This window comes from Achromobacter sp. 2789STDY5608615 (genome assembly GCF_001298995.1).
Taxonomy (GTDB): domain Bacteria; phylum Pseudomonadota; class Gammaproteobacteria; order Burkholderiales; family Burkholderiaceae_B; genus Achromobacter; species Achromobacter insuavis.
This window is the reverse complement of sequence record NZ_CYTY01000010.1, coordinates 1-109,486: the sequence shown is the minus strand read 5'-3', so window position 1 is coordinate 109,486 and position 109,486 is coordinate 1. Positions and strand designations below refer to the sequence as shown.

The following is a 109,486-nucleotide window of genomic DNA, read 5'->3' as shown; positions in this document are numbered from 1 at the left end:
GCGCTGCGCGGCGTGCGCACCATGCCGATCCGCATGGCGCAGCACGCGCGCCACGCGCTGGAGGTCTGCGAGTTCTTCAAGCAGCGCCCCGAGACCGTGCGCCTGTTCCACCCGGCCTGGCCGCAGGATCCGGGCCACGCGCTGTGGCAGCGCGACTGCACCGGTTCCAACGGCATGCTGTCCGTCGAGTTGCGCCTGTCGCCGGCCGCGGCGCGCGTATTCGTGGACGAACTGGAACTGTTCGGCATCGGTTTCTCGTGGGGCGGCTACGAAAGCCTGGTGCAGCTGGTGTCCCCCAAGGACCTGTCGAAGCACCGCTATTGGGGCGAGGGCGAGAACGCGCTGGTGCGCCTGCACATCGGCCTGGAGTCGCCGCAGGACATCATCGCCGACCTGACCCAGGCGCTGGACAAGGCCGCGGCGGTCAAGGGCTGACCCCGGCGCGACCGCGGGCCGGGCCGTGCCCGGCCGACGCGCCATCCCCACCCGCGACGAAGGCCGGCGCAAGCCCTTGCGGCAAGGCGCCGCCGTATGTCAGGCGTTGGCGCGGATCCACGCGCCGATGCGCGCGGCGATGTCGTCGCTGTTGTCGTCCATCATCGGCATGTGCGAATTGCCGCGGATGCCCATGTCGGCCAGTCGCCAGCGGGTGACGCGGCCGCCCCGTGCCGCCAACTGGTCGGCGTAGGCCTGCCCGGCCGCATCCAGCCTGGCCCATAGCGGCGTGGCGTCGAGATAGTCGCCATAGACGAACAGGAATGGCTTGCCCGCCACCGCCGCCGCGTCCACTTCCGCCGAGAACCCCGACGGCTCGATGCCGATGACCCCGCGCACCAGTTCCGGCCGCGCCTGCAGCGCGCGGTAGGCCACTTCGCCGCCATGGCTGTGCGCCAGCACCAGGCACGGGCCGATGCGTTCCAGCGCGGCGCAGAAGCCCGCCAGCGCCGCATCGTTGTTGCCCAGCCAGCGCGGCACGGCGTGGCGGATGAAATCATCGAAGGCCGCCAGCGGAAAGCGCTGGCCGTCGAAGGCGCGGCGCTGCGCGTAGTCCTCGGCGCGGCCGACGCGGAACAGCGACCAGCTTTCCTCGGCGTTGCGCACGATCGGCGCATCCGGCCAGACCTCCTCGAACGGCGTCCAGCCGGCGCGGCCGCGCTCGACGTTGTCGACCACATAGACCGCGTGGCCCTGCCGCACGAAATGCTGCAGCCAGCCGTGCCGGCCGTCCGGCGTCTGTTCCCACATCACGCCGGTCATGCCGCCGCCGTGCAGCAGCACCAGCGGCAGCGGGTGGCGGCGCGCGGCGGGGATGAAGTACTGCACGTAGGCCTGCTCGACGTGGTACAGCCCGTTGGGGTCGTACGTCAGCGAGGCGGTCTTGGTGAAGGCGATCTCGCGCACGGGGCGGCCGGCGATATGGGCCTGCCGCCCGCCCGCGTAGAAGCTGCCGAAATCGGCCAGCGCCAGGGGGCCTATTTCTTGACCAGCGAGCATTGGCTTTCCGACAGGGGCCAGGCGAGCGAGTCGCCGGGAATGGTGCGCACGATGTTGTAGTAGTCCCAGGGCGCCTTGGACTGGTCGGGCGATTTCACCTGCGCCAGCATCATGTCGCGCACCACCAGGCCGTCTTCGCGGATGTGCGCGTTCAGGCTGAAGGGGTCGTCGATCGGCATCGACTTCATCTTCGCCATCACCGCGTCCGAATCGGTCGTGCCGGCCGCCTGCACCGCGCGCAGGTAGTGGCGCACCGAGCTGTACACGCCGGCCTGCAGGAAGGTGGGCGGGCGGCCCAGGCGGGCCTCGAACTTCTTGGTGAAGGCGCGGGTGCCGTCGTTCATGTCCCAATAGGACGGCACCGTCAGGTAGGTGTGCTGCGCGGCCTGCAGGCCCAGGCTGTGCACGTCGGTCAGCAGCAACAGCATCGCCGCCAGCTTCTGGCCGCCGCTGGAGATGCCGAATTCGGCCGCCTGCTTGATCGCCGAGATGGTGTCGCCACCGGCGTTGGCGACGGCGATGATCTGCGCCTTGGAGGCCTGCGCCTGCAGCAGGAACGAGGCGAAGTCCGAGGCGTTGAGCGGATGGAACACCGTGCCCACGACCTCGCCGCCGTTGGCCTTGACCACGGTCTCGGTGTCGGCGGCCAGCTGCTTGCCGAAGGCGTAATCGGACGCCAGGATGAACCAGCGCTTGTTGCCTTCCTTGACCACGGCGGTGGCGGTGCCGCGCGACAGCGCGTAGGTGGTGTAGGTCCATTGCACGCCATAGGGCGAGCATTGCGCCTGCGTCAGCGCGGTGGTGCCGGGGCTGGAGAACAGCACCAGCTTCTTCTTTTCGCGCGCGATGCCCTGCACCGCCAGCGCCACCGATGAATTGGGCACGTCCACCACCACGTCGACGCCGTCGGTGTCGTACCACTTGCGCACCATGCTGCTGCCGATGTCGGGCCGGTGCTGGTGGTCGCCGGACACCAGCGACACGGGCTTGCCGAGCACGCTGCCGCCCAGTTCCTCGATTGCCAGGCGCGCGGCCTCGACCGAACCGCGTCCGGTGGCGTCGGCGGTGACGCCGGCCATGTCCGTCAGGACGCCTATCTTCACGCCATCGGCGTCATTGGCGTGCGCGCTCAGGCCGGCCAGCGCCAGGCACGCGCCCAGCGCCGCGCGGCGCAGGAATTGCTGTCTCATTTGTCTTCCACCCTTGTAGGCCGCGCGGGGCGGCGAATTATTGTGGGAGGAAGTGTAGCCCGCGGCGCGGCGTTTGCCGCGTCCGCGCGCCCTGGGGATGACCCCATGAAAAACGCCCCGGCCGGAAGGCGCGGGGCGTTTTCAGGAACGTGATTCAGGCGCGGGTCAGTTGCCGCGGGCCATCGGGATCAGCTGGTTCACTTCCTTCAGGGCGCCTTCGTAGCTGTTGCCCGCCATGACCGGCGAGGTCATGAACTTGCCGCCCACGGCGAAGGACGGCGTGCCGTCGATGCGATAGGCCTCGGCCAGCTGGTTGGCGCGCTGCACCTGGGTCTGGACGCTGAACGAGTCGAACACCGAGTCGAACTTGGCGCGGTCCACGCCTTGCGAGGCGGCCCACTCGCCCATGGCCTTCTTGTCGATCAGGCGCTTGTGCTCGCCGTGGATGGCGGTGAAGACCTTGGCGTGCAGGTCGGGGCGATCCAGGGCCAGCAGCGTGTAGTACAGCTGTTGCAGCGGCTTCATGCCGGCGTTGAAGGCGATCGGCACCTGCTTGAGCACGACGTCTTCGGGCTTGGTCTTGGCCCAGTCCTCGACCATGGGTTCCATGGCGGCGCAGTGCGGGCAGGTGTAGGCGAAGAATTCCAGGACCTCGATCTTGCCCGGGGTATCCGACGGCAGCGGCGGATTGATCGGCACGTAGGCCTGGGTGCCCTGGGCGTGGCTGACCGGGCTGAAGAACGCGGTGGCGGTCAGCGCGGCGGCTGCCAGGATGCGGATGAGCTTGGGGGACAGCATGATGGGGTGAGGTTCCTGAACAAAGAGGTTACAGACAGGGCCAGGCCCGGATTAGTTCAATCAAAAACCATGATGGGGGCGCCGTGTTACTGGCGCACCACCGCCGTTTCAATCTTGTTTTCGCCCAGTCGGCCGCGGGCGCGGTTCATGTCGTCCAGGCGGGCGAACGGACCGACGCGCACGCGGTTGATCGGCTTGCCGTTGACCTCGGCCTTCTGCACCGCCACCGGCAGGCCCAGCAGGATGATGCGGGCCTTGAGCGATTCGGCGTCGTCCTGACCGCGGAAGGCGCCGGCCTGCAGGTAGTACGAGCCATTGGCCGACGCCGTCGGGGCGGCGCTGGCGACCGGCGCCTTGGCCGCGGGCGCCGGGGTCGGCGCCATCTTGGCGATGGGCGTGGGCGGCGCGCTGGCGGCCGGCGCGGGCGTGGGGGCCACGGCCGGCGCGGCGGCGGGGGTGTTGTTGGAGGTCGGCAGGGTGGCGATCAGCGCGCCCAGGTCGTCAGGCTTGCGCGACGGCTCGGTGCCGGCGGCGCCCGGCAGCGGCGCGGGCGCCGTGGCGGTCGGGCCGGTGGGCGACGAACCCGCGGCGCCGTCGCGGCCATACAGGCCGGCGTTGGGGTCCGGCGCCTGGCGCGGGTCGGGCAGCTTGCCAGCGTCGCCCTGCCGCGTGGCGCGGTCGACGAACGGCACGGGCGCCTTGGTGACGTAGAACGCCACGACGGCGGCCACGATCAATCCGATGAGCAATCCGGCCAGCGCCCCGTACAGGGTGCTGCCGCTTTCGCCTGACCGGCGGGTGGGTTTGCGCTTGGTGGCCATGTACCGATGTTACATCCGCTCGGGGGCGGACACGCCCATCAACGCCAGGCCGTTGGCCAGCACCTGGCGCGTGGTCGCGGCCAGGCGCAGGCGCGCCAGCTTGAGCGCGGTGTCGTCGACCAGCACGCGCTCGGCGTTGTACCAGCCGTGGAAGTCCGAGGCGCAGTCGCGCAGCCAGAAGGCGATGTGGTGCGGGGCCAGTTCCTGGGCGGCCAGCGCCACCACGTGGGGGAATTCGGCCAGGCGCTGCATCAGCGCGAATTCGCTCGGGGCGGTCAACAGGGACGCATCGGCCGCGGCCACGTCCGCCGCCGGCATGCCGGCGTTGTTGATGACCGAGCAGATGCGCGCGTGGGCGTACTGGATGTAATAGACCGGGTTCTCGTCGCTCTTGGACAGCGCCAGGTCGACGTCGAACACGAATTCGGTGTCGGCGCGGCGCTGGATCAGGAAGTAGCGCACCGCGTCGCGGCCGACCCAGTCGATCAGGTCGCGCATGGTCACGTAGCTGCCGGCGCGCTTGGAGATCTTGACCTCCTGGCCGCCGCGCATCACCTTGACCATCTTGTGCAGCACGTACGACGGGTAGTCCTTGGGAATGCCCTCTTCCAGCGCCTGCAGGCCGGCGCGCACGCGCGCCACGGTGCCGTGGTGGTCGCTGCCCTGGATGTTCACGGCGCGGTGGAAGCCGCGTTCCCACTTGGCCTTGTGGTAGGCCACGTCCGGCACGAAATAGGTGTAGCCGCCCTCGCTCTTGCGCATGACGCGGTCTTTGTCGTCGCCGGTGCCCAGCTCGGTGGTGCGCAGCCACAGCGCGCCGCCTTCCTCATAGGTATGGCCGCCGGCGATCAGCGCCTTGACGGTGGCCTCGACCCGGCCCGACGTGTACAGCGAGCTTTCCAGGTAGTAGTTGTCGAACTTCAGGCCGAACGCCTGCAGGTCCAGGTCCTGCTCGCGGCGCAGGTAGGCCACGGCGAAGGCGCGGATGTCGTCCAGGCTGTCGATGTTGCCGGTGGCGGTGACGGGTTCGCCGTCCGAGGCCTGCAGGGTCTTGCCGGCCTGGAAGTCGCGGGCGATGTCCAGGATGTAGTCGCCCTTGTAGCCGTCGGCGGGCCAGTCGGGCGAGTCGGTCGTCAGGCCGCGGGCGCGCGCCTGCACGCTGATGGCCAGGTTCTCGATCTGGTTGCCGGCGTCGTTGTAATAGAACTCGCGGGTCACGTCCCAGCCGATGGCGTCATACAGGCGGCACAGGGCGTCGCCCAGGGCGGCCTGGCGAGCGTGGCCGACGTGCAGCGGGCCGGTGGGGTTGGCGGACACGAATTCCACCAGGATCTTCTCGCCGCTGCGGGCGGCGCGGCCAAAGGCCTCGCCCTGCTCGGCCACGGCCGCGATGACGGCCTGGCGGGCGGCGGCGGTGACGCGCAGGTTGATGAAGCCGGGACCGGCGATTTCAGCGCTTTCCACCAGGTCGCGGGCGCCGGGCTGCGCCAGCAGCGCCTCGACGATGGCCTGGGCCAGTTCGCGCGGGTTGCGCTTGGCCGGCTTGGCCAGCTGCATGGCCACGTTGGTGGCGACGTCGCCGTGGGCGGCGACCTTGGGGCGCTCCAGCAGCACGGTGGCTCGGGCCGTATCGGCCTGGGCGTCGGGCAGGCTCTGCGCAACCGCGGCCTGGATCAGGGAAATAAGCTGTTTTTGTTGCTCGAGGAGCATGGGCGTCTGGAGAAGTTCTGGGTGGGTGACGAAGGCGTCGGGCCGGGGGCGCGTACGGGCCCGCCGGCGGCGCCGGGGGCAGGATCGGCCCGGCGGGCGCGCCGCTCGGGGCACGACCGCGCCTGGGCGCCGGATTCTCGGCCGCCGCGGCTTGCGCCGTCACGGGAATCTCCTGAATCATAGCTTGATTTGGCGGCCGCCACCGGGCGCGGCCCCCCGTCCGGCCGGGCCGCCGCAAGGGGCCAGTTGGCATCCCCAGGGCGTTGCGGTAGTGTATGGAAGGTATTCAATAGTGAGGGAGACCGGAATGTGCTGATTACATTTCACTCCAAGGTCGTGGCCGAAGTCCTGATGCTGACCGACCACGCCGGCGTCCTGCTGCAGGCGGCGGGCAAGTCCTTTGGCGACAAGATCCCCGAGCGCGGGGTTTTCACCGTCGACCAGCTCGGCCCGGCCATCCAGGGCATCCAGAAGGCCATCGAGGAATCCCAGGGCGGCCACGACGAGGACGAGGAAGACGAGGACAAGGCGCCCGTGGCCCCCATGGCGCGCGCGGTCGGCCTGAAGGAACGCGCCTTTCCCCTGCTGGACATGATGCGCCAGTCGCAGGCCGCCGGCGCCGAGGTCACCTGGGAAGTCTCCCGCGGCTGGTAGGCAATGTCGCCGGACGGACAATCTGTCCGGCGATTTTTCCCTACCCTTTGCGGCTGACGCCATTTCAAGGAATCCCTGCCATGCGCAGCGACATCACCATCGTTTTCGATACCCGGCGCTCGCTGGACCTGTCGGCCAACGTCGAACCCAGCCCGCAGCGCCAGAACGACGCCCGCGACTGGTTCGACGGCGCCTGGGAAACCCTGGGCTGTGAACCCCTGCGCCCGAGCGGCAAGGTGCTGCTGCTGGACAAGGTGCTGGGCGTGGCCGACGCGCTCGGCTACGACATCCTGTCCACCGACGCCAAGGAAGCCCGCGAGTTCGCCGAGCACCTGGCGCTGGCGCTGGAGCGCCCGCGCATCACCGTGGACCTGCCCGGACTGACGGTCGGTTACTGACCGCCTGGCCGCGCCAATGAAAAGACCCCGCATGACGCGGGGTCTTTTGTTTTCCGGGGCGGATCAGCGGATGCCGGCGCGCATGAACGACTGCACGAACTGGCGCTGGAACAGCAGGAAGGCGATCAGCAGCGGCGCCGCCGACATCAGCGTGGCGGCGGTGATCACCGACCAGTCGATGCCCTGGTCGGTCGACGAGAACACCTGCAGGCCCACCGTCAGCGGCCGCGATTCCACCGAGTTGGTGATGATCAGCGGCCACAGGAAGTTGTTCCAGTGGTGGCTGACCGACACCAGCCCGTAGGCCACGTAGATCGGCTTGGCCAGCGGCACGTACACCTTCCACAGCACCTGCAGCGCGTTGGCGCCCTCCATGCGCGCGGCCTCTTCCAGCTCGCGCGGCACCGTCTTGAAGGTCTGGCGCAGCAGGAAGATGCCGAAGGCCGAGGCGAAGTACGGCAGGCCGATGGCGAACACCGTGTCGCGGATGCCGAGTTGGTTCATGGAGCGGTAGTTCTCCACCAGCAGCACGTCCGGCATGATCATCAGCTGCAGCAGCACCAGCATGAAGACGAAGTCGCGGCCGCGGAACTCGAAGCGCGCGAAGGCGTAGCCGGCCAGCGTCGACAGCACCAGCTGCGCCGCCAGCACCATCGTCACCAGCAGGAAGGTGTTGGCGAAGTAGCGCGGAAACGGCGCGGCCTGCCAGGCCCGCGCGAAGTTGTCGAGCGTCAGCGGCGCGAACAGATCGAAGCGGGTGGCGTAGGCCGGCGGGTGGAACGCCGCCCACACGGCATAGGCCAGCGGCAGGATCCACAGCAGGCCCAGCGCCCACGCGCCCAGGGTATCGAGCTTGTCTTTCATTGGTAGTGCGTCCTGCGGTCCAGCCAGCGGAACTTGATCAGCGCCGTCAGCGCCAGCACCACCAGCAGCACGACGGTCAGCGTCGCGGCGTAGGCGGTGTCCCAGAAACTGAAGCCCACCTGGTAGATGTAGTACAGCAGCAGCGTGCTGGCGTTGTCGGGCCCGCCGCGGGTCATGACCACCACGTGGTCCACCAGCCGGAAGGCGTTGATCAGCGCGTTGATCAGCACGAACAGCGTGGTCGGCATCAACAGCGGCCACAGCACGCGCCGGAAATACTGCCAGCGCGAGGCCCCTTCCAGCATCGCCGCCTCGCGCAGCGACGGCGACACCGTCTGCAACGCGGCCAGGTAGAAGATCATGAAGAAGCCGGATTCCTTCCACACCGTCACCAGCATCAGCGCCGGTAGCGCGGTTTCGCGGTTGCCGAGCCAGTTGGGGCCGGGCGAGCCGAACAGCTGCATCACCTGCGCGATCAGGCCGTACTGCGGGGTGTAGAAGAACAGCCAGATATTGGCCACCGCCACCATCGGCAGCACCGTCGGCGTGAAGTACGCCATGCGCAGGAAACCGCGCCCGCGCAGGTTGCGGTTGACCCACAGCGCCATGACCAGCGCGATGCCGATCGAGGTCGGGATGGTGCCCAGCGCGAACCACAGGTTGTTCCAGAGCGACTGCCAGAACACCGGGTCGTCGCGCATGACCGCGTAGTTGTCCAGCCCGACGAAGCGGGCCGGGCGCGCGCCCTTGGGAGTGGAATAGAAGCTGTGCCAGAGCGTCGCCAGCGCCGGGTAATGCGTGAACGCGGCGAGCAGCACGATGGCTGGCAGCAACAGCAGCCAGCCATAAAGCGCATTCAAAGAGCGGCTCATCGTGCTTGCGGGATCACTTGTAGGAACGCAGTATGCGGTCGGCTTCGCGCTGGGCGTCGGTCAGCGCCTGCTGCGGCGTCTTCGAACCCGTCAGCGCCGCCTGCAGGGCGTCGTTCAGGGTCTTGGTGACGCGCTGGTTCTCGTGGGTCGAGAATTCGGCCACGCTCACCTGCAGCTGGTCGCGCGCCACGGCGGCGGCCGGCACTTCCTGCGCGTACTTCTTCATCTTCTCGGTCTGCCAGGCGGCCGGCGTCACGGCCACGTAGCCGGTGGCGATGCTCCAGTCGGCGGCGCGCTCGGGCGTCGTGGCCCATTGCGCGAACTTGAGCGCGGCCTGCTGTTGCTCGGGCGTGCCGCTCTTGAAGATGTAGAAGTTGCCGCCGCCGGTCGGGCTGCCGCCGCGCTTTTGCTGCGGCATCATCGCCACGCCGAACGGGAAGTCGGCGTTCTTGCGGATGTTGGTCAGGTTGCCGGTGGTGGTCCAGATGATGGCGGCCTTCTTTTCCAGGAAGTCCTTGGGCGTGGTGCCCCAGTCGATCGTGCCGGTGGGCATGATCTTGTGCTTGGCCGACAGGTCGCGCCAGTACTGCGCGGCCTCGACCACGGCGGGCTTGTCCAGGTAGACCTCGTTGCCGGCCTCGTTCATCAGGATCGCGCCGTTGGGCGTGGTCAGGGCCTGGAACAGCCAGTAGGCGAAGGCGCCGCCCGACGGGATCTCGATGCCCCACTGGGTGGTGTTGCCGCTGGCGTCCTGCTTGGTCAGTTTCTTGCCGTACTCGACCAGCTCGGCCCAGGTGGCGGGCGCGCGCTCGGGATCCAGGCCGGCGGCCTTGAACAGATCCTTGTTGTAGTACATCACGATGGTCGAACGCTGGAACGGCACGCCCCAGGTGTGGCCGCCGGTGCGGCTGTTCTGCATGAAGGCGTCGTAGAAGCCGCCCAGCCATTTCTTGTCGGCGTCGCTCTTGGCCAGGCCATCGATCGGCACGATGGCGTCTTCGTCGATCAGCGTGAACATGTCGGTCGACAGCAGCACGGCCAGCTGCGGCGGCGTGCCGCCCTTCAGGGCGGTCAGCGCCTTGGCGATCGAATCCTGGTACGAGCCGGCGTAGATCGGCTTGATCTTGATGCCGGGGTTTTCCTTCTCGAAGTCCGTCACCATGTCGTCGACGATCTTGGTGATCGGGCCGCCCACGGCGACCGGGTAGTAGAACTCCACTTCGACGGGCTTCTGCTGCGCCTGCACGGGCAGCGACAGGCAGGCGGCGGCAAGGCTGGCGGCCAGGGTCTTGAGTACGATGCGTCGCATGATTGCGTTTCCTTTCCTGTGGATTGGGCGTCTTCAGCGCCCGACGGTGTTGATGACCGCCGAATCGGCGGCAAAGAAATGCTGTTGCTCGGCCGGCCACGACAGGCGCAGCGCCTCGCCGGCGCGGGCCCGCAGATGGCCGCCCACGCGCACCGCCACGCCGCCGCTGTCGCCGATGCGGCAGACCACGATGGAATCGGCGCCGAAGTACTCCACGCTTTCCACCGTCGCGGCGATGCCATCGCCGTCGATGCGGATGTGCTCGGGCCGCACGCCCAGCTTGGCGGCGCCTTCCGGCGCGCCCGCGATGGCCGGACCGTGGGTGCCGGCGATCACGGTGGCGCCCTGGAGCGGCATCAGGTTGATCAGGTTCATGGGCGGCGTGCCGATGAAGCGCGCCGCGAATTCGCTGGCCGGACGTGCATACAGGCCGTCGGGCGTGTCGTGCTGTTCGATCTGGCCGCCGCGCAGCAGCACCACCTGATCGGCCATGCTCATGGCCTCGGTCTGGTCGTGCGTGACGTAAACCATGGTGATGCCCAGGTCCTGCTGCAGCGCGCGGATCTCGCGCCGCATTTCATGGCGCAACTGCGCATCCAGGTTGGACAGCGGCTCGTCCATCAGGCACACCGGCGCTTCGGAGATCACCGCGCGGCCCAGCGCCACGCGCTGTTGCTGGCCGCCAGACAGTTGCGACGGCTTGCGGTCGAGCAGATGGCCCAGGCCCAGCAGCGAGGCCACGCGTTGCAGGCGGCGGTCGTAGTCGCGCGCCGGTTCCTTGCGCACCTTCAGGCCGAACAGGATGTTCTCGCGCACCGACAGGTGCGGAAACAGCGCATACGACTGGAACACCATCGAAATGCGGCGCTTGGCGGGCGGCAGCTGGGTGACGTCGCGGTCGCCGATGCGGATGGTGCCGGACGTGGGCGTGTCGAGTCCGGCGATCATGCGCAGGGTGGTCGACTTGCCGCAGCCCGAAGGGCCCAGCAGCACGGTGAAGCTGCCGGCCGGCACGGTGAAGCTGACGCCGTGGATCGCGGCCGCGCCGCCGTATTGCTTGGTGAGGTTATCCAGAACGATGGATGACATGCTGTCTCTTGGATCTAATTTTCAGATCCGTCTGCGGCGCGTGCGATGAAAACCTTTTCATTGTGCAGCGCAATCATGACGGAGATATGGCAAGGCATAGTGTTTGTAATCGAGATCGGGGCTCAGGCGAAGGGATACGGCCCGGGGTATTCCCCAATCACGGCGTGATGGGTGACCAGCGCGCCGTCGTGCCACCAGTGCAGCTGGTAGCCCGGCGGTTCCATGATGTACTGCAAGGTCGGGCGCGGCCCCAGTTCCAGCGCCAGCTGGTGCGCGGTGCCCGGACAGGTCGAGGCGATGGTGCCGCCGAAGCGGCGGAAGATGGTGCGGTGCAGGTGGCCGCACAGCACCCGCTCCACGCGCGGATAGCGCGCCACGATGCGCTCCAGCTCGGGCGCGCCGGCCAGCAGGCCGATCGCATCCATGTGCTCGATGCCGGTCAGGAACGGCGGGTGGTGCATCAGCACCAGCGTCGGCCGGTCGGGCTGTTCGGCCAGCCGCGCGGCCAGCCAGCCCAGGCGCTCGTCGCACAGTTCGCCGTGGCTCTTCATCGGCACCACCGTGTCCAGCGCCAGCAGGCGCAGCGGATAGGTTTCGACCGCGTACTGGATGAACGGCCCCTGCCCTTGCAGATAGCCATGGTCGGGAAAGGCCGCGCGCAATTGCGCGCGGTCATCGTGGTTGCCGGGCAGCAGGAAATACGGGATTTCAAGCGCCTGCAGCTGCTCGCGCAGCGCCTGGTATTCGTGCGCCTTGCCCAGGTCGGTCAGGTCGCCGGTGATCAGCACGCAGTCGGGCCGCGGCGTCAGGGCGTTGAGGGCGCGCACCGCGGGGCCGAGGAAGGCGGCGGGATCGATGATGCCGTAGGCCTTGTCGCCCGGGGTGCGCATGTGCAGGTCGGTGATCTGTGCGATGAGCATGACGCGTGTCTCGTTTTTTATCTGTTCTGGAAGGTTCAGCGGCGCACCGGCGCGGCGGTGCCGCCGACCACGATGCAGTGCGGCAGGCGGCTCGACTGCGGCGGCTGGCCATGGATCTGCGCCAGCAGGTTCGAGCAGGCGGCCTGGCCGATGCCGTCGCTGGGCTGCGCCACGGTGGTCAGCGACGGCGTCAGCAAGGCGCCGAAGCGCATGCCGTCGAAACCGCAGACCGAAATATCGGACGGCACCGACAGGCCCAGCGCCACCAGGTCGGCAATGACCGCCGTGGCCAGCAGGTCGTTCGAGCAGAACAGGGCCGTGGGCGCCTGCTTGCCGCGCAACGCACCCTTCAGGGCGTCGGCGTCGCTGCCGGTGTGCGAGCTCATGGCGATGTGCTGGATGGGTTCCAGCCCCAGCTTCTTGGCGCAGGCGCGGGCGCCCGCCAGGCGGCGGCGCGCGCGGTCCGATGCCGTCAGCGGGCCGGTCACGATGGCGATGCGCCGGTGCCCCAGCGCGGCCAGGTGCGAAACCATGTCGATGGCCGCCGCGCGATTGTCGACAGAGGCATAGGGATGGGCGGCGGATTCGTTGTAGACCAGCACGTAGGGCATGCCGGCGCTGTCCAGGTCGTCCAGCGTGGCGCTGCGGGCGGCGTCCGCCACGGTCAGGATCAGGCCGTCGACCTGGTGGTCGATCAGCCCCTGAACCGCCGCCGATTCCACCGCCGGGTCATAGCCGGTGGCGGTCAGCATCACGCTGTAGCCGGACTCGCGGGCGCGGCGCTCGGCGCCTTCGAAGCACTCGGCGAATACCGGATTGGACAGCGTCGGCAGAATCAATCCGATCGTGCGGGTGCTGCCCGAACGCAGGCTGCGGCCGACGCGATTGGGCCGGAAGCCCGCGCGTTTGGCGATGGCGCGGATGTGCGCCAGCGTATCCGGATGGACGATTTCGGGCTGGTTGAACGCGCGCGAAACCGTGGCGGGGGAAACCCCCGCCTTGCGGGCCACTTCGATGATGGAAAAGCGGGGCGATGCGCGCGACGCCATGGCTACATTGCTGCCAGTTTGCTGAAAACGTTTTCATCTTACAAGACAAATATGACCTTTGTGTTGCACCTGTTTGCGCTATGCTGTTAACGACGCAACAACATAAAGCCAGGGCGCGGCGCCGCATGAAATCCCTGTGAAAACCCTTTTTTTAGTGGTTTTCCCAATTGACGCGACGCGCACAATGGCTGGGTTTGTCACAGCCGGCCGGCATCATGCCGCCAGCCGGATCGGGATAAACCCCAGGTCAAGGGGACCGGGTGCGGAAGTCAGTACCGTGCATCTTGCACGGCACCGGGATAGAGGAAAGGATCATGTCTACTGCCTTAAACAGACTTGGCGCGCTTGAAGCGGCGCGCAAGCTGCAACGGCGCGAATTGACTGCGGTGCAATTGGTGCGCGCCTGCTTTGCGCGCATCGAACAACGCGAAAACACCATCCATGCCTGGACGGCGCTGCAAAAGCAGGCCGCCCTGGACCACGCGGAAGCCCTCGACCGGGGCGCGTTGCGCGGTCCGCTGCATGGCTTGCCGCTGGGCGTGAAAGACCTGTTCGACACCGTCGACCTGCCCACGCGCTACGGCTCGCCCATCTACGAACGCCATCGCCCCGGGCTGGACGCGGCCGCCGTGGCGCTGTGCCGCCATGCCGGCGCCATCGTGATCGGCAAGACCGTCACCACCGAATTCGCCACCTACCAGGCCGGCCCGACCCGCAATCCGCGCAACGAGGCTTACACCCCCGGCGGCTCCTCCAGCGGCTCGGCCGCGGCGGTGGCCGACGACATGGTGCCGTTCGCGCTGGGATCGCAGACCGCGGGCTCCATCATCCGCCCGGCTTCGTATTGCGGCATCGTCGGCTACAAGCCCACCTTCGGCGCGATCCCGCGGGCCGGCGTGAAGAGCCTGGCCGAATCGCTCGACACCGTGGGCGGCTTCGCCCGCTCGGTGCCGGACGTGGCCCTGTTCGCCTCGGTCCTGATGCGCGATCCGCGCCTGCTGGACCTGAGCTACGACGCCAAGCCGCGCATCGGCATGTACCGCAGCCTGCAGTGGCGCCATGCCCAGTCCGAGACCAAGGAAGCCTTCGCGCAGGCCGCCGCCACGCTGTCGCGCGCCGGCGCCCACGTCGAAGAGGTGCCGCTGCCGCCCGAGCACTGCATGCTGGTGCAGCTGCACGCCGACATCATGGCGTTCGAGTCGTCGCAGTCACTGGCCTATGAACGGCTGGAGCATGCCGCGCAGCTCAGCCCGAAGATCCAGGCGATCCTCGAGGCCGGCGCGCAGATCACCGCCGAAGAGCGCATCAGGAACCTGGCGCGGGCCGCCGAATCGCGCGCCCGCGTGGACGGCTGGTTCGACAAGTACGACGTGCTGCTCGCGCCCGCCGCCAGCGGCGAAGCGCCGTTCGCCGACCTCGGCACGGGCGACCCGCAGTTCTCGCGCGCCTGGACCCTGTTCGGCCTGCCGTGCCTGAACCTGCCCTTCGCCACCGGCCCGCAAGGCCTGCCGGTGGGCCTGCAGCTGATCGGCAAGCGCTACGATGACCATCGCACCCTGGCGATCGCCGCCTGGATCCACGAGCGGCTGCTGGCGGCGCGCGAGCCCGACATCGGCGCCTCAGACATGTGGCCGCGGGGCTGAGCCGGACCCTCGACCCGCCGCGCCAAAAAGAAAGCCCGCCGGATAAAGGCGGGCTTTTTTTGTGCGGAGCGGCTTCACCGTAAGAAGCGCGCGGGGGACGCGGCGGCGGTAACCGCCACGCCCGCGGCCTGGCGGCGGATCACGCGGCCTCGGCGGCTTCCTGTTCGGCGGCGACGGTGCCGGCGTTGATGTGACGGTTCACCGCGCTCAGCACGGCCTGGAACGAGGCCGTGACGATGTCGCGGTCGATGCCCACGCCGAAGCCCGTGCTCGAATCACCGACGCGCAGTTCCACATAGGAGGCGGCGCGGGTGTCGGTGCCGGTGCCGATGGCGTGCTCGTGGTAGTCCATGATGCGCACCGGCACGTCCAGCGCGGCCACGAAGGCCGAGATGGCGCCGTCGCCCTTGCCCGTCACGATGCGGCGTTCGCCGTTGTATTCGAGTTCGGCCTCGATGCTGAAGTGCTGGCCTTCACCGGCCGACGGATTGCCGTCGATGCGGTGGCGCACCAGCTTCCACGGGGTCTTCTGTTCCAGGTATTCGCGGTTGAAGATGGTGTGCACGTCGTCGGCCGTGACTTCGCGGCCGGTCTCGTCGGTGACGCGCTGGATGGCGCGGCTGAATTCGATCTGCAGGCGGCGCGGCAACACCAGGCCGTGCTCCTGTTCGAGCAGGTACGACACGCCGCCCTTGCCCGACTGGCTGTTGACGCGGATCACGGCGTCGTAGCTGCGGCCGAGGTCGGCCGGGTCGATCGGCAGGTACGGCACTTCCCAGACGGCGTCGGGCTGTTGCAGGGCAAAGCCCTTCTTGATGGCGTCCTGATGCGAACCGGAGAAGGCCGTGAAGACCAGGTCGCCGGCGTACGGGTGGCGCGGGTGCACGGGCAATTGGTTGCAGTACTCGGCGCAGCGGCGCACTTCATCGATGTCCGAGAAGTCCAGGCCCGGGTGCACGCCCTGGGTGTAGAGGTTCAAGGCCAGCGTGACCAGGTCGACGTTGCCGGTGCGCTCGCCGCTGCCGAACAGGCAGCCTTCGATGCGGTCGGCGCCGGCCATCACGGCGAATTCGGCGGCGGCCACGGCGGTGCCGCGGTCATTGTGCGGGTGCACGCTCAGGACGATGCTGTCGCGGCGCGCCAGGTTCTTGTGCATCCACTCGATCTGGTCGGCGTACAGGTTGGGGCTGGTGGCCTCGATGGTGGCGGGCAGGTTCAGCACCATCTTGCTTTGCGGCGTGGGCTGCCAGACGTCGGCCACGGCGTTCGAGACTTCGAGCGCGAATTCGGGCTCGGTGGTGCTGAAGACTTCGGGCGAGTACTCGTAGCGCCACTGGGTTTCCGGACGCTGCGCCACGTATTGCTTGATGAGACGCGTGCCGGTGGTGGCGATGTTCTTGATTTCGTCCTTGCTCATGTTGAACACGACCTTGCGGAAGGCCGGCGCGCAGGCGTTGTACATGTGGACGATGGCTTGCTTGGCGCCCGCGGCGGCTTCCACGGTGCGGCTGATCAGGTCTTCACGCGACTGCGTCAGCACGATGATGGTGACGTCGTCGGGGATGCGCTTTTCGTCGATCAGCTTGCGCACGAAATCGAAGTCGGTCTGCGAGGCCGACGGGAAACCCACTTCGATTTCCTTGAAGCCGATCTTGACCAGCTGCTCGAAGAGGCGGAGCTTGCGCTCGACGCTCATCGGCTCGATCAGGGCCTGGTTGCCGTCGCGCAGGTCGGTGCTCATCCAGATCGGCGGCTGCGTGATGCGGCGGCTGGGCCAGGTGCGTTCGGAGAAGTCGCGGGTGAACGGCGCGAAGGGGACGTATTTGGTGGCGGGGTTGGCAAGCATCATCACTACACCTCGATCGGTTTCTTGTGAATCCCGGGATCGGTTTCCTCGGCCGGCATGCGGCCGGGTGGCGGCCTGGTGCCAGGGTTGGCCGCGTTCGCGCGGCGCAAGATTCAGTTTTGAAAAGGGGAAATCGCGTGTGGCAAGCGTGGCTGCCGAGCTACCACGGGGACACTAGGCCCGGCAACCGATCGGTAGGTATAGCGATAGCGCGATGAAGGCGGTACGAGCGCGCAGGCCGGCAACCGGAGCGGCGGAGCGTCCGGTGGCAATCGCGAGGGAGGTGCGTTGAGCGGCCATAGGGTGCTAGTCAAACATACTTTTGCGGGCAGCGCAATCGGGAAGGCGATAAAAAAGCCGGGGACGGATCGGTCCCCGGCTGGGCATCACTCGCGTTACTGCGTTTGCATGTGGCCGTTCTTGACGACCTGGCCCAGGCGCTCGCGCTCGCTCTTGGCGAACTCCACGAAGCTGGCGCGCGAACCGCCGCCCGGCTCGATGCTGCTCTGGCGCAGGGCGTCCTGCACTTCCTTGGTCTGCAGCGATTTCTCGATGGCGGCGTTCATCTTGTCGAGCACGTCGGCGGGCGTGCCGGCGGGCGCGTACAGGCCGGCCCAGTGGCCGATGCGGATGGCGGGGAAGCCCAGCTCGGCGGTGGTGGGGATGTCCGGCGCGCTGGCCATGCGCTTGTCCCAGGTGGTGGCCAGGGCCTTGAGCTTGCCGCTCTGCACCAGCGGCAGCGTGACGATGCTGGCTTCGGAGGTGGCGTCGACCTGCTTGCCGATCACCGCGGTCACGCCTTCCGAGCCGCTCTTGTAGGCGATCGGCTCGACCGGCAGGCCGGTGGCTTCCTTGACCATCTCGGCCACGAAGTGCGGCGTGCTGCCGTTGCCGGCGGTCGAGAACGTGATACGGTCGGTCTTGGCCTTCTTGGCGCGTTCGACGAAGTCCTCCAGGTCCTTGGCCGGGTTCGACGGATTGGCGACGATGACCGACGGCGTGATCGACAGCAGCGCGACCGGGGTCAGCTCTTCGTCCTTGTAGGGCTGGTCCGAGCGGATCAGGCTGTTGGTGACCGTGCCGTTGCTGCCCACCAGGTAGGTGTAGCCATCGGCCGCGCTGCGCGCGACGTGCGCGGCGCCGACCACGCCACCGGCGCCGGGACGGTTTTCGACGATGACGGGCTGGTTCAGGGTCGTGCCCACCGCCTTGGCGATGATGCGAGCGACCAGGTCGTTGGCGCCGCCGGCGCTGAAGGGCGCGACGAACGTGATGGGCTTGTCGGGCCAGGCGGCGTTGGCCGGGGCGGCGACGAAGGCGGCCGAGCAGGCCAGCAGGAGGCCGGCGGCATACCGGACGGGGGTGCGGAACATGTAAAGCAACTCCAGGGGGGCCGGCCGCGCATCCGGCTGGTCTCTGCAGTCGGCTTGATCTGGTTTTAAAGGTGCGCGGCCCGCGGTTGCGCGAGCCTGGAGGGCCAGTATAGGGGAGCCCGGCTGGCAGGGGACTGAAACAACCAGGCCGCCTTGCGGCGGCCTGATGCGTTGGTTGGCGGGCGTCGGTTCAGCGGGCCGGACCGCCGATGCGGGGCTCGATGTAGCGCTGTTCGCGGCTGTCGCGGGCATCGCGGCGGCCGTCGTCACGGCGGCCGTCGTCACGGTTGTCGCGCGACGGCTTGGCGTCGAGGATGTCGGCCTGTTCGGCCACCATGGCGATCTTGCCGATGCGGTTGTGGCGGATTTCCGACAGCGAGCGGTGCAGGTCGCCGACGGTGAAGGGTTCTTCGCGGCTGCCCCAGGTCCAGCGCAGCACGCCGAGGGACTCCTCCGACAGCTGCGGCGCCAGGTCGGCCAGCACGCCGGTGCCGACCGGGGTGGCGCGGCCGGAAGCCAGGCTGGCCGACAGCCAGGCGCGCAGGATGAAGAAGACGATCAGGGTCCAGATGCCGGCGACGACCCACCAGATGTACGGATTGACCTTCTGCACCATGTCCATGGTGGGTTGGCCCAGCGAATGCAGGAATTCGTAGTTGATGCGCTTGCCGAAATCCAGGATCCAGGAGGCGGCGAGATACCAGACGATCACGGCGACGGCGATCACGATCGCGCGCACGAGAAGTCGGGGAAGCGCCAGTTTGAGCAGGGTCTGGCCGATAAGTCGGCAATCCTGGCGAACGCGTGCGGGCGAAGTCTGATTCATCATGCAAAATATTGTACCTATGACCCGTCCAATTTTAGAACTGCGGCCCGGTCAGCATCTCACGCTGACCCCTCAACTGCAGCAATCCATCCGGTTGCTGCAGCTGTCCACGCTCGACCTCGAGGCGGAAATCTCGCAGGTGCTTGCCGACAATCCGTTGTTGGAACGCGACGATGAGCCGTCGTCGGTCGAAACCCAGGCGGAATCGGAACGCGAATCGTCGGTGCAGGACGACGAGCCAGCGCCCGAGCGCGAGACCCCGGTGGACGAAATGCCGGGCTCGGGCGGGGTGTATCCCGACGACGACTCCAGCCTGCCCGAGGCGGCCCGGCCCGACACCCTGCGCGAACACCTGCTGGGCCAGCTGGTGCTGACGCGCGCGGCGCCGCGCGATGCCACCCTGGCGGCGCTGCTGATCGATGAGCTGGACGAGAACGGCTACCTGGGGTCGCCGCTGGAGGAAATCCTGGGCTGGCTGCCCGCCGAGATGGAGCCGGACCTGGACGAACTGCGCGCCGCGCTGTCGCTGCTGCAGTCGTTCGACCCGACCGGCATCGGCGCCCGCGACATGTCCGACTGCCTGCTGTTGCAACTGCGCAACCCGGACCTGACGCGCCTGCCCGAGGCCGCCGATCCCAAGGCGTTGGCCTGCGCCCGCCTCATTTGCGGCCAGCACCTGGCGTTGCTGGCCACCGGCAACAACGCCCGCCTGTGCGCGGCGGTCGGCTGTGACGAGGCGACGCTGCGCGTCGCCCATGCCCTGATCCTGCGCCTGGAACCGCGCCCCGGCCGCGCCTGGACGGTGCCGGCGGCCGACTACGCCGTGCCCGACGTGATCGTGCGCAAGACGCGCCGCGGCTGGCAGGTGACGCTCAACAGCGCCGCCATGCCGCGCCTGCAGATCAACGGGCTGTACGCGCAGATGCTGGGCAACCAGAAGGAGTCGGCCCACGCCGGCCTGCAGGCGCAGTTGCAGCAGGCCAAGTGGATGATCCGCAACGTCGAGCAGCGCTTCGACACCATCCTGCGGGTGGCCCAGGCCATCGTCGACCGCCAGACCGCCTTCTTCAGCCAGGGGCCGGCGGCCATGCGGCCGCTCATCCTGAAAGACATCGCCGGCGAGCTGGGCCTGCACGAATCCACCATTTCACGGGCCACGACGCAGAAGTACATGCTCACTCCGTTCGGCACGCTGGAGCTCAAGCGCTTCTTCGGGGCGGGGGTGTCGACGGACGGCGGCGACGCCACGTCGGCCACGGCGGTGCAGACCTTCATCCGCCAGATGGTGGCCGAGGAGAACCGGGCCAAGCCGCTGTCGGACAGCCAGATCATGGAAAAGCTGGCCGACCAGGGCATCGTCATCGCCCGCCGCACGGTCGCGAAATATCGCGAAGCGCTGCGGATCGCACCGGCCGCGCTGCGCAAGGCGCAGGCCGTGGCGCGGTGAAATAAGGGATATTTTTGCGGCAGAGCGCTGCGGGGCCTGGCGCCTTGACGAGCGTTCGTTGCCGTACACTGGGCTTTCATCAGGAGCGTTTCCATGGGCCCAGTCCCTTCCCCCACCGTCTCGGAATTCGAGACTGAAGAACAGGCGGTCAGCTACGACCGCTGGTTCCGCGCGAAGGTGCAAGCCAGCCTGAACGATCCGCGTCCGGCCATTCCCCACGACCAAGTGATGGCTCGCATGGATGCCATCATCGACGCGGCGCGCAAGCGTCGGCAGGACACGCAAGACGGCCAAGGATGAAACCGTCGGTCTGAGCCGGTCTGAGGACATGCTCGCCGTGCCCGGTCGCTGGCACAGCCGAGTTGCGCATGCTTCACGTATCCTGGCTTCCTACCGCCGCAGACGATCTGGCGGGAATCATCTCCTACATTGCCGAGCGTAGTCCGCAAGCGGCGCGCAACCTCCGGCAACGCATCGACAACGCCGTGCTGTCCCTGGCCCGACACCCATACCGGTATCGAGTCGGCCGCGTCGTCGGCACGCGCGAACTCGTCGTGCACGTCAATTACGTGGTGGTCTACCGAGTCACCGAACTGGCGATCGAGGTCATCCATATCTTGCACGCCCGCCGGGAATATCCCCCGGATTGATCGCAAAAGCACCCTGCCGGACCTGCTGAACGGCGTGGCATGTGACGCCGGACAGGGCGCGCGCCCTTCGGCCGTGCGTCAAGTCACGCCGATAAAACGTCCCTTATTTCAAAGAGTTAGATGACCGCGAAGTTGCAAATTATTTAGGCACGGTACTTGCCATTGCAGGAATAAATCTCGATAATTATTCTCATGTACATTTGCGTATGTAATGCCATTACCGAACGCCAAGTCCGCGCCAGCGTGGACGCGGGCGCGACGTCGCTTTCCGACCTGCAGTTCGAGCTGGGCGTGGCTACGTGCTGCGGCTGCTGCGCGGCCACCGCCGCCGAATACCTGCCGGGCGGCCGCTGCTCCAGCGTGTGCGATGTGCGCTCGATCGCCGTTCCGGTCAACCCGCCGGCCGCCATGGTCGAACCGGGCGCGTCCGCGGCGAACAGCAGCTATCCGGTCATCCAGGTCGCGGTCGCCTGAACGGCGCCGTCATCTGCCACGGCTTGCAGGCTCAGCCCTGCAAGCCGTTGTGTTTCCGTTTCACAAAAATCCCTGATCATCCCCGCCAACTGGCGCACCGGCTCGCGCGCCGGCTCCGACAGGCATAGCGCCAGCTCGGACGGCGGCACCGGCGGCAACGCGTCGTCGACCAGCCGATGGCCCGCGGCGATGCAGCGGCGCTCCAGCAAGGCCACCCCCAGACCCCCCGCCAGCGCGGCCTGGATCCCCATCAGATTGGGGCTCTCGTAGGCGATGCGCCAGCGGCGTCCGGCGCGTTCGAGCGCGTGGATGGCGCGGTTGCGGTAGATGCAGCCCTGCGGAAAGGCCACCAGCGGCACCGGTTCGCTGCTGGCGGGCAGCGCGTGCGGGCCGGCGATCCAGTGCAGGTGTTCCGGCCAGGTGGTCAGCGCCGGGCCGGCGCCGGGTTCGCGCTTGAGCAGCGCCAGGTCCAGGTCGCCCCGTTCCAGCCCGCGCGTCAGCGCCACGGTCAGGTCGCAGCGCACCGACAGCCTGACGGCTGGTCGGGCGCGGGCGAACTGCGCCACGATGGCTGTCAGCGTGTCGGCGGCGAAATCGTCGGGGATGCCCAGCCGGATCACCTCGACCCGCTTGCGGCCGCTGACCGCTTCGCGCACTTCGGTGGACAGTGCCAGCATGCGGCGCGCATAGCCCAGCAGGCGTTCGCCGTCCTCGGTCAGGTGGACCTGGCGGCCCTCGCGCACGAACAGCGTGCATTCGAGGGTCTCCTCCAGCTTGCGGATCTGCTGGCTGACGGTGGACTGGCTGCGGTGGACCCGCTCGCCGGCGCGGGTGAAGCCGCCCGCGTCGACGACGGAGACGAAGCTGTGCAGTAGATCGAGATCGAGCATGAGAGACGCCTTTGCATCGGTTTTTCAAATACTTTTGATCCAAATAAAGCGTTTGTCAATGGATAGGGCCGCGCCCAGAATGGGCTCCTCTTCCTTTGCCCGGACCCGCTGCCATGAAGGCGTCATCGACTTTGCCCGCCACCGCCCTGCCCGCCGACGCGCCGATGGGCGTGGCCTGGACGCCCATCGCGGCGTTCTGTTTCCTGTGGAGCTCGGCGTTCGCGGCGGCCAAGATCGCGGTGCGCGACTGTCCGCCGCTGACCCTGCTGACCATCCGCTTCCTGATCGCCGGCGCCCTGATGCTCGGCGTGGCCGCGGCCAGTGGCCGTTGGCAACGGCCCAGCGGCCGCGATCTGGCGGCGCTGGTGCTGCTGGGCGTGTTGAACAACGCGGCCTACCTGGGCATGAGCTGGAGCGGCATGACCACGGTCTCGTCGGCCTTCACCGCGGTGCTGATCAGCACCAATCCGCTGTTGATCGGCGTGCTGGCCGGACCGGTGCTGGGCGAGCGGCTGGGCTGGCGCAAGATGCTGGGCCTGTGCCTGGGGCTGGCCGGCGTGGCGCTGGTGCTGCGTTCACGGCTATCGGGCATGCAGGAGGACCTGCACGGCACCTTGCTGGTGACGGGCGGCCTGGTGGCGTTGGTGGCGGGCACGCTGCTCTACAAGCGCCTCAAGCCTTCGACGGGACTGTGGATGGCGACCGGCATCCAGTCGCTGGCCGGGGCGGTGGCGTTGATGCCGGTGGCGCTGCTGCACGAGAGCATCGGCGATGCGCGCATGACCATAAGCCTGTTCTGGAGCATGGCCTACATGATCGTGGCGGTGTCCATCGGCGGCTATTACCTGTGGTTCATGATCCTGGGCCGCGCCAGCGCGACGGCGGCCAGCGCCCTGCATTTCCTGATGCCGCCGCTGGGCCTGCTGTTCGGTTGGCTGGTGCTGCGCGAACAGGTGACGTGGCTGGACCTGCTGGGCATCGTGCCGATCGCATTCGGCATCTGGCTGGCGACGCGGCGCGCGCCGTGAGGCGGGGCGGCGGTCGGCCGGGACACGGCGCGGCGGCAAGGCGTGAAGCGTGCACGGCATCGATGCCCCGCGGGTTGTTCCAGGACAACGCGGGGCGTCGATGCGATCGCGCCGATGAATCCGGCGCCTGACCCGCGCTCAGGCCCGTACCTGGCGCGGCAAATGACGGCGGGATCGCCCGGGCCGCGTGCGCGCAGGCCGCGCAATGCTTGCGCCATACGTGCAAATCAACGCGCACACATACTCATTCTCATTTGTTTGTCGCTTTCTTGTAGCGCTCGTAAAGCGGTTTACCAAATGCGCGCCAAGGCTAGGCGCGGCCCCGCGGCCGATGTTAGTCTGCCGGGGTTGCGTACTCGCGGCATCGTGCGCTTCTTGTCGCGATGCAGTGCGCGTCGCGTCCGACTGCAAGGAGTCCATTATGAAAGGCGACAAAACCGTCATCCAGTTCCTGAACAAGCAACTGACCAACGAACTGACGGCGATCAACCAGTATTTCCTGCACGCCCGCATGTTGAACCACTGGGGTTTCGACAAGCTGGGCAAGCACGAGTACGAAGAGTCCATCGGTGAAATGAAGCATGCCGATCGCCTGATCGCGCGCATCTTCATGCTCGACGGCCTGCCCAACCTGCAGGACCTGCACAAGCTGCTGATCGGCGAAGACGTGCCGGAGCTGCTGGCCTGTGACCTGAAGCTGGAGCAAGGCGCCCAGGCGACCGTCAAGGAAGCCATCGCCTATTGCGAATCGGTGCGCGACTACGTGTCGCGTGATCTGTTCCAGGACATCCTGGACGACACCGAAGAGCACATCGACTACCTGGAAACCCAGATCGACCTGATCGACAAGGTCGGCCTGCAGAACTACCTGCAAAGCCAGATGTCGGTGCCCGACTGAACGGCCCTGCCGGCATGAAAATGGCGCCCCTCGGGGCGCCATTTTTTTTGCTGCCGCCGCGCGTGCGGCGCGGCCGGGGAATGCGGACTTATTGCGGGCGGGCCGGGCACTCGGCCATCGTGCCCCAGGCGCGGTTGGGACCGCAGTACTTGTTGCGGGCCGCCCACGAACACGAGGGGCGTTCGAAGAAGCCTTGCTGGGCGCACTGCGCCAGTTCGCGCTTGAGCGCGTCCTGCCAGCCAGGCGCGCCGGGCGCGGGTGAAGAGTTGGGCGGCGGCGGCGCCTGCACCATCGGCGTGTTGCCGTAGCCGGCGGCCTGGGTCTGGTTGGCGGGCTGGCCCTGGCCGCCATTGACGGCGGCGCCGGTGCCCGGCGCCTGCAGATCCAGCGTGCTGACGTCGGAGCCGCCTTGCGGCAGCGGCACTTGCGAGGCGGCGGCGATTTCGCGCGCCTGTTCCTGGCTGATGCGTTCGCGCGAGATCTTCACGGCCGGATCGCTGACGGTGTCGAACAGCGAAACGGTGTTGATGGCCCATTCGCGGTCGGCGGGCTTGTCGGGCACGCCGAGCGTGCCGTCGATGCGCGGCTGCGGCGGCTGGGCCACGTAGGGACGCCCGTTGGCGTCGAGCACGGGTTGCTGCGACGCGGCCGCATCCTGGCCGGGCGCAGGCGCGGCGGGCGGCGCATGCGCCACCAGCCAATCACCCAATTGAATGCCGCCCCATGCCGACGCGCCAAGCGCCAGCAAGAGCGTTGCGAATAATAAACGCCAAGACATTGCTACCCTCATCTGCCGTGCGGTACCCGAACGGGTCTACGCCTTGTCTCCGAAGACCTTGCCGCCGTGCTCCCGCATGGCGTGGAATTTCACATCCGGATACAGTTCCTCGGCCACGCGCAACTGCGCGGGGGAACTGATCAAAAACGCCGCCGCATCGACCACATCATAGGCGATATGGGCTGCATTGGCATCCATGAACTTGCGCAGCGCCTTGGGGTTATCAGAAGTAATCCAACGTGCCATTGTGTAGCGCGAAGGCATCATGCGCGCGTCTACGCCGTACTCGGTCTTGAGGCGGTGCGCGACCACTTCGAACTGCAGCTGGCCGACCGCGCCCAGCAGCAGCGAACCGCCGGCGGCCTCGGGGCGGAACACCTGGATGGCGCCCTCTTCGCCCAGCTGCGTCAGGCCGGTGCGCAACTGCTTGGTGCGCAGCGGGTCCTTCACTTCGACGGCCTGGAACAGTTCCGGCGCGAAGAACGGCAGGCCGGTGAACTGCAGCGTTTCGCCTTCGGTCAGCACGTCGCCCAGTTGCAGCACGCCGTGGTTGGGAATACCGATCACGTCGCCGGCATAGGCCTCGTCCAGCAGTTCGCGGCGTTGCGACAGGAACGACACCACGTTGTTGGGGCGCATTTCCTTGTTGGTGCGCGCGACCTTCAGGCGCATGCCGCGCTCGAAGCGGCCGGAGCTCACGCGCACGAAGGCGACGCGGTCGCGGTGGGCCGGATCCATGTTGGCCTGCACCTTGAACACGACGCCCGTGAACTTGGGCTCCTCGGGCTGCACTTCGCGTTGCAGCGCGACGCGCGGGCCGGGGGCGGGGCCTGCTCGACCAGCGCGTCCAGCACTTCCTGCACGCCGAAGTTGTTGATGGCCGAGCCGAAGAACACCGGGGTCTGCTTGCCGGCGAGGAACTGGTCGCGGTCGAACGCGGGCGCGGCTTCGTTGATCAGTTCGATCTCGCCGCTGGCCTGTTCGAAGGCCGAGCCGAAGCGGCGGCCGATCTCGGGGTTGGTCAGGCCTTCGATGAAATCGTCGTTGTCCGAACGGCGCTCCTGGCCGGGGCGGAACACGCGCATGCGGTCGCGGCGGATGTCGAACACGCCGCCGAAGGCCTTGCCCATGCCCACCGGCCACGAGAACGGCACGGCGTCCATGCCCAGGTGGCCTTCGATCTCCGACAGCAGCTCGAGCGGCTCGCGCACTTCACGGTCCATCTTGTTGATGAACGTGATGATGGGCGTGTTGCGCGCGCGGCAGACCTGCAGCAGGCGGATGGTCTGCGGTTCGACGCCGTTGGCGGCGTCGATCACCATCAGCGCGGCGTCGACCGCCGTCAGCACGCGGTAGGTGTCTTCCGAGAAGTCCTGGTGGCCCGGGGTGTCGAGCAGGTTGATGACGCAGTCGCGGTATTCCATCTGCATCACCGACGACGCCACCGAAATGCCGCGCTGCTTTTCGATTTCCATCCAGTCGGACGAGGCGTGGCGCGAGGCCTTGCGCGCCTTGACGCTGCCGGCGATCTGGATCGCGCCTGCGAACAGCAGCAGCTTTTCGGTCAGCGTGGTCTTGCCCGCGTCAGGGTGGGAAATGATGGCGAATGTACGGCGCCGCGCTACTTCTTGTGGGATGTTCATGATCGGAGGATTCAACCTGACGCCGCGGCCTCAGCCCGGCGCGGTCCGGTATCGTGCATCGAAACAAGCGGGGCACGCGCCGTTGCCGGCGCGTGCCCCGCGCGTGGAAATTCAGGAATGGCGGCGGAACGACGCCAGGAACACGCCGGCCAGGATGAACAGCGAGCCGAAGGTGCGGTTCATCCAGCGGATGTGCTTGGCATCGCGCAGCATGCGCAGCACGCGCGCCGCCAGCAGCGTGTACACGCCCATCGCCACCAGGTCGGTGAACGCCAGCGTGCCGGCCAGCGCCGCGTACTGCGGCGTCAGCGGCAAGGCGGTGTCGACGAACTGCGGCACCACCGCCAGCAGGAACACCGTGCCCTTGGGGTTCATGGTGTTGATCAGGAAGCCGCGCATCACCAGTTCGCGGATCGAGGCCTGCTTGGGATCGCCGGCGTCGACCGCGACCGGCGCGGCGTCGGTGCGGATCTGGCGCACGCTCAGGTAGATCAGGTAGGCAACGCCCAGGTACTTGACCACGTTGAAGGCCATCTCGGAGGTGGCCAGCACCGCGCCCAGGCCGACCGCGACCACCACGAACTGGAACAGGATGCCCATGATCAGGCCGGCCGTGTTCCAGTAGCCGCGGGCAAAGCCGTACTTCAGTCCGGAGGACATCGCGGAGATGGCCCCCGCGCCGGGCGAGAACGAAATGGCCCAGGAGGCCAGGAAGAACGTCAACCAGGTAGAAAGAGGCATGATGGCGCGGGTCCGTGGGTCGCAGTAACAGGTATGCCGCTGATATTACTTGGAGAGCAGCGCCGCGCGCGGGCCGCCGGCCGGGCGGCCGCCGTTGCCGTTGCCGGCGGGACGGGCGCTGCCTTCGGGGCGGCGGTGGTTCTGCTGCGGGCGGGCGTCGCCGCGGCCGGCGTGGGCCGGACGGTCGGACGGCTTGCCGTCGCGCTGGCCCTGGCCGCCGCGGTTGTCGCCGCCGGCGCGGGCCGGCGCCGGGGCGCGGCCGCCGTTGGCGTTGCGCGGCGCGGCGTTGGCCGGGCGCGAACGGGGCGCGCCGGCGTTGCCGCCGCGGCCGCCGTTACGGCCGCCACCGCCACGTGGCTGGCGCGAGTCTTCGTCGCGTTCCTGGCGTTCGAAGGCGGCGGCGCTGGTGGCGGGCGGGGTCCAGTCGGCCACCGGCTTGCGCTCGATGGTCTTCTTGATCAGGCGCTCGATGTCCTTGAGCAGCTTGATTTCGCTGTTGTCCACCAGCGAGACGGCGGCGCCGGTGGCGCCCGCGCGGCCGGTGCGGCCGATGCGGTGCACGTAGTCTTCCGGCACGTTGGGCAGTTCGAAGTTCACCACCTGGGGCAGCTGGTCGATGTCCAGGCCGCGGGCGGCGATGTCGGTGGCCACCAGCACCGTCACGGTGCCGTCCTTGAAGCCGGCCAGCGCGCGGGTGCGGGCCGACTGGCTCTTGTTGCCGTGGATCGCGGCGGCGGTCAGGCCGTCCTTGACCAGCTTCTCGGCCAGGCGGTTGGCGCCGTGCTTGGTGCGCGTGAACACCAGCACCTGGTGCCAGCCGCTTTCACGGATGATGTGGCTGATGAGATCGCGCTTGTGGTGCTGTTCGACCAGGTGCACCGTCTGGGTGACCAGTTCGGTGGCGGTGTTGCGCGGGGTGACCGAGACTTCGCCCGGGTTGTTCAGCACGCCGCGCGCCAGCGAACGGATCTCATCCGAGAAGGTGGCCGAGAACAGCAGGTTCTGGCGCTGCTTGGGCAGCAGGGCCAGGATCTTGCGGATGTCGCGGATGAAGCCCATGTCCAGCATGCGGTCGGCTTCGTCCAGCACCAGGATCTCGACGCCGGACAGGTCGACCGTCTTCTGGCCGCAGTGGTCCAGCAGGCGGCCGGGGGTGGCCACCAGGATGTCCAGCGGCTTGCGCAGGGCGGAGATCTGGGGGTTGATGTTGACGCCGCCGAACATCACCATGGACGTCAGCGAGGTGTGCTTGCCGTAGGTCTGCACCGATTCGGCCACCTGCGCGGTCAGTTCGCGCGTCGGGGTCAGGATCAGGCAGCGCGGGCGGCCGGCCTTGCGGGCTTCCGGCTTGCTCTGCATCAGCAGATGCAGGATGGGCAGCGTGAAGCCGGCGGTCTTGCCGGTGCCGGTCTGGGCGGCGGCCAGCAGGTCGCCACCCTTGAGGACCTGCGGAATCGCCTGGGCCTGGATGGGGGTGGGCGCGGTGTAGCCGGTATCGGCAATGGCGCGCAACAGGGAATCGGCCAGCCCGAGGTCGGCGAAAGAGGAAGAGGTAGTCAAAACAACTCCAGCGGCAGCCCGTCGCTCAAGTTGAGAGACTCCAATCCAGGCGGACGAATAAGGAGAAAAGGGAAGCGCCCCTGAGGGCGAAGCTTGGCGGCGAAGTGCCTAGCGGACGCGTGCAGATTGGCAAAGCACGCCTGGCGATTGTAGCTGATGCGGCGGCGCCGCATGCGCAATCGTCCGCTATCGGCATGGTCGGTAACATTTTGCACTAAATGTGTACGAAATTAGCGTAATCCCTAGGCTGCGCTCCCTATAATCCGTGCGCTTACCTCCAACACACAAGAATTAAGGGTTGCTATGAAAAAGGCGGCAATAGCGGGTCTGGTCGTTGCACTGGGTGCGATTTGGACCGGCACGGCCTGGTACACCGGCCAGAAGGCCGAAGCGTTCGTGAAGCAGTCGATCGAAGACGGCAACGTCGAACTGCGCAAGATCGGCGAAAAGTGGGGCGTGACCCCCGTCATCGAACTGATGTCGTTCGAGCGCGGCGTGTTCTCGTCGACCGAGCGCTACCGCGTCAAGTTCACGCTGCCCGCCAAGGACGGCAAGCCGGCCGAGGAACGCGAGCTGCAGTTCGTCGAGCACCTGTCGCACGGCCCGTTCCCGTTCTCGAACCTGGCCTCGGGCAAGCTGGCCCCCGCCATGGTCGCGAGCCGCTTCCAGATCGAGGAAACCCCGGCCGTCAAGGGCTGGTTCGCCGCCACCAAGGGCGCCACGCCGCTGACGGGCGCCTATAGCGTCAGCTACGGCAAGCAGGTCACCGGCACGTTCAACCTGGCCCCGGCCGAAGCCTCGACCGACAAGACCAAGCTGACCTTCGCCGGCATGGCCGCCGACGTCGACTTCGACACCAACAGCAAGCACGGCATCCTGGCGCTCAAGAGCGACGGCGTGACGCTGGCCGGTCCGGCCGGCGAGAGCGATATCGTGGGCATGGCGGTCAAGGGCATCACGCTCAACAGCGACCTGACGCCGGGCAAGAACGACATGGCCATGGGCAGCCAGAAGCTGGTCTTCAAGGAATGGACCATCACGTCCAAGACCAAGCCGCCGGTCCTGCTCAAGGACACCAGCATCGCCGTGGACCTGTCCGAGGCCGACACCGGCGTCAACGCCAAGATGGTGCTGGACTTCGGCATGATCAATGTCCAGGAAAAGGACATGGCGGGCCTGCAGCTGGCCATCGGCATGAAGAACATGGATCCCAAGGCCCTCAAGGCCCTGAACGACGTCTATGAAGCGTCGTCGCGCCGCATGATGCAAGGCGGCGGCGAACAGGCCTCGCCCGAGTTCACGCCGGAAGAGCAGCAGATCCTGAAGACCAACGTCGAACTGCTGCTGGCTGGCAACCCCAGCCTGTCGGTGTCGCCGCTGCAGGTGCGCACCGCCAACGGCACGTCGACCTTCAACCTGGACGTGGACCTGGCCAAGCCGGCTTCGACCGACAAGCCGGCCAGCGACCTGGCCATGGAAGCCATCCGCAAGCTCAACGCCAAGCTGGTGCTGTCCAAGGCCAACGTGGCCGACCTGATGGCGATCGAGCCGCAAATGCGTGGTGTGCCGGCCGACCGCGCCGCCCAGACCGCCAAGGGCCAGGCCGAAATGGTCGGCACCATGGCGGTGGCGATGGGCGTGGCCAAGGCGGAAAACGACAACATCGTTTCCTACCTGAACTACGCCGACGGCCAAGTGGACTTCAACGGCAAGAAGATGCCCCTGCAGCAGTTCGTGATGATGGTCATGAGCGGCGCGATGGGCGGCATGCGCTGAGGCGCGGGCCAGACCCCGGTGCCGGCGTGATGCCGGCGCCCTACACGGGCTGCGGCGCCTTCGGGCGCGGCAGCCCGTTTTTCATGCGCGGCGTATGCTGGCGGCTGCGGTCCATGCGGGACCGACGCAAATGGGAAGCGGGACGGACATCATGCGGAAATGGGTAGCGGTGGGTTGCGCCGTGCTGGCGCTGGGCGCGATCTGGACGGGCACGGCCTGGTACACCGGCAAGCAGCTCGAGAACGGCATGGCGCAGTTGGCCGAGAGCGCCGACGCGCAGGCGCGGCTGATCGGCGCGAAGCTGGGCGAGACGCTGTCGGTCGAGCAGCTGTCGTACGAGCGCGGCGTGTTCACGTCGCAGGCGCGCTATCGGCTGAAGGCGCAGCCCTTGGCCAAGGATGGTCCCGGGGCGGCGGGACGCGACTACGAGATGGTGGTGCGCCTGGATCACGGACCGTTCCCGCTGTACCGCCTGTCGCGGGGCCATCTGTTCCCGGCCATGGCCGCCGCCCGCGCGGAGCTGGCGCCTACGCCGTCACTGGAAACCTGGTTCGCCGCCGCGCAGGGCGGCGTGCCCGTGACGGCCGAGGCCGTGGCGGGTTATGGCCGCGATATCGCGGTCTCCCTGGCGCTGGCGCCGGTCGAGCGCGCGCGCGACGCGTCCCGCTTCAGTTTCTCGGGCCTGACGCTGCGGGCCGATGTCGCCGCCGGCGGCAAGCGCGCCACCGTGACGGTCCGCTCGGACCGCGCCGACCTGTTCGAGCCGTTCACCAAGGACGGCGCGAGCCACACGCGCCGGCTGGCCATGCGCGACCTGGCGATCACGTACGATGCGACCCGCGCCGCCGACGAGACCGGCGCCGCCACGACGCGCGCGACCCTCAAGCAATGGACCGTCGAGATCGACGGCGAGCCGGTCACGCTGCGCGACGTCGCCGTGAATCTCGACGCCAGCGGCGCCGACAGCGCCATGCAGGGCAAGCTGGCCGTGCAGGTGGCGGGCATCGACACGCGCGCCGGACAGGTGGCCAACCTGCGCCTGGCAGCGCAGGCGCACAACCTGGACCTGGTGTCGTTCCGCGCGTTCCGCGACACCATGGAGGCCACGAAAGACGGCGGCGGCAGCCTGAGCGACAAGATGGTGGGCGCGGGCCACGTGATGAAATTCCTGCTGGCCGAGCCCGGCTTCTCGCTGGCGCCGCTGCAGGTCGATACCGCCAACGGCAGCGCCACGCTGCAATTGGCGGTGGGCCTGGCCGCGCCGACGCTGTGGAATCATTCGCCGGCCGCGGTGGTCAAGGAGACCGTGCGCAAGTTCGACGCGCGGCTGTCGGTGCCGGTCGCCAGCGTGGCCGACCTGATCGCCGTGCGCCTGCAGGCCGACGGCATGCCCGAGGCCGCCGCCCGCGAGGCCGCGCGCCGGCAGGCCGATGGCGTGCGCGACCGCATCGTGGGCAGCCAGTGGGGGCGCCTGGAAGACGGCAAGCTGCTGGCGAGCCTGAACTACGCGGGCGGCCAGGTGGACTTCAACGGCGAACGCATGCCGCTGGAAACCTTCCTGGCCTGGCTCATGTCGCACGGCGTGAAGTAAGGCCCGCCTGCGTCCCGCGGGCCCCGCGCGTCAGGCCGGCAAGGCGCCCGCCACCACGTCGCCGCCGCGCAGCACGGCCACATGGAAGCGGCGGTCGGCGGCCTGCATGATGTCCTCGGTCGGATCGCCGCGCACCAGCAGCAGGTCGGCCACGGCGCCCTGCTCCACCACGCCATGGCCGTCCATGCCCATCAGGTCGTGGCCGCGCGAGGTGGCCGCGACCAGGGCATTGACCGGCGTCATGCCGAACTCCACCATGTAGGCCAGCTCCATCGCGTTGTCGCCGTGCAGGTTGAACGGCGTGCCGGCATCCGTGCCCAGCGCGATGCGTCCGCCCGCCTTGTAGTACATCTGGATCGACTCGCGATGGCGCTGCTCGACCGCGCGCGCCTTTTCCACGGCATAGGCGGGAATGCCGTTGTCGGCGTTGGCGACGATGTTGCGCACCGCCGCGATGGTCGGCACCAGGTAGGTCTCGGCCGCCAGCATTTCGCTCAGGCACTGCTCGTCCATGAAGATGCCGTGCTCGATCGAGTCGATGCCGGCGCGCACCGCGTTCAGGATGCCCTGCGTGCCCTGCGCGTGGCTGGCCGTGCTCTTGCGAAAGCGCTTGGCCTCGTGCACGCCCGCCTTCATCTCGTCGAAGCTGTAGTGCGCGTCCATGGGGCTCACGCCCGGCGTCATGACGCCGCCGGTGGCCATGATCTTGACCAGGTCGCAGCCGGCGTGGACCTGCTCGCGTACGGCCTTGACCACTTCCTCACAGCCGTCGGCGACGCGGCCGATGCGGTTGCCGTGGCCGCCCGTCATGCAGATGATGCGGCCCGAGGCCTTGATGGTGGGGCCCGGGAACACGCCGCGCGCGATGGCGTCGCGCACGCCGAATTCCAGGTAGTCCTTGCCGCCGCAGTCGCGCAGCGCCGTGAAGCCGCCGCGTAGCGCGGCCTGCGCGTTCTCGAGCGCGGTCAGGGTGATCTGTGCCGGGCCCTGCTTCGACATCTGCGTCTGCGGGTCGGCGCCGCCGGTATAGACCAGGTGCACGTGGCAGTCGGCCATGCCGGGCATCAGCGTCATGCCGCCAGTATCGACGCGGCGTCCGGCGAAGCCGGTGAATTCGCCGGCCGGCGCCACGCGCGTCACACGTTTGCCTTCGACCAGCACGCCGTGATTCGGCAGCACCTGGCCGCGGCCGTCGAACACCTTGCCGCCGATGAACAGGGTCTGTGGCGTCGCACTCATGTCTCGCTCCTTGTGGTCTCGCTGGGATTCAGCCGGCCACGTCCAGTCCCTCGCGGGACATCGACTGCAAGCGGGGCATCAGCCCCAGCAGGTGCTGGCTATAGGGATGCTGCGGGTGTTCGAACAGCGCCTCGGTCTCGGCCACTTCCAGCAGCTCGCCATAGCGCATCACGCCGACGCGGTCGCACATCTGGCGGATGACGGGCAGGTCGTGGCTGATGAACAGCATGGTCAGGCCCAACTGTTCCTGCAGGTCCTTGAGCAGGTTCAGGATCTGCGCCTGGATCGAGACGTCCAGCGCCGAGGTCGGCTCGTCGCAGATCAGGAAGCGCGGCCGCGTGGCCAGCGCTCGCGCGATGCAGATGCGCTGGCGCTGGCCGCCGGAGAATTCGTGCGGAAAACGCTCGGCGGCGCGGTCGCCCAGCCCGACCACGTCGAGCAGGTCGGCCACCACGCGGCGCGTCTCGGCCTCGTTGGCCGCCAGCTTGTGGAAGCGGATCGGCTCGGCCACGATGTCCAGCACCCGCATGCGCGGATTGAGCGACGAGAACGGATCCTGGAAGATCATCTGGATCTGGCGCCGGAACGGGTTGAGCTGCTTTTCGCCCTTGAGCGCGGTCAGGTCGGTGCCGCCGAACGTGACCGAGCCGCCGCTGGGCGTATACAGGCCCGAGATCAGCCGCGCCACGGTGGACTTGCCCGAACCGGATTCGCCCACCAGGCCGAACACCTCGCCTTCGCCGATCGAGAAGTTGACGCGCTTGACGGCATCCAGCGTGCGCTGGTTGCGCTTGAGCAGCGCGCTCTTGAGCACGAAGCGCATGCTCAGGTCGCGCACCTGCACCAGCGGACCGTCGCCGCGCGCGCCGAAGTCGCGCCGCTGGCCGAGCCAGTGGGTGGCCAGGTCGAGCGGCTTGGCCGGGGTCTTCACGTCCTCGATGTAGGTGACCAGCGGAAAGCGCTTGAGCTTGATGTCCGGGCGCGGCACGGCCGAGATCAGGCTGCGGGTGTAGGGATGGTCGGGGTCGCCCAGGATCTTGGCGGTGGGCCCCTGCTCGACCAGCTTGCCGTGGTACAGCACCGCCACCCGGTCGGTGACGTCGGCGATCACGCCCATGTCGTGGGTGATGATGATCATGCCGACCTGTTCCTGGCGGCAGAGCTTCTTCAGCAGCTCCAGGATCTGCGCCTGGATCGACACGTCGAGCGCGGTGGTGGGTTCGTCGGCGATGATGACTTCGGGCTCGCAGCACAGCGCCAGTGCGATCACCACGCGCTGCCGCATGCCGCCCGAGAACTGGTGCGGATACTGCTGCACGCGCAGCTCGGGCTGGTCGATGCCGACCTGCGCCAGCAACTGCACCGCGCGCGCCTTGGCCTGGTCGTGCGTCAGGTCCAGGTGCACCAGCATGGTCTCGACCAGCTGGCTTTCGACGGTCTGCAGCGGGTCGAGCGAGGTCAGCGGATCCTGGAAGATCATGCCGATGCGGCGGCCGCGCACCTTGCGCTGCTGCGCGGGCGTCAGCGTGTCGATGCGTTCGCCGTTGAGCAGCACCGCGCCGCCGGCCAGCCGGCCGGGCGCTTCCAGCAGGCCGATCACGGCGTTGCCGATGGTCGACTTGCCGGCGCCGGATTCGCCGACCACGCCCAGGATCTCGCCTTTCTCCAGCGACAGCGACACGCCGTCCACCGCCACCAGCGTGCCGCGGCGGCTCGGGAATTCGATGCGGATGTCTTCGATGTTCAGCAGGGCCATGGCATCCTCAGCGCAGCTTGGGGTTGAGCGCGTCGCGCAGCCAGTCGCCCAGCAGATTGACCGACAGCACCAGCGCGACCAGCGCGATGCCGGGGAAGATCGAGATCCACCACATGCCCGAGAACAGGTAGCTGTTGCCGATGCGGATCAGCGTGCCCAGCGACGGCGCGGTCGGCGGCACGCCCACGCCCAGGAACGACAGCGTGGCCTCGGTGATGATGGCAATCGCCAGGTGGATGGTGGCGATCACCAGCACTGGACCCATGACGTTGGGCAGGATGTGGCGGCGCAGGATGGTGATGGGGCCGATGCCGATCAGCCGCGCCGCCTGCACGTATTCCTTGTTGCGTTCCACCAGCGTCGAGCCGCGCACGGTGCGGGCGTACTGCACCCAGCCCGAGATGCCGATGGCGAAGATCAGCACGTACAGGGCCAGTTCGTCGTGCATGTCGCGCGGCAGCAGGCCGCGCGCCACGCCGTCGATCAGCAGCGCCACCAGGATGGCGGGGAACGACAGCTGCACGTCGGCGATGCGCATGATGAAGCTGTCGACGCGGCCGCCGGCGTAGCCGCTGATGAGGCCTAGCGTGACGCCCAGCACCATCGAGAACAGCACCGAGGCGAAGCCCACCAGCAGCGACACGCGCGAGCCGTAGAGGATCGCCGACAGGATGTCGCGGCCCTGGTCGTCGGTGCCCAGCAGGAAGTCGGCGCTGCCGCCCTCCTGCCAGGCGGGCGGGGTGTTGGCGTCCATGATGTTCAGGGAAGCCAGGTCGAACGGATTGTGCGGCGCCACCACCGGCGCGAACAGCGCGCCCAGCAGGATGGCCAGCGTGACGGCGGCGGCGACGATGGCGCCGGGCGAGCGCTTGAAGCTGTGCCAGAGGTCGCTGTCGGCGGCGCGCGCGAAGAAGGGAGCGATGCGGGCGTTCATGAGGCGGTTCCCTTATTTGCTCTGCACGCGCAGGCGCGGGTCGACGGCGAAATACAGCAGATCGACCACCAGGTTGATGACGACGAACATGAAGGCGATCAGCACCAGGTAGGCGGCCATCACCGGGATGTCCACCATGCTGATGGCCTGGATGAACAGCAGGCCCATGCCGGGCCACTGGAACACCGTCTCGGTGATGATGGCGAAGGCGATGATGGAACCGAGCTGCAGGCCGGTGATGGTGATGACCGGCACCATGGTGTTCTTGAGCGCGTGGCGGAAATTGATCAGGCGCTCCGGCAGGCCGCGGGCGCGCGCGAACTTGATGAAGTCGGCGCGCAGCACCTCCAGCATTTCGGCGCGCACCAGCCGCATGATCAGGGTCATCTGGAACAGCGCCAGCGTGATCGCCGGCATGATCAGCGCCAGCAGGCCGGACTTGGTCAAAAAGCCCGTGGTCCACCAGCCCAGCCCGACCACGTCGCCGCGCCCGAAGCTGGGCAGCCATCGCAGCTGCACGCCGAAGAACAGGATCAGCAGGATGCCGATGAGGAAGGTCGGCAGCGAGATGCCGGCCAGCGAAATCGCCATGAAGGTCTTGGACAGCACGCCGTGGCGCTTGAGCGCGGTGTAGATGCCCATGGGGATGCCGAGCGCCAGCGCCATCACGGCGGACACGAACGACAGCTCCAGCGTGGCCGGCAGGCGTTCTTCCAGCAGTTCGCTGACCGGCCGGCGGTGGCGGTAGGAAATACCGAAGTCGCCGCGCGCCGCGTTGGCGACGAAATGCGCGTACTGCACCACGAAGGGATCGTTCAGGCCCAGCTGTTCACGCAGCTGATCGCGCTGTTCGGGCGTGGTGTCCTGGCCCACCATGCTGGCGATCGGATCGCCAACATAGCGGAACATGGAGAACGCGATCAGCGCCACCGTCAACATCACCAGCACCGACTGGATCAGCCGCTGCGCAATAAAGGAAAGCATGGTTGGATGCCCTCTTGGTCGGATAACGCCGGGCCGCGTTGCCGGAGGCGGCAAGCGGGGCTGGGCCGGGCGCGCCCGGACGGCTGGCGCTGTCGCGGGGGTCGCATCAACACAGCGCCGCGCACGCCCTGCGGCGTGGCGCGGCGCCTGGGGACTACGGCAGGACCACGTCGCGCAGGTCGAGCACGTCGTCGGCGCGCTGGATGACCTTGATGTTGTCCTTCACGCCCCACGACATCGGCTGCTGGTGCAGCGGCAGGTAGCCGAAGTCGCTGCGCACGATGCCGAAGGCTTCCTTGATCATTGCGTTGCGCTTGGCCTGGTCGGTCTCGACGCCGATCTTGGCGGTGAGGTCATCGACCTTCTTGTTGCAGTAGCCGCCCAGGTTGAACTGGCCCGCCGCCGTCTTGGCGTCGCGGCACGCGGCCAGGTTCAGCAGCGTGTTGTGGGCGTCGGTCGAGCTGGGCGTCCATCCCAGCATGTACATGCTGGTCTGGTTGCCGGCCTGCAGCAGGATCTTGCCGAAATACTTGGACTTGGTCTGCGCCAGCAGGTTGATCTTGATGCCGACGCGCGCCAGCATGCCAGCCACTGCCTGGCAGACCTTCTCGTCATTGACGTAGCGGTCGTTGGGGCAGTCCATGGTCACGGAAAAGCCCTTCGGGTAGCCGGCCTCGGCCAACAGCTTCTTGGCGCGTTCCGGGTCCGGCTTGTAGGGCGCGCCGAACGATTCGTCGTAGCCGTTGATGGCGGTGGCGATCAGCGAGCCCAGCGGCTTGGCCGCGTTGCGCATGATCTTCTCATTGATGGCCTTGGTGTCCACGGCCAGCACCACCGCTTCGCGCACCTTCGGGTCCTTGAAGGGGTTCTTGCCCTTCACGTCCGAGAACAGCAGTTCGTCGCGGTCCTGGTCCATGCCGATGAAGATGGCGCGGGCCTCGGGCGCGGTCAGCGGCTTGACGCCCTTGGCGTCTTCCAGGCGCTTCCAGTCCTGCACCGGCACCGGCTGCACCAGATCCATCTCGCCGGAGATCAGCGCGGCCACGCGCGTGGCTTCCTGCGTGATCGGCTGGAAGATGACTTCATCGACGTTGGTCTTGATGTCCTTGTTCCAGTAGCCGTCGTAGCGCTTGAGCACGGTCTTCACGTCGGGCTGGCGCGACACCAGCATGAACGGGCCGGTGCCGTTGGCGTTGAGGTTGGCGTAGTTGCCCTGGTTGTCGCCCTTGACGTTGGTGGCTTCGGTGGTCTTGTTCTTCTCCGACCACGTCTTGCTCATGATGTAGAGGAACACCCATTCGCGCGGCAGGATCGGGTTGGGCGTGGGGGTGGTGACCTCGATGGTGTAGTCGTCGACCTTCTTGATGTCGGAGGCCTTGGCGCCGTAGCCCTTCATGTCGGAGCCCGGCGTCAGGCTGCGCTTCCACGAGAAGATCACGTCATCGGCGGTGAACGGCGAGCCGTCGTGGAACTTCACGCCCTTGCGCAGCTTGAAGACCCACTTGGTGGGCTCGGGGTTTTCCCAGCTCTCGGCCAGCAGCGGCGTCAGTTTCAGGTTGCCGTCGTAGCCGGCCAGCGTTTCGTAGATGTTGCCCTGGAAACCCAGCGTGAAGGTTTCGTTCAACGCCATCGGGTCCATCGATGTGGCGTCGCCTTGATAAGACCAGTGGAAGGTCTTGGCGGCCGCGCCGGCGCTGAATGCCAGCGAGGCCGTCAGCGCAGCTGCCAGCGCCGCTTGCTTTAGGTGGGGAAAAGTACGCATAGCCCTCATGCTCCGTAATGCGCGGATAGCGCGACAGAAGTGATAGGGCCCGGGCCCACGGGGAGCCGGGGCATGGCGTTGCTGCTACGAGGAAAGGCGGTTCACGGTAGATCCAACCCCTTGTGATTGTCATGGCGGGATGGACCGCACCGATGCAAAACGAATCTTATAGAGCGATTCGTTTAAGCGTCAATCGGTTTGGATTGGGGTTAGTACTTGCTTGCTTTCGCCAATTCGCGCACCACCTGCTTGCGCCGTTCGCTGTCTTCGTGGCCAGGCGCCAGCGCCGACCATTCGGGGCGGCTGCGGGCTTCCTTGAGCGCCTCGGGCAAGGGGCCGCTGCGCAGCGCATCGTCATCGGGACGGTCCAGCCGCAGCGGCGCGCGGGCCGCGTGGCCGCGGCGTTCGAGCGCGTCGATCAATTGCCGCTGGCGCAGCGCCAGCAGTCGCAGCACGGCGTCGTCGACGCTGATCTCGCGCCAGCCGCGCAGCTTGCCGGCGACGCGCTTGCCGAGCTTTTCCACGCCCTGCCACAGGCCGCCGGCGGCGGCGCCGATCAGCATGCCGGTGCCCAGGCTCAGGCCGGCGCTGAGCAGGTCCACCGCCGCGCCGGCCATGGCCCCCGCGGCCGCGCCCATGCCGACCTGCACGCCCATGTCCTTGAGCGCCTGCGGATGGAACAGGTCCATGCCCCAGCGTTCGCCCTGCAGGGGCAGCGCGTCGTCGTCGAAATCAGATGAGCGGAAGTTGTAGAGCGCCAGCAAGGCGCTGACGCAGGCCTGTTCGCGCTGCCGCACCTGCTGGCGCAGTTGCTGCGCGGTCGCGGCCAGCGCCGCTTCGTCGCTGGCGCTGGTCAAACGCAGCGCGGCGACGTCGACCAGCAGATCGGCCAGCAGCTCGCACGCCGCCTCGTGGCGTTCGCGCCGCTGGCGCGCCAGGCTGTCGGCCAGTTGCGCCAGGGTGCCGGCGTGACGGTCCAGCAGCACGCCGAGCTTGGCGTAGAGCTGCTGTTCGCCATCGAGCGGCGGCGCGACGGTGTCGAACTCGACCGCCGCGTGCAGCCCAAGGCGCGCCAGCGCGTCGCGCCATTCGCCGGCGCGGTGCGCGGGCGCGTTGACGAAGTTCAGCACCGGCAGCAAGGGGCGGCCGCAGGCAGCCAGGATGGCCAGTTCGTCGCGATGCTTGCCCAGCACCGGATCGCGCGCGTCGACCACGTACAGCGCGGCGTCGCAGTCCAGCATCTTCCTGAGCACGCGCGCTTCCTGCTCGTAGCGGCCGTGCGCTTCCGGGGTGTCGAGGAAACGCTGGATGCGCGCCGGTCCATCGAGCCGTTCGCCGGGCTGGGTGAGGCGTTCCAGGTACTCGAGCAGGGCGATGCTGTCTTCCATGCCCGGCGTGTCGAACCATTCCAGCACCGGACGGCCGTCCAGCCGCAGGCGCGCGCCCTCGACGTGACGGGTGGTGCCGGGCTGGTCGGCCACTTCCCCGAAGGTGGTGTCACGCGTCAGCGTGCGCAGCAGGGAGGTCTTGCCGGTGTTGGTGTGGCCGACCACGGCGATGCTGATGAGCGGCTCACGCATCGCCATGCTCCAGCCAGGCCAGCGGCGCGCCGCCGGGGCCGATGATGGCGCCGGCCTCCAGGCCCAGGGCCGCCAGGCGCTCGCGCCAGACGGGTTCGCGGCTGTCGGCGGCGGCGGGCGCGCGCAGCCAGACGCGGGTCTGGCCGGCATGCGCGGCCAGTTCGGCGATCAGCGCCAGCGTGCCGCGGTCGGGCGTCTGGCGCGCGTCGCAGGCGATCAGGAGGCGCGAGGCGGCGGCTTGCGACAGCGCGTCCAGCAGCCGATTGCGTTGCTCGCGGGTATCGAGGTTGCCGGCCATGCGGATGGCGTCGGGCAGGCCGGCGGGCGGCCAGTCCAGGTCTGTCGGCGGCTCCAGCCCCAGCAGCACGGGTTGGCCGCCCATGGCCGCCGGGATCGCCGATTCGACGCGGGGCTGGTGCAGCGGGTCGACCGGGCGGTCGATGCCGGTGGATTGGGCCGGCGGCTCCAGCCGGTCGCGCAGCGCCGCGTAGCCGGCCAGCGCGGGATCGATGCGCAGGCCGCGCAAGGCGCGCCGGGCGACGGCGACGCATGCCAGCCACGCCACCAGGCGGGGCAGGATGCCGTAGGTCACCAGCACGCCGATCAGCCACCACGACCACTGCACCTGCGCGTCGGCCCCCAGCGCCTGGACGCCGTCGCTGGCGCGCACCATGGCGGCGTCGGGCAGCGGAAAGCCCAGGTGCGCGGGCAGCCAGCCCACGACCTGCGTCAACCAGACAAAGGTGTCGGGCGCGAGCAGCGTGGTGGCCCAGATGAAGCGGTAGCTGGCGGTGGTCAGCAGCGCCAGCAAGGTCGCCAGCGCCGCGCCCAGGCCGGCCAGCCACAGGCCGTGGCTGACCGCGCCGAACAGCCCGCGCAGCGCGCCGGCGCGGGCCAGCAGGTTGAGCAGGGCCTGCGGCACCAGCGCGCTGTCCGGGCCGCGCGCCAGCTTGCGGGTGGCCCACAGCCAGAGGCGCCCCAGCGGGGTCATCGCGGCCGGCGTCAGCAGGAAACTGGCCAGCCACAGCAGGAAGGTGAGCGCGTGCAGGCCGAGCAAGGCGCCCAGCGCCCACAGCACATTGACGGGACGGGCGCCGTCGCCCAGCGCGCTGGCGGCCACGCCCGCGCCGGACAGCAGCGCCAGCAGCAGCAACACGGCCAGCACGGCCCAGGCGCTGCGGCGCCAGCCGTCCACCAGCGGCGCCAGGTTTTCACGTTGCGCCAGGTGCTGCGCGCGGGCCAGGATGCGGTCTGGCAGCGCGACGTCCAGCTGGCGCACCTGCCGCACCACGGCGGCGTCTTCCAGCGGGCCCCAATGCGCTTCGCGCAGCCGGATCAGCTCGGCCAGCCAATGCGCGCGCAGCGGCAAGGGGCGGGAGGCGTCGGGGGCAGCGGAAACGTCGCGGGTAATCGGCGATGGCATCGCGGGCGGGGCAGGCGATCAAGGCCGCGAAGGGCGGTGCGCCATTGTAGACCGGGCGCGCCGGCCGGGCCGGCGCTTCAGTGGCCGCGGCGGGCGGCGCGGTATTGGCCCGGCGTCACGCCGACCGCGTCGCGGAACACGCGCGACAGGTGGCTGGCGTTGCCGAACCCGGCGGCCTGCGCGATGCCCGCCAGGTCGCCCTTGCCGGCCGCCAGCAGGCCGCGCGCATGCGCCAGGCGGCGGGCGCGCACCCAGGCGTGCGGCGGTTCGCCGAACGAGGCGTGGAACATGCGCGCGAAATGGTAGGTGGACAGCGCGGCTACGCCGGCCAGCTGGTCCAGCGTCAAGGGCTCGGCCAGATGCGCGTCGACGTAGTCCATGACGCGCCGGCGCACCGCGGGCGCGAGGCCGCCGCGGGCCGGCGGCGCGGCCTTGCGCGCCACGCCCTGCAGCAGCAGGTGATGCAGCACCGTCTCGGCCGCGCTGCTGGCGGCCAGGCGGTCGGCGGGCGCGTTCCAGTCGGTGTCGAGCAGGGCCCGGCAGACGTCGGTCAGCGAGTCGTCGTGGATGTAGGTGCGGTCGCGCAGTTCGAGCGAGCGCGGTTCGCAGTCGAGCCGCATCACGGCCTCGCGCGCCAGCCGCTCCGGCGCGATGTAGAGATGCAGGAAGTGCACCGTGTCGTTCATGCACCAGCGCGAATAGTGCTCGGCCGGCAGCACGCAGAACTTGCCGGCGCCGCCGTGCAGCGGATTGCCGACGCGGAACGATTTCTCGCCGCCATGCAGGTACAGCGACAGCGTGTGATGCCCGGGCATGTCGTAGCCGAGCGTCTCGTGGGCGCTGCGACCCCATTGCGAAATGGCGATGCCCTCGCCCAGCGAGGCCGCGCGCGCCAGCGTCGCGGTGGACGCGGACAGCGTGCGGAAAACGGAGAAGTCGGACGGAGCCGATGCGGTGGTGCCCATGGAACCGAAATGCTACTGCGATCCTTGCGCGCGTGGATCGCGCGAACCAAGAAAAACCGCAAGAACCGGCAATTTTCGCGGCTCGCGCGGGTGCAGACTGCGCGACAGGGCAGCGCTTTTTCGCATGCCCCGATCCCATGTCTTTTTTCGCCCTGCCGAGCGTCCGAAAGTGAATCTCTTCCTGTATTTCCTGACCGTCATCATCTGGGGCACCACCTGGATCGCCATCAAGCTCCAGCTGGGCGTGGTGGCCATTCCCGTTTCCATCTTCTACCGCTTCGCGCTGGCCGGGCTGGTGCTGTTCGCGGCCCTGCTGCTGACGCGCAAACTGCAGCGCATGGACCGGCGCGGGCACCTGTTGTGCCTGGGCCAGGGGCTGTGCCTGTTCTGTCTGAACTTCCTCTGTTTCTACACCGCCACGCAGTGGATTCCCAGCGGCCTGGTGTCGGTGGTGTTCTCGGCCGCGACGTTGTGGAATGCGCTGAACGCGCGGCTGTGGTTCGGCACCCGCATCGCGCCGCGCGTGATGGTCGCCGGCGTGGTGGGATTCAGCGGACTGGTGCTGCTGTTCTGGCCCGAACTGGCGGGCCAGCAGGCCAGCCACGAGACCCTGCTGGGTCTGGGCTTCGCGCTGCTCGGCACGTTCTGCTTCTCGACCGGCAACATGCTGTCGTCCTTGCAGCAGCGCGCGGGCCTGCGGCCGCTTACCGGCAACGCCTACAGCATGCTGTATGGCGCGGCGGTGCTGCTGGCAGGTTGCCTGATCGCCGGCGTGCCGTTCCGCTTCGACACGTCCACGGCCTACGTCGGCGCGCTGGTGTGCCTGGCCATTCCGGGGTCCGTGATCGGCTTCACCGCCTATCTGACGCTGGTGGGCCGCATGGGGCCGGCGCGCGCGGCGTACTGCACCGTGCTGTTCCCGGTGGTGGCGTTGAGCGTGTCGACCTTCGCCGAGGGCTACCAGTGGACGCCCGCCGCGCTGCTGGGCCTGGCGCTGGTGATGTTCGGCAACCTGCTGGTCTTCACCAAGTGGACGCCGTTCGCGCGCCGGGCCGTGGCGTGAGGCGCTCCCGCCACGGCTGGCCGGGACGGTCGGACTTTAGCCGCCCCGGCGCGCCAGGACGCGCAGCGCTTCGAGCAGGCGGTCGATCTCGTCGTCGCGTGTCAGGTAGCTGACCGAGGCGCGCGCGATCTGCGCCAGCCCGCGCGCGTTCATGTCCAGCGGCGTGTACGGCACGCCGTTGCTGCCGATGATGATGCCCTGCGCCGCCAGGGCGCGTTGCACCGCGGTGGCTTCGTGTCCGGCGAGGTTGAACGACACCAGGCCCGAGCGCTCGTGGCCCTGGTCCAGCACTTCGATGCCGGCAATGGCGGCCAGCTCTGCGCGCAGGGCCTGGGCGACCGTGTCGATGCGGGCGCGGATGGCCTCCAGGCCGATATCCAGCGCTTCGCGCAGCGCGTTGGCCTGGCCGCAGCGTAGCGCCAGCGAGGCCTCGGCGGATTCGAAGCGCGCCGCGTCGGCGCGCAGTTGCGGCTGGCCGTCGGCGGCCAGCGGCGCCGAATAGGTATCGACGAACGCCGGCGTCAGCCGCGGCAGGAAGTCGCGCCGCACATACAGCAGGCCGGTGCCGCGCGGACCGCGCAGGGCCTTGCGCCCGGCGCCGCTCAGCACGTCGCAGCCGACCTCGGCCACGTCCACCGGCAATTGCCCCACGGCCTGCGCCGCATCGACGAAATACGGCACGCCGGCGGCGCGCGCCACGCGGCCGATGGCGGCGGCCGGATTGATCAGGCCGCCGTTGGCGGGCAGCCAGGTCAGCGCGATCAGCCGCACCCGTTCGTCCAACATGGCCTGCAGCGCCGCCGGATCGACGCAGCCGCTGTCGTCCGACGGAATCGTTTCGATCGTGGCGCCGGCGCGTTGCGCCGTCAGCCGCATGGCGGAGAGATTGCCGCCCCATTCATGGCGTCCGACCAGGATGCGGTCGCCCGCCCGCCACGGCCCCAGGGCCGCGAAAGCGGCGCCCCAGCCGGGCGAATTGCCGCCGGTCAGGGCGATCTCGTCGGGCTGGGCGTTGAGCAGGCGCGCGGCCAGCTGGCGCGCCTGCTCGGTCGTCGCGCGGGCGGCCACGCCCGCCTCCATCGGCCCCTGCTCGGCTTCGCGCCGCAGGTGGGCCTGGATGGCGTCGAGGGTGGCGGCGGACGGCAGCGAGGCGCCGGCGTGGTTGAAGTGGACGGTGGTGCGCGTGCCGGGCGTGGCGGCGCGCAGCGCTTCCAGGACGGCGGGAGTCAGGACGGCGGGCATGGCGATTCCAGGAAAGTCGCGCCGGGCGACGGCCCGGCGCCGCGGCATCAGGCGGGGGTGAGCGCGATGACCGCTTCCACTTCCACCGCCACGCCTTGCGGCAGCGAGGCCACGCCGACCGCGCTGCGCGCATGGCGGCCGGCGTCGCCGAACACCTCGACCATCAGGTCCGAGGCGCCGTTGGCCACCGCGCTCTGGCGGTTGAAGTCCGGCGTGCTGGCGACGAACACGCCCAGGCGCACCACGCGCGCCACGCGGTCGAGACGGTCGCCGGTGGCGGCGGCGATCTGCGCCAGGATGCCCAGCGCCGACAGGCGCGCGGCGGCGACGCCGTCGGCCTCGGAAATCTGGTTGCCCAGCTGGCCCAGGAACGCCGCCTTGCCGCCGGCGCGCGAGATCTGGCCGGAGATGTACAGCAGGTTGCCCTCCTGCACGAAGGGGACGTAATTGGCGGCGGGCGCGGCCGCGGGGTCCAGCGCAAGGCCGAGTTCGGCCACGCGGCCGGAGATCGTACGGGTCATGGAGTCACCTGTGAAACGGGAGTGGGAAGGGTGATCCCCATGCTATCGGCGCGCGCGGCGCCTGACCAATCAATTATTGCGAACCACGTATGAGTAAAAGTAATGCGTCAGTCGTCCGCCGCGGCCCGCATCAGCCACGCCTGGAACGCCTGGGCGGCGGCATCGGCCTTGCCGCGCGGGCTCACGAACCACCAGCCGATGCGCGGATCGTCCAGGGTGGTGCCCGGCAAGGCCTCGACCAGGGCGCCGCTGGCCAGTTGTGCGGCGATCATGCGGTGGCGCCCCATGGCCACGCCCTGCCCCGCCAGCGCCGCCTCGACCACGATGTTGTAGTCGTGCAGGTGCACGGTCTGGGCGCGGCCCAGATCCAGGCCATGATGGCGCGACCAGGTGTCCCACTCGAACGGATGCCGGGTGTGCGAGACCAGCAAGGGATGGCGCAGCAGGTCCGCCGGCGTGCGCAGGCGCCGCCGGCCCGCCACCAGCGCGGGGGGCGCAGACCACTGACAGCCGCTCCGCCATGATCCGGCGCGCCCGCACGCCCGGCCAGGTGCCGCGGCCATAGCGGATGGCCACGTCGACTTCGCCGCCCGCCACGTCGGCCAGGCCGATGTCGGGCAGCAGTTGCAGGTCGATGTCCGGATGGGCGGCGGCGAAGTCCGGCAGCCGCGGCGCCAGCCAGCGCGTGGCGAACGACGCCAGCAGGCCGACCCGCAGCGTGTGGCGCGCGGCGGCCGGCGCGCGGATCTCGTCGGTGCCCTGGCGCAGCAGCGCGAACGCCGCATGGACCCGCTCGTAATAGGCCTGCCCGGCCGGCGTCAGCGCCACGGCGCGGGTGCGGCGCTCGAACAGCGCCACGCCCAGCTCCGCCTCCAGCCGCTGGATATGGTGGCTGATGGCGCTCTGGGTGACGAACAGCTCCTCGCCCGCCAGGCTGAAGCTCAGGCGCCGGGCGGCCGCCTCGAAGGCGCGCAGCGAGACCAGGGCAGGCAGGGAACGGTTGGATCGCATGGGGCGGTGGCGGAAGGACCGGACGCGGGAGTATCCGGCTGAGGCCCCATTCTCGCAAATCAGGCGCGCGCGGGGAATCGGGCCAGGTCGGCGGCGGTGACGGGCTTGCTGCGCTGTACTTCGTGCCGCACGATGTGCAGCGCCTGCCGATGCGCCGGCTGGCCGGCGGGGACCGCCCAGGTGCGCGCCGACAGCGGCGAGGCGGGATCGAGGAGGCGGAAGGTGAGATCCATCAGCAGATACGAGGCCGTGGCCCGCGTGTCGAGCGGCGTCCTGGGAGGCCAGCCCGTCAGGTCGCCGGTTTCACAGATCCACAGGATCACGTTGACGGCGTCCGCCTGATGCCGCTTGATGACCGCGAGCTCCGGCGGCGGCGCCGAGGCGTCATGGATGATCCAGGAGATCTTCTGCAGCAGCCCGAACACGAGTTCAAAGGCGGCCCTGGCATCGATGGGCGTCGTTTGGGAAGGCATGAGAAGTGCGCGGCCGGAGCCAAGGCGTTACGGGTGACTCGACGTCAATCGTAAAACCATTTCGCCCCGCATTTCGGCGCGCACCGCCCGATCGACGGGCGACTTCGTCCGAATCTGGCGGTCTTGTTTGCGGCGTCCGCCCATGCAAAAGGCCCGCAACACGTTGCGGGCCCTTCAGTACTGCATTCTTTGGCTCCCCGAGCTGGGCTCGAACCAGCGACCTGCGGATTAACAGTCCGTCGCTCTACCGACTGAGCTATCGGGGAACAGGTAGAGGGGGCGAATTATGCACAAATTTTGCGGGGAATGCAAAACGACCCGGACGACCGGCGGATTCATGACGGTTGGGCGTCAGGGCGATCCCTTATCATGGCAACCAGAAGGTTCGCGACCTCTCACGTTTTTTCTGGGTTTCACACATGTCTTCGTTCGACATCCAATTGTTGCTCACCGCCCTGGTCAGTGTCCTGGTGCTGGTCGCACTCATCGTTTCGCGCATCCGCATGCATCCGCTGCTGGCGCTGCTGATCGTGTCCATCGGCGTCGGTTTCGCCACCGGCATGGAGCCGACCGCCATCGTCAAGAACCTGACCGACGGCGCCGGCAAGACCCTTGGCGCGGTCGGCGTGGTGATCGCGCTGGGCGCCATGCTCGGCAAGATCCTGGCGGACTCGGGCACCACCGAGCGGCTGGCCAATGCCATCCTGAACCGCACCTCCGCGCGCATGATCCCCTGGACCATGACGCTGGTGGCCTTCATCATCGGCATCCCGATGTTCTTCGAAGTGGGCCTGGTGGTGATGCTGCCGCTGATCTTCAGCGTGGCCCGCAAGCTGGAAGGCCAGGAACGCTTCAAGGGCTCGGCCTACGTGTACGTGGGCGTGCCGGTGATCTCGGCCCTGGCCGCCATGCACGGCATGGTGCCGCCGCATCCTGGCCCGCTGACGGCGATCGCGAGTCTGAAGACCACGGTCGGTCCGACCATGATCTACGGCTTTCTTGCGGCCCTGCCCGCCATGATCCTGGGCGGTCCGCTGTACGGCGCCTTCATCGCCCCGCGCATGACGACCCGCCCGGACGAAGCCCTGCTCGAGCAATTCACCGCCGTCCGCGCGGCCGATGCCGGCCATTCGGTGCCCGGCGTCGGCCTGGGCGTGCTGGCGGCCCTGCTGCCCGCGCTGCTGATGCTGCTGCACGCGGTGGCCGAGATGCTGCTGCCCAAGACCTCGCCCCTGATGCACGTGGCGGCCTTCCTGGGCAACCCGCTGGTGGCCATGCTGCTGGGCGTGCTGTTCGCCGCCGTGGCGCTGGTGCTGGCGCGTGGCGGCGACGCCGAGAAACTGCGCGACGCGCTCGGCAAGAGTCTCAAGCCCATCGCCGGCATCATGCTGATCATCGCCGGCGGCGGTGCCTTCCAGCAGGTGTTGACCAGCGCCAAGGTCGGCGACGCCATCGTCCACCTGACCCACCAGTTCGCGTTCCCGCCGCTGGTGCTGGGCTGGCTGATCGCCATGCTGCTGTCGGTGTCCACCGGCTCGGCCACGGTCGGCATCGTCGGCGCCGCCGGCCTGCTGGCGCCGCTGGCCGGCGCCGATCCCTCGTTGAATCTGCCGCTGCTGGCGCTGTCGATCGGCTGCGGTTCGCTGTTCTTCAACTACGCCAATCACGCCGGTTTCTGGATGGTGAAGGAATCCTTCGGCATGACCATGGGCGAGGCCACCAAGACGATCTCGGTGGTGCAGTCCATCGTGTCGGTGGTCGGCCTGGTGATGGTGCTGTTGTTCAACATGTTGCCCGCGTTGGGCTGAGCGCAGGAAATCCACAACAAAAAAGGAGGTCGACAGACCTCCTTTTTTGTTGGTTCATGCAGGCACCAGGCGTTTCAACGGTGATGGAGGGCCGGCCTGTTCGCGGGCTCCTTGCCTGATACCCTCGCTACCGCTGGTGATGGCGCGCACGCCAGAATCCGTCAGGGTCAATTCGCGGACGGTGATGGCCGCGCCTGGCCTGGATATGAGCTTGGACGCTTTGACGAAAGTCTCGGCCGGTTTCCTGGGGATGGCATGCATGTCAGTACCTCTTCGTGACAAAGTCGCTGATGGCCTTGGTGCCAACGCCAACGATTTCCACCACATCGTCGCGTTCAAAGAGCGCGCGGTCACTTGAATCCAAGTAAATCACGCCGATAGGGTGCTGTCCAGAACGGTCCAGGACGGGCACCGCCATGGCCGAGTAGCGCCCGGGGCCAAGCCTGCGCACCTCCGTTTCGGTATAGCCCCATTCGCGGATCAGTTCAGTGCGAAGTTGCTGTTCCGTTGCATGCGGGCTGGACATCACCAGGGGCGTCCTGCTGCGGATGGCCCTGCCCGTGATGCCGGTATGGATCGGGAAGGTTCTGCCGGCGCCCTCGCCATTGGCGCCGGCGTAGTCGATGATCTGTTCGATTTCGCGCGGTTCGTGAATCGGTGGCACCACGCGGTGGAAGGTGGCACGGATGTCGGCGCCGCATTGGCGCTTGTTGCACCATTCGGAAAGCATGGTGTGCATAGTGCAGACCGCCGCATACAGTCCTTCGTGGACGACGTCCGGTCCGCCTTTGCGATCCTCGGCCCGCGCGCCGGCGACGCGCACCCCGGCCGCCAGGGCGAGCCAGAGGCAAACCGTGATCGCGAGCCCGATGGTCCATGGATCGGATACCGGGTCCCGCCAGTTTTTTGCCGCGGCCGAGCCGGCCACGAGGATCGGCGGTCCGCTGAAGAGGACTTCCCTGGGCCATTTCTTTTGCCAGAAGCGTTTGCGCTGTGCGCCCGGGAGATAAGTCGCATGCATGGGGCCGGAGTCATCCTGGTGCGGGGGAGAAACGATGGTAGCGGCGCATTGCACGGCTGGCGCCAGGAATCAGGGCCTGCAGACGCGTTAATCGGTCAGATTCGTTGACGCAGATCGGTTTGGATGGCGCCCGGCAATAAAAAACCCGCACGGCGCTGGGCGGGTGCGGGTCGTTCATGTGCTGGATTGGTGCCGGTGAAAGGAATCGAACCCTCGACCTTCTCATTACAAGTGAGCTGCTCTACCAACTGAGCTACACCGGCGTGGCGCGCCCGGGGCGCGCGCAGGGACTGCATTGTAATGAAAAAAGGAGATTCTTTCCGGCGTGCATGCGCGTCATTCCGGGCGTGCGCCCGTCGCGCAACGCCGCTTGGCTTCCCAGCCGCCCAGGCGCTCCGCGCGCAGGGCGCGCCAGAATTCATCCGAGCAGAAATAGCCGCTGATGCCGCTGTGCGGATAGGCTGGCCTGACGCCGAATTGGCGCGGCAGGCGCCAGAAGCAGCGGTCCTGGATGGCGCCGCGGTCCAGCACCAGCGGCGTGCCCTTCAGGAACGAGAAACAGCCGCCGGCTTCGTAGCCGGCCCGGCCCATGCCTTTGGAGAACTCGGTCTTCTCGATGATGACGGCGTCCACGCGCGGCGGGCACAGCAGCAGGTGGTAGGTGCGGAACGGGCGGCTCTTGCGGCCGACGATCATGGTCTCGGCCTCGACCGGCAGGAAGCGGTGCGTGTCGGGCTCGAGCGTTTCCATCAGTTCGCGCACGCGTGCATTGACCAGGAACGGCCCGCCGTCCCATCCCACGATCGCGGGGACGCGGCCGGTGCTGCGCAAGGTCAGACGGATCTGGCGCGGGATGCGGGCAAGATCGTCGTCCGACAGGGTATCGAACAGGCACAGCTTGGCGACCAGCTGGCGGTCTATCTGCGGCATGAACTGGGTCGATACGCCGCCGGCGGGCGTCATTCCGATCAGGTACGGCATGGGCGGGGCATCACTCCTGGAAGGCCGGGGACGGTGTGCGCCGCAACGGACGCGGCAGGCCACGCGAGCGCGGTTCAGGCGTATGAGACGGGATTTTGCCCAGATATGCAAATGATACGCACTCTTATCCTGGGTTTCAAAAAATCGCCATGCAATGGCGAATCACGCCGGCGGCGGCCAGACGTGACCGCGCCGCCCGGGCCTGAGGCCGGGGCGGCGCGGGGGACCTGCCGGATTACTTGACGATGGTCAGGCGCGGACGCTTGGGCTCGTCGTCGCCGCCGTCATCGCCGGAGACGGCATCCGCCTCGGCTTCGGACGGGACGGTCTCGGACGTGTTCTGCGCGCCCGGAGCCGGCGGCTCGTAGGGCTGCACTTCGAAGCCCATGCCGGCGCCGGTTTCGCGCGCATAGATGGCGCTGACGGCGCCCACCGGCACGTAGACGTTTTCGGTCACGCCGCTGAAGCGGGCCTGGAATTCGATGAATTCGTTGCCCAGCACCAGACGGTTGGTGGCCAGCGTACCCACGTTCAGGGTGATCTGGCCGTCGCGCACGTGGGCGACGGGCACCATGGTGTGCTCGTCGACCTGCACGGTGATGTACGGCGTGTAGCCGTTATCGGTGCACCATTCGTGCAGCGCGCGGATCAGATACGGTTTGGTCGAAGTTTCACCCATCACGCGGCAACCTTAGCGACGCATCACTTTTTCCGAAGGCGTCAGCGCTTCGATGTAGGCCGGGCGCGAGAAGATGCGTTCGGCGTACTTTTGCAGCGGAGCCGCGTTCTTGGGCAGTTCGATGCCGTAGTGGTCCAGGCGCCACAGCAGCGGGGCCACGGCCACGTCGAGCATGGAGAATTCCTCGCCCAGCATGTACTTGTTCTTGAGCAGCATCGGGGCCAGCTGGGCCAGGCGGTCGCGAATGTTCTGGCGGGCGTTGGCCAGCTTCTTCTCGTCGGGCTTGGCGCTGCGGTCTTCCAGCGTCGAGACGTGGACGAACAGCTCTTTCTCGAAGTTGTACAGGAACAGGCGGGTGCGGGCGCGCATGACCGGATCGGCCGGCATGAGCTGCGGGTGCGGGAAGCGCTCGTCGATGTACTCGTTGATGATGTTCGACTCGTACAGGACCAGGTCGCGCTCGACCAGAATGGGCACTTGACCGTACGGGTTCATCACCGAGATGTCTTCGGGCTTGTTGTACAGGTCGATGTCGCGGATCTCGAAATCCATGCCCTTTTCAAACAACACGAAGCGGCAGCGTTGCGAAAACGGACACGTGGTTCCGGAATAGAGCACCATCATGGCGATAAATCCTTTATGAAAAACGAAAGGCCAGCGCCCTAATCTAGCAGGCGCTGGCCCCGATTGCCAGGCGGGGGGTAGGCGTACAGCCCTAACCCGCCATTATCCACCCTGGCGAAAATGGGGGCGGATACGCCTGGCGGGGCGTTGCGGTTAGCGCACGTGTTTCCAGTAAGAGGCGTTCAGGCGCCACATCACCAGGAAGAACAAGAGCAGGAACAACATGACACCGACGCCCAGCTGGACGCGGAAGGTCTGGACGGGTTCGGCCATCCAGGACATGAACGCGGTCAGGTCGGCGACGTCGTTGTCGTATGTTGCGATTTGGGCCGGGTTGGCGGCCTTGAATTTGGCCTCGAAGGTGGCATGGCCGTGGTAGCTGGCTACCGGCTCGGCCTTGACCGTGGAAAAACCTTGCGCATCGTACACCGTCGTGACCCGTTCCCACGACTTCGGCGCGCCTTCCTTGCCTTCGACCTCGTGCATCGCCACCGTGGTCAGCTCGCGCGGACCCTGGCGTTCCCACAGCGCGTGCGGCATGCCCACGGCCGGGAAGACCAGGTTGTTCCAGCCCGTGGCGCGCGAGGTGTCGCGGTAGAACGTACGCAGATAGGTGTAGATGTAGTCGGAACCCGAGGGGCCGGCGTTGACGGATTTGGCGCGGGCGATCACGGACAGGTCCGGGGGCGTCGTGCCAAACCGCTTCTTGGCGTCCTTGGCGGTCATGGCGACATTCATCATGTCGCCGACCTTTTCGCCGGTGAACAGCAGGCTTTCCTTGATTTGCTGGTCGGTCAGGCCAATGTCCTTGAGCTTGTTGTAGCGCATCGACGATGCGCTGTGACAGTTCAGACAGTAGTTGACGAACAGCTTGGCGCCGTTTTGCAGCGACGCCATGTCGTTGACGCGGTAAGGCGCCTTGTCCAGCGGATAGCCGCCCTCGGCGGCGAACGTGGCGGTACACGTGAGCAGCATCAACGCCACGGCACCAATCAGCTTCTTGATCATGGTCAGTCCGTTATTTTCGTGGGCTCAGTGGGCGTGGAACGTCACGCGGTCGGGCACTTTCTTGAAAGTGCCCAGGCGGCTCCAGACCGGCATCAGGAAGAAGAATGCCAGGTACAGCAGCGTGCCGATCTGCGACGTGATGTTCAACGGCGGACTGGGCGGCTGCGTACCGATGTAGCCGAGCACCAGGAAGTTGACCATGAAGATGCCGTAGATCCACTTGTGCCAGGTGGGGCGGTAGCGGATCGACTTGACCGGCGAATGGTCCAGCCACGGCAGGAAGAACAGGATGACCACGGTGCCGCCCATGGCGACCACGCCCCAGAACTTGGCGTCGATCACGCGCAGCAGCACGGCCACGACGATCAGGATGCCGGGGACGGCGATGCGCATGAAGCCCTTCAGGTTGCTCTTGAGGAGCAGCGCGATGGCGCCCAGCACCGAGGCACCGGCCAGCACCCACGTGAACTCGTCGGTGGTGGCGCGCAGCATCGAGTAGAACGGCGTGAAGTACCAGACCGGGGCGATGTGCGGCGGCGTCTTGAGCGAGTCGGCCGGGATGAAGTTGTTGAACTCCAGGAAGTACCCGCCCATTTCCGGCGCGAAGAACACGATGAAGGCGAACACCAGCAGGAAGCCCGCGACGCCGACCAGGTCGTGCACCGTGTAGAACGGATGGAACGGAATGCCATCTTTCGGGCGACCGTACTTGTCCTTGGGGCCTTCCTTGATCTCGATGCCGTCCGGGTTGTTCGAGCCGACTTCGTGCAGCGCCACCAGGTGGGCCGCCACCAGGCCCACCAGCACCAGCGGAATGGCGATGACGTGGAAGGCGAAGAAGCGGTTCAGCGTGGCGTCGGACACGACGTAGTCGCCGCGGATCCAGATCGACAGCTCGGGGCCGATGAACGGGATGGCCGCGAACAGGTTCACGATCACCTGTGCGCCCCAGTAGGACATCTGGCCCCACGGCAGGAGGTAGCCGAAGAATGCTTCGGCCATCAGACAGAGGAAGATCGCGACGCCGAAGATCCAGACCAGTTCACGCGGCTTGCGGTACGAGCCATAGAGCAGGCCGCGCAGCATGTGCAGGTAGACGACGACGAAGAACATCGAGGCGCCGGTCGAGTGCATGTAGCGCACCAGCCAGCCCCACGGGACTTCGCGCATGATGTATTCGACGGATTGGAACGCGCGCTCGGCGTCCGGTTTGTAGTGCATGACCAGGAAAATGCCGGTCACGATCTGCAGCACCAGCACCAGGAGTGCCAGCGAGCCGAAGAAATACCAGAAGTTGAAGTTTTTCGGTGCGTAGTATTCGGACAGATGCGCTTTCCAGGTGGAGGTCACCGGGAAGCGCCGATCCAGCCAGCCCAACAGGCCTGTCGTCTCGACGGTTTTCTCGCCAGCCATGTAACGGCTCCTTCTCTAATACGTGGCGTATTTGTTTTACTTACGTAATTCGGGAAAAAAGCGCGACGCGTGCGTCAGGCCTTGTTGTCTTCATCGACGCCCACGATGATGCGGGAGTCGGTGAGATACTGGTACGGCGGAACTTCGAGATTATCGGGAGCGGGCTTGTTCTTGTAGACCCGGCCTGCCAGGTCGAACGTGGAGCCGTGGCACGGACAGAGGAATCCGCCTTGCCAGGAAGCGCCCATGCCGCCACTGCCGCCTGTTTCGAAGTGCGAGGTGGGCGAGCAGCCCAGATGGGTACAGATGCCAACACAGACGAACAGTTCGGGCTTGCGTGACCGACCTTCGTTTTCTGCGTATTTGGGAGTGAAGCCGGGCCGTTTGGAGTTGGGATCCGCCAGGAGCGCGTCCTGGGTCTTGAGGCCGGCGATCTGTTCAGGAGACCGGTGGATGATCCAGACCGGCTTGCCACGCCATTCCACGGTTTTCATGGTGCCGACGGGAATGTCGCCCACGTCGACTTCGACGGGGGCGCCGGCGGCGCGGGCTTTTTCAGAAGGGGAAAACGTGCTCACAAGCGGTATTGCCGTTGCGACACCTGCTACGCCACCCACAGCACAGGCGGTGGTTACCCAGAAACGTCGCGAAGGATCGGGCGGCAGATTTGGATCAACCGCACCGTCATCATCATGCACCAGCGTATCCTGACTCATCTTCCTATCCTTGTTGATGCGCCCGCTCTACGAGTAGCATCACTTCTGCGGCATCGGCTTCGCGGGAATATGTAACAACATAGCAACCGCGTATTATAGCGCCAGCCTACTGGTGGGCGTATCACGAAGGGAGTGCTTTTATGAGCAAAGCGACTGGTTTCGTCAAAGAATTCCGAGATTTCGCTGTCAAAGGCAATGCGGTCGATTTGGCGGTTGGTGTGATCATTGGGGCGGCTTTCGGCAGAATCGTCGACTCACTGGTCAAGGATATCGTCATGCCGCTGGTGAACTTCGTGCTTGGCGGTTCCGTCGATTTTTCGAACAAGTTCCTGGTGCTGTCGATGCCGGCCGGTTACAACGGGCCGATGACGTATGCCGATCTGACCAAGGCGGGGGCGAACGTTTTCGCGTGGGGGAATTTCGTCACGATCATCATCAACTTCGTGTTGCTGGCGTTTGTGATCTTCTGGATGGTGAGGGCCATCTACAAGGCGCGCACCAAGGCCGAGGAAGCGCCGGCGCCCGCCGCGCCTGCTGCCACGCCCGAGGATGTGGCGTTGTTGCGCGAGATTCGGGATTTGTTGAAGAAGCAGCCTTGAGGTGAATGGAAGAGCGCCCTGCGGGGCGCTTTTTTATTGGTTCAGCGGTTGTTTGTTTGCGGACGTTGCGGGCTTCGTAGGCCGCCCGGCGCGGGTGGCGCACAGGCGGGTGCGCCTGCGATTGCGGTCCGGAGCGTTCGCTCCGGACTGCCCCGTCCTCAACCTCGTCCTCGCCTGCGGCGACTCCTTCGGTTTCCGTCGGGCGCATCTGACGGCGCGCCCGCCTGTGCGCCACCCGCGCCGGGCTACCGGTTTCGAGGTTTCATGCGCTGCTGGACCGAAGGGGCATGGGAGAGGGTTGTGGTGCCCGCCAAAGCCGGCTGCGCGGGCAGCCGGCTTTGGCATACGTGCTTCTGAGGGCGTGGGAGGGTGTGCGCTGCGCGCTTGCGGGGCGGAGGGGGCCGGTTACACCGGGTTGTCCAGGTCTACGAATTCCACCTTGATGCCGAAGCGTTCGGCCACGGCCTGGCCTAGCGCTTGGATGCCGTAGCGTTCGGTGGCGTGGTGGCCGGCGCCGAGGAAGGCGACGCCGGTTTCCTGGGCGAGGTGGAAGGTGGATTCGGAGGCTTCGCCGGTGATGTAGGCGGTGGCGCCGGCGTCGATGGCGTCGGCGAGCATGCCTTGGGCGCCGCCGGTGCACCAGGCGATGCGGGCGACGGGCTGGTCGGGGTTGCCGACGACCAGGGGCTGGCGGCCCAGGCGTTGCTGGATGCGGGCGGCGAGCTGGCCGACGGTGGCCAGGTCGGGGGCGGTGCCCAGCCAGACCAGATTGTCGGGGCCACAGGTGCGCGGCGCGCCATCGTCGCGGCGCTCGGGTTCCAGGCCGAGGACGCGGGCCAGCTGGGCGTTGTTGCCCAGGGTGGGATGGGCGTCCAGGGGCAGGTGGTAGGCGTAGAGATTGAGGTCGTTCTTCAGGGCCAGCGCCATGCGGGTGCGGCGGGTGCCGATGACGCGGCGGTCCTCGTTGCGCCACATCCAGCCGTGGTGGACCAGCACCGCGTCGGCGCCGCGTTCGACGGCGATGCGCAACAGGGCTTCGCTGGCGGTGACACCGGTGATAATGTGTCCGACTTCGGATCGGCCTTCCACCTGCAGCCCGTTGGGGCAGTAGTCCTTGAAACGGGCGGCTTGCAGGGTGTCGTCCAGCCAGGCGGCCAGGACGTGGGAGTCCACTTTACTCATTGCTAGTCCTATCAGAAACATGCGCCGATATTGGCTGATCTTCGCTCAGGCCGTCACGGTCTGCCTGGGTATTCTATTCGTCGTCACCACCTTGCGGCCGGATCTGCTGCGGCTGGTCGGGCCGGACGCCGCGCCCGCGGCGACGCTGCCACCGGTTGCCGCGGCCGCGCGGCCGGTGGCGGGGACGGTGTCCTATGCCGATGGCGTGGCGCGCGCCGCGCCGTCGGTGGTCAATGTCTACACCACCAAGCACGTGGACGTGCCGCTGGTGCCGCTGCCGGACGATCCGATCCTGCGCCAGCTGTTCGGCCAGGTGCCGGGCGTGAGCCGGCGCCAGGCCAGCACCAGCCTGGGCTCGGGCGTGGCGGTCAATCACGATGGCTATGTGCTGACCAATTATCACGTGGTGCAGGCGGCCGACGCCATCGAGGTGGCGCTGGCGGACGGGCGCAAGGACACGGCCAAGGTGGTGGGCGCCGATCCGGACACCGACCTGGCGGTGCTGAAGCTGGCCAGTCTGCGCAACCTGCCGGCGGCCACGCTGGCGCCGGACCGCGGCCTGCGGGTGGGCGACGTGGTGCTGGCGATCGGCAATCCGTTCGGCGTGGGGCAGACCACCACGCAGGGGATCGTGTCGGCGCTGGGCCGCAACGGGCTGGGCCTGAATACCTACGAGAACTTCATCCAGACCGATGCCGCCATCAATCCGGGCAACTCGGGCGGCGCGCTGGTGGATGCGCAGGGCAACCTGGTGGGCATCAACACCGCGATCTATTCGGAGTCGGGCGGGTCGATGGGCATCGGTTTCGCCACGCCGATCGACATCGCCCGCAAGGTCATGGACGAGATCGTCAAGACCGGCGGCGTCAAGCGCGGCTGGCTGGGCGTGGAGCCGCAGGACCTGACGGCCGAACTGGCGCGCGCGTTCCAGCTGGAGCGCGATGCCCGCGGCGTGATCATCGCCGGCGTGCTGCGCGACGGCCCGGCCGCCAAGGGCGGCCTGCGCGTGGGCGACATCGTGCAGACGGTGAACGGCAAGCCGATGATGGACACGTCGGGGCTGCTGGCCGAGATCGCGCAGCTGACGCCGGGACAGCGCGCGACGCTGGGCGTGTTGCGCGGCGGCAAGGTGGCCGAGCTGACGGTGATGGTGGGCACGCGCCCGGGGTTGCCGCGATAACGTGGCGGTCGCTGGGGGATACGCCAGCCAGGCGATGACCGCGGACGAGACAGCCAGGCGACCGTCGCGGACGAGAGTCGGAAGTGGCGGGCGAGCCGTCGATGCCGCTATGGGCGGGCCTGAGACTGCCGCGATGCGCCAGCGCGGCGCGGACGGCAAGGGGCATCGAGCACCAGGCGCACCACTTGCAGCACGCGCTTGCGCATGGCCTCGGGCTGGTGCTTCAGCAGCGCGCAGATTTCCGCGCTGTAGGCGTCGGATTGAGTGTCTTCCTGGACCGGGGGCGCGGCGGCGGTCTGCACGACCATGCCGTCGGCCAGCCAGGGCACCTGCGTGTCCAGCGCCTGCGCCAGCCGCAGCAGCGTGGCGCGGGTGGGCGCATAGCCTCCCTCGCGGGTGAGGATGCGGTGGATGCAGGACTGCGGCACGCCGGAGATGCGGGCGAGCTGGTTCTGGCTTTTGATGCCGCGCCACCGCATCAGGGTGCGCAGGCGTAGGGCGAGCGACATGGCCGCAATGTAAGTTTGCAGCCCGCGCGGGACAAGCGGAAACCGTCCGTTTGTGCAAAAAAAACGGGGGCCATCGGCCCCGCTTCGCTTGAACGCGCGGCGCTCAGTTGCGTTCGGTCAGCGAGCCATCGTTGGCGGCCTCGTCGGCCCCGGCCTTGGGCGTGACCATGCGCGCGCAGATCAGTCCCAGCTCGTACAGCAGGCACAGCGGCACCGCCAGCATGAACTGGCTGACCACGTCCGGCGGCGTCACCACCGCGGCGATGATGAAGGCGCCGACCACCACGTAGCCGCGCGCGCTCTTGAGCTTGGACAGCTCCACCACGCCCATGCGCACCAGCAGCACCACGGCCACCGGCACCTCGAAGGTGATGCCGAACGCCATGAACATGGTCATGACGAAGCTCAGGTAGGCCTCGATGTCCGGCGCCGGCGTGATCGATTGCGGCGCGAAGGTGGCGATGAAGTGGAAGACCGTGCGGAACACCACGAAATAGCAGAACGCCATGCCCGCGATGAACAGCAGCGTGCTGGAGATGATGAGCGGCAGCGCCAGGCGCTTCTCGTGCTTGTACAGGCCGGGCGCGACGAAGGCCCAGGCTTGGTACAGCACCACCGGCAGCGCCACGATGAAGGCGGCCATCATGGTGACCTTGACCGGCACCATGAAGGGCGTGATGACGCCGGTGGCGATCATGCGCGTGCCCTGCGGCAGCGAGGCCAGCATGGGCTGGGCCAGCACGTCGTAGATGGCGGAGGCGCCGGGGTAGATGAACAGGATGACGAACACCACCACCACCGCGCCGACGGCGCGCAGCAGGCGGGTGCGCAGTTCGACCAGGTGGGAGATGAAGCTTTCCTGCTGGCCGTCTTCTTGGGAGGCGTCCTGGGTCACGTTGCGGTTCCGGGGGGCGTGGCGGGCTTGGGGGCCGGCGGGTTGTCGCTGGCGGCGGGCGCGTTGGCCGCGGGCGCCGGGGTCGGCGCGGGTTGCGGGGCGGGAGCGGGCTGGGCGGCTGGCGCGGCGGCGGGCGGATCCAGGTCCAGGCTCAGGTTCGGGTTGGGCGGCGCGATGATGCGCGGCGGCTCGGCCGACGAGGCCGGCGTGGCGCCGGTGCCTGCGGTATTGGCGGGCGTGGCGTGCGGGTCGGCGGGGGCGGCGGATTCGGCGCCGGCCGTCAGCGCGGGCTTGCCGCTGGCTTCGCGGGCGACTTCGTCGAGCTCGGCGCGGAATTGCTGCACCGGCTCCTGCAAGGCGTTGTGGGTATCGTTCAGGGACTGGTGCACATCCTGTGCCGCGGTCTCCATTTCGCTCTTGAATTTGCGCAGTTCGTCCAGCTCGATCTCGCGCTGGATATCGGATTTCACGTCATTGACGTAACGCTGCGCGCGGCCCAGCAGGTGGCCGACCGTACGGGCGACCTTGGGCAGGCGTTCGGGGCCGATGACGATCAGCGCGACGACGCCGATCACCATCAGTTCAGTGAGGCTGACATCAAACATTCGACGGCCGCTCGGGAATTGAGGCAATTAGGGCCGGCCGGTTCAGGCCGGGCCCGGGGGAGCAGGCGCTCAGGTGTTGGACTTTTCCTTGGCCTGCACGTCGATGGTGTCGCCGGCGACGCGCTGCTGGACGATGGGCTCGGCCGGCTTCTCGCCGTTGGCGTCCTTCATGCCTTCCTTGAAGCCCTTGACGGCGCCGCCCAGGTCGGAACCGATGTTGCGCAGTTTCTTGGTGCCGAAAATCAGCGCCACAATGACCAGAACGACCAGCCAATGCCAAATGCTAAAGCTACCCATGATGGTTCTCCGTATTACGCAGTGGGGGCCATGCGCCCTTTCCAGGGTCGCTGACCGCCGATGATGTGGAAATGCAGATGCGGGACTTCCTGGCCGCCTTCGACGCCAGAATTGATCATGATGCGAAACCCGCCATCAGGGCCCGGGGTGCAACCGTTTTCAGCGGCAAGCCGCGGCGCCAATGCCATCATTCTACCCAACCAACCTGCGTCCTCGGCCGTAATATCCTGCATGGATGTGACATGACGTCGAGGGATCAGCAATAAATGCACCGGCGCGGCCGGGTTGATATCGTGGAATGCAACAAAGTCCTCGTCCTCGTAGACCTTCTTGGACGGGATCTCGCCGGCGGCGATCTTGCAGAAGATACAGTTGGCGCTCATTTTTGCGGTTCCGTGTCAGTCCTGGGGACGGCTGGCCTTCTCGGCCAGGCCCGACAGCCCTTCGCGGCGGGCCAGTTCGGCCAGCACGTCGTCGGGCCGCAGGTTGAAGTGCGTCAGCGCGACCAGGCAATGAAACCACAGGTCGGCGGTTTCGCTGACGATGCGCTCGGGCACGCCATCCTTGGCGGCCATGACCAGTTCGGTGGCTTCCTCGCCGATCTTCTTGAGGAAGGCGTCGGGGCCTTTGGACAGCAGCTTGGCCGCGTACGAGGCCTTGGGGTCGCCGCCATTTTCGGGGCGGCGGGTTTCCAGGGTGTCGGCGATGCGGGCCAGGATGTCGTGGGCGGTCAGGGGCGAATCGGTCATTTGTAGATCAGCTCGGGGTCTTTCAGCACCGGGTCGACCGTGACCCAGGTGGCCTGGTCGGTCTGGCCTTCCAGGCGGCGGTAGAAGCAGCTGGCGCGGCCGGTGTGGCAGGCGATGCCGCCTTCCTGGTGCACCTTGAGCAGCACCACGTCGCCGTCGCAGTCCAGGCGCAGCTCGTGCACCTGCTGCACGTGGCCGGATTCCTCGCCCTTGCGCCACAGGCGCTGGCGCGAACGCGACCAGTACACCGCGCGGCCGGTGGCGGCGGTCTCGGCCAGCGATTCGCGGTTCATCCAGGCCACCATCATGATCTGGCCGTTGTCGGCGTCCTGCGCGATGGCGGGGATCAGGCCGTTTTCGTCGAAGACGACGTCGGCCATCCAGCTGGGTTCGTTGCTCATCTTCACATCCTCACTGCAATGCCCTGCTCGGCCATGAAACGCTTGCACTCGCCGACCGTGTGCTGGCCGAAGTGGAAAATACTGGCGGCCAGCACCGCGCTGGCGCGGCCCGTGGTGACGCCGTCGGCCAGATGCTGCAGCGAGCCGACGCCGCCCGAGGCGATGACGGGCACCGGCACCGCGTCGGACACGGCGCGGGTCAGTTCCAGGTCGAAGCCCGACTTGGTGCCGTCGCGGTCCATGCTGGTCAGCAGGATCTCGCCGGCGCCGTAGGCGGCCATGCGGCGGGCCCATGCCACGGCGTCCAGCCCGGTGGCCTTGCGGCCGCCATGGGTGAACACTTCCCAGCGCGGCGGTTCGCCCGCGGCCGAGACCCGGCGCGCGTCGATCGCCACCACCACGCATTGCGAGCCGTGGTAGTCGGAGGCCGCGCGCACCAGTTCCGGATTGGCCACGGCGGCGCTGTTGATGCTGATCTTGTCGGCGCCGGCGTTGAGCAGGCGCTGGATGTCCGACACCTGGCGCACGCCGCCGCCCACCGTCAGGGGGATGAAGACCTGCGAGGCGACCTGCTCGATGATGGGCAGGATCAGGTCGCGGCCATCGCTGGTGGCGGTGATGTCCAGGAAGGTGAGCTCGTCGGCGCCCTGCTCGTTGTAGCGGCGGGCGATCTCGACGGGATCGCCGGCATCGGCGAGGTTGACGAAGTTGACGCCCTTGACGACCCGGCCGGCGGTGACGTCAAGGCAGGGAATGATGCGGCGGGTCAGCGCGCTCTGGGCGGGCGCGCCCGCCCCGGAGGTACTGCTGGAGGTGGTCATTTGGCCAATTCGTCGGCGCGGGCCTGCGCCGCCTGGAAGTTGAGCGTGCCTTCGTAGATGCTGCGGCCCAGGATGGCGCCTTCGACGCCCTCTTCCTCGACGGCGCACAGCGCTTCGATGTCCTGGATGCCGGCGATGCCGCCCGAGGCGTACACGGGGATGCGCACGTGCTGCGCCAGGCGCACGGTGGCCTCGACGTTCACGCCCGACAGCATGCCGTCGCGGCCGATGTCGGTGTAGATGATGGCTTCGCAGCCGTAGTCCTCGAACTTCTTGGCCAGGTCGAGCACGTCGTGGCGGGTCAGCTTGCTCCAGCCGTCGGTGGCGATCTTGCCGTCGCGGGCATCCAGGCCGACGATGATCTGGCCGGGGAAGGCGCCGCAGGCGTCCTGCAGGAAGCCCGGGTTCTTGACCGCGGCGGTGCCGATGATGACGTAGGAAATGCCGGCGTCGAGGTAGCGCTCGATGGTGTCGAGGTCGCGGATGCCGCCGCCGATCTGGACGGGGATGTCGTCGCCGACGGCGTCCAGGATGGCCTTGATGGGCGCTTCATTCTTGGGCTTGCCGACGACGGCGCCGTTCAGGTCGACCAGGTGCAGGCGGCGCGCGCCCTGTTCGAGCCATTTGGAGGCCATGGAGGCGGGGTCTTCGGAGAACACCGTTACATCGTCCAGGTCGCCCTGGCGCAGACGCACGCAGCGTCCGTCTTTGAGATCGATGGCGGGGATCAGCAGCATGGTGGGCAGCGGGAAAATATGGGGTTGAACGGGCTGCAGCGTGTGTGCCGCAGCGGAGTGCTAGTGGCTTACGGCTGCCAGTCTACAAAATTGCGATACAGGCGCAAACCGTGCTCGGCGCTCTTCTCGGGGTGGAACTGCACCGCGAAAATGTTAGCTGCCGCCACCGCGCAGGTAAAGGCGACGCCATAATCGGTTTCACCAACGGTCAGGCTCGTATCGGCCGGGTCGGCGTAATAACTATGGACGAAATAGAAATGCGTGTCGTCCGGAATGCCGTCCCAGATAGGGTGAGAGCGCGTCTGGCGGACTTTGTTCCATCCCATGTGCGGGACTTTCAGCAGTTCGGGACGGGCGTCGACCGGGCCGGCGGCGCCGGTGTCGGCCAGGCAGGCCTGGTCGTCGCCGGCGGCCAGGTCGGCGAAGCGCGGACCGGCAAAGCGCCGCACCACGCCGGGGAACAGGCCCAGGCACGGGGTGGCGCCCTCTTCGCTGGCGTCGAACAGCATCTGTTCGCCCACGCAGACGCCCAGCAGCGGCTTGCTGCGGGCGGCCTTGACGACCGCTTCGCGCAGGCCGGATTCATTCAGGGTGCGCATGCAGTCCGCCATGGCGCCCTGCCCGGGAAACACCACGCGGTCGGCCGCGTCGATTTCATGGGGCTGGTTGCAGATGCGGATGTCCGCGTCGGGGGCGGCGTACTTGAGCGCGCGCGCGACGGAGTGGAAATTGCCCATTCCGTAGTCGACGATGGCGATAGTGGTCACTTCGATTTACCTGATGCGTGGCGGGAGGTCGCGGACGTTACAGCACGCCCTTGGTCGAGGGGACGACGTCGCCCATGCGCGGGTCGACTTCGATGGCCATGCGCAGCGCGCGGCCACAGGCCTTGAAGACCGTCTCGCATTGGTGGTGGGCGTTGGTGCCGCGCAGGTTGTCGATGTGCAGGGTGATCAGCGCGTGGTTGACCAGGCCCTGGAAGAATTCGCGCGTCAGGTCGACGTCGAAGGCGCCGATGTGCGAACGCGTGAAGGGGATGTGGTATTCCAGGCCGGGACGGCCCGAGAAATCGACCACCACGCGCGACAGCGCTTCGTCCAGCGGCACGTAGGCGTGGCCGTAGCGGCGCAGGCCGGCCTTGGTGCCGACCGCCTTGGCGATGGCCATGCCCAGCGTGATGCCCACGTCTTCCACCGTGTGATGCGCATCGATGTGCAGGTCGCCCTCGGCCTTGATGTCGAGGTCGATCAGGCCGTGGCGCGCGATCTGGTCCAGCATGTGGTCCAGGAAGGGCACGCCCGTGTCGATCGTCTGCTTGCCGGTGCCATCCAGGTTGATGGCCACGCGGATGCGGGTTTCGTTGGTGTTGCGGGTGATCTCTGCGGTACGCATGTCAGGACTCGATTAGGCACTCAGGATGTCTTGCAGTGCCGATAGCAAAGCGGCGTTCTCGTCCGGGGAACCTACCGAGATGCGGAGGCAGCCGGCCAGGAGCGGATGGGCGTTGGAGAAGTTACGAACCAATATTTTGCGCTGTTTCAAGGCAAGATGCACGGCGTTGCCGTCCAGCTTGCCGGAAAAGCGGGCGAGTACGAAGTTGGCGGCGGAAGGGAATACCCTGACGCCGGGCAGCGCCGCCAGGGCCGCGGCCAGCGGCTCGCGGTCGGCGCGCAGGCGGGCGGCCTGCGCGTCCAGCACCGGCTTGTGGCGCAGCACCGTCAGCAGCGCGGCCTGGGTCAGCACGTCCAGGTTGTAGGGCGGGCGCACCTTGTCCAGCTCGGCGACCCAGTCGGGATGGCCGGCCAGGTAGCCGAAGCGCAGGCCCGCCAGGCCGATCTTGGACACCGTGCGCATCACCACCACGTTGGGCGCGTCCAGCAGGCGCGGCATCCAGCTGCGGTCGGTGAAGGGCTGGTAGGCCTCGTCCACCACCACCAGGCCGGGGGCGGCGGCGATGATGGCGGCCATGTCGGCGTCAGACCAGGCGCCGCCGGTGGGGTTGTTGGGCACGGCCAGGAACACCACCTTGGGCTGGTGCTCGCGGATCGCGGCCAGCATGGCCGGAAGATCCAGGGACAGATCGTCGGCGAGCGGCACGCCGACGAAGCGGGCGTGGTCGAAGCGCGCCGCCATGTCGAAATAGACGAACGACGGCCACGGCGCCAGCACCACCTCGCCCGGGTTGCAGCAGGCCTGCACCACGATGTGGATCAACTCGTCCGAGCCGTTGCCGAACAGCACGCCGGCGGCCGCGGGCACGCCGAAGGCCGCTTTCACGGCCTGGCGCAGTTCGGACAGGTCGGCGGCCGGGTAGCGGTTCAGCGGCGTATCGCGCAGCACGCGGGCCAGGTCGTCGCGCACCGCCTCGGGCAGTTCGTAGGGCGACTCCATCGCGTCCAGCTTGATGCAGCCTTCGGCGTGCGCCACCGGATACGCGCTCAGTTCACGGATGTCGGGCCGGATGGTGCCGGCGATGCGGCCGGCGACCTCGCTCATGGCTGGTCGATCCGGTACTGGGCGCTGGCGGCGTGGGCCTGCAGGCCTTCGCCCAGCGCCAGTTCGGCGGCGATGCGGCCGAGCGTCTGGGCGCCCTGGTGCGAGACCTGGATCAGGCTGGAGCGCTTCTGGAAGTCATAGACGCCCAGCGGCGACGAGAAACGGGCCGTGCGCGAGGTCGGCAGCACGTGGTTGGGGCCGGCGCAGTAGTCGCCCAGGGCTTCCGAACTGAAGCGGCCCATGAAGATGGCGCCGGCGTGGCGGATCCTGGCGGTCCAGATTTCCGGTTGCTCGGTGGAGATCTCCAGGTGTTCCGGGGCGATGTCGTTGGCGATGCGGCAGGCTTCGTCCAGGTCGCGCACCTGGATCAGCGCGCCGCGGTTGGCCAGGCTGGTGCGCAGGATGTCGGCGCGCGGCATGGTCGGCAGCAGGCGGGCGATGGCGGCCTCGACCTCGGCGATGAAGGCGGCGTCCGGGCACAGCAGGATGGACTGAGCCAGTTCGTCGTGCTCGGCCTGCGAGAACAGGTCCATGGCGATCCAGTCGGCCGGCGTCTTGCCGTCGCAGATCACCAGGATTTCGCTGGGGCCGGCGATCATGTCGATGCCGACCACGCCGAACACGCGGCGCTTGGCGGCGGCCACGTAGGCGTTGCCCGGGCCGACGATCTTGTCCACGGCCGGCACGGTGGCGGTGCCGTAGGCCAGCGCGCCGACGGCCTGCGCGCCGCCGATGGCGAACACGCGGTCGACGCCGCTGATGGCGGCCGCGGCCAGCACGATCGGGTTGCGCGCGCCGTCCGGCGTGGGCGTGACCATGACCAGTTCCTGCACGCCGGCGACCTTGGCCGGGATGGCGTTCATCAGCACCGACGAGGGATACGCGGCCTTGCCGCCCGGCACGTACAGGCCGACGCGGTCCAGCGGCGTGACCTGCTGGCCCAGCAGCGTGCCGTCGGCCTCGGTGTAGGTCCAGGTCTCGGCGCGCTGGCGCTCGTGGTAGCGGCGCACGCGCTCGGCGGCGGCCTGCAGCGCGTCGCGCTGGGCGGCCGGCAGCGCGGCCAGGGCCGCATGCCAGTCGGCCTTGGGGATTTCGAGCGCGTCCGCTGACGCATGCGGCATGCGGTCGAAGCGCTGGGTGTATTCCACCAGCGCGGCGTCGCCGCGGGCGCGCACGTCGGCCAGGATGCCGGCGGCGGCGCGGTCGATGGACTCGTCCTCGGTGGCCTCGAAGGCCAGCAGCTTGGACAGGGCGGATGCGAATCCGGGATCGCGGGAGTCGAGACGATTGATCAGGGCCATGGCGTTCAGGCGGGTGGCGGACGCCGCGCGGGGCGGCGGCCTGGGTCAGGCGTTGCGGGAGGCGGCGCGCTCGAAAGCGTCCAGCAGCGGTTGCAGGCGTTCGCCGCGGGTCTTCAGCGCGGCCTGGTTGACGATCAGGCGCGAGGAGATCGGCATGATGTCCTCGACCGCGACCAGGTCGTTGGCGCGCAGCGTGCCGCCGGTGGACACCAGGTCCACGATGCAGTCGGCCAGGCCCACCAGCGGCGCCAGTTCCATCGAACCATACAGCTTGATGATGTCGACGTACACACCCTTTGAGGCGAAGTGTTCACGGGCTGACTGCACGTACTTGGTGGCCACGCGCAGGCGCGCGCCCTGGTGCACCGCGGCTTCGTAGTCGAAGCCGTTGCGCACGGCCACGGCCAGGCGGCACTTGGCGATGTTCAGGTCGATCGGCTGGTACAGGCCGCCGGGCTGCTGCGCGGCGTGCTCGATCAGCACGTCCTTGCCGGCGATGCCGAGGTCGGCCGCGCCGTACTGCACGTAGGTCGGCACATCCGAGGCGCGCACGATGATCAGGCGCAGGCCGGGATCGCTGGTCGGCAGGATCAGCTTGCGCGAGCTTTCGGGGTTCTCGGGCACCTCGATGCCGGCTTCCGCCAGCAGAGGCATGGTTTCTTCGAAGATGCGCCCCTTGGACAGAGCCAGGGTCAGGGGGGCGAGCGGGGCATTGCTCATGCCGATTCCTTGCCGGTAACGCGTTGAATATTGGCGCCCAGGGCGCGCAGCTTGACTTCCATCCGATCGTAGCCGCGATCCAGGTGGTAGATGCGGTCGACCAGCGTGTCGCCGTCGGCGGCCAGGCCGGCGATGACCAGGCTGGCCGAGGCCCGCAGGTCGGTGGCCATGACCGTCGCGCCCGACAGGCGAGCGATGCCGCGGACGATGGCGGTGTGGCCGTCGATGTCGATGTCCGCGCCCATGCGGCGCAGTTCCTGCACGTGCATGTAGCGGTTCTCGAAGATGTTCTCGACGATCACCGAGGTGCCTTCGGCCACCGTGTTCAGCGTCATCACCTGGGCCTGCATGTCGGTGGCGAAGCCGGGGTACTCATGGGTGCGAAAGCCGACGGCCTTGGGGCGCGTCGACATGGCGCCGCGGATCCAGTCGGGGCCGGTCTCGATGGTCAGGCCGGCTTCGGTCAGCTTGTCGAGCGTGGCGCCGAGGATGCCGGCGTCGGTGTTGCGCAGCACGATGTCGCCGCCCGCCGCGCCCACGGCGCACAGGAAGGTGCCGGCCTCGATGCGGTCGGAGATCACGCGGTGCTCGGCGCCGTGCAGGCGCTCGACGCCGTCGATCACGATGCGGTCGGTGCCGTGGCCCTGGATGCGGGCGCCCATCTTGATGAGCAGCTCGGCCAGGTCCACCACCTCGGGTTCGCGGGCGGCGTTTTCCAGCACCGTCTGGCCCTCGGCCAGCACCGCGGCCATCAGCAGGTTCTCGGTGCCGGTGACGGTGACCATGTCGGTGCGGATCGAGGCGCCCTTCAGGCGCTTGGCGCGCGCCACCACGAAGCCGTGCTCGATGCTGATGTCGGCGCCCAGGGCCGCCAGGCCCTTGATGTGCTGGTCCACCGGCCGCTGGCCGATGGTGCAGCCGCCGGGCAGGCTGACGCGGGCCTCGCCGAAGCGCGCCACCAGCGGACCCAGCACCAGGATCGAGGCGCGCATGGTCTTGACCAGGTCGTACGGCGCTTCGAGGCTGTCGACGCGGTCGGCCTGCAGCGTCACGATGCCGTCGCTGCCGCGCTCGGCGCGCACGCCCATGCGGCCCAGCAGGCGCAGCATGGTGGCGGTGTCGTTCAGGTGCGGGACGTTCGAGATGGTCAGCGCGTCGGCCGTCAGCAGGCCGGCGCACAGGATCGGCAGCGCCGAGTTCTTGGCGCCGGAGATGGTGATTTCGCCATGCAGCCGCGCGCCGCCGGTAATGCGGAGTTTGTCCATGGTCACTTGCCCGCCTGGGTGTATTCGGCCGGGGTCAGGGTGCGCATCGACAAGGCGTGGATCTCGGCCTTCATGCGGTCGCCCAGCGCCGCGTAGACCAGTTGATGGCGCTGGATCAGGCGCTTGCCTTCGAAGGCGGTGCTGACGATGACCGCGTCGAAATGCGAGCCGTCGCCCTGTACGTCGAGGTGTTCACAGGGCAGGCCGTCCGCGATGTATTGGCGGACTTGCGCGGGAGTGGGAAGCATGGACGTCAGTTCCTGAGTTTGTAGCCGCTGGCCAGGAGCCGCAGCGCATAGATCGAAAGCGCGAGGAACACCCCCGTCACCACCGCCAGGCTGCGCCAGGGGGAGACGTCCGACACCGAGAAGAATCCGTAGCGGAAGCCGTCGATGGTGTAGAAGATGGGGTTCCAGTGGGACACCCCCTGCCAGAAGGCCGGGAGCGTATGGATGGAATAGAACACGCCGGACAGGAAGGTGGCCGGCATGATGAGGAAGTTCTGGAACGCCGCCAGCTGGTCGAATTTCTCGGACCAGAGGCCGGCGATCAGGCCCAGCACGCCCATGATGCCGCAGGCCAGCACCGCGAACACCAGCAGCCACAGCGGATTGGACGGCACCAGCGAGACGAAGAACAGCGCCACCACCCACACGCACAGGCCCACGGCCAGGCCGCGCACCACGGCCGCCAGCACGTAGGCGGCGAAGATGTCGCGGTGCGACAGCGGCGGCAGCAGCATGAACACCAGGTTGCCGGTGATGCGGCTCTGGATCAGCGACGACGAAGGGTTGGCGAAGGCGTTCTGCAGCATGCTCATCATCATGAGCCCGGGGATCAGGAACGCGGTGTACGGCACGCTGCCGTAGACCATGACGCGCCCTTCCAGCACGTGGGCGAACACCAGCAGGTACAGCAGCGCGGTGATGACGGGCGCGGCGATGGTCTGGAAGCTGACCTTCCAGAAGCGCAGCAATTCCTTGCGCAGCAGGGTCGGAAAGCCCGAGCCCGCGTCCAGGCGGGGCTGCACCAGCGGCTGGCTGGCATTGGCGGCGGGCTGCGTCATTGCGGAATCTCTTCGGGTTGCGGGGCGTCGTCCTGGTGCATGATGCGCACGAAGGCGTCCTCGAGGTCGACGCCGCCGACGCGGGCCAGCAGCGCCTGGGTGGTGTCCAGCGCCACGATGCGGCCGCCCTTGAGCATGGCGATGCGGCCGCACAGGGCTTCCGCTTCTTCCAGGTAGTGGGTGGTCAGCATGATGGTGTGGCCGGCCTTGTTCAGGCGCGAGATGAATTCCCACAGGGTGCGGCGCAGGTCCACGTCGACGCCGGCGGTGGGTTCGTCCAGCACGATGACCGGCGGGCGGTGCACCAGCGCCTGCGCCACCAGCACGCGGCGCTTCATGCCGCCGGACAGCGCGCGCATGTTCGAGTTGGCCTTGTCGGCCAGGCCCAGGTTGAAGAGGATCTCGTCGATCCAGTCGTCGTTCTTGCGCAGGCCGAAATAACCGGACTGGATGCGCAGCGTCTCGCGCACGGTGAAGAACGGGTCGTAGACCAGTTCCTGCGGCACGACGCCCAGGGCCCGCCGTGCCGACTTGTAGTCGGCCACGACGTCGTAGCCACAGACGGTGGCGCGGCCGGCGGTGGCGTGCGCCAGCCCGGCCAGGATGGAAATGAGGGTGGTCTTGCCGGCGCCGTTGGGCCCGAGCAGGCCGAAGAACTCGCCGTGCTCGATGTTCAGGCTGACGTTGTCGAGCGCCTGGAAGCCGGCGCCGGGCGCGCGCCCGGTGAGCTTGCCCCAGCCGCTGCGGCGCGGCGAGTAGATTTTGGAGACGTTCTCAAGACTGACGGCAGACATGACGGCGGCGAGGGTGCCCGGCAAAGAGCGAATTGATCATTATATAAGCGCCCCGCTACGCGAGGCGCCGATAGCCCCGGCGGCCGTGGGGGCGCAGCGCGCTTATCCGTCCCTAAAAATGACAGGCCCGGCGGACCGCAGGGGCGCGCCGGGCCGGGACAAGCCGGACGGGATCGTTACTGGTTGCGCTGGTTCAGCGCCTGGATCAGGCCGTCGATGCCGTTCTGGTTGATCTGCTGGGCGAACTGGTTGCGGTAGTTCTCGATCAGCCAGATGCCTTCGACGTTCATGTCGTAGATCTTCCAGCCCTGGGGCGTCTTTTCCAGGCGGTAGTCGACGCCGACCGGCTGGCCGTTGGGCTGGCTGATGAGCGTGCGCACGACCACGTCGTCGGACTTGGGGTCGCCGCGGAACGGCAGGGCCGTGACCGTGGTGCCGGACGTGACGCGCGTCAGCGCGCCGCTGTAGGTGCGCACCAGCGTGCCGCGGAAGGCGTCGGCCAGGGCGGTCCGCTGCTGTTCGGTGGCCTGGCGCCAGTAGCGGCCGGCGGCCAGCCGCGTCGTCTTCTGGAAGTTGACGTAGGGCAGGATGTGTTCGTTCACGACCTGGTTGATGCGGGCGGTGTTGCCGGCCTTGACGGCGCCATCGGCCTTCAGGACGTCCAGGGCTTCATTGGCGGCGCCCAGCACGAACTGGTCAGGCGCGCCCTGCGCGTCGGGTTTCGCCTGCACGGCGGCGGATGCCGCCAGTCCCAGCAGGCCGGCAAACGCCAGGCGCTGGAGCAGGGGGAAAAAAGAAAACGACATGGAGACTCCTTGCAATACGGATAACGCGATCCGACAGCTTACTTGTTTGCGGGCTTCGCTGCCGCGTCGCCCTTGTCCTTGTTGGCGGGAGCGTCTTCGTCGTCTTCGTAGTTGGGCAGGGATTCGTCGTCCACGCGCTGGCCGTTGACCATCGCGGCGCGGCGCTGCAGGTAGGCATCGCGCACGAAGCTGTACGGATCCAGCGCCACGCGGTCGATGGTGTCGGTGGCGTTGAGCAGGCTGGCGCGCGTGTCGACCACTTCCAGGCCCCACAGCGAATTGCGCAGCGGCACATTGTCGATGGCGCTCACGCCCATGTAGCCGTGCATGCGGCCCTGCCAGTCGCCGACCAGGCCGACGCCGTCGCGCACGCTGGCCGAACCGAAGAACGGCAGCACCAGGTACGGACCCTGGCTGAAGCCCCAGACGCCCAGCGTGGTGCCGAAGTCGTTCGGGATCTTGCGCGCGCCGTTGGCCGAGGCGACGTCGAAGCAGCCGCCCACGCCCATGGTGGTGTTGAACAGGAAGCGGCCGAGCGTGTTGACGAAGTCGTGGCCGCGGCCCTGCAGGAAGCTGTTGGTGCCCGACCAGAGGTCGCCGACGTTGCTGAAGATGTTGTGGACACAGCTGCGCACCGGCTCCGGCGTGACGTAGGTGTAGGCCTGCGCCACCGGCTTGAAGACCGCGCGGTCGACGGTGTCGTTGAACTTGTAGACGCCGCGGTTGAAGCCTTCCCAGGGATCGCGCGGGTCCGGATGTTGCGGCGCGGCGCAACCGGCCATCAGTGCGCCGGCGGCGGCGACGGTGGCGATGCGGGAGAGAGCTTTCTTGTTCATGATCAGGGCATCCCTATCAGCAGATTTGTATTCTTATTGCAGCGTGCGTCAAGCATCGGGTTGTAGCCGGGCGTGACGGATCCTCTTTAATTCGGCGCTTTCGCTTCCGGGGCGCCAGCCGCGTTCGTGCCTTCCTTCTCGGCCGAGCCGTACAGGAACTTGCTGATCAGCTGTTCCAGCACCACGGCGCTTTGGGTATAGCGGATTTTGCCACCCTCGGCCAGATTGTCGTCTTCGCTGCCCGGCGTCAGGCCCAGGTACTGCTCGCCAAGCAGGCCCGAGGTGAGAATGGCCGCGGAGGAGTCCTTGGGAAACTGGTAGGCGGTTTCCAGGTTCATCGCGACGACCGCCTGGAAGGTCTTGTCGTCGAAGGAGATCTTGGAGATCCGGCCGACCACGACCCCGGCGCTTTTCACGGGCGCACGCACTTTGAGGCCGCCTACGTTATCGAAATTGGCCGTCAGCGTATAGGTGGGGGCAAAAGAAAAGGTGCTCAAGTTGCCGGCGCGCAACGCCAGGAACGCCAGCGCGGCCGCGCCCAGCAAGACGAACAGGCCTACCCAGAAATCGGTTTTTTCGCGAGACATGATCGATCCGTAATCAGTTTCCAAACATCAAGGCGGTCAGCAGGAAGTCCAGCCCCAGCACCGCCAGCGAACCCACCACCACCGTGCGGGTGGTGGCGCGGGCGACGCCTTCGGGGGTGGGCTTGGCCTGCCAGCCTTCGTAAAGCGCCACCAGCGTCACCGTGACGCCGAAGACCAGGCTTTTGATGACGCCGTTCAGGACGTCGTTCCAGACATCGACGCCGCCCTGCATCTGCGACCAGAAGGCGCCGGCGTCGACGCCGATCATCAGCACGCCGACCACCCAGCCGCCCAGGATGCCCACCATGGAGAACACGGCGGCCAGGATCGGCATGGCGATGATGCCGCCCCACAGGCGCGGCACCAGCACGCGGCGCATCGGGTCGACCGCCATCACTTCCATGGCCGACAATTGCTCGCCGGCCTTCATCAGGCCGATCTCGGCGGTCAGCGAGGTGCCGGCGCGGCCGGCGAACAGCAGCGCGGTCACCACCGGCCCCAGTTCGCGCACCAGCGACAGCGCCACCAGCAGGCCGAGCGATTCCTCGGCGCCGTAGCGGTTCAGCGTGTAATAGCCCTGCAGGCCCAGCACGAAGCCCACGAACATGCCGGACACGGCGATGATCAGCAGCGAAAAATTGCCGATGAAATGGATTTGCTGCGACACCAGCCGCGGCCGCGACAGCGCGATGCCGCTGCGCGCCAGCATGGCGCCGAAGAAACGGGTGAAGTAGCCGATGCCGGCGATGCGGGTGCGCACCCAGCCGCCCAGCGCGCTCACGGCGTTGTTGGATCCGCTCATGCCTTGCGCCCTTGTTGTTGCGACAGCCACTTCTGGAAGGCCGGCGTTTCGGGGTACTGGAACGCGACCGGACCGTCGGGTTCGCCCTTGAGGAATTGCTGCACGTAGGGGTCCTGCGAGGCCGACAGGCTCTCGGGACTGCCGGCGGCCTTGAGCTGGCCCTGCCCCACCAGGTAGACCTGGTCGGCGATCGCGAACGATTCGTGCACGTCGTGGGTGATCAGCACCGAGGCGCAACCCAGGCGGTCGGCCAGGCTGCGGATCAGGCGGGCGGTGATGCCCAGCGAGATCGGGTCGAGGCCGGCGAAGGGTTCGTCGTACAGGATCAGTTCGGGTTCCAGCACCACCGCGCGGGCCAGCGCCACCCGGCGGGCCATGCCGCCGGAGACTTCGGCCACCTTCAGGTGGGCGGCGGCGCGCAGGCCCACGGCGTCGAGCTTGTCGAGCACGCGGGCGGTGATTTCGGATTCGGCCAGCGTGGTGTGTTCGCGCAGCGGGAAGGCGACGTTCTCGAACACGTTCAGGTCGGTGAACAGCGCGCCCTGCTGGAACAGCACGCCCATGCGCTTGCGCAGGGACTGCAGCTCGGCGGGCGTGGCCCGGGCGATGTCCTGGCCGAACGCCAGCACGGTGCCCTGTTGCGCGATGAGCTGGCCGGTGGCGGCCCGCAGCAGCGTGGTCTTGCCGGAGCCCGAGCCGCCCATGATGGCGACCACCTGGCCCGAGCGCGCTTCCATGGAAATGTCGCGCAAGACGGTGAAATCACCGTAGCCTAGCGCCACACCTTCCAGGCGCAGGGCGAATTCCGGGGTGCTGCGGGTTTGATCGGGCATGGGCAACAAAAGGGTGTTTCGGTGGCGGGTGCCCTGCCGCCGCGCTCATGCGGGGCGGGTCATCCGGCCGGCGCGAGCGAGACGGGCTGCGTCGGGAAGCGCCCTGTTACTCATATGCCGGGGACGAGGAAAGACCCGTCGCACCCGGCGGCGAGGGGCCATTGTAGCCCGACCAATTGTCATCGCAGTGCGATATGACTGCCCATGGAACAGTGTTTTCGCCATTGGGAACAATCGATAGAGGCGCCCAGGGCCCCCGAACCGCCGGCGCCAGCGTCCGTCAGGCCGGGCCGCGGCCGCGCGCCGCGGCGGTTTCACGCGCCAGCCGCGCCACCAGCGCGGCCGTGCTCTCCCGCCGCGCCAGCGGCGCGCCCTGGCCGGCCCAGAGCGACAGGACGGCGATGTTGCCGGCCTGGCCGCCGGCGGTGCGCATCGGCCGGGTCAGCGCGTTCTGCAGCGGGTACGGCAGGATATCGTCCGAAATCTGGTCGGCGTCGCGCATGAAGGAATTCACGATGCCGCGCGCCGGCCGCCCGGAGAAGGCCCGGGTCACCCGCGACTGTTCCGCGCGCGAGGCCGGCAGCACCGCCTTGTAGGCGTCGCCGATGCCGGCTTCGTCCGTGGTCAGAAAAGCCGTCCCCATTTGTGCGGCGTCCGCGCCCAGGGCCAGCGCGGCGGCGATGCCGCGGCCGTCCATGATGCCGCCGGAGGCGATCACGGGGATCGACACCGCGTCGGCCACCTGCGGCACCAGGGCCATGGTGCCGATCAGCGAATGCTCGAAATCGTCCAGGAAGGTGCCGCGATGCCCGCCCGCCTCCGCCCCTTGGGCCACGACGGCGTCGACGCCGTCCTGTTCCAGGGCCACGGCTTCGCGCACGGTGGTGGCGGTGCCGACCGTCAGGATGCCCAGTTCGCGGCAGCGCGCCAGCGCGTCCGCCGGCAGGCGGCCGAAGGTGAAGCTCAGGACCGCCGGCTTCACGCGCAGCACGGCCTCGATCTGGCCGGGCAGCGGATCGGCCTGCGGGCCGGGCGCGACAGGCGCCGGCAGGCCCAGCTGGGCGTGGTAGCGCGCCAGCAACGCCAGCATGCGGCTGGCGTCGCCCTTGAAGGGCTGTTCGGGCACCGCCGCGAACAGGTTGATGCCGAACGGCCGGTCGGTGCGCTCGCGGATCGCTGCGGCGGTCGTCTCGATCTGCTCGGGCGTCAGGTAGGCGGCGCCCAGCGAACCCAGGACACCCGCCTTCGAGGCCTCCGACACCAGCGCCACCGTTGTCGCGCCGCCCGCCATGGGCGCCTGGATGATGGGGTGGTCGAGCTCGAGCAGATCGGAAAGGCGGGATGTCATGGGGATACTCCTGGTTGGCTTACTGCAGCTGGATGTTTCCAGCCTTGATGACCTGCGCCCACTTGGCCGTTTCGCTCTTGATGAACGCGCCGAATTCCTCGGGCGTGCCGCCGCCGGCCTGGCTGCCGGTGTCGGCGATGGCCTTCTGCACGTCGGGTTCCTTCAGGATGCGGTTGAACTCGGCGTTGAGCTTGGCGATGATGGGCGCCGGGGTGCCGGCGGGGGCGACGATGCCCTGCCAGTTATACGATTCGAAGCCCGGCAGGCCGGATTCGGCCATGGTCGGCACGTCCGGCAGCACCGCCAGGCGCTGGGCCGAGGTCACCGCGATCGGGTGGATCTTCTGGCCCTGGATGGCCGGCAGCGCCGAATAGCCCATCTCGAACATCATCGAGATATGGCCGCCCATCAGGTCGGTCGCGGCCAGGCTGCCGCCCTTGTAGGGCACGTGCACGATGTCGATCTTGGCCTGTTCGCGGAACATCTCGCCGGACAGGTGGTGCGCGCCGCCGACGCCGGACGAGCCGAACGACAGTTTGCCCGGCTGCTTCTTGGCCATGGCGATCAGGTCGGCCAGGGTCTTGACCGGCAGTTCGTTGTTCACGCTCAGCACCAGCGGACTGTTCTCGATCAGGATGACCGGCGCCAGGTCTTTCTGCGGGTTGTACGGCATGTCCTTCATCAACGACGGGTTGACCGCCATCGGCGCCAGGTTGCCGGTGCCGATGGTGTAGCCGTCGGGCGCCGCCTTGGCGATCAGGTTGGTGCCGACCACGCCGCCCGCGCCGGCCTTGTTCTCGACCACGATCGGCTGGCCCAGCGATTCGCCCAGCTTGCGCGCCAGCAGGCGCACGCGGGTATCGGCAAAGCCGCCCGGGGCGTAGGGCACGATCATGGTGATGGGCTTGGCGGGCCAGTCGGCGGCCTGGGCGTGGGCGGTGCCGCCAAGGGCGGCGAAGGTGGCCAGGGCGGCGACCAGGGGGCGTAGCGATTTCATGCTGGGTGACTCCTCTCTCTTAATTTGATGGTTCCTGGGAACCGATCGCATTATGCCCAGCGTTCCTGCCCGCGGCGCTGATATTTCCCAAGCGCCAGGCCGACAGCGCCAGCAGCGCCGCGCCGCCGGCCAGCACCTGCGGCAGGCTGGCGCCCCAGCGCGCCGCGCCCGAGGCCAGCAGCGGCCCGATGATCTGCCCGGCGGCAAAGGCCGACGTCATGACGGCCGCGGCCCGCGGCGCGGCGCTGCCGGCCAGCCGCTGCGCGGCCAGCATGCCCGATTGGGTGATGACCATGAAGGTGCCGCCCACCAGCAGCGCGGCGACGATGACCGCGGCGATGGTGTGCCAGAGCGCCACGGCCAGCATGCCTAGCGCCATCACGGCCTGCGCGCCGCGCCACACGGTCTTGTCGTCGCGGGCCTGCGCCACGCGCGGCGCCACCAGGCAGGAGAGCGCGGCGGCCAGGCCGAACAGCGGCCAGGCCCAGCCGAACACCGCCGGGTCGGGAATGATTTCGCGCGCCATGGCGGGCAGGAATGTGGCGGGAATGATGTAGCCGGCGCCGAACACGCCGTAGTGCAGCGCCAGTTGGCCGATGCCCGGCGGCAGGCGTCCCGGGGCGGGCGCGGCGGCCAGGTGGCGGGCCGGCGCCGGCCGGTTCAGGCCCGGCCAGGCCAGCGCCGACAGCGCCAGCGTCAGTGCGCCCAACGCGGTCCAGTTGGCATTGGCGCCGGCGCCGGACGCCATCAGCGCCAGGCAGGCCAGGCCCGTCAGCGCGATGCCGGCGCCGACGCCAGCGTAGGTGATGGCGGACACCGCCGGCGCGCGCGGGTCGCCGGGCGCGACCGGACGCGCGGCGGCCACGCAGATGAAGGCGCTGGCGCTGCCATAGCCCGCCGCCAGCCGCAGCAGGCTCCAGGCCAGGATGCCGTGGACCCACGGCATGGCCAGCGTCAGCAAGGCCACGGCCAGCAGGCTGACCGCCAGCATGGCGCGCGGATGGCGCGGCGGCCGCACCGCCGCGGCCAGCGCGCCCAGCAGGTAGCCGGCGTAATTGGCCGACGCCAGCCAGCTCCCCTGCGCCAGCGACAGCCCGGCTTCCTGGGCCATCAGCGGCCAGACCGGGGTGAAGGCGAAGCGGCCGATGCCCATGGCGGCGGCCAGCGCCAGCGCGGCCGGCAGGGCCAGGCTGAGGGCGCCGCGCGGGGGCGCGGGATCGGGGTGGTTGGCTATTGACATGGCCCCACTCTACGGCTGTACTAATATCTTGAATAGTGAATTATTAAGAACATGAGTTCTTGAAATGAGAAACTTAGACCTCGACGCGCTGCAGATCTTCAAGGCGGTGGCGGACCATGGCGGCGTGGCGCGCGCCGCGGCCCACCTGAACCGGGTGCAGTCGAATGTCTCGACCCGCCTCAAGCAGCTGGAAGCGACGCTGGAGGCGCCGCTGTTCCGCCGCCAGAACCGGCGCCTGGTGCTGTCGGAACAGGGGCGCGTGCTGCTGTCCTATGCCGACCGCATGCTGCGCCTGTCGGCCGAGGCCCAGGCGGCCGTGCGCGACGGTGCGCCGCAAGGGCTGTTGCGCATCGGCACCATGGAAAGCACGGCCGCGGCGCGCCTGCCGCCCATCCTGGCGGCGTACCACGCGGCCTGGCCGAAAGTGCGGATCGAACTGGTGACGGGCACTTCGGGCGCGCTGGCGGCCAAGGTGCGCGACTTCGAGATCGAGGCGGCGTTCGTGGCGCAGCCCTTCGAGGCGCAGGGCCTGGCGCAGCAGCCGGCGTTCGAGGAAGAGCTGGCGTTGATCTCGCCGTTGGCCTGGCCCGAGATCCACGGTCCCGAGGACGTGGGCGATCGCAGCGTCATCGCGTTCGCGGCAGGGTGTTCCTATCGCCGCATCCTGGAATCCTGGTTCGGCCAGGAAGGCGTGGCGCCGGGCAAGGTGATGGAGTTCGCGTCCTACCATGCGATCGTGGCCTGCGTGGCGGCGGGGTCGGGCGTGGCGATCGTGCCGCGCTCGGTGCTGGCGGTGCTGGGCGCGGAGCAGTCGCTGCGCGTGACGCCGCTGTCCGGCAGGCACGGCCGCGCGCAGACGCGATTGATCTGGCGCGCGGACGACGAAACGCCTGCATTGCAGGCGTTGCGGCAGCTACTGGCGCAGCGGCGCCAGTAGCCGGTGGGGGGCGGGTATCAGAAGCGGTAGCCGACGCCCAGCGTGGCGACCCACGGATTGATGCGGGCGGTGCCGATGTGTTCGCCGTTGAGCTTCACCTTCGACTTGATGTCGATGTAGCGGATGTCGGCGTTCATGAACCAGCGTTCGCTGATCTTGATGTCCGCGCCCAGTTGCGCGGCCACGCCCCACGAATCGCCCATCTTCAGGTCCGAGCCCTTGAGCGCGCCTTCGGCCTTGGTGTCGAAGAACTTGGTGTAGTTGATGCCGACGCCGATATACGGCTGCACCATGCTGTCGGGCAGAATGTGCCATTGCAGGCTGAGGGTCGGCGGCAACTGCTTGCTCGAACCGATCTTGCCCAGTCCGCTGCCGCTCACGTCGTGCTGGAACGGCCAGGCGCCCAGCAGTTCGATGCCGATGTTGCGCGTGGCCATGTAGGCCAGCGTGAAGCTGGGGCGCACGTTGTTGTTGGCGTCGAGTTTGACGCTGCCATCGAGCACGGTGCCGTTGTCGGACGCGGGGCGGACCTGCGTCACGCCGACGCGGAACAGGATGTCGCCGGCTTCGTGGGCATGGGCGGGGGCGGCAAGCATCAGGGTGGCGCCGCAGGCAGTGGCCAGGGCAAGGGCGCGGGTGCGCCGATACATCGCGAACATTTTCCTCTCTCCGTGTATTGCGTGAATGTAGGCATTCAGGTTCGCAGAGGCGGGAAAAGCCGGTCTTGACGTGCATCAAGCGGGGACATGGCGCGTGGTTGCGGCGCCACAACCCCGCGCGAATCGGACTCAACGCAAATTGTCGGTGCCGCGCGGCACGGCATAGGCGTGGCGGAAATAGTCGCGCACCGCGCGCATCGGGCCGGTGATGTCCGCGCCCTTGCGCCACGCCAGCCCCACGTTCATTGGCGGGATCGGATCCTTCAACTGGATGGTCTCGATGCGGCGGCCCTCCAGCGACCACGGCCGATAGACCATGTCCGACAGCACCGCCACGCCGCCGCCGTTGGCCACCATGCTGCGCACCGCTTCCACCGACGAGGTGCGCAGGCGCACGTCGGGGCGGAACGGCGTCTCGCTCCAGTAGCGCAGCGCGGTGTGCGCGGCCTCGTCGACCGTGAGCATGATGAACGGTTCATGCGCCACGTCTTCCAGCGTGACGGTGTCGCGCGCCAGCAGCGCATGGCGCGCCGGCACCCACAGCCGCCGCGGCGAGCCGAAGAAGTGCTCGACCGCCAATTCCGGATTCACCACGTTCGAGGTCAGCAGCACCGCCATGTCGTAGCGGTGCGCGATCAGGCCTTCCTCGATGGCGTTGCGGTTGAGCTCGTGCAGCTGGATGTCCAGGTTGGGATAGAGCTGCGACAGGCGCTGCAGGTGATACGGCAGGAAGTAGCCGATCACGGTGTAGGACGCCGCCAGCAGCAGGCGCCCGCTTTCGCGCGCATCGGCGCTGGGCATGCGCAGCGCCTCGTCGACCGAGGACAGGATGTTGTAGGCGTGATTGAGGAAGCCGCGTCCGGTCTCGGTCAGCGCCACGCCGCTGGCGCTGCGCTGGAACAGCGGCGAGCCCACGATCTCTTCCAGTTCGCGGATGGCCGTGGTGACGGCGGATTGCGAGATCGCCAGCTGGATCGCCGCTTGGGAGATCTGTCCGAGTTCGGCGGCCGCGACGAAATATTTGAGCTGCCGGAGGGTAAGCGACATGGCGGCAATATCTGATTAATAGATAGGTAGCCACCAGAATATCTGTTTATCCGCGCCATCGGGGTGCGGCAAATCTCAGGGAAATCCCTGAAATTTCATAGGAATTTATCGATCGCTCCGATTTGGTGCGTAACGTGGGGCATCTGAAATTCAGATAAGGATTGATCCAAAAAAAGAACTTTTTATCCCTCGGACGCTTCGCTACTGTGCAGGCATTGCGCGGCCAGCCGGCCTGCAAGAAGAAGGAGATCCTGTTTCATGAGCAAGGCGACGATAGACCTGAACTCCGACATGGGCGAGGGCTTTGGTTCCTGGAAGATCGGCGATGACGTGGACGACGCCATCATGCCGCTGATCAGCTCGGCCAACATCGCCACCGGCTTTCATGCCGGCGATCCCAACATCATGAACCGCACCGTGGTGATGGCGCGCGAGCATGGCATCGGCATCGGCGCGCATCCCGGCTTTCGCGACCTGGTCGGCTTCGGCCGCCGCGACCTGAACGAGAACGCCGAGGGCCTGGTCAACGACATCGTCTACCAGGTCGGCGCGCTGCGCGAATTCGCCCGCCTCTATGGCCTGCGGCTGCAGCACGTCAAGCCGCATGGCGCGCTCTACATGCGCGCCGCGCGCGACGAAACCCTGTCGCGCCGCCTGGTGCAGACGCTGCGCGACCTGGAGCCCACGCTGATGCTGTATTGCATGGAGAACTCGCTGACCTGCAAGGTGGCGCGCGAGCTGGGCCTGCCGGTGGTGCGCGAGTTCTACGCGGACCGTGACTACGACGCCAGCGGCTCCATCGTTTTCACGCGCTACACCCAGGCGCTCGATCCGGAGCAGGTGGCCGACAAGGTGCTGCGCGCGTGTACCGACGGCAAGGTGCGCACCGTGGACGGCCGCGACATTCCGATCGGCTTCGACTCCGTCTGCATCCACAGCGATACGCCCGGCGCGCTGGCGCTGGTGCAGGCCACCCGCGCCCGCCTGGAGGCGCACGGCATCCGCATCGCGCCGCCGCGGCTGTCCTGATCCGCCCATCATTCCCACACATTCCAAGGAGAAAACCCATGTCGCAGCAAGAGATCCAGAGCCCCCTGCCCGGCACCTTCTATCGCCGGCCCAGTCCCGACGCCGCGCCGTTCGTCGAGGTGGGCGCCACCATCCAGCCCGGCGACGTGGTCGGCATCGTCGAGGTGATGAAGCAGTTCAACCAGATCGAGGCCGAGATCGGCGGCGTGGTCGCCGAGATCCTGGTGGCCGACGGCGATCCGGTCGAACCGGGCCAGGCCTTGCTGCGGATCGAGGGCTGAGGCATGGGCGTGCATTCCTTCTACCGGCCGCGCCGCATCCAGACCCTGCTGGTCGCCAACCGGGGCGAGATCGCGCTGCGCGTGATCCGCGCCGCGCGCGAACTGGGCATGCGCACGGTGGCGGTCTACAGCGACGCCGACCGCGACGCGCTGGCGGTGCGCCTGGCCGACGCCGCCGTCCACATCGGGCCGGCCCACGCCACCCGCAGCTATCTGAATGCCGAGGCCCTGCTGGCCGCGGCGCGCGAGAGCGGCGCCGACGCGATCCATCCGGGCTACGGCTTCCTGGCCGAGAACGCCGATTTCTCCCAGGCCGTGACCGACGCCGGCCTGGTGTTCGTCGGCCCCGACGCCCGCACCATCCGCAGCATGGGCGACAAGGCCGCCGCGCGCGCCTGCGCCAAGGCGGCGGGCGTGCCCACGGTGCCGGGCAGCGAGGGCGTGGTGGGCTCGCTGGACGAGGCCCTGAGCCACGCGGCGCAGATCGGCTATCCGCTGATGATCAAGGCGTCCGCCGGCGGCGGCGGCCGCGGCATCCGCGTGGCGGCCGACGAGGCGCAGCTGCGCGAAGCCATTCCCATGGCCCAGGCCGAGGCGCGCGCCGCCTTCGGCGACGGCGGCGTCTACCTGGAGCGCTACCTGCCGCGCGCCCGCCACATCGAGGTGCAGGTGCTGGGCGACGGCGAGCGCGCGGTGCACCTGTTCGAGCGCGAATGCTCGCTGCAGCGCCGGCGCCAGAAGGTGTTCGAGGAGGCGCCGTCGCCGGCGCTGAGCCCCGCGCTGCGCCAGGCGCTGTGCGAATCGGCGCTGCGCCTGACCGAGTCGGTGGGCTATCGCGGCGCGGGCACGCTGGAATACCTGTACGACGAGACCCGCGGCGAGTTCTACTTCATCGAAATGAACACGCGCATCCAGGTCGAGCATCCGATCACCGAAGCCATCACCGGCATCGATCTGGTGCGCGAGATGCTGCGCATCGCCGACGGCGAGCCGCTGCGTTTCAAGCAAGCGGACATCGCCATGCGCGGCGCCGCCATCGAATGCCGCCTGAACGCCGAAGACCCGGCGCGCAACTTCGCGCCGGGCCCCGGCACCGTGTCGCACGTGCGCTGGCCGGCCGGGCCGGGCGTGCGCATCGACTCGATGGTGTACGCCGGCAGCGTGGTGCCGCCCTACTACGATTCGCTGCTGGCCAAGCTGATCGTGTGGGACGAAGACCGCGACGCCGCGCTGGCGCGGATGGCGCGCGCGCTGGATGAAACCGAATTCGAGGGCGTGCCGTCGACGCTGGCCCTGCATCGCGCCCTGGTGGCCGATCCGGACGTGCTGGCGGGCGACTATCACACCAACTACCTGGAAAGCTGGATGCAGCAGCGGGAGGGGACCCAATGACGGTGCGCTACACCCATGGCGGCGATGAATTCATCTTCGCCGAGATCAGCGAATCGATGTCGCTGGCCGCGTTCTTCAAGGGCATGGCCATCACGCGCGCGCTGCGCGAGCGCGCCGTGCCCGGCGTGAGCGAGATCTGCCCGGCCAACGCCTCGTACCAGATCCGCTACGACCCCGACCAGGTCGCGCCCGAGGCCATGCTGGCCATCCTGCGCGAGATCGAGGCCACCATCGACCTGGACAACCTGCGGCTCGACACCCGCGTCATCCAGGTGCCGGTGCTCTACAACGATCCCTGGACCCACGAGACGCTGATGCGCTTTCGCGAGCGCCACCAGGACCCGGCCTCGACCGACCTGGAGTACGCCGCGCGCATCAATGGCTTTGCCGATACCGATGCATTCATCGCGGCGCATTCCAGCGCGCCCTGGTTCGTGTCGATGGTTGGTTTCGTGGCCGGCCTGCCGTTCATGTTCCAGATGGTCGAGCGCGAGCGCCAGCTCGAAGTGCCCAAGTACCTGCGGCCGCGCACCGACACGCCCAAGCACGCGGTGGGACATGGCGGCTGCTTCGCCTGCATCTATTCCGTGCGCGGCGCCGGCGGCTACCAGATGTTCGGCGTGACGCCCGCGCCGATCTTCGAGCCCGCGCAGCGCCAGGCGCACCTGCGCGACTCCATGGTGTTCTTCCGCCCCGGCGACATCGTCAAGTTCAAGCCGATCAGCCGCGCCGAGTACGACGCGGCGGTGGCGCGGGTCGAGGCCGGCGCCTTCCAGCTCGACATCCGCCCCGTGTCGTTCTCGCTGTCCGAATTCATGGCGGCGCCCGAGCAGTACAACGCCCGCCTTCTGGAGACGCTCCATGCCGCATGACGAACCGCTCATCGAAGTGATCAAGCCCGGGCTGGCGACGTCGGTCCAGGATCGTGGCCGCCAGGGCTACTACCACCTGGGCATTCCGCCCTCGGGCGCGCTCGACCAGTACGCGCTGGCCGCCGCCAACCTGCTGGTGGGCAATCCCGAGGACGCGGCGGTGCTGGAATGCACGCTGATGGGCCCCGAGCTGCGTTTCACGCGCGCCGCGGTGATCGCCGTCACCGGCGCCACCATGATGCCCAGGATCGATGGCCAGGCACAGGCCTGCAACACCGCGCTGGCGGTGCCGGCCGGCGCCCGGCTGTCGTTCGATTTCGTGCAGGCCGGCGCGCGCGCCTGCCTGGCGATCGCCGGCGGCATCGACGTGCCCGAGGTGCTGGGCAGCCGCTCGACCTACACGCTGGGCGCCATTGGCGGCTTCGACGGCCGCCGCCTGCAGGCCGGCGACCGCTTGCGCGTGGGCGTGCCGCGCCCGGGGACGCGGGTCGGCCGCGCGCTGCCGCCGGAGCTCGCCAGCCAATGCCCGAAGGAGCAGGTACTGCGCGTGGTGCCGGGCCTGTACGACCATCGCCTGATGCCGGAATCGGCCGCCTCGTTCTACGAGGACGCCTGGAGCGTGACCTCGGAGGCCGACCGCATCGGCTACCGCTACAAGAAGGGCCGCGCGCTGAAGTTCCAGCCGCGCGAGCAGCCGTTCGGCGCGGGCGCCGATCCGTCCAACATCGTCGACGCCTGCTATCCCATCGGTTCCATCCAGGTGCCGGCGGGGGTGGAACCCATCATCCTGCATCGTGATGCCGTGTCCGGCGGCGGCTACGCCATGATCGGCACCGTGATCAGCGCCGATCTCGACAAGGTCGGCCAGATGCAGCCCAACCAGCAGGCCCGCTTCGAACGGGTCACGCTGGAAACGGCCTTGCAGGCCCGCAAGGACTACCGCGCCCGCCTCGACAGGCTGCGTGCCGCCATGGGTTGATCCCCGCCCCGTTTCCCCGTTGATCGTTGCTTTCCTTCCGGCCTGTTCCGACAGGCCGGGCGGGCGCGCCTGCGCTTGTGCTTTTCGAGTTTCACACGCTGCACGCCGTACTCGTCCGCATTCCGCGGTTCTTCAGCACGTCAGGAGAGCCTCCATGGCCAACCTTGCTTCCAGCTCCTCGTCCTCCGACCGGGACACTTCCCTAGCCACTGTGGCCGATGCCGACCGCATGGGCCGATTCCCGCTCACCATGGCCTGGTGGGCCGTGTGCAGCGCCATCTTCTACATCGTGGTCGGCGCCACGCTGGCGCTCAACTACGGCGCCCGCAACGCCATCATCGGCATGGTGCTGTCGGTGATTTCCTATGGCCTGATCAACGCAGTCATCTCGCGTTACGCCATCCGTACCGGCCAGTCGGTGGCGCTGTTCTCGCGCGGCGTGTTCGGCACCTCGGGCGCGGCGCTGGCCACCCTGATCTTCTTCGCCACCGCCATCTACTACGCCGTGTTCGAGGGTTCGGTGATGGCGGTGGCCGCGCACCACATGTTCCCGGCCGTGCCGTACTGGGCCTTCGCGCTGCTGGTGGTCATCTACAGCGTGCTGCTGATCTTCGGCAGCGTGCAGCGCTGGCTCGACAAGTTCAACGGCGTGCTGTTGCCGTTCTACCTGGGCGGCCTGCTGCTGGCGGTGGCGCTGGCCACGCGCGAGTACGGCTACAGCGACGCCTGGCTGGCGTTCGGCCCGGCCGGCGGGCCGGTGGCGGGCGGCTGGTGGGACGCCTACGTGTATTACATGGGCGTCTGGATCCTGATGATGTTCACCTTCGATTACGCGCGCTTCGGCCGCCGCGAGGATGCGCGCTACCACGGCCGCTACAACTTCGGCATGCCGTTCTACCTGGTCACCTTCCTGCTCAACGGCGTGGCCGGCATCTACCTGGTCGCCATCATTCCCGGCGATGGCGCCTTGAGCGAGGTGTCGGTGGTGCTGGCGCTGCTCAAGCTGATGGGACTGGGCGGCCTGTTCTTCGTCTGGGTGACGCAGACCCGCATCAACACCGCCAACTATTACCTGGCCACCATCAACATGCAGGCCTTCTTCGCGCGCTTCGGCCTGGGCCGCTGGCCCAAGGCGGCGTGGGCGGTGGTGGTGGGGCTGGTGTCGTACGCCTTGATGCTGTTCGACGTGTTCGCCTACCTGCTGCAGGCGCTGGCTTACCAGGGCATCTTCGTGGTGGCGTGGGTCGCGGTGGCGCTGGTGCACATCCTGGCGGCGGGCGAGTCCGCGCCGGCGCCGGGCGGCGGCAGCGCCTACAACCGCCGTGGCCTGGGCGCCTGGTTCGCGGGCGCCGCGAGCGGCCTGGCGTTGATGCACGTGAGCGGCCTGGCCGCGACGTTCGCGGCGCCGGCCAGCTTCGTGGTGGCGGGCGTGGTGTACTGGCTGGGGCAGGCCGCGGTGTCGGGCCAGCGCATGCAGGGCGGCGGCGCCTAGCGCCATGCCGTCCGGTGGGCGCCGTCGCGTGTCAGGCCAGCGCGGCCAGGAACACGAGCGCGCCCAGCGCCAGCATCAGGAAGGGGCTGACGCGGGTGTAGACCAGCGCCAGCGTCGAGGCGGCGGCCACGCCCCAGGCCCACGCGCCGCCCTCGGCGGCGCGCAGCAGTGTGCACGACGAGGCCAGGATCATGCCGGCCGCGACCGGCACCAGTCCGGCCTCGATGGCGCGCACGCAGGTGGCGTGGCGATATCGCGCCCAGACCCGCGCCAGCGCATAGATCAACAGCGAACAGGGCAGGAAGATCGCGATCGAGGCGGCGATGGCGCCGGCCCAGCCGCCCACCTGCCAGCCGATCAGCGTCACCAGCAGCGAGGCCGGCCCCGGCGTGATGCGCGACAGGGCGAAGTAGTCCAGGAACTGCGCTTCGGTGATCCAGCCATAGTTGTCGACGGCCTGGCGGTGGATTTCGGGCAGGATGCTCTGGCCGCCGCCCACCGTCAGGAACGACTGCGGCGTGAAGACCGCGAACAGGTCGTGCAGCGTGGCCAGGTTCATGGCTGTCGCTCCCGGCGCCGCAGGCGCGAATAGGCGATGCCGATCGACAGCGGCGCCATGACGCCCACCACCCACAACAACGGCAGGCGCAGCAGGAAGATGGCGGCAAAGGTCACGCCCATGACCGCGGCGGGCACCCAGCCCTGCAGCGCGCGCCGGGCGGCGCGCAGGCCGGTCTGCAGCGATACGCCCACCGCCGCCGCCGCCACGCCCGCCATCGCCACGTGCAGGCCGTGCGATTGGGCCAGACGGGCGAACAGCACCGCGGCGGCGATCGCCACCAGCATCGGCGGCACGGTGATGCCCAGGCCGCCCAGCAGCGCGCCGGGGCCGCCGCGCAGGCGAAAGCCGATCCAGATGGCCAGGTTCACCACGTTCACGCCGGGGAACGACTGCGCCAGCGCCAGGCCGCTGAGGAAATCGGATTCGGACAGCCAGCGCCGCTGCTGCACGAATTCACGCATCATCCAGCCGCTCAGCCCGCCGCCGAAGCTGGTCAGGCCGACCTTGGCGAAGGCCAGGAAAATCTGCGGCAGCGTCGGCGGTGCGGCAACGGCGGGGTCAGCGGAGGACATGGCGGGCGGCGCGATGGGGTCGATGCCGCATCTTACGCAATGCGAAATGTCGGCTGGCTGAAAGAATTTCGCCGCCGGGCACGACGTGCCGGGCGGCGAAAGCGGGGGCCGGCCGATGGCCGGCCTGGCAACGCGGCGCGATCAGCGCGGCAGTTCGCTCGACCCCATCAGGTAGGCATCCACCGAGCGCGCGCACTGGCGGCCTTCGCGGATGGCCCAGACCACCAGGGACTGGCCGCGGCGCATGTCGCCGGCGGTGAAGACCTTCTCCACGTTGGTGCGGTAGTCGTCGGTGTTGGCGCGCACATTGCCGCGCGCATCGCGGTCGACGCCGAAGGCGTCCAGCACGGTCTGCACCGGCGACACGAAGCCCATGGCCAGCAGCACCAGGTCGGCCTTGATCTCGAATTCCGAGCCTTCGACCTCGCGCATCTTCATCTGCCCGGTGGCTTCGTCCTTGAACCACTCGACGCGGGCGCCGACCAGCTTCTCGACCTTGCCGTTGCTGCCCTGCAGCAGCTTGGTGGTCACCGACCAGTCGCGTTCGCAGCCTTCCTCGTGCGAGGACGAGGTGCGCATCTTCAGCGGCCAGTACGGCCACGTCATGGTCTTGTTCTCGGATTCGGGCGGCTGCGGCATCAGCTCGAACTGCGTGACCGAGGCCGCGCCGTGGCGGTTGCTGGTGCCGACGCAGTCGGAACCGGTGTCGCCGCCGCCGATCACCACCACGTGCTTGCCCTTGGCCAGCGTCTGGTTGGTGAGGCGGTCGCCGGCCACGGCCTTGTTCTGCTGGCGCAGGAAGTCCATGGCGAAGTACACGCCCGACAGCTCGCGGCCGGGCACCGGCAGATCACGCGGGGTTTCCGAACCGCCGCTCATCACCACGGCGTCGAACTCGGCCAGCAGCGAGTCCGGGGTGCGCACGGTCAGGCCGTCGGCCACCGGGTCGGACGGATTGCCGACGTAGGTCGAGGGCGCGAATTCCACGCCTTCGGCTTCCATCTGCGAGATGCGGCGGTCGATCTGGTGCTTTTCCAGCTTGAAGTCGGGGATGCCGTAGCGCAGCAGGCCGCCGATGCGGTCGCTCTTCTCGAACAGCGTGACCGAGTGGCCGGCGCGTGCCAGCTGTTGCGCGCAGGCCATGCCGGCGGGGCCGGAGCCGACCACGGCGACCTTCTTGCCGGTCTTGCGCGCCGGCAGTTGCGGCGCGACCCAGCCTTCGGCCCAGCCCTTGTCGATGATGGCGTGCTCGATGGACTTGATGCCCACGGCGTCGCTGTTGATGTTCAAGGTACAGGCGGCTTCACACGGCGCCGGGCAGATGCGGCCGGTGAATTCCGGGAAGTTGTTGGTGGAGTGCAGCACGTCCAGCGCACGGCGCCAGTCCTGCTTGTACACCAGGTCATTCCAGTCGGGGATGATGTTGTTGACCGGGCAGCCGTTGTTGCAGAACGGGATGCCGCAGTCCATGCAGCGCGCCGCCTGCTGCTTGGCCTGGTCGTCGGTCAGGTGCAGCACGAATTCGCGCCAGTTCTTCAGCCGCTTCTGCGGAGCCTCGGAGGCCTCCTGCAGACGCTGAAATTCCATAAAGCCGGTAATCTTTCCCATGGTATCCCTCACGCAGCCAGTTGTTGCGGGTTGGCTGCACGCCACATTTCACCCAATGCGCGGCGGTAGTCCGTCGGCATGACCTTTACGAATTTGCCGCGCGAGGCTTCCCAGTCGCCCAGGATTTCGCGGGCGCGGAAGCTGCCGGTGTAGCGGAAGTGGTCTTCCACCAGGCGGCGCAGGATGGCTTCATCCGTTTCGCGTTCGCCGCCGCGCTGCGCGCTGTGCCAGACGTCGATGTTGTTCTGGGCCTGCTGTTCGGCGTGCGGCGCCACGGCTTCCAGTTCGACCATCGACAGGTTGGCGCGCTGCTTGAGCGTGCGCTCCGGATCCCACACGTACGCCACGCCGCCCGACATGCCGGCGGCGAAGTTGCGGCCGGTGGCGCCCAGCACCACCACGGTGCCGCCGGTCATGTATTCGCAGCCGTGGTCGCCGGTGCCTTCCACCACGGTGGCGGCGCCCGAGTTGCGCACCGCGAAGCGTTCGCCGGCCACGCCGTTGAAGAAGGCCTCGCCCGCCAGCGCGCCGTACAGGACGGTGTTGCCGGCGATGATGTGGTCGGGGCCGAAGCCGCGGAAGTCATTGGGCGAGCGCACGATGATGCGACCGCCCGACAGGCCCTTGCCGACGTAGTCGTTGCCTTCGCCCACCAGGTCCATGGTGATGCCATGGGCCAGGAACGCGCCGAAGCTCTGGCCGGCGGTGCCGTTGCACTGGATGTGGATGGTGTCGTCCGGCAGGCCCTCGTGGCCGTAGCGCGCGGCCACCGCGCCTGACAGCATGGCGCCGATGGTGCGGTTGCGGTTGCGCACCGGCACGATGAACGAAACCTTTTCGCCGCGCTCCAGCGCGGGCTTGCTGCGCTCGATCAGCTGGTGGTCGAGCGCGCCGGCCAGGCCGTGGTCCTGCTCTTCGGTCTGGCGCACGTCGGCGTCGGATTGGGTCTGGTGGAACACGCGGGCGAAGTCCAGGCCCTGCGCCTTCCAGTGCTCGACGCCCGAGCGCATGTCCAGCAGGTCGGCGCGGCCGATCAGGTCGTCGAACTTGCGGATGCCCAGCTGGGCCATGATCTCGCGCACTTCCTCGGCGATGAAGAAGAAGAAGTTGACGACGTGCTCGGGCTTGCCCTGGAACTTCTTGCGCAGCACCGGATCCTGCGTGGCCACGCCCACCGGGCAGGTGTTCAGGTGGCACTTGCGCATCATGATGCAGCCTTCGACGACCAGCGGCGCCGTGGCGAAGCCGAACTCGTCGGCGCCCAGCAGCGCGCCGATGACGACGTCGCGGCCGGTCTTCATCTGGCCGTCGGCCTGCACGCGGATGCGGCTGCGCAGGCGGTTCAGCACCAGCGTCTGCTGGGTTTCGGCCAGGCCGAGTTCCCACGGCGTGCCGACGTGCTTGATGGACGACACCGGCGAGGCGCCCGTGCCGCCGTCATGGCCGGCGATCACGACGTGGTCGGCCTTGGCCTTGGCCACGCCCGCGGCCACCGTGCCAACGCCGACTTCCGACGCCAGCTTGACCGAAATCGAGGCCTTGGTGTTGACGTTCTTCAGGTCGTGGATCAGCTGCGCCAGGTCCTCGATCGAGTAGATGTCGTGGTGTGGCGGCGGCGAGATCAGGCCCACGCCCGGCACCGAATAGCGCAGCTTGGCGATGTATTCCGAGACCTTGTGGCCGGGCAGCTGGCCGCCCTCGCCGGGCTTGGCGCCCTGCGCCATCTTGATCTGGATCTGGTCGGCCGACGACAGGTACTCGGCGGTGACGCCGAAGCGGCCCGAGGCGACCTGCTTGATCTTCGAGCGCAGCGAGTCGCCCTTCTTGAGTTCGACGTCGGCTTCGATGCGTTCCGGGCCCAGCAGCGAGGCCAGCGTGTCGCCGTCCTTGATGGTGCTGCGGCCTTCGCGCATTTCGGCGCGGTAGCGCAGTTCGTCCTCGCCGCCTTCGCCGGTGTTGGACTTGCCGCCGATGCGGTTCATGGCGACGGCCAGCACCGAGTGCGCCTCGGTCGAGATCGAGCCCAGCGACATGGCGCCGGTGGCAAAACGCTTGACGATGTCCTTGGCCGATTCGACGTCATCGAGCGGAATGGCGCGCGACGGGTCGAAGCGGAACTCGAACAGGCCGCGCAGCGTCATGTGGCGGCGGCTCTGGTCGTTGATGATCTGCGCGTACTCCTTGTACGTGCGGTAGTTGTTGGCGCGCGAGGCGTGCTGCAGCTTGGCGATGGAGTCCGGCGTCCACATGTGCTCTTCGCCGCGCACGCGGTAGGCGTATTCGCCGCCGGCGTCGAGGTCGTTGGCCAGGACCGGGTCGCTGCTGAACGCGGCGCGGTGCTGGCGCAGCGCTTCCTCGGCCACCTGGAAGATGCCGATGCCTTCGATGTTGGAGGCGGTGCCGGTGAAGTACTTGTTCACCAGGCTGCTCTGCAGGCCGACTGCCTCGAAGATCTGGGCGCCGGTGTAGGACATGTAGGTGGAAATGCCCATCTTGGACATCACCTTGTTCAGGCCCTTGCCGATCGCCTTGATGAAGTTCTTGACGGCCTTTTCCGGGTCGCTCATCTTGCCCAGCGATTCCAGCGCCAGGTAGGGGTGGATGGCCTCGGCGCCATAGCCGCCCAGCAGCGCGAAGTGGTGCACTTCGCGGGCCGAGCCGGTTTCCACCACCAGGCCGGTGTTGGTGCGCAGGCCGGCGCGGATCAGGTGCTGGTGCACCGCCGAGGTGGCCAGCAGCGCGGGGATGGCCACGCGCTCGCCGTCGACCAGGCGGTCCGACACGATCAGGATGTTGTAGCCGCTTTGCACCGCGTCCACGGCGCGCGCGCACAGGGCGGCCACGCGGGCTTCAATGCCCTCGGGACCCCAGGCGGCCGGGTAGGTGATGTCCAGCTCGAAGCTGCGGAACTTCTTGCCCGTGACCTGTTCGATGTCGCGGATCTGCGCCATGGCGGCGAAGTCCAGCACCGGCTGCGACACTTCCAGGCGCAGCGGCGGGTTGACGTTGTTGATGTCCAGCAGGTTGGGCTTGGGGCCGATGAACGACACCAGCGACATCACCATCTGTTCGCGGATCGGGTCGATCGGCGGGTTGGTGACCTGGGCGAACAATTGGCGGAAATAGTTGTAGAACGGCTTGGCGCGGTCGGACAGCACGGCCAGCGGGGCGTCGTTGCCCATCGAGCCGATCACTTCTTCGCCGGTCGAGGCCATGGGTTCCAGGATGAACTTGTAGTCTTCCTGGGTCCAGCCGAAGGCTTGCTGGCGATCCAGCAGCGCCACCGGCGACTGCGTGGGCACGGCGGCCTGGCGCGGGGCCGGCAGCGATTCCAGCTTGATCTGCAGGCGTTCGATCCACTGGCGGTACGGACGGCTGTTGGCCAGCTGCAGCTTGATCTCGGCGTCGTCGATGATGCGGCCCTGTTCCAGGTCGATCAGGAACATCTTGCCCGGCTGCAGGCGCCACTTCTTGATGATGCGGTTTTCCGGGATCGACAGGGTGCCGGCTTCGGAAGCCAGGATGACCATGTCGTCGTCGGTCACCAGGTAGCGCGCCGGGCGCAGGCCGTTGCGGTCGAGCGTGGCGCCGATCTGGCGGCCGTCGGTGAACGCGACCGCGGCGGGGCCGTCCCACGGTTCCATCATGGCGGCGTGGTATTCGTAGAAAGCGCGGCGGCTTTCGTCCATCTGCGTGTGCTGTTCCCAGGCTTCCGGGATCATCATCATCATGGCGTGGGCCAGCGAGTAGCCCGAGTTCACCAGCAGTTCCAGGCAGTTGTCGAACGTGGCGGTGTCCGACTGGCCTTCATAGACGATGGGGTACAGCTTCTTCAGGTCGTCGCCCAGCACGGCCGACTGCATCATGCCTTCGCGGGCGCGCAGCCAGTTGAAGTTGCCCTTGACCGTGTTGATTTCGCCGTTGTGGGCGATCATGCGGTACGGGTGGGCCAGCGGCCAGGCCGGGAAGGTGTTGGTCGAGAAGCGTTGGTGCACCAGCGCCAGCGCCGACACGGTGCGCGGGTCGGCCAGGTCGCGGTAGTAGCGGCCGACCTGGTCGGCCAGCAGCAGGCCCTTGTAGACCACGGTGCGCACCGAGGCCGAGGGCACGAAGTATTCCTTGCCGTGCGCCAGGTGCATGTTCTGGATGGCGTGGCTGGCGGTCTTGCGGATCACGTACAGCTTGCGCTCGAGCGCGTCCGGCACCATCACGTCGGCGCCGCGGCCGATGAACAACTGGCGGATCACGGGTTCGCAGTCGCGCACGGTGGGCGACATGGGCATGTCGACGTCCACGGGCACGTTGCGCCAGCCCAGCACGACCTGGCCTTCGGCGCGCACCGAGCGCTCGAGTTCCTGTTCGCAGGCCAGGCGCGAGGCCGTTTCCTTGGGCAGGAACACCATGGCCACGCCGTATTCGCCGGGCGGGGGCAGGGTGATGCCGTGCTGCGCGAACTCGTCGCGGTACAGCGTATCGGGGATCTGGATCAGGATGCCGGCGCCGTCGCCCATCAGCTTGTCCGCGCCCACCGCGCCGCGGTGATCCAGGTTTTCCAGGATCTTCAGGCCTTGCTGGATGATGGCGTGGCTTTTCTTGCCCTTGATGTGCGCCACGAACCCCACGCCACAGGCGTCATGTTCGTTCTTGGGGTGGTACAGGCCCTGGGCAGGCGGCAGGCCGATGCGGCTGGCATCGATCGGGGTCGCCTTGGGGGTGGGACAGGATTCGTTCGGGGTGATTTGGGGCATGGCGCGCTCCGCAGTAAGACTGCGTTCTAATGTTGCAGTGCAGGAACGGACAATACCCCCGAGAGCAGTAGGGTGCAATAGGAATATAAGGGGTGTGACCCTAATTAATTAGATGCACCGTCATAGAGCATTAATATGGGGACGCAACAACGGCCGCGCCAATCAAGGCTTGCCAAGGGGGTGTGCCGGCCGGCATCGACCCTGGGGAGATAAATCCCCCATTTTCCCTATGTTCAGTCCCCAATTATTGTGATGCTTTTTGGCAAATCCGGCAGGTCGTTCGACGCCCGTTGGGCCGAGCTGGAGCACGCGATCATGCCGCCGCGATGTGCTCGCGGCGGCATGAAAAAAGCGCCCGAAGGCGCTGTGTCAGGAAGACGATCCGCTTCCGGAGGTTCCGGTGGTGGGCGGCGGTGACGCCGACGGTGCGGACACCGCGGCATCGCTGTCGGACTCGGCGGCGGCCGGCGTGGCCGGCTTCTTGCGCGGGCGTCCGCGCTGGCCCGGGGCCACGCGGCGGCTGGCGGTGTGGGCCAGGCTGGCGATGAAACTCGGGCCGCCCAGCGCCCACTGGCCCGAAACGGCCTGATCGATGCGCTGGCTTTCCTCGCGCGACAGGCCGTCCTGCAGGCGCTTGCGGTAGTTGGCCTGGCGATCGAACGGCGTGTTGCCGCAGGCCCAGTAGTCGGCGTGGTCGGACTGCCACTGCGCCGGCGCGGCGGTGGTGTTGCCGGTATGGCTGGAGGCCGACGACCAGGGCCAGGAATCGGGATCCTGCGAGGCGCCGCTGCGCACCGGGTAGGTTTCCAGCCAGACCAGCGCGGGCAGCACCCAGGCGCCGGGTTCGAGCAGGGCCGATCGGTAGCGTCCGGCGAACACCCGGCCGCCGCGCAGGCGCGCCGCCAGGTTGCGCCCCAGCGTCTGCATCAGGCGCGGCAGGCCTTCCTCGTCGGCGGGGGTGGCCAGCAGCAGGATGCGGTCGTTGGCGAGCAGCCAGCCGTGCACCGACACGCGGTGGCGCTGGGCGGATTCGCCCAGCCACGTGGCCAGCTGGTTGAGGATATCGGCCGGGGCGGGCTGTGATGCCGCCGCCAGCGGCTGAATGAAGTTGGCCTGCACCAGTTGGGGCAGCCCAGGGGCGTACAGACGGGGCAGACGGGCCATAGTGTCAGGGCTTGCGCTTCCAGAAGAACGGGTTGTCTTCTCTCACGTATATAAATAGTGCCACGGTGAACGCTGGTCAAGCCCCGCGATCACAATATGGGCGCGGAATCGCTACTTTTTGTGGAAAGGACTCCAATTCGGGCAGGTTAACATTCGGCGACGGATCCTCGTACCGTGGATATACCCTAATTCCGACCGAATTTTCTTCAGCCTCAGACCCGGAGACTTCCCATGCCCGCCTCCCTGGAACTCATTTCCCAGCATCGTTGTTTCGGGGGTTCGCAGCGCTATTACCGCCATGAGTCGGCCGAGATCGGCCTGCCGATGCGGTTTTCGGTGTTCGTCCCGCCGCAGGCCGAGCACGGCCCGGTGCCGGTGCTGTTCTATCTGGCCGGCCTGACCTGCACCGAGGAAACCTTCATGATCAAGGCCGGCGCGCAGCGCCTGGCCGCCGAACTGGGCGTGATGCTGGTGGCGCCCGACACCAGCCCGCGCGGCGCCAACGTGCCCGGCGAAGACGAAAGCTGGGACCTGGGCACCGGCGCCGGTTTCTACCTGGACGCCACCACCGCGCCCTGGCGCGCCCGCTACCGCATGGACAGCTACGTGACCCGCGAGCTCCATGGCATCGTCACCACCGCCCTGCCGGGCGACGCCGCGCGCGTCGGCATCTTCGGCCACTCGATGGGCGGCCACGGCGCGCTGGTGCTGGCGCTGCGCAATCCGGGCAAGTTCCGCTCGGTCTCGGCCTTCGCCCCGATCGCCGCGCCCAGCCAGTGCCCCTGGGGCCAGAAGGCGTTCGGCGCCTACCTGGGCGAGAACCGCGACGACTGGGCCGCCTACGACGCCTCGGCGCTGATGCGCGGCCTGCGCCAGCCGTTCCCCGACGGCATCCTGGTCGACCAGGGCACCGCCGACCAGTTCCTGGCCGAGCAGTTGTATCCCGAGGTATTCGAGGCCGCCTGCGCCAGCGCCGGCCAGCCGCTGACGCTGCGCCGCCAGGAGGGCTACGACCATGGCTATTACTTCATCTCGACCTTCATCGAGGATCACATCCGGTTTCACGTCGAGCGGCTTGGAAAGCCGGCGGCCTGACGCCCCGCTTCTATACTGGGCGGCCTGCCGTGGCAGGCCCGCGGCGTCCCCCGCCCGGTCCCCGGCCGTGGCGTTCTTTGCATAGGATCGCCTGATTTGATCAACGGAATCGCTCCCTTCGTCTGGATCCTGCTGGCCGCGGTGGTCGTCTTCCTGCCGGGCATGGCGATGTTGCTGGGCAAGGGCGGCCCGCGCGACGAGCGCGGCCGGCGCACCTTCCAGTTCCGGCCCGTGCGGCGCGTGTTCGGCCTGTTGCTGCTGTTGTTGGGCGGCGTGTCGGGGCTGCTGGCGCTGTCGCTGGTTCAGTTCTTCAAGCTGACCACGGACGAACCGGTCGCCCGGATCGAGATCCGCCAGCAGGCGGAGGGCCAGTTCCAGGTCAGCGCCACCGCGCCAGGCGTGGGCACCAAGCAGTACGTGCTGTACGGCGACCAGTGGCAGATCGACGCTCGCGTGGTGCGCTGGCGTCTGCCGGCCCTGATGGCCGGCGTGTCGCCCCTGTATCGCCTGGAGCGCCTGTCGGGCCGCTACAGCGACGCCGTGCGCGAGGCCTCGGCGACGCGTTCGGTGCACGCGCTGGACGACTGGCCGGCGCCGGACCTGGGCTCGCTCAAGCAGAGCTTCCCGAACTGGTTCCCCTTTGTCGATGTCCAATTCGGCAGCGCGGCCTACATGCCGTTGTTCGACGGCGCGAAGTACCAGGTCTATATGGATCCCCGCGGCGCGCTGTTCGCGCGTCCGGATGGCGAGGCCACCGCGGCCGGCCTGAAGCGCCTGGGCTGGTAGCCGGGCCGTTTGGCCCGTGGCGGACCCGCCTGGCGAGCCGGACCCCAGCCCTGCCGACAGCCGGGGATTTAAAATGGGGTCGTATCAAGGAAAGGAAACTTTGACGCGCCGCAATAGTCGAATTAGCACTCCCTTTACTAGAGTGCTAACATCGAATCCATGTCTTTACCCCTTCGCCTTCCGGAGACCGTCGCAATGAAACAACCCAGTACTTCGTTGGCCACGTCCGGCAACGCCCTGGCGTTGGCCATCGCCAATCCGGGCGCGCTCGGCACGATCGACGCCTACATCTCGGCCGTGAACCGCCTGCCGGTCCTGTCGGCCGAACGCGAAACCGAACTTGGCCGTCGCCTGCGCGACAGCGAAGACCTGGGCGCCGCGCGCGAGCTGGTGCTGTCGCACCTGCGTCTGGTGGTGTCGGTCGCGCGCCAGTACCTGGGCTATGGATTGCCTCACGCCGACCTGATCCAGGAAGGCAACGTCGGCCTGATGAAGGCCGTCAAGCGGTTCGACCCCGAGCGCGGCGTGCGCCTGGTGTCGTTCGCCGTGCACTGGATCAAGGCCGAGATCCACGAATACATCATCCGCAACTGGCGCCTGGTCAAGGTAGCGACCACCAAGGCCCAGCGCAAGCTGTTCTTCAACCTGCGCAGCATGCGCCCGGACGGCCAGACGCTGGGCCCGGAACAGGTCGACCACATCGCGCGCGAACTCAACGTGCGCCGCGAGGACGTGAGCGAAATGGAAGTGCGCCTGTCCGGCCGCGACATGTCGCTCGAGAACCAGGACGACGATGACGACAGCTACGCGCCCATCGCCTACCTGTCCGACGAAGGCCGCCAGGAGCCGACCCGCGTGCTGGAACGCGCCGCGCGCGACCAGCTGCAGAGCTCGGGCCTGTCGAGCGCGCTGGAAGCGCTCGACCCGCGTTCGCGCCGCATCGTCGAAGCGCGCTGGCTGCAGGACGACGGCGGCGCCACGCTGCATGAACTGGCGCAGGAATTCGGCGTGTCGGCCGAGCGCATCCGCCAGATCGAGGCGGCCGCGCTGAAGAAGATGCGCGGCAACCTGGCCGCCTGATTCCCCGCCACATCCTCCCCGCCGCATCCATGCCCAGGGCCGCGATTCGCGGCCCTTTTCTTTGGTTCCGCCGCCTGTGCGCGCCCGTGGGAAGGGGCCGTGGCGGCCGTTGTCGCGACGCACCAATAAATTGATACAAATTCACTGTGAAATAACGGGCCATTTCAGAAACTTAATGAGGTGGGCGCCGCCTAACTTCACGTAGACCGCAAACTTTGGTTGGCAGTCTTGTCATCCGTCTCGGCTTCTCCTCTTTCCCCTCCCCTATGAGACGGATGCTTGCGGGGCACCACGCATATGGTGCCCCGTTTTTTATTGCGCGCGCGAAACGCGCGGCGCCTGCTCAGGCCGCTTGCGCGCTGTCGGGGCCGGGCTGCGCCGCCTGCCACAGCGCGTCCTGCACGCGCCGCACGCCGGTGGCCATGGAGCCATCCTGGTAAAGCTTGATCCAGCGATAGCCGGGCGCGAGGTTGTCGACCACGTGCTTGCCGTCGCGGATGCTGAACTGGAAGCAGGTGGACGGCGTGGCGAGCATGCGCAGGTTGTGGCGGCGGCGGTCGAACTCGTGGTGCACGTGGCCCCACAGCAGCACCCGCACCTGCGGCCAGCGCGTCAGCAGCTTGAACAGCGCCTGCGGGTTGTCGATCATCATCGAGTCGTGCCAGTGGCTGTCGATCTGCATCGGGTTGTGGTGCATGGCCAGCAGCGTGTGCCGTCCGGGCGCCTCGGCCAGCGCGGCTTCCAGCAGGTCGAGCTGGCTGTCGGGCAGGTGGCCGGCGTTCGAGCCGGGCACGGTGGTGTCCAGCGAGACCACGCGCCAGGCGCCCACGTCCGTCACCGGCACCGACCATTCGGGCAGTTCATGGCGCATCGCCACGGGCAGGTCGTGGTTGCCCGGCAGGCAACGGATCCGGGCGCCTTCCAGCGCCGGCGCGGCGCCCAGCATGGCGGCCAGGCGCTGGTAGGCGGCGGGCTCGCCGTCCTGGGACAGGTCGCCGGTGGCCAGCAGCAGGTCGGGATGCTTGCCGTCGGCCTCGATCTGGCGCAGCACGGCGCGCAGGCTGGCATCGGTGTTGACGCCGAGCATCACGGTGTCGGGCTCGCCGAACAGGTGGCAATCGGTCAGCTGGACGAGCATGGCCGGGGCGTCGGTGCGCCGGGCCAGGGTATGGACGCGTGCCAAGTGCGGCTCCTGCGAAGTTTCTGCACGGCCCCTACCATACCGAAAAAACATGGCGCGGCGCGCATCGCCCGGCCCGATCGGGGTAACGAAACGTGCGCCGGAAATATCTGTTCGCCGGAATCGACCGGAAAACCCGCTATTCTTGTGGAACTTCTCACAAGCTTCATGATCGGGACGCGGCGTTATCCATGGATGTAGGTTTTCTCGTATTCGGCCTGGCCGGGCTGTTGACCCTGGTGTGCTTCATGCCGCCGCTGGCTGGCCGCCTCAAGCTGCCCTACTCGGTGCTGCTGGCTATCGTCGGCTGCTTGCTGGGCATCATCGTGCACGTCCATGGCTGGGCGCCGAGCTGGATCGGCGACTTCCTCGACTCGCTGGAACGGTTCGAGATCTCCTCCGAGACCTTCCTGATGGTGTTCCTGCCGGTGCTGTTGTTCGAGACCGCGCTGTCCATGAACGTGCGGCGCCTGATGGACGACATCGGCCCGATCCTGATGATGGCCATCGTCGCGGTGGTGGTGTGCACCGTGGTGGTCGGCGTGACGCTGGACGCGATCTCGTCCTATGGCCTGGTGGTCTGTCTGCTGCTGGGCGCCATCGTGGCGACCACCGATCCGGTGGCGGTGGTGGGCATCTTCCGCGAAGTGGGCGCTCCCAAGCGCCTGACCACGCTGGTGGAAGGCGAAAGCCTGTTCAACGACGCCGCGTCGATCGCCTTGTACTCGGTGCTGCTGGCCGTGCTGGGCGGCCATGGCGAACTGACCGTCAGCGGCATCTTCAATGACTTCATCGTGCACTTCATTGGCGGCGGCATCGCCGGCTTCGCCATGGGGCGCCTGGCCTGTTTCCTGTTCGCCTGGCTGCGTGGCTTTCCCACGGCCGAGATCACGCTGACGCTGACGCTGGCCTATCTGTCCTTCTTCATCTCCGAGCACTACCTGAACGTGTCGGGCGTGGTCGCCACGGTGATCGCCGGCCTGGTGGTGGGGTCGACCGGCCGCACCCGCATGTCGCCGACCACCTTCGAATACCTGTCGAGCGCCTGGGAACAATTCGGCTTCTGGGCCAATTCCCTCATCTTCCTGTTCGCGGCCATGCTGATCCCCAAGCTGATGGCGGCCGCCGACTGGCAGGAACTGGTGCTGGTGGCCGTGGTGTTCCTGGTGACGCTGGTGGCGCGGGCCATCGTGGTGTTCGGCCTGCTGCCGTTGCTGGGGCTGACCAAGCTGGGCACCAAGGTCAGCAACCCGTATAAGGCGGTGATGCTGTGGGGCGGCCTGCGCGGCGCCGTGTCGCTGGCCCTGGCGCTGGCCGTGACCGAGCAGACCGGCGTGGCCGAGGAGGCGCGCCAGTTCATCGCGGTGGCCACCACCGGCTTCGTGCTGCTGACGCTGTTCGTCAACGGCATCAGCCTGCGGCCGCTGATCCGGATGCTGGGGCTGAACCAGCTGTCGCCGGTCGAGCGCACCATCCGCAATCAGGCGCTGGCGGTGGCGCTGGAAGATCTGCAGGGCAAGACCGAGGAAGTCGCCAAGACCGAGCACATCGGCAGCGAGGTGCGCGACCGCATCCGCGCCGTGTTCGACGCCAGCCTGACCAGCGTGCACGACGGCCAGGTCAGCCAGATGAGCGACGAGCAGCGGGTGGCGGTGGGCCTGGCGATCGTGGCGCAGCGCGAGGAGGAAATGTTCTTCGACATTCTCAAGGCGCAGATCGTCGACTGGCGCATGGCGGAAACGCTGCTGGCGCGGGCCGAACGGCTGGAGGACGCAATCCGCATGGGCGGGGTGCCGGGCTTCGAGCGCGCCATCATCGCCGACGTGCGCTATTCCTCGGGCTTCCGGCTGGCCTTGCGGCTGCACTACCTGTTCGGTTTCCAGGGCTGGCTGGCGCGCGAGCTGGGCCATCGTTTCGCCAACCTGATGAGCAAGCGGTCGGTGGCGCAACGCCTGATCGTGTTCGCGCGCGAGCAGATCACGCCGCTGCTGGGGGAAACCGCCACGCAGCGCATCGTGTCGCTGCACCAGCGCCGCCTGGACCTGATCGAGAACGCGATGCAGGCGCTGAACCTGCAATACCCGTCGTATGCGCAGTGGCTGCAGGAAAGCTATCTGGGCCGGGTGGCGCGCGAGCTGGAGCGGATCCGCTACCGCGACATGCCGGAACAGTTCCTGATCAGCGGCGAGGTCTACGCCGACCTGATGGCGCAGTTGAAGAGCCGCTGGGCGCATATCGACACGCATCCGCCGCTGGATATCGAGATGAGCGCGGCCGACCTGATCAACCGCGTGCCGCTGTTCGAGGGGCTGTCGGCCGATTCGCTGCGCGCCATCAGCAAGCTGCTCAAGCCGCGCCTGTCGCTGCCCGATCAGCGCGTGCTGACCAAGGGCCGGCATGGCGAAGAGATGTGCTTCGTGGCGTCGGGCGCGGTGGCGGTGCACCTGCCGGACAACACCATGATCGAACTGGGCAGCGGCGAGTTCTTCGGCGAACTCGGCCTGCTGGGCGAGCAGCAGATCGCGCCCGAGGTGACCTCGCTGGGCTACAGCAAGCTGCTGATGCTGTCGTCGCGCGATTTCCACGCTCTGCTGGCGCGCGACGAGCACCTGCGCGAGCGCATCCAGGTGGTGGCCAAGCAGCGCCTGCGCGCCATTGAGGTCTGGAAGCAGTTCTCGCAGGCCAACGCGGCGCCGGCGCCGGCGCCCGCGCCGGCGTCGGCGCTCACGCCGTCACAGGCGGCGGAAGCGGCCGAGGCCGCGGGGGCGGCGGATAGCGGGCTCGATACGCGGGCGGTGCAGGCGCTGCGGGCGGCCGAGCCGCAGCAGGGCGATAAGCGCCCTGCGCCGTTGCAGCAGGTCGAGACGCGCGCCGCGCCGTTGCAGCAGGTGGAGACGCGCCAGGCCGAGGCGCACAAGACCGACGCGCGAGACCCCGACGCGCGAGAAGCCGACGCGGCGCCAGGAGGCGCCAGCGCCTGATTCAGATTTCGCCGGCCGCCCGGCGCTGCATGATGTCTTCGAGGATCACCAGCGCCGCTTCCAGCGTGAATTCACCATCGGCCACGCGTTGCACCACGGTGTCGACGTCGGCGGCCGCGATTTCCATCACTTCGCCATCGCGGTTGGCGGGCCGCGCGTCCGCCGCCAGCACGCAGGTGCTGGTCAGCACGTCTTCGACCTGGTAGCCCTCGGGCAGGCGGCGGTGGATGCGCAGGATGGTGCGCAGCGGCGAGCGCTGCGCCAGGTCCGGCGCGTCCAGGCCGGCTTCCTCGCCGCATTCGCGCACCAAGGCAACGTCCAGGTCCTCGCCGCGGCCGGCCAGGCCGCCCACCAGGGTGTCCCACATGCCGGGGTCGGTGGATTTGCTGAGCGCTCGCCGCGCGATCCAGATGCGGCCATCGGGCGTCCAGGCGTTCAGGTGCACGGCCTTGGTCAACAGGCCCAGCGGCCGCATCGCCGCGCGTTCGATGACGCCGAGCGTGGTGTCGCCATCCAGCACGTCGAGCAATTCATCGCGCCAGCCGCGCAGGCAGTTGGCTTGACGCAACAGTTGCGCGGCCTGTTCGAGCACCGCGTCGAGGGCGGGACCGGGCGACAGCGTCGCGCCGATGCGCAACGCGTCGGCATCGGACTCGATATGGGCGGCCCCTTGCAAGGCATCGCAGGCGGCATGCGTGGCCCAGCCGCAGCGGCGCCCCGCTATATAGAGCGCGTGTGCGCCAACCGGGGCGGGCTCCTGGGCCCGTGCGCTCAGGGCGGCATACAGATCGGACAGCTGTTTGGGCATCGTGAGGCAGTGTTAATAAGACTGTCCGCGATTTTATGCCACCCCTGTTTACCCTGGGTCGTGAACGAACGCGCGCAGATGGGGGCGGGCGGTATGAATTCAAGAGCACAAACTTACATCCATTTGCGCGTCCGCTATAATCCGCCAGTTTCTTTGTGATTTCGAGTGGGAATGCGGGGGCCGCTCTATCTCCCTGCCTAGCCCTGCCATCTAATAATTGCGCGTAGTCCTGTTGCAGTGACATCCGTGCCACTAGGCGACAAGGGCCCTCGCGCCGTGTTTCGAGGTAAGCATGAAGAAGTGGAGAGGGATACTGGGCGCTTGTGCGCTGCTGATTGGCAGCGTGGCCGTCGCTCAGGTGCAAGACATGCCCGGCGGCCCGAAGGTCAATCAGCTGAACCTGCATGAAGGCGTCACGCAGATCACGCGCGATGTCATGTGGTTGCACTGGCTACTGCTCACGATCTGTATCGTGATTTTCGTGGGCGTCTTCGGAGTGATGTTCTACTCCATCTGGGCGCACCGGAAATCCCGCGGACACAAGGCCGCGACCTTCCACGAACACCTCGGCGTGGAAGTGGCCTGGACGGTCATCCCCTTCATCATCGTTATCGCCATGGCGTTGCCGGCCACCAAGACGGTCGTCGCCATGAAAGACACTTCCAGCGCCGACCTGACCGTCAAGGTCACCGGCTACCAATGGAAATGGGGCTACGAATATCTCGATGGCTCCGCCGCCGGGATCAAGTTCCTGGCCACCCTGTCGACCCCGCGCGCGCAGATCGAGAACCGTGAGCCCAAGGGCCAGTTCTACCTGATGGAAACGGACAACCACATGGTGGTGCCCGTGGACAAGAAGATCCGCGTGATGTTGACCGCCGCCGACGTCATCCACTCGTGGATGATTCCCGATTTCGGCGTCAAGCAGGATGCCATCCCCGGCTTCCTGCGCGATGCGTGGTTCCGCGCCGAAAAGCCCGGTATCTACCGCGGCCAGTGCGCTGAATTGTGCGGCAAGGACCACGCGTTCATGCCCATCGTCGTGGAAGTCCTGTCGCAACCGGACTACGATAAGTGGGTTGAAGACCAAAAGAAGAAGATGGCGGCAAACGCCGACGATCCCAATAAAGAGTGGACGGAAGCCGAACTGGTTGCCCGTGGCGAGAAGGTTTTCGCCGCCAATTGCGTGGCCTGTCACCAGGCCAACGGCAAGGGCATCCCGGGCAGCTTCCCCGCGCTCGACGGAGACAAGGTTGTCCTGGGCCCGAAAGCCGCCCAGATCAACACCGTGCTGAAGGGCAAGCCCGGCACCGCCATGGCGGCGTTCGGGCCGCAGCTCAATGATGTCGAGATCGCCGCGGTCATCAGCTATACGCGCCATGCCTGGAGCAATGCCGGCAAGGGGCAGGACCCGACAGTGATGCCGAAGGACGTGGCGGCCGCGCGTTGATCGCGCCCCGCTTTCCCATCGCCAGAGCTGGTTCCGTTTAGTCAGAGATACCCTGCCGGTTCCGTGGAACGGGGCCGGCACTCAGCAGGAAGGAGTCCATCATGAGCAGCGTCACTGTAGACCACGTGTCGCCGGGCCACGGCCACGGTCACGATGACCACCACCACGCCATGCCCACGGGCTGGCGCCGCTGGCTTTTCGCCACCAATCACAAAGACATCGGGACGATGTATCTCATCTTCTCGTTCGTCATGCTGCTCGAAGGCGGCACGCTGGCGCTGTTGCTGCGTACCGAACTGTTCGAGCCGGGCCTGCAGTTCTTCCGTCCCGAGCTGTTCAACCAGTTCACCACCATGCACGGCCTGATCATGGTGTTCGGCGCCATCATGCCGGCGTTCGTGGGCTTCGCGAACTGGATGATCCCGATGCAGATCGGCGCGTCCGACATGGCCTTCGCGCGCATGAACAACTTCAGCTTCTGGTTGCTGCCGGTGGCCGCGATCATGCTGACGGCGTCGTTCTTCGTGCCGGGCGGCGCCACCGCCGCCGGCTGGACGCTGTACGCGCCGCTGTCGCTGCAGATGGGCCCGGGCATGGACCTGGCCATCTTCGCCATGCACATCATGGGCGCGTCCTCGATCATGGGCGCCATCAACATCATCGTGACCGTGCTGAACATGCGCGCGCCCGGCATGACGCTGATGAAGATGCCGCTGTTCTGCTGGACCTGGCTGATCACCGCGTTCCTGCTGCTGGCCGTGATGCCGGTGCTGGCCGCCGCCATCACCATGGTGCTGACCGACCGCCACTTCGGCACCGGCTTCTTCAACGCCGCCGCCGGCGGCGACCCGGTGCTGTACCAGCACGTGTTCTGGTTCTTCGGGCACCCCGAGGTCTACATCATGATCCTGCCGGCGTTCGGTATCGTGTCGGCCATCGTGCCCGCGTTCGCCCGCAAGAAGCTGTTCGGCTACGCCTCGATGGTGTACGCCACCGCGTCGATCGCCGTGCTGTCGTTCATCGTGTGGGCCCACCACATGTTCACGACGGGCATGCCGGTGACCGGCCAGCTCTACTTCATGTACGCCACCATGCTCATCTCCATCCCGACCGGGGTGAAGGTGTTCAACTGGGTCGCCACCATGTGGCGCGGCTCGATGACGTTCGAGACGTCGATGCTGTTCTCGATCGGCTTCATCTTCGTGTTCACCATGGGCGGCTTCACCGGCCTGATCCTGTCGGTGGCGCCGATCGACATCCAGGTGCATGACACGTATTACGTGGTGGCCCACTTCCACTACGTGCTGGTGGCCGGCTCGCTGTTCGCGCTGTTCGCCGGCACCTACTACTGGCTGCCCAAGTGGACCGGCCGCATGTACAGCGAAAAGCTGGGCAAGGTGCATTTCTGGTCGACGCTGATCTCGTTCAACGTGACCTTCTTCCCGATGCACTTCCTGGGCCTGGCCGGCATGCCGCGCCGCTACGCCGACTACGCCGCGCAGTTCACGACCTTCCACCAGATCGCCACCATCGGCGCCTTCTGGTTCGGCCTGTCGCAGCTGATCTTCCTGTGGGCGGTGCTGCGCTGCTACATGGGCAAGGGCGAGAAGGCCACGGCCAAGCCGTGGGAAGGCGCCGAAGGGCTGGAATGGACGGTGCCGTCGCCCGCCCCGTTCCACACTTTCGAAACGCCGCCCGAAGTCAAGTGAGCGCCGATTCCAACCCCGCAACAGGCAGCATGGCAATGACCCCCGAGCAGCGCCGACGCAACAAGATCGCAGGACTGATTCTGCTGGTATTCGTCATTGCCGTGTTCGCCTGGACCGTGTTCCGCGGTTCGGCGCTGTTGACGGGCAAGGCCATCGGCGGCTAGCGAACCATGAGCGACGACCTGCGTGAATCCGCCCAGCGCAAGCTGAGTTTCCTTCAGACGATGAAGGCGGTGGCGTGGGGGTTTTTCGGCGTCCGCAAGGGCGCGGGCTACCGCGAGGACAGCGCCAGGCTCAATCCCGTGCACGTGATCGTGGCGGGATTGTTGGCGGCGGCGATCTTCGTGACCGTGCTGGTGTTAATTGTGCGTTGGGCGGTATCCAGCCTGACTTGAATCACTTAATTCTATAAATCAGTACCAGGGAGAAAGCCATGAGTGCAAGCCACTCGGTTCAAGGTAAAGAGGCACCCTATTACTACGTGCCCGCCGATTCGGGGCATCCCGTGCGCACGGCCGTGGCGCTGTTGCTCATGGGCCTGGGCGCCGCGGGCTGGATCAACGGCGTGAGCTGGGCCAAGTGGTCGGTGCTGGCCGGCTTCATCGCGCTGATCGTGGTGCTGTACTACTGGTTTGGCGACGCCATCCAGGAATCCGAGGCCGGCATGAACAGCAAGCGCATCGACGGGTCGTACCGTTGGGGCATGAGCTGGTTCATCTTCTCGGAAGTGATGTTCTTCGCGGCGTTCTTCGGCGCGCTCTGGTACGTGCGCACCATCACCACGCCGTGGCTGGGCGACATGGACCACCGCCTGATGCTGTGGCCCGACTTCCAGGCGGTGTGGCCCAACTTCGGTCCGGCCGGCGTGGTCGAGCACTTCCAGACCGTGGGCCCCTTCTGGCTGCCGACGATCAACACCGCGCTGCTGCTGAGCTCGGGCGTGACGCTGACCATCGCCCACCACGCGCTGCGCGAGAACCATCGCGGCAAGACCATGTTCTGGCTGGCCGCCACGGTCATCCTGGGTTTCATCTTCGTGGCCTGCCAGGCCGCTGAATACCACCACGCGTACACCGAGCTGAACCTCAAGTTCAATTCGGGCGCCTACGGTTCGCTGTTCTACATGCTGACCGGCTTCCACGGCTTCCACGTGATCCTGGGCGCCACGATGCTGACGGTCATCCTGATCCGCCTGATGCGCGGCCATTTCACCGCCGACCATCACTTCGGCTTCGAAGGCGCCGCCTGGTACTGGCACTTCGTGGACGTGGTGTGGCTGGGCCTGTATCTGTTCGTCTACTGGTTCTGAGGCGGGGCCCGGCGTTGCCGGGCCGACTGGCGGGACACGGGGCGAGGCTGGCGGGCCGCCGGGCAACACCGGCGCCGCGGGCCTCGCCCTTCGTTTCAGGGCGGTCGTGTTCCAATAGGGCCGGACCCGCCGGCATCTGGCGGGAACCGGCCGGACGCGGGCCTATCTAAGACCGGTGCTTTCGATCCAGCCCATGTGGTGGGCGAACAGCACGAACAGGAACAGGGCCACCGACAGGCCGATGCGCACCGTCAGCGCATTGACCGTGCGGTTGGTGCTGCCTTTGTCCCGCATCAGGTAGACCAGGGCGGATGCCAGACTGGCCAGAATCCCGATGAAGGCCAGTACGACGAAAACGCGCATGATGGTCTCCGGACAAATCGAATGTATTGAAGACAAATGGCCCGACCGCATTCAACCCGCTACACGGTAGCCGCCTTGCTCCTGCTGGGGATCGCCGTGGTGATCCTGGCGTCGCTGGGCCAATGGCAACTGCGGCGCGCCGACGAGCGACGCGACATTCTGGCGGCTATCGAGGCCGGCCGCAACCAGGCGCCGCTGCAGCTGGCGCCCTCGACCGCGCCGGCCGACATGAAGCCGTGGCGCGTGGCGCAGGCCAGCGGCACGTGGCTGCCGCAATTCAGTGTACTGCTGGACAACCGCAACCATGACGGCCGGCCCGGCTACTGGCTGGCCACGCCGCTGCTGCTGGACGCCGACAAGCGCACCGCGGTGCTGGTGCTGCGCGGCTGGCTGCCCCGGGTGATCCAGGGCCAGGGCGCGCCGGCGCTGCCGGCCACGCCCCAGGGCGAGCAGATCATCAAGGGCGAGCTGTCGCCGCGCGTGCCGCGCATGTTCGAGCTGTGGTCGCTGGGCGGCCAGGATGCCTCCAGCCTGCCCGCCACGCTGCCCGCGGCCGGCGGCGCCGTGCCGCAGGTGCAGAACCTGCCGCTGGACGCCCTGGCGCGCGCCACCGGCCTGACCCTGCTGCCCACGGTGGTGAGCCAGTTCGGCCTGGGCCAGGACGACGGCCTGGTGCACGACTGGCCGCAGCCGTCGGTGAATTTCCAGCAGAACACGGTCTACGCGGTAGAGTGGTTCTCTTTTGCCTTGTTCGCCGCGATCGCGTGGCTGGTGGTGCTGGG

General features: G+C 67.7%; 107 protein-coding genes, 2 tRNA genes and 2 pseudogenes (1 of these 111 cut by a window edge). 33 read left to right on the top strand and 78 right to left on the bottom strand.

Annotated features, from left to right (window positions below):
- A protein-coding gene (gene metC, locus AOZ49_RS11090) for a cystathionine beta-lyase (protein WP_054433956.1) crosses the window boundary here: on the top strand, window positions 1-435 show its 3' portion. It extends 759 nt beyond the left edge of the window; only the last 435 of its 1,194 coding nucleotides appear in the window; its start codon lies beyond the left edge, outside the window; its stop codon occupies window positions 433-435.
- A 99-nt stretch (window positions 436-534) separates the two neighbouring features.
- Here the strand turns inward: metC and AOZ49_RS11085 are convergent, their stop codons facing one another.
- The 5 genes from AOZ49_RS11085 to argS form a co-directional block, all read right to left on the bottom strand.
- A complete protein-coding gene (locus AOZ49_RS11085; RefSeq protein ID WP_054475302.1) occupies window positions 535-1,494 on the bottom strand; it encodes an alpha/beta hydrolase in 960 nt (319 codons plus the stop codon).
- The gene (locus tag AOZ49_RS11080) at window positions 1,473-2,684 is read right to left on the bottom strand and encodes an ABC transporter substrate-binding protein (RefSeq protein ID WP_054475297.1); all 1,212 of its coding nucleotides are present in this window, start codon (window positions 2,682-2,684) and stop codon (window positions 1,473-1,475) included. Before AOZ49_RS11080 ends, AOZ49_RS11085 begins: the two co-directional genes overlap by 22 nt.
- Before the next feature lie 165 nt (window positions 2,685-2,849).
- Entirely contained in the window at window positions 2,850-3,482 is a 633-nt protein-coding gene (locus AOZ49_RS11075; protein WP_054433928.1) for a thiol:disulfide interchange protein DsbA/DsbL, read from the bottom strand.
- 86 nt (window positions 3,483-3,568) lie between these two features.
- The gene (locus AOZ49_RS11070) at window positions 3,569-4,303 is read right to left on the bottom strand and encodes an SPOR domain-containing protein (protein WP_054475295.1); all 735 of its coding nucleotides are present in this window, start codon (window positions 4,301-4,303) and stop codon (window positions 3,569-3,571) included.
- Window positions 4,304-4,312: 9 nt separating this feature from the next.
- Window positions 4,313-6,013, bottom strand: coding sequence for an arginine--tRNA ligase (gene argS / locus AOZ49_RS11065; RefSeq protein ID WP_054475293.1), 1,701 nt, complete (start codon window positions 6,011-6,013; stop codon window positions 4,313-4,315).
- Between the two features lie 309 nt (window positions 6,014-6,322).
- On the opposite strand from argS, the gene AOZ49_RS11060 reads away from it, so the two are divergent.
- A complete protein-coding gene (locus tag AOZ49_RS11060) occupies window positions 6,323-6,667 on the top strand; it encodes a DUF1840 domain-containing protein (RefSeq protein WP_054475291.1) in 345 nt (114 codons plus the stop codon).
- A gap of 80 nt (window positions 6,668-6,747) precedes the next feature.
- Window positions 6,748-7,065: a hypothetical protein gene (locus AOZ49_RS11055; RefSeq protein ID WP_006386976.1), complete on the top strand. Its 318-nt coding sequence runs from the start codon at window positions 6,748-6,750 to the stop codon at window positions 7,063-7,065.
- A gap of 63 nt (window positions 7,066-7,128) precedes the next feature.
- Here AOZ49_RS11055 and AOZ49_RS11050 read toward each other — a convergent pair whose 3' ends face one another.
- The 6 genes from AOZ49_RS11050 to AOZ49_RS11025 all read right to left on the bottom strand — a co-directional run bounded on the left by AOZ49_RS11050 (window position 7,129) and on the right by AOZ49_RS11025 (window position 13,168).
- Window positions 7,129-7,929 (bottom strand): carbohydrate ABC transporter permease, encoded by an 801-nt coding sequence (locus tag AOZ49_RS11050; protein ID WP_054475289.1) that lies wholly within the window; start codon window positions 7,927-7,929, stop codon window positions 7,129-7,131.
- A complete protein-coding gene (locus AOZ49_RS11045) occupies window positions 7,926-8,801 on the bottom strand; it encodes a carbohydrate ABC transporter permease (RefSeq protein ID WP_035359840.1) in 876 nt (291 codons plus the stop codon). The genes AOZ49_RS11050 and AOZ49_RS11045 overlap by 4 nt, the downstream gene beginning before the upstream one ends.
- Before the next feature lie 13 nt (window positions 8,802-8,814).
- On the bottom strand, window positions 8,815-10,110 hold the full coding sequence (locus AOZ49_RS11040; protein WP_054475282.1) for an ABC transporter substrate-binding protein: 1,296 nt from the start codon (window positions 10,108-10,110) through the stop codon (window positions 8,815-8,817).
- Between the two features lie 33 nt (window positions 10,111-10,143).
- On the bottom strand, window positions 10,144-11,199 hold the full coding sequence (locus tag AOZ49_RS11035) for an ABC transporter ATP-binding protein (RefSeq protein WP_054433933.1): 1,056 nt from the start codon (window positions 11,197-11,199) through the stop codon (window positions 10,144-10,146).
- 122 nt (window positions 11,200-11,321) lie between these two features.
- Window positions 11,322-12,119 carry a phosphodiesterase gene (locus AOZ49_RS11030; RefSeq protein ID WP_054433934.1) on the bottom strand — a complete coding sequence of 266 codons (798 nt, stop codon included), beginning with the start codon at window positions 12,117-12,119 and terminating at the stop codon, window positions 11,322-11,324.
- A 35-nt stretch (window positions 12,120-12,154) separates the two neighbouring features.
- On the bottom strand, window positions 12,155-13,168 hold the full coding sequence (locus tag AOZ49_RS11025; protein ID WP_054475278.1) for a LacI family DNA-binding transcriptional regulator: 1,014 nt from the start codon (window positions 13,166-13,168) through the stop codon (window positions 12,155-12,157).
- 314 nt (window positions 13,169-13,482) lie between these two features.
- On the opposite strand from AOZ49_RS11025, the gene AOZ49_RS11020 reads away from it, so the two are divergent.
- Window positions 13,483-14,811: an amidase gene (locus AOZ49_RS11020; RefSeq protein WP_054475273.1), complete on the top strand. Its 1,329-nt coding sequence runs from the start codon at window positions 13,483-13,485 to the stop codon at window positions 14,809-14,811.
- Window positions 14,812-14,950: 139 nt separating this feature from the next.
- Here the strand turns inward: AOZ49_RS11020 and leuA are convergent, their stop codons facing one another.
- The 3 genes from leuA to AOZ49_RS11005 form a co-directional block, all read right to left on the bottom strand.
- The gene (gene leuA / locus AOZ49_RS11015) at window positions 14,951-16,660 is read right to left on the bottom strand and encodes a 2-isopropylmalate synthase (protein ID WP_054475268.1); all 1,710 of its coding nucleotides are present in this window, start codon (window positions 16,658-16,660) and stop codon (window positions 14,951-14,953) included.
- Between the two features lie 392 nt (window positions 16,661-17,052).
- Window positions 17,053-18,030 carry a tripartite tricarboxylate transporter substrate binding protein gene (locus AOZ49_RS11010; RefSeq protein WP_054475265.1) on the bottom strand — a complete coding sequence of 326 codons (978 nt, stop codon included), beginning with the start codon at window positions 18,028-18,030 and terminating at the stop codon, window positions 17,053-17,055.
- A gap of 190 nt (window positions 18,031-18,220) precedes the next feature.
- Entirely contained in the window at window positions 18,221-18,859 is a 639-nt protein-coding gene (locus tag AOZ49_RS11005; protein WP_054433938.1) for a hypothetical protein, read from the bottom strand.
- Here AOZ49_RS11005 and rpoN point away from each other — a divergent pair.
- The 4 genes from rpoN to AOZ49_RS10985 all read left to right on the top strand — a co-directional run bounded on the left by rpoN (window position 18,858) and on the right by AOZ49_RS10985 (window position 21,427).
- Window positions 18,858-20,303: an RNA polymerase factor sigma-54 gene (gene rpoN, locus AOZ49_RS11000; protein ID WP_054475263.1), complete on the top strand. Its 1,446-nt coding sequence runs from the start codon at window positions 18,858-18,860 to the stop codon at window positions 20,301-20,303. The two genes, AOZ49_RS11005 and rpoN, sit on opposite strands and share 2 nt — an antisense overlap.
- Before the next feature lie 93 nt (window positions 20,304-20,396).
- Window positions 20,397-20,603, top strand: a complete 207-nt coding sequence (locus AOZ49_RS10995) for a type II toxin-antitoxin system RelB family antitoxin (protein ID WP_054433940.1) — start codon at window positions 20,397-20,399, stop codon at window positions 20,601-20,603.
- Window positions 20,604-20,671: 68 nt separating this feature from the next.
- Window positions 20,672-20,953 (top strand): type II toxin-antitoxin system RelE/ParE family toxin, encoded by a 282-nt coding sequence (locus tag AOZ49_RS10990; protein ID WP_054433941.1) that lies wholly within the window; start codon window positions 20,672-20,674, stop codon window positions 20,951-20,953.
- A 192-nt stretch (window positions 20,954-21,145) separates the two neighbouring features.
- Entirely contained in the window at window positions 21,146-21,427 is a 282-nt protein-coding gene (locus AOZ49_RS10985; protein WP_054433942.1) for a (2Fe-2S)-binding protein, read from the top strand.
- On the opposite strand, the gene AOZ49_RS10980 is transcribed toward AOZ49_RS10985, so the two are convergent.
- Window positions 21,397-22,317 carry a LysR substrate-binding domain-containing protein gene (locus AOZ49_RS10980; RefSeq protein ID WP_054475261.1) on the bottom strand — a complete coding sequence of 307 codons (921 nt, stop codon included), beginning with the start codon at window positions 22,315-22,317 and terminating at the stop codon, window positions 21,397-21,399. The genes AOZ49_RS10985 and AOZ49_RS10980 overlap by 31 nt on opposite strands.
- Before the next feature lie 113 nt (window positions 22,318-22,430).
- Here AOZ49_RS10980 and AOZ49_RS10975 point away from each other — a divergent pair, with 113 nt between their 5' ends.
- Together AOZ49_RS10975 and bfr are read left to right on the top strand one after the other, a co-directional pair.
- Complete coding sequence (locus AOZ49_RS10975; protein ID WP_054475257.1) at window positions 22,431-23,345, top strand: DMT family transporter; 915 nt, start codon at window positions 22,431-22,433, stop codon at window positions 23,343-23,345.
- Window positions 23,346-23,766: 421 nt separating this feature from the next.
- Complete coding sequence (bfr, locus tag AOZ49_RS10970; protein ID WP_006386993.1) at window positions 23,767-24,243, top strand: bacterioferritin; 477 nt, start codon at window positions 23,767-23,769, stop codon at window positions 24,241-24,243.
- 88 nt (window positions 24,244-24,331) lie between these two features.
- Here bfr and AOZ49_RS10965 read toward each other — a convergent pair whose 3' ends face one another.
- The 4 genes and pseudogenes from AOZ49_RS10965 to AOZ49_RS10950 all read right to left on the bottom strand — a co-directional run bounded on the left by AOZ49_RS10965 (window position 24,332) and on the right by AOZ49_RS10950 (window position 28,965).
- A complete protein-coding gene (locus AOZ49_RS10965) occupies window positions 24,332-25,033 on the bottom strand; it encodes a hypothetical protein (RefSeq protein WP_180180218.1) in 702 nt (233 codons plus the stop codon).
- Between the two features lie 24 nt (window positions 25,034-25,057).
- A pseudogene (locus AOZ49_RS10960) lies at window positions 25,058-26,664 on the bottom strand (peptide chain release factor 3).
- Between the two features lie 111 nt (window positions 26,665-26,775).
- Entirely contained in the window at window positions 26,776-27,405 is a 630-nt protein-coding gene (locus tag AOZ49_RS10955; protein WP_054475255.1) for a LysE family translocator, read from the bottom strand.
- A 45-nt stretch (window positions 27,406-27,450) separates the two neighbouring features.
- Window positions 27,451-28,965, bottom strand: coding sequence for a DEAD/DEAH box helicase (locus AOZ49_RS10950; RefSeq protein WP_054475254.1), 1,515 nt, complete (start codon window positions 28,963-28,965; stop codon window positions 27,451-27,453).
- Window positions 28,966-29,268: 303 nt separating this feature from the next.
- Here AOZ49_RS10950 and AOZ49_RS10945 point away from each other — a divergent pair, with 303 nt between their 5' ends.
- Both AOZ49_RS10945 and AOZ49_RS10940 read left to right on the top strand, forming a co-directional pair.
- Entirely contained in the window at window positions 29,269-30,741 is a 1,473-nt protein-coding gene (locus tag AOZ49_RS10945; protein ID WP_054433681.1) for a YdgA family protein, read from the top strand.
- A 151-nt stretch (window positions 30,742-30,892) separates the two neighbouring features.
- A complete protein-coding gene (locus tag AOZ49_RS10940; RefSeq protein WP_231689824.1) occupies window positions 30,893-32,332 on the top strand; it encodes a YdgA family protein in 1,440 nt (479 codons plus the stop codon).
- A 30-nt stretch (window positions 32,333-32,362) separates the two neighbouring features.
- Here the strand turns inward: AOZ49_RS10940 and AOZ49_RS10935 are convergent, their stop codons facing one another.
- The 8 genes from AOZ49_RS10935 to AOZ49_RS10900 all read right to left on the bottom strand — a co-directional run bounded on the left by AOZ49_RS10935 (window position 32,363) and on the right by AOZ49_RS10900 (window position 42,975).
- Window positions 32,363-33,571 (bottom strand): metal-dependent hydrolase family protein, encoded by a 1,209-nt coding sequence (locus AOZ49_RS10935; protein WP_054475253.1) that lies wholly within the window; start codon window positions 33,569-33,571, stop codon window positions 32,363-32,365.
- Window positions 33,572-33,599: 28 nt separating this feature from the next.
- The gene (locus AOZ49_RS10930; RefSeq protein ID WP_054475252.1) at window positions 33,600-35,327 is read right to left on the bottom strand and encodes a dipeptide ABC transporter ATP-binding protein; all 1,728 of its coding nucleotides are present in this window, start codon (window positions 35,325-35,327) and stop codon (window positions 33,600-33,602) included.
- A 7-nt stretch (window positions 35,328-35,334) separates the two neighbouring features.
- Window positions 35,335-36,261, bottom strand: a complete 927-nt coding sequence (locus AOZ49_RS10925) for an ABC transporter permease (RefSeq protein WP_054433689.1) — start codon at window positions 36,259-36,261, stop codon at window positions 35,335-35,337.
- 12 nt (window positions 36,262-36,273) lie between these two features.
- Window positions 36,274-37,245 (bottom strand): ABC transporter permease, encoded by a 972-nt coding sequence (locus AOZ49_RS10920; protein WP_054433691.1) that lies wholly within the window; start codon window positions 37,243-37,245, stop codon window positions 36,274-36,276.
- Window positions 37,246-37,399: 154 nt separating this feature from the next.
- Entirely contained in the window at window positions 37,400-39,007 is a 1,608-nt protein-coding gene (locus tag AOZ49_RS10915; protein WP_054433692.1) for an ABC transporter substrate-binding protein, read from the bottom strand.
- Between the two features lie 209 nt (window positions 39,008-39,216).
- The gene (locus AOZ49_RS10910) at window positions 39,217-40,587 is read right to left on the bottom strand and encodes a GTPase/DUF3482 domain-containing protein (RefSeq protein ID WP_054475249.1); all 1,371 of its coding nucleotides are present in this window, start codon (window positions 40,585-40,587) and stop codon (window positions 39,217-39,219) included.
- On the bottom strand, window positions 40,580-42,010 hold the full coding sequence (locus AOZ49_RS10905) for a DUF2868 domain-containing protein (protein WP_054475248.1): 1,431 nt from the start codon (window positions 42,008-42,010) through the stop codon (window positions 40,580-40,582). Before AOZ49_RS10905 ends, AOZ49_RS10910 begins: the two co-directional genes overlap by 8 nt.
- Window positions 42,011-42,087: 77 nt before the next feature.
- Window positions 42,088-42,975: a helix-turn-helix domain-containing protein gene (locus AOZ49_RS10900; RefSeq protein WP_054433698.1), complete on the bottom strand. Its 888-nt coding sequence runs from the start codon at window positions 42,973-42,975 to the stop codon at window positions 42,088-42,090.
- A 169-nt stretch (window positions 42,976-43,144) separates the two neighbouring features.
- Here AOZ49_RS10900 and AOZ49_RS10895 point away from each other — a divergent pair, with 169 nt between their 5' ends.
- A complete protein-coding gene (locus AOZ49_RS10895; protein ID WP_054475246.1) occupies window positions 43,145-44,038 on the top strand; it encodes a DMT family transporter in 894 nt (297 codons plus the stop codon).
- Between the two features lie 36 nt (window positions 44,039-44,074).
- Here the strand turns inward: AOZ49_RS10895 and AOZ49_RS10890 are convergent, their stop codons facing one another.
- The 5 genes and pseudogenes from AOZ49_RS10890 to AOZ49_RS10870 all read right to left on the bottom strand — a co-directional run bounded on the left by AOZ49_RS10890 (window position 44,075) and on the right by AOZ49_RS10870 (window position 47,551).
- Window positions 44,075-45,280, bottom strand: a complete 1,206-nt coding sequence (locus tag AOZ49_RS10890; protein WP_054475244.1) for an aminotransferase class V-fold PLP-dependent enzyme — start codon at window positions 45,278-45,280, stop codon at window positions 44,075-44,077.
- A gap of 47 nt (window positions 45,281-45,327) precedes the next feature.
- On the bottom strand, window positions 45,328-45,801 hold the full coding sequence (locus tag AOZ49_RS10885) for a RidA family protein (protein ID WP_006392307.1): 474 nt from the start codon (window positions 45,799-45,801) through the stop codon (window positions 45,328-45,330).
- A gap of 107 nt (window positions 45,802-45,908) precedes the next feature.
- Window positions 45,909-46,812 (bottom strand): annotated as a pseudogene (gcvA, locus tag AOZ49_RS10880) (transcriptional regulator GcvA).
- A 59-nt stretch (window positions 46,813-46,871) separates the two neighbouring features.
- The gene (locus tag AOZ49_RS10875; protein ID WP_231690301.1) at window positions 46,872-47,237 is read right to left on the bottom strand and encodes a hypothetical protein; all 366 of its coding nucleotides are present in this window, start codon (window positions 47,235-47,237) and stop codon (window positions 46,872-46,874) included.
- A gap of 238 nt (window positions 47,238-47,475) precedes the next feature.
- Window positions 47,476-47,551 (bottom strand) — tRNA-Asn (locus AOZ49_RS10870).
- Between the two features lie 153 nt (window positions 47,552-47,704).
- Between AOZ49_RS10870 and AOZ49_RS10865 the strand changes: the two genes are divergently transcribed.
- On the top strand, window positions 47,705-49,093 hold the full coding sequence (locus AOZ49_RS10865) for a GntP family permease (RefSeq protein WP_054433707.1): 1,389 nt from the start codon (window positions 47,705-47,707) through the stop codon (window positions 49,091-49,093).
- 54 nt (window positions 49,094-49,147) lie between these two features.
- On the opposite strand, the gene AOZ49_RS32955 is transcribed toward AOZ49_RS10865, so the two are convergent.
- The 9 genes from AOZ49_RS32955 to petA form a co-directional block, all read right to left on the bottom strand.
- Complete coding sequence (locus AOZ49_RS32955; protein ID WP_082380397.1) at window positions 49,148-49,354, bottom strand: sulfatase; 207 nt, start codon at window positions 49,352-49,354, stop codon at window positions 49,148-49,150.
- Between the two features lies 1 nt (window position 49,355).
- Complete coding sequence (locus AOZ49_RS10860) at window positions 49,356-50,114, bottom strand: GAF domain-containing protein (protein WP_231690300.1); 759 nt, start codon at window positions 50,112-50,114, stop codon at window positions 49,356-49,358.
- A 187-nt stretch (window positions 50,115-50,301) separates the two neighbouring features.
- Window positions 50,302-50,377: transfer RNA gene (locus AOZ49_RS10855), tRNA-Thr, on the bottom strand.
- A gap of 73 nt (window positions 50,378-50,450) precedes the next feature.
- On the bottom strand, window positions 50,451-51,095 hold the full coding sequence (locus AOZ49_RS10850) for an imm11 family protein (protein ID WP_054433709.1): 645 nt from the start codon (window positions 51,093-51,095) through the stop codon (window positions 50,451-50,453).
- A 235-nt stretch (window positions 51,096-51,330) separates the two neighbouring features.
- Entirely contained in the window at window positions 51,331-51,774 is a 444-nt protein-coding gene (locus AOZ49_RS10845; protein WP_054433711.1) for a ClpXP protease specificity-enhancing factor, read from the bottom strand.
- Window positions 51,775-51,786: 12 nt separating this feature from the next.
- A complete protein-coding gene (locus tag AOZ49_RS10840; RefSeq protein ID WP_006388039.1) occupies window positions 51,787-52,398 on the bottom strand; it encodes a glutathione S-transferase N-terminal domain-containing protein in 612 nt (203 codons plus the stop codon).
- 153 nt (window positions 52,399-52,551) lie between these two features.
- Complete coding sequence (locus tag AOZ49_RS10835; protein WP_054475238.1) at window positions 52,552-53,406, bottom strand: cytochrome c1; 855 nt, start codon at window positions 53,404-53,406, stop codon at window positions 52,552-52,554.
- Window positions 53,407-53,430: 24 nt separating this feature from the next.
- On the bottom strand, window positions 53,431-54,819 hold the full coding sequence (locus tag AOZ49_RS10830; protein WP_054433713.1) for a cytochrome b: 1,389 nt from the start codon (window positions 54,817-54,819) through the stop codon (window positions 53,431-53,433).
- Between the two features lie 74 nt (window positions 54,820-54,893).
- The gene (gene petA, locus AOZ49_RS10825; protein WP_054475236.1) at window positions 54,894-55,535 is read right to left on the bottom strand and encodes a ubiquinol-cytochrome c reductase iron-sulfur subunit; all 642 of its coding nucleotides are present in this window, start codon (window positions 55,533-55,535) and stop codon (window positions 54,894-54,896) included.
- 140 nt (window positions 55,536-55,675) lie between these two features.
- Between petA and mscL the strand changes: the two genes are divergently transcribed.
- Entirely contained in the window at window positions 55,676-56,134 is a 459-nt protein-coding gene (gene mscL, locus AOZ49_RS10820; RefSeq protein WP_054475234.1) for a large conductance mechanosensitive channel protein MscL, read from the top strand.
- Window positions 56,135-56,539: 405 nt separating this feature from the next.
- On the opposite strand, the gene AOZ49_RS10815 is transcribed toward mscL, so the two are convergent.
- On the bottom strand, window positions 56,540-57,316 hold the full coding sequence (locus tag AOZ49_RS10815; RefSeq protein WP_054475232.1) for a Nif3-like dinuclear metal center hexameric protein: 777 nt from the start codon (window positions 57,314-57,316) through the stop codon (window positions 56,540-56,542).
- Between the two features lie 19 nt (window positions 57,317-57,335).
- Between AOZ49_RS10815 and AOZ49_RS10810 the strand changes: the two genes are divergently transcribed.
- Complete coding sequence (locus AOZ49_RS10810) at window positions 57,336-58,496, top strand: trypsin-like peptidase domain-containing protein (RefSeq protein ID WP_054475230.1); 1,161 nt, start codon at window positions 57,336-57,338, stop codon at window positions 58,494-58,496.
- A 107-nt stretch (window positions 58,497-58,603) separates the two neighbouring features.
- Here AOZ49_RS10810 and AOZ49_RS10805 read toward each other — a convergent pair whose 3' ends face one another.
- The 26 genes from AOZ49_RS10805 to AOZ49_RS10680 all read right to left on the bottom strand — a co-directional run bounded on the left by AOZ49_RS10805 (window position 58,604) and on the right by AOZ49_RS10680 (window position 78,601).
- A complete protein-coding gene (locus AOZ49_RS10805) occupies window positions 58,604-59,005 on the bottom strand; it encodes a helix-turn-helix domain-containing protein (protein ID WP_054433722.1) in 402 nt (133 codons plus the stop codon).
- 103 nt (window positions 59,006-59,108) lie between these two features.
- A complete protein-coding gene (gene tatC / locus AOZ49_RS10800) occupies window positions 59,109-59,900 on the bottom strand; it encodes a twin-arginine translocase subunit TatC (protein ID WP_054475227.1) in 792 nt (263 codons plus the stop codon).
- A complete protein-coding gene (tatB, locus tag AOZ49_RS10795) occupies window positions 59,897-60,505 on the bottom strand; it encodes a Sec-independent protein translocase protein TatB (RefSeq protein ID WP_054475217.1) in 609 nt (202 codons plus the stop codon). Before tatB ends, tatC begins: the two co-directional genes overlap by 4 nt.
- A 69-nt stretch (window positions 60,506-60,574) precedes the next feature.
- Window positions 60,575-60,802 carry a Sec-independent protein translocase subunit TatA gene (gene tatA / locus AOZ49_RS10790; protein ID WP_054475213.1) on the bottom strand — a complete coding sequence of 76 codons (228 nt, stop codon included), beginning with the start codon at window positions 60,800-60,802 and terminating at the stop codon, window positions 60,575-60,577.
- A 14-nt stretch (window positions 60,803-60,816) separates the two neighbouring features.
- Entirely contained in the window at window positions 60,817-61,185 is a 369-nt protein-coding gene (locus AOZ49_RS10785; RefSeq protein ID WP_049070563.1) for a histidine triad nucleotide-binding protein, read from the bottom strand.
- Between the two features lie 15 nt (window positions 61,186-61,200).
- Window positions 61,201-61,551, bottom strand: a complete 351-nt coding sequence (locus tag AOZ49_RS10780) for a phosphoribosyl-ATP diphosphatase (RefSeq protein WP_054433726.1) — start codon at window positions 61,549-61,551, stop codon at window positions 61,201-61,203.
- Window positions 61,548-61,952: a phosphoribosyl-AMP cyclohydrolase gene (hisI, locus tag AOZ49_RS10775; protein ID WP_054433728.1), complete on the bottom strand. Its 405-nt coding sequence runs from the start codon at window positions 61,950-61,952 to the stop codon at window positions 61,548-61,550. The genes AOZ49_RS10780 and hisI overlap by 4 nt, the downstream gene beginning before the upstream one ends.
- 2 nt (window positions 61,953-61,954) lie before the next feature.
- Complete coding sequence (hisF, locus tag AOZ49_RS10770) at window positions 61,955-62,773, bottom strand: imidazole glycerol phosphate synthase subunit HisF (protein ID WP_054433730.1); 819 nt, start codon at window positions 62,771-62,773, stop codon at window positions 61,955-61,957.
- On the bottom strand, window positions 62,770-63,510 hold the full coding sequence (gene hisA / locus AOZ49_RS10765; protein WP_054433732.1) for a 1-(5-phosphoribosyl)-5-[(5-phosphoribosylamino)methylideneamino]imidazole-4-carboxamide isomerase: 741 nt from the start codon (window positions 63,508-63,510) through the stop codon (window positions 62,770-62,772). The genes hisF and hisA overlap by 4 nt, the downstream gene beginning before the upstream one ends.
- Before the next feature lie 68 nt (window positions 63,511-63,578).
- Entirely contained in the window at window positions 63,579-64,277 is a 699-nt protein-coding gene (gene hisH, locus AOZ49_RS10760) for an imidazole glycerol phosphate synthase subunit HisH (RefSeq protein WP_054433734.1), read from the bottom strand.
- A gap of 37 nt (window positions 64,278-64,314) precedes the next feature.
- Window positions 64,315-64,902, bottom strand: coding sequence for an imidazoleglycerol-phosphate dehydratase HisB (gene hisB / locus AOZ49_RS10755; RefSeq protein WP_006388056.1), 588 nt, complete (start codon window positions 64,900-64,902; stop codon window positions 64,315-64,317).
- 12 nt (window positions 64,903-64,914) lie between these two features.
- Window positions 64,915-66,006 carry a histidinol-phosphate transaminase gene (gene hisC, locus AOZ49_RS10750; protein WP_054433736.1) on the bottom strand — a complete coding sequence of 364 codons (1,092 nt, stop codon included), beginning with the start codon at window positions 66,004-66,006 and terminating at the stop codon, window positions 64,915-64,917.
- On the bottom strand, window positions 66,003-67,307 hold the full coding sequence (hisD, locus tag AOZ49_RS10745) for a histidinol dehydrogenase (RefSeq protein ID WP_054475212.1): 1,305 nt from the start codon (window positions 67,305-67,307) through the stop codon (window positions 66,003-66,005). The genes hisC and hisD overlap by 4 nt, the downstream gene beginning before the upstream one ends.
- Before the next feature lie 45 nt (window positions 67,308-67,352).
- Window positions 67,353-68,027, bottom strand: a complete 675-nt coding sequence (hisG, locus tag AOZ49_RS10740) for an ATP phosphoribosyltransferase (protein WP_020925616.1) — start codon at window positions 68,025-68,027, stop codon at window positions 67,353-67,355.
- Complete coding sequence (murA, locus tag AOZ49_RS10735; RefSeq protein WP_054433739.1) at window positions 68,024-69,292, bottom strand: UDP-N-acetylglucosamine 1-carboxyvinyltransferase; 1,269 nt, start codon at window positions 69,290-69,292, stop codon at window positions 68,024-68,026. The genes hisG and murA overlap by 4 nt, the downstream gene beginning before the upstream one ends.
- 2 nt (window positions 69,293-69,294) lie before the next feature.
- Window positions 69,295-69,540, bottom strand: a complete 246-nt coding sequence (locus AOZ49_RS10730; protein ID WP_006392335.1) for a BolA family protein — start codon at window positions 69,538-69,540, stop codon at window positions 69,295-69,297.
- Window positions 69,541-69,545: 5 nt separating this feature from the next.
- Complete coding sequence (locus AOZ49_RS10725) at window positions 69,546-70,358, bottom strand: ABC transporter permease (RefSeq protein WP_006388063.1); 813 nt, start codon at window positions 70,356-70,358, stop codon at window positions 69,546-69,548.
- Window positions 70,355-71,152, bottom strand: coding sequence for an ABC transporter ATP-binding protein (locus tag AOZ49_RS10720; RefSeq protein ID WP_054433823.1), 798 nt, complete (start codon window positions 71,150-71,152; stop codon window positions 70,355-70,357). Before AOZ49_RS10720 ends, AOZ49_RS10725 begins: the two co-directional genes overlap by 4 nt.
- 176 nt (window positions 71,153-71,328) lie before the next feature.
- Window positions 71,329-71,958 carry an MlaC/ttg2D family ABC transporter substrate-binding protein gene (locus AOZ49_RS10715; protein ID WP_054433741.1) on the bottom strand — a complete coding sequence of 210 codons (630 nt, stop codon included), beginning with the start codon at window positions 71,956-71,958 and terminating at the stop codon, window positions 71,329-71,331.
- Between the two features lie 38 nt (window positions 71,959-71,996).
- Entirely contained in the window at window positions 71,997-72,794 is a 798-nt protein-coding gene (locus AOZ49_RS10710) for an MlaA family lipoprotein (protein WP_054433743.1), read from the bottom strand.
- A gap of 86 nt (window positions 72,795-72,880) precedes the next feature.
- Window positions 72,881-73,381: an outer membrane lipid asymmetry maintenance protein MlaD gene (mlaD, locus tag AOZ49_RS10705; RefSeq protein ID WP_054433745.1), complete on the bottom strand. Its 501-nt coding sequence runs from the start codon at window positions 73,379-73,381 to the stop codon at window positions 72,881-72,883.
- A 13-nt stretch (window positions 73,382-73,394) separates the two neighbouring features.
- Window positions 73,395-74,183 carry a lipid asymmetry maintenance ABC transporter permease subunit MlaE gene (gene mlaE / locus AOZ49_RS10700; protein WP_006392341.1) on the bottom strand — a complete coding sequence of 263 codons (789 nt, stop codon included), beginning with the start codon at window positions 74,181-74,183 and terminating at the stop codon, window positions 73,395-73,397.
- Window positions 74,180-75,016: an ABC transporter ATP-binding protein gene (locus tag AOZ49_RS10695; RefSeq protein WP_054475210.1), complete on the bottom strand. Its 837-nt coding sequence runs from the start codon at window positions 75,014-75,016 to the stop codon at window positions 74,180-74,182. Before AOZ49_RS10695 ends, mlaE begins: the two co-directional genes overlap by 4 nt.
- 280 nt (window positions 75,017-75,296) lie before the next feature.
- The gene (locus AOZ49_RS10690) at window positions 75,297-76,364 is read right to left on the bottom strand and encodes an NAD(P)H-dependent flavin oxidoreductase (RefSeq protein WP_054475208.1); all 1,068 of its coding nucleotides are present in this window, start codon (window positions 76,362-76,364) and stop codon (window positions 75,297-75,299) included.
- Window positions 76,365-76,383: 19 nt separating this feature from the next.
- The gene (locus AOZ49_RS10685; RefSeq protein ID WP_054475207.1) at window positions 76,384-77,361 is read right to left on the bottom strand and encodes a Bug family tripartite tricarboxylate transporter substrate binding protein; all 978 of its coding nucleotides are present in this window, start codon (window positions 77,359-77,361) and stop codon (window positions 76,384-76,386) included.
- Between the two features lie 19 nt (window positions 77,362-77,380).
- The gene (locus tag AOZ49_RS10680) at window positions 77,381-78,601 is read right to left on the bottom strand and encodes a YbfB/YjiJ family MFS transporter (protein ID WP_054433752.1); all 1,221 of its coding nucleotides are present in this window, start codon (window positions 78,599-78,601) and stop codon (window positions 77,381-77,383) included.
- A 64-nt stretch (window positions 78,602-78,665) separates the two neighbouring features.
- On the opposite strand from AOZ49_RS10680, the gene AOZ49_RS10675 reads away from it, so the two are divergent.
- Window positions 78,666-79,538 carry a LysR family transcriptional regulator gene (locus AOZ49_RS10675; protein ID WP_054433754.1) on the top strand — a complete coding sequence of 291 codons (873 nt, stop codon included), beginning with the start codon at window positions 78,666-78,668 and terminating at the stop codon, window positions 79,536-79,538.
- Between the two features lie 17 nt (window positions 79,539-79,555).
- Here the strand turns inward: AOZ49_RS10675 and AOZ49_RS10670 are convergent, their stop codons facing one another.
- Both AOZ49_RS10670 and AOZ49_RS10665 read right to left on the bottom strand, forming a co-directional pair.
- Window positions 79,556-80,197, bottom strand: coding sequence for an OmpW/AlkL family protein (locus tag AOZ49_RS10670; RefSeq protein ID WP_054433756.1), 642 nt, complete (start codon window positions 80,195-80,197; stop codon window positions 79,556-79,558).
- 129 nt (window positions 80,198-80,326) lie between these two features.
- Entirely contained in the window at window positions 80,327-81,244 is a 918-nt protein-coding gene (locus tag AOZ49_RS10665) for a LysR family transcriptional regulator (protein WP_054433757.1), read from the bottom strand.
- Window positions 81,245-81,502: 258 nt separating this feature from the next.
- Between AOZ49_RS10665 and AOZ49_RS10660 the strand changes: the two genes are divergently transcribed.
- The 6 genes from AOZ49_RS10660 (at window position 81,503) to AOZ49_RS10635 (ending at window position 87,289) form a co-directional block, all read left to right on the top strand.
- Entirely contained in the window at window positions 81,503-82,273 is a 771-nt protein-coding gene (locus AOZ49_RS10660) for a 5-oxoprolinase subunit PxpA (protein ID WP_049070601.1), read from the top strand.
- 38 nt (window positions 82,274-82,311) lie between these two features.
- The gene (locus tag AOZ49_RS10655) at window positions 82,312-82,554 is read left to right on the top strand and encodes an acetyl-CoA carboxylase (RefSeq protein ID WP_054433758.1); all 243 of its coding nucleotides are present in this window, start codon (window positions 82,312-82,314) and stop codon (window positions 82,552-82,554) included.
- A 3-nt stretch (window positions 82,555-82,557) separates the two neighbouring features.
- The gene (locus tag AOZ49_RS10650) at window positions 82,558-83,946 is read left to right on the top strand and encodes an acetyl-CoA carboxylase biotin carboxylase subunit (protein WP_054475205.1); all 1,389 of its coding nucleotides are present in this window, start codon (window positions 82,558-82,560) and stop codon (window positions 83,944-83,946) included.
- Window positions 83,943-84,818: a 5-oxoprolinase subunit B family protein gene (locus tag AOZ49_RS10645; protein ID WP_054475204.1), complete on the top strand. Its 876-nt coding sequence runs from the start codon at window positions 83,943-83,945 to the stop codon at window positions 84,816-84,818. The genes AOZ49_RS10650 and AOZ49_RS10645 overlap by 4 nt, the downstream gene beginning before the upstream one ends.
- Complete coding sequence (locus AOZ49_RS10640; RefSeq protein ID WP_054433764.1) at window positions 84,808-85,797, top strand: 5-oxoprolinase subunit C family protein; 990 nt, start codon at window positions 84,808-84,810, stop codon at window positions 85,795-85,797. Before AOZ49_RS10645 ends, AOZ49_RS10640 begins: the two co-directional genes overlap by 11 nt.
- Before the next feature lie 154 nt (window positions 85,798-85,951).
- Window positions 85,952-87,289: a purine-cytosine permease family protein gene (locus AOZ49_RS10635; protein WP_054475203.1), complete on the top strand. Its 1,338-nt coding sequence runs from the start codon at window positions 85,952-85,954 to the stop codon at window positions 87,287-87,289.
- A 31-nt stretch (window positions 87,290-87,320) separates the two neighbouring features.
- Here the strand turns inward: AOZ49_RS10635 and AOZ49_RS10630 are convergent, their stop codons facing one another.
- From AOZ49_RS10630 to AOZ49_RS10610, 5 genes are all read right to left on the bottom strand, one after another.
- The gene (locus AOZ49_RS10630; RefSeq protein ID WP_054433768.1) at window positions 87,321-87,848 is read right to left on the bottom strand and encodes a chromate transporter; all 528 of its coding nucleotides are present in this window, start codon (window positions 87,846-87,848) and stop codon (window positions 87,321-87,323) included.
- Window positions 87,845-88,423 (bottom strand): chromate transporter, encoded by a 579-nt coding sequence (locus AOZ49_RS10625; RefSeq protein WP_054475199.1) that lies wholly within the window; start codon window positions 88,421-88,423, stop codon window positions 87,845-87,847. Before AOZ49_RS10625 ends, AOZ49_RS10630 begins: the two co-directional genes overlap by 4 nt.
- Before the next feature lie 141 nt (window positions 88,424-88,564).
- The gene (locus tag AOZ49_RS10620) at window positions 88,565-90,031 is read right to left on the bottom strand and encodes a glutamate synthase subunit beta (RefSeq protein WP_054433771.1); all 1,467 of its coding nucleotides are present in this window, start codon (window positions 90,029-90,031) and stop codon (window positions 88,565-88,567) included.
- Between the two features lie 8 nt (window positions 90,032-90,039).
- Window positions 90,040-94,779 carry a glutamate synthase-related protein gene (locus AOZ49_RS10615; protein WP_054475197.1) on the bottom strand — a complete coding sequence of 1,580 codons (4,740 nt, stop codon included), beginning with the start codon at window positions 94,777-94,779 and terminating at the stop codon, window positions 90,040-90,042.
- Between the two features lie 369 nt (window positions 94,780-95,148).
- Entirely contained in the window at window positions 95,149-95,943 is a 795-nt protein-coding gene (locus AOZ49_RS10610) for a hypothetical protein (protein ID WP_054475195.1), read from the bottom strand.
- A 231-nt stretch (window positions 95,944-96,174) separates the two neighbouring features.
- Between AOZ49_RS10610 and fghA the strand changes: the two genes are divergently transcribed.
- The 3 genes from fghA to rpoH all read left to right on the top strand — a co-directional run bounded on the left by fghA (window position 96,175) and on the right by rpoH (window position 98,904).
- On the top strand, window positions 96,175-97,038 hold the full coding sequence (fghA, locus tag AOZ49_RS10605; RefSeq protein ID WP_054475193.1) for an S-formylglutathione hydrolase: 864 nt from the start codon (window positions 96,175-96,177) through the stop codon (window positions 97,036-97,038).
- Window positions 97,039-97,134: 96 nt separating this feature from the next.
- On the top strand, window positions 97,135-97,824 hold the full coding sequence (locus AOZ49_RS10600) for a hypothetical protein (RefSeq protein ID WP_054475191.1): 690 nt from the start codon (window positions 97,135-97,137) through the stop codon (window positions 97,822-97,824).
- Between the two features lie 195 nt (window positions 97,825-98,019).
- Window positions 98,020-98,904 carry an RNA polymerase sigma factor RpoH gene (rpoH, locus tag AOZ49_RS10595; RefSeq protein WP_054475189.1) on the top strand — a complete coding sequence of 295 codons (885 nt, stop codon included), beginning with the start codon at window positions 98,020-98,022 and terminating at the stop codon, window positions 98,902-98,904.
- Window positions 98,905-99,247: 343 nt separating this feature from the next.
- On the opposite strand, the gene cpdA is transcribed toward rpoH, so the two are convergent.
- Complete coding sequence (gene cpdA / locus AOZ49_RS10590; protein ID WP_054475186.1) at window positions 99,248-100,087, bottom strand: 3',5'-cyclic-AMP phosphodiesterase; 840 nt, start codon at window positions 100,085-100,087, stop codon at window positions 99,248-99,250.
- A 188-nt stretch (window positions 100,088-100,275) separates the two neighbouring features.
- Between cpdA and AOZ49_RS10585 the strand changes: the two genes are divergently transcribed.
- Entirely contained in the window at window positions 100,276-103,065 is a 2,790-nt protein-coding gene (locus AOZ49_RS10585; RefSeq protein WP_054475184.1) for a cation:proton antiporter, read from the top strand.
- 1 nt (window position 103,066) lies between these two features.
- On the opposite strand, the gene AOZ49_RS10580 is transcribed toward AOZ49_RS10585, so the two are convergent.
- Window positions 103,067-103,873, bottom strand: coding sequence for an NUDIX hydrolase (locus AOZ49_RS10580; RefSeq protein WP_054433783.1), 807 nt, complete (start codon window positions 103,871-103,873; stop codon window positions 103,067-103,069).
- A gap of 292 nt (window positions 103,874-104,165) precedes the next feature.
- Between AOZ49_RS10580 and coxB the strand changes: the two genes are divergently transcribed.
- The 5 genes from coxB (at window position 104,166) to AOZ49_RS10560 (ending at window position 108,341) form a co-directional block, all read left to right on the top strand.
- On the top strand, window positions 104,166-105,323 hold the full coding sequence (coxB, locus tag AOZ49_RS10575) for a cytochrome c oxidase subunit II (protein WP_035359862.1): 1,158 nt from the start codon (window positions 104,166-104,168) through the stop codon (window positions 105,321-105,323).
- Between the two features lie 101 nt (window positions 105,324-105,424).
- Window positions 105,425-107,032, top strand: a complete 1,608-nt coding sequence (gene ctaD / locus AOZ49_RS10570; protein WP_054475182.1) for a cytochrome c oxidase subunit I — start codon at window positions 105,425-105,427, stop codon at window positions 107,030-107,032.
- Between the two features lie 35 nt (window positions 107,033-107,067).
- Entirely contained in the window at window positions 107,068-107,196 is a 129-nt protein-coding gene (locus AOZ49_RS32425; RefSeq protein WP_006392370.1) for a cytochrome oxidase small assembly protein, read from the top strand.
- A 6-nt stretch (window positions 107,197-107,202) separates the two neighbouring features.
- The gene (locus AOZ49_RS10565; protein ID WP_006392371.1) at window positions 107,203-107,427 is read left to right on the top strand and encodes a DUF2970 domain-containing protein; all 225 of its coding nucleotides are present in this window, start codon (window positions 107,203-107,205) and stop codon (window positions 107,425-107,427) included.
- Window positions 107,428-107,465: 38 nt separating this feature from the next.
- Window positions 107,466-108,341 carry a cytochrome c oxidase subunit 3 gene (locus tag AOZ49_RS10560; RefSeq protein ID WP_054433785.1) on the top strand — a complete coding sequence of 292 codons (876 nt, stop codon included), beginning with the start codon at window positions 107,466-107,468 and terminating at the stop codon, window positions 108,339-108,341.
- A 162-nt stretch (window positions 108,342-108,503) separates the two neighbouring features.
- Here the strand turns inward: AOZ49_RS10560 and AOZ49_RS10555 are convergent, their stop codons facing one another.
- On the bottom strand, window positions 108,504-108,704 hold the full coding sequence (locus AOZ49_RS10555; protein ID WP_006392373.1) for a twin transmembrane helix small protein: 201 nt from the start codon (window positions 108,702-108,704) through the stop codon (window positions 108,504-108,506).
- A 36-nt stretch (window positions 108,705-108,740) separates the two neighbouring features.
- On the opposite strand from AOZ49_RS10555, the gene AOZ49_RS10550 reads away from it, so the two are divergent.
- Window positions 108,741-109,486 (top strand): SURF1 family protein (locus AOZ49_RS10550; RefSeq protein ID WP_054475384.1); only part of this gene is annotated, 746 nt, incomplete at its 3' end.

What these genes read in the sequence shown, in the direction of transcription:
- AOZ49_RS10695 (WP_054475210.1), bottom strand. Translation starts at nt 75,016, where the DNA reads ATGCCCGATCAAACCCGCAGCACCCCGGAATTCGCCCTGCGCCTGGAA.
- AOZ49_RS10915 (WP_054433692.1), bottom strand. Translation starts at nt 39,007, where the DNA reads ATGCGTACTTTTCCCCACCTAAAGCAAGCGGCGCTGGCAGCTGCGCTG.
- AOZ49_RS10620 (WP_054433771.1), bottom strand. Translation starts at nt 90,031, where the DNA reads ATGGGAAAGATTACCGGCTTTATGGAATTTCAGCGTCTGCAGGAGGCC.
- AOZ49_RS10635 (WP_054475203.1), top strand. Translation starts at nt 85,952, where the DNA reads ATGGCCAACCTTGCTTCCAGCTCCTCGTCCTCCGACCGGGACACTTCC.
- AOZ49_RS10715 (WP_054433741.1), bottom strand. Translation starts at nt 71,958, where the DNA reads ATGTCGTTTTCTTTTTTCCCCCTGCTCCAGCGCCTGGCGTTTGCCGGC.
- AOZ49_RS10580 (WP_054433783.1), bottom strand. Translation starts at nt 103,873, where the DNA reads ATGCCCAAACAGCTGTCCGATCTGTATGCCGCCCTGAGCGCACGGGCC.
- AOZ49_RS10975 (WP_054475257.1), top strand. Translation starts at nt 22,431, where the DNA reads ATGAAGGCGTCATCGACTTTGCCCGCCACCGCCCTGCCCGCCGACGCG.
- AOZ49_RS10780 (WP_054433726.1), bottom strand. Translation starts at nt 61,551, where the DNA reads ATGACCGATTCGCCCCTGACCGCCCACGACATCCTGGCCCGCATCGCC.
- AOZ49_RS10615 (WP_054475197.1), bottom strand. Translation starts at nt 94,779, where the DNA reads ATGCCCCAAATCACCCCGAACGAATCCTGTCCCACCCCCAAGGCGACC.
- AOZ49_RS10925 (WP_054433689.1), bottom strand. Translation starts at nt 36,261, where the DNA reads ATGAACGCCCGCATCGCTCCCTTCTTCGCGCGCGCCGCCGACAGCGAC.
- AOZ49_RS10565 (WP_006392371.1), top strand. Translation starts at nt 107,203, where the DNA reads ATGAGCGACGACCTGCGTGAATCCGCCCAGCGCAAGCTGAGTTTCCTT.
- AOZ49_RS10845 (WP_054433711.1), bottom strand. Translation starts at nt 51,774, where the DNA reads ATGGGTGAAACTTCGACCAAACCGTATCTGATCCGCGCGCTGCACGAA.
- hisA (WP_054433732.1), bottom strand. Translation starts at nt 63,510, where the DNA reads ATGCTGCTGATCCCCGCCATCGATCTCAAAGACGGACGCTGCGTGCGT.
- AOZ49_RS11085 (WP_054475302.1), bottom strand. Translation starts at nt 1,494, where the DNA reads ATGCTCGCTGGTCAAGAAATAGGCCCCCTGGCGCTGGCCGATTTCGGC.
- leuA (WP_054475268.1), bottom strand. Translation starts at nt 16,660, where the DNA reads ATGATGCTTGCCAACCCCGCCACCAAATACGTCCCCTTCGCGCCGTTC.
- bfr (WP_006386993.1), top strand. Translation starts at nt 23,767, where the DNA reads ATGAAAGGCGACAAAACCGTCATCCAGTTCCTGAACAAGCAACTGACC.
- AOZ49_RS10560 (WP_054433785.1), top strand. Translation starts at nt 107,466, where the DNA reads ATGAGTGCAAGCCACTCGGTTCAAGGTAAAGAGGCACCCTATTACTAC.
- AOZ49_RS10810 (WP_054475230.1), top strand. Translation starts at nt 57,336, where the DNA reads ATGCGCCGATATTGGCTGATCTTCGCTCAGGCCGTCACGGTCTGCCTG.
- AOZ49_RS10980 (WP_054475261.1), bottom strand. Translation starts at nt 22,317, where the DNA reads ATGCTCGATCTCGATCTACTGCACAGCTTCGTCTCCGTCGTCGACGCG.
- AOZ49_RS10720 (WP_054433823.1), bottom strand. Translation starts at nt 71,152, where the DNA reads ATGTCTGCCGTCAGTCTTGAGAACGTCTCCAAAATCTACTCGCCGCGC.
- coxB (WP_035359862.1), top strand. Translation starts at nt 104,166, where the DNA reads ATGAAGAAGTGGAGAGGGATACTGGGCGCTTGTGCGCTGCTGATTGGC.
- AOZ49_RS10640 (WP_054433764.1), top strand. Translation starts at nt 84,808, where the DNA reads ATGCCGCATGACGAACCGCTCATCGAAGTGATCAAGCCCGGGCTGGCG.
- AOZ49_RS10815 (WP_054475232.1), bottom strand. Translation starts at nt 57,316, where the DNA reads ATGAGTAAAGTGGACTCCCACGTCCTGGCCGCCTGGCTGGACGACACC.
- AOZ49_RS10910 (WP_054475249.1), bottom strand. Translation starts at nt 40,587, where the DNA reads ATGCGTGAGCCGCTCATCAGCATCGCCGTGGTCGGCCACACCAACACC.
- AOZ49_RS10860 (WP_231690300.1), bottom strand. Translation starts at nt 50,114, where the DNA reads ATGCATGCGACTTATCTCCCGGGCGCACAGCGCAAACGCTTCTGGCAA.
- AOZ49_RS10710 (WP_054433743.1), bottom strand. Translation starts at nt 72,794, where the DNA reads ATGAACAAGAAAGCTCTCTCCCGCATCGCCACCGTCGCCGCCGCCGGC.
- AOZ49_RS10680 (WP_054433752.1), bottom strand. Translation starts at nt 78,601, where the DNA reads ATGTCAATAGCCAACCACCCCGATCCCGCGCCCCCGCGCGGCGCCCTC.
- AOZ49_RS10940 (WP_231689824.1), top strand. Translation starts at nt 30,893, where the DNA reads ATGCGGAAATGGGTAGCGGTGGGTTGCGCCGTGCTGGCGCTGGGCGCG.
- AOZ49_RS10905 (WP_054475248.1), bottom strand. Translation starts at nt 42,010, where the DNA reads ATGCCATCGCCGATTACCCGCGACGTTTCCGCTGCCCCCGACGCCTCC.
- AOZ49_RS10725 (WP_006388063.1), bottom strand. Translation starts at nt 70,358, where the DNA reads ATGACGCAGCCCGCCGCCAATGCCAGCCAGCCGCTGGTGCAGCCCCGC.
- AOZ49_RS10690 (WP_054475208.1), bottom strand. Translation starts at nt 76,364, where the DNA reads ATGACATCCCGCCTTTCCGATCTGCTCGAGCTCGACCACCCCATCATC.
- AOZ49_RS11070 (WP_054475295.1), bottom strand. Translation starts at nt 4,303, where the DNA reads ATGGCCACCAAGCGCAAACCCACCCGCCGGTCAGGCGAAAGCGGCAGC.
- AOZ49_RS10645 (WP_054475204.1), top strand. Translation starts at nt 83,943, where the DNA reads ATGACGGTGCGCTACACCCATGGCGGCGATGAATTCATCTTCGCCGAG.
- tatB (WP_054475217.1), bottom strand. Translation starts at nt 60,505, where the DNA reads ATGTTTGATGTCAGCCTCACTGAACTGATGGTGATCGGCGTCGTCGCG.
- AOZ49_RS10630 (WP_054433768.1), bottom strand. Translation starts at nt 87,848, where the DNA reads ATGAACCTGGCCACGCTGCACGACCTGTTCGCGGTCTTCACGCCGCAG.
- AOZ49_RS10665 (WP_054433757.1), bottom strand. Translation starts at nt 81,244, where the DNA reads ATGTCGCTTACCCTCCGGCAGCTCAAATATTTCGTCGCGGCCGCCGAA.
- AOZ49_RS11055 (WP_006386976.1), top strand. Translation starts at nt 6,748, where the DNA reads ATGCGCAGCGACATCACCATCGTTTTCGATACCCGGCGCTCGCTGGAC.
- hisB (WP_006388056.1), bottom strand. Translation starts at nt 64,902, where the DNA reads ATGCGTACCGCAGAGATCACCCGCAACACCAACGAAACCCGCATCCGC.
- AOZ49_RS10675 (WP_054433754.1), top strand. Translation starts at nt 78,666, where the DNA reads ATGAGAAACTTAGACCTCGACGCGCTGCAGATCTTCAAGGCGGTGGCG.
- AOZ49_RS10785 (WP_049070563.1), bottom strand. Translation starts at nt 61,185, where the DNA reads ATGAGCGCCAACTGTATCTTCTGCAAGATCGCCGCCGGCGAGATCCCG.
- rpoH (WP_054475189.1), top strand. Translation starts at nt 98,020, where the DNA reads ATGAAACAACCCAGTACTTCGTTGGCCACGTCCGGCAACGCCCTGGCG.
- AOZ49_RS10730 (WP_006392335.1), bottom strand. Translation starts at nt 69,540, where the DNA reads ATGCTTCCCACTCCCGCGCAAGTCCGCCAATACATCGCGGACGGCCTG.
- AOZ49_RS10585 (WP_054475184.1), top strand. Translation starts at nt 100,276, where the DNA reads ATGGATGTAGGTTTTCTCGTATTCGGCCTGGCCGGGCTGTTGACCCTG.
- AOZ49_RS10840 (WP_006388039.1), bottom strand. Translation starts at nt 52,398, where the DNA reads ATGATGGTGCTCTATTCCGGAACCACGTGTCCGTTTTCGCAACGCTGC.
- mscL (WP_054475234.1), top strand. Translation starts at nt 55,676, where the DNA reads ATGAGCAAAGCGACTGGTTTCGTCAAAGAATTCCGAGATTTCGCTGTC.
- AOZ49_RS10830 (WP_054433713.1), bottom strand. Translation starts at nt 54,819, where the DNA reads ATGGCTGGCGAGAAAACCGTCGAGACGACAGGCCTGTTGGGCTGGCTG.
- AOZ49_RS11020 (WP_054475273.1), top strand. Translation starts at nt 13,483, where the DNA reads ATGTCTACTGCCTTAAACAGACTTGGCGCGCTTGAAGCGGCGCGCAAG.
- hisD (WP_054475212.1), bottom strand. Translation starts at nt 67,307, where the DNA reads ATGGCCCTGATCAATCGTCTCGACTCCCGCGATCCCGGATTCGCATCC.
- AOZ49_RS10865 (WP_054433707.1), top strand. Translation starts at nt 47,705, where the DNA reads ATGTCTTCGTTCGACATCCAATTGTTGCTCACCGCCCTGGTCAGTGTC.
- AOZ49_RS10655 (WP_054433758.1), top strand. Translation starts at nt 82,312, where the DNA reads ATGTCGCAGCAAGAGATCCAGAGCCCCCTGCCCGGCACCTTCTATCGC.
- rpoN (WP_054475263.1), top strand. Translation starts at nt 18,858, where the DNA reads ATGCAAAATATTGTACCTATGACCCGTCCAATTTTAGAACTGCGGCCC.
- AOZ49_RS11040 (WP_054475282.1), bottom strand. Translation starts at nt 10,110, where the DNA reads ATGCGACGCATCGTACTCAAGACCCTGGCCGCCAGCCTTGCCGCCGCC.
- tatA (WP_054475213.1), bottom strand. Translation starts at nt 60,802, where the DNA reads ATGGGTAGCTTTAGCATTTGGCATTGGCTGGTCGTTCTGGTCATTGTG.
- petA (WP_054475236.1), bottom strand. Translation starts at nt 55,535, where the DNA reads ATGAGTCAGGATACGCTGGTGCATGATGATGACGGTGCGGTTGATCCA.
- AOZ49_RS32425 (WP_006392370.1), top strand. Translation starts at nt 107,068, where the DNA reads ATGACCCCCGAGCAGCGCCGACGCAACAAGATCGCAGGACTGATTCTG.
- AOZ49_RS10985 (WP_054433942.1), top strand. Translation starts at nt 21,146, where the DNA reads ATGTACATTTGCGTATGTAATGCCATTACCGAACGCCAAGTCCGCGCC.
- AOZ49_RS10555 (WP_006392373.1), bottom strand. Translation starts at nt 108,704, where the DNA reads ATGCGCGTTTTCGTCGTACTGGCCTTCATCGGGATTCTGGCCAGTCTG.
- hisG (WP_020925616.1), bottom strand. Translation starts at nt 68,027, where the DNA reads ATGAGCAATGCCCCGCTCGCCCCCCTGACCCTGGCTCTGTCCAAGGGG.
- AOZ49_RS11050 (WP_054475289.1), bottom strand. Translation starts at nt 7,929, where the DNA reads ATGAAAGACAAGCTCGATACCCTGGGCGCGTGGGCGCTGGGCCTGCTG.
- AOZ49_RS32955 (WP_082380397.1), bottom strand. Translation starts at nt 49,354, where the DNA reads ATGCATGCCATCCCCAGGAAACCGGCCGAGACTTTCGTCAAAGCGTCC.
- AOZ49_RS11035 (WP_054433933.1), bottom strand. Translation starts at nt 11,199, where the DNA reads ATGTCATCCATCGTTCTGGATAACCTCACCAAGCAATACGGCGGCGCG.
- AOZ49_RS10610 (WP_054475195.1), bottom strand. Translation starts at nt 95,943, where the DNA reads ATGGCCCGTCTGCCCCGTCTGTACGCCCCTGGGCTGCCCCAACTGGTG.
- mlaE (WP_006392341.1), bottom strand. Translation starts at nt 74,183, where the DNA reads ATGAGCGGATCCAACAACGCCGTGAGCGCGCTGGGCGGCTGGGTGCGC.
- AOZ49_RS11010 (WP_054475265.1), bottom strand. Translation starts at nt 18,030, where the DNA reads ATGTTCCGCACCCCCGTCCGGTATGCCGCCGGCCTCCTGCTGGCCTGC.
- AOZ49_RS10955 (WP_054475255.1), bottom strand. Translation starts at nt 27,405, where the DNA reads ATGCCTCTTTCTACCTGGTTGACGTTCTTCCTGGCCTCCTGGGCCATT.
- AOZ49_RS10835 (WP_054475238.1), bottom strand. Translation starts at nt 53,406, where the DNA reads ATGATCAAGAAGCTGATTGGTGCCGTGGCGTTGATGCTGCTCACGTGT.
- AOZ49_RS10885 (WP_006392307.1), bottom strand. Translation starts at nt 45,801, where the DNA reads ATGACCCGTACGATCTCCGGCCGCGTGGCCGAACTCGGCCTTGCGCTG.
- argS (WP_054475293.1), bottom strand. Translation starts at nt 6,013, where the DNA reads ATGCTCCTCGAGCAACAAAAACAGCTTATTTCCCTGATCCAGGCCGCG.
- AOZ49_RS10660 (WP_049070601.1), top strand. Translation starts at nt 81,503, where the DNA reads ATGAGCAAGGCGACGATAGACCTGAACTCCGACATGGGCGAGGGCTTT.
- AOZ49_RS10920 (WP_054433691.1), bottom strand. Translation starts at nt 37,245, where the DNA reads ATGCTTTCCTTTATTGCGCAGCGGCTGATCCAGTCGGTGCTGGTGATG.
- AOZ49_RS11025 (WP_054475278.1), bottom strand. Translation starts at nt 13,168, where the DNA reads ATGGCGTCGCGCGCATCGCCCCGCTTTTCCATCATCGAAGTGGCCCGC.
- AOZ49_RS10965 (WP_180180218.1), bottom strand. Translation starts at nt 25,033, where the DNA reads ATGAGGGTAGCAATGTCTTGGCGTTTATTATTCGCAACGCTCTTGCTG.
- AOZ49_RS10805 (WP_054433722.1), bottom strand. Translation starts at nt 59,005, where the DNA reads ATGTCGCTCGCCCTACGCCTGCGCACCCTGATGCGGTGGCGCGGCATC.
- AOZ49_RS11005 (WP_054433938.1), bottom strand. Translation starts at nt 18,859, where the DNA reads ATGATGAATCAGACTTCGCCCGCACGCGTTCGCCAGGATTGCCGACTT.
- AOZ49_RS10995 (WP_054433940.1), top strand. Translation starts at nt 20,397, where the DNA reads ATGGGCCCAGTCCCTTCCCCCACCGTCTCGGAATTCGAGACTGAAGAA.
- ctaD (WP_054475182.1), top strand. Translation starts at nt 105,425, where the DNA reads ATGAGCAGCGTCACTGTAGACCACGTGTCGCCGGGCCACGGCCACGGT.
- AOZ49_RS10625 (WP_054475199.1), bottom strand. Translation starts at nt 88,423, where the DNA reads ATGTCCTCCGCTGACCCCGCCGTTGCCGCACCGCCGACGCTGCCGCAG.
- AOZ49_RS10930 (WP_054475252.1), bottom strand. Translation starts at nt 35,327, where the DNA reads ATGGCCCTGCTGAACATCGAAGACATCCGCATCGAATTCCCGAGCCGC.
- AOZ49_RS11075 (WP_054433928.1), bottom strand. Translation starts at nt 3,482, where the DNA reads ATGCTGTCCCCCAAGCTCATCCGCATCCTGGCAGCCGCCGCGCTGACC.
- AOZ49_RS10900 (WP_054433698.1), bottom strand. Translation starts at nt 42,975, where the DNA reads ATGGGCACCACCGCATCGGCTCCGTCCGACTTCTCCGTTTTCCGCACG.
- AOZ49_RS11080 (WP_054475297.1), bottom strand. Translation starts at nt 2,684, where the DNA reads ATGAGACAGCAATTCCTGCGCCGCGCGGCGCTGGGCGCGTGCCTGGCG.
- AOZ49_RS10890 (WP_054475244.1), bottom strand. Translation starts at nt 45,280, where the DNA reads ATGCCCGCCGTCCTGACTCCCGCCGTCCTGGAAGCGCTGCGCGCCGCC.
- hisF (WP_054433730.1), bottom strand. Translation starts at nt 62,773, where the DNA reads ATGACCACCTCCAGCAGTACCTCCGGGGCGGGCGCGCCCGCCCAGAGC.
- AOZ49_RS10850 (WP_054433709.1), bottom strand. Translation starts at nt 51,095, where the DNA reads ATGCCGTACCTGATCGGAATGACGCCCGCCGGCGGCGTATCGACCCAG.
- hisI (WP_054433728.1), bottom strand. Translation starts at nt 61,952, where the DNA reads ATGAGCAACGAACCCAGCTGGATGGCCGACGTCGTCTTCGACGAAAAC.
- AOZ49_RS10685 (WP_054475207.1), bottom strand. Translation starts at nt 77,361, where the DNA reads ATGAAATCGCTACGCCCCCTGGTCGCCGCCCTGGCCACCTTCGCCGCC.
- AOZ49_RS10990 (WP_054433941.1), top strand. Translation starts at nt 20,672, where the DNA reads ATGCTTCACGTATCCTGGCTTCCTACCGCCGCAGACGATCTGGCGGGA.
- mlaD (WP_054433745.1), bottom strand. Translation starts at nt 73,381, where the DNA reads ATGTCTCGCGAAAAAACCGATTTCTGGGTAGGCCTGTTCGTCTTGCTG.
- murA (WP_054433739.1), bottom strand. Translation starts at nt 69,292, where the DNA reads ATGGACAAACTCCGCATTACCGGCGGCGCGCGGCTGCATGGCGAAATC.
- AOZ49_RS10945 (WP_054433681.1), top strand. Translation starts at nt 29,269, where the DNA reads ATGAAAAAGGCGGCAATAGCGGGTCTGGTCGTTGCACTGGGTGCGATT.
- AOZ49_RS10650 (WP_054475205.1), top strand. Translation starts at nt 82,558, where the DNA reads ATGGGCGTGCATTCCTTCTACCGGCCGCGCCGCATCCAGACCCTGCTG.
- AOZ49_RS10670 (WP_054433756.1), bottom strand. Translation starts at nt 80,197, where the DNA reads ATGTTCGCGATGTATCGGCGCACCCGCGCCCTTGCCCTGGCCACTGCC.
- AOZ49_RS11030 (WP_054433934.1), bottom strand. Translation starts at nt 12,119, where the DNA reads ATGCTCATCGCACAGATCACCGACCTGCACATGCGCACCCCGGGCGAC.
- fghA (WP_054475193.1), top strand. Translation starts at nt 96,175, where the DNA reads ATGCCCGCCTCCCTGGAACTCATTTCCCAGCATCGTTGTTTCGGGGGT.
- AOZ49_RS10935 (WP_054475253.1), bottom strand. Translation starts at nt 33,571, where the DNA reads ATGAGTGCGACGCCACAGACCCTGTTCATCGGCGGCAAGGTGTTCGAC.
- AOZ49_RS11045 (WP_035359840.1), bottom strand. Translation starts at nt 8,801, where the DNA reads ATGAGCCGCTCTTTGAATGCGCTTTATGGCTGGCTGCTGTTGCTGCCA.
- hisC (WP_054433736.1), bottom strand. Translation starts at nt 66,006, where the DNA reads ATGAGCGAGGTCGCCGGCCGCATCGCCGGCACCATCCGGCCCGACATC.